Origin of the sequence: Paraburkholderia kirstenboschensis (genome assembly GCF_032806925.1) — a bacterium.
GTDB classification, from domain to species: domain Bacteria; phylum Pseudomonadota; class Gammaproteobacteria; order Burkholderiales; family Burkholderiaceae; genus Paraburkholderia; species Paraburkholderia kirstenboschensis.
On the sequence record NZ_CP136513.1, the window covers coordinates 400,968 to 516,310 of the forward strand.

Here is a 115,343-nt window from a genome sequence, read left to right on the forward strand (position 1 = left end):
AGTAGACGCCGACCTCATCAACGCGGGCAAGCAGACGGTGACCACGCTGGCGGGCTCGTCGATTTTTTCGTCGGCGGATTCGTTCGCGATGATTCGCGGCGGGCACATCAATCTGGCGATTCTGGGCGCCATGCAGATCAGCAAGAAGGGCGATCTGGCCAACTGGATGATCCCCGGCAAGATGATCAAGGGCATGGGCGGCGCGATGGATCTGGTAGCCGGCGTCAAGCGCGTGGTCGTGCTGATGGAGCACGTCGCGAAGGGCGATCAGCACAAGATTCTCGAAGAATGCACGCTGCCGTTGACGGGCGTGGGCGTGGTGGATCAGATCATCACCGACCTCGGCGTGATCGAAGTCACTGACGACGGCCTGAAGGTGACGGAACTGGCGCCTGGCGTGAGCGTCGACGAGATCAAGGCGAAGACGGGCGCGCCGCTCGATGTGAGCGCGGTGAGCTGACCGCGGTTGCCGGGGTTGCCGCCGGGCTGACGCATGTGCAGCCGGCCAAGGCGGCGGGAAAAACGGGTAAAGCGGGCGAGGCGAGAGTCTCGCCCGCTTTTCTTTTTGCGGCGCTGGGTTTTGCTGCGTCCGTCCTATGCCTTCTGGCCGATCCTTGTCACGCGTCAAAGCGGTTTACAATCGTTCGAAGCAATCACTTGAAGTTTTGCCGCCTGTCTCTTTGCGCTGCGTTACGGTGCACACAGGCCACATGCGCAGCGCTTTTGCAAGGACCACAAATGACCGCAACGACAGCTTTCGCCGGCGAGCGGCCCGCGCCGCGCCAACGTTATGTGCAGTGCGCGAGCGCCGCGGGCCTGCATCGTATTGCCTACACCGAGTGGGGCGATCCCGACAATCCGCGGGTGCTGTTGTGCGTGCATGGCTTGACGCGCTCGGGGCGCGACTTCGACCGGTTAGCGGCACAGTTCGCCGGTACCTACCGTGTGGTCTGTCCTGATGTGGCGGGCCGGGGCTTGTCTTCGTGGCTCGGCAACCCAAACTTGTACAGCGTGCCGCAATATGTCGCCGACATGGTGACGCTGATTGCGCGGCTGAATGTGGAAACGGTCGACTGGTTCGGCACGTCAATGGGCGGCCTCATTGGGCTCGGCCTCGCGGGCCTCGCGGACACGCCTATCCGCAAGCTGTTGCTGAACGACGTCGGTCCGCATCTGGAGCCGGAGGCCGTCAAGCGTATCGGCGATTATCTCGGCAAGCCCGTGCGCTTCGACTCGCTGCAGCAAGGCATCGATCACGCGGCGTTCCTCGCGCGCAGCTTCGGTCCGCTTACGGCCGAAGAATGGCGCGAGATCAATACGCCGCTGATTCGTGAAGAGAACGGCACATGGCTGTTCCGCTACGATCCGCGCATTGCGCAGCCGTTTGCCGCGACCACCGAAGAAACCGCGAAGCTGGGTGAGGCCGCGCTATGGCATTCGCTTGCGTCGTTCCAGGGGCCGGTGCTGGTGGTGAGAGGCGAGCTGTCCGATCTGCTGTCGCGTGAAACAGTCGCCAAGATGGTCGAGACGGGGCGTGCGGTGTCGAGCGTCGAGATCAGCGGTGTCGGGCACGCGCCGGCGTTTCTTTCGGCGGATCAGATCGACATTGCGAAGCGGTTCTTTATCGGCAATGGCGGCGACGCGTCATAATATGCAGTTGCGCGTGGCGCTCTAGCGCGTCATGCATAGCGCATCCCGGTCAATCTTCTTTTACCTACTTCAGGATTCTTCATGGCAGTCATTCGTCACCATGTCGGCAAGCGTCTTTCTGAAATTGCCGTGCACAACGGTACGGTTTACCTTGCTGGCCAGATCGCCGAAGACGCGGACCAGGACATCACGGGGCAGACGCGCGAAGTGCTCGGCCATATCGACCGCCTGCTCGCCGAGGTAAACAGCGATAAATCGCATCTGCTGTCCGTGCAGATCTACATCTCTGACATGGAGCATTTCGCCGGCATGAACGCGGTGTGGGACGAGTGGGTTGCGCAAGGCGCGACGCCGCCGCGCGCTACCGTCGAGGCTAAGCTCGCGAACCCGAAGTGCCTCGTTGAAATCGTCGTGGTCGCGGCGCAGCGCAGCTAGGCGAAGCAAGACCAAGCAGTTGTTGTTGAAATTCCGTTGATTTGCCTGGGCCCGGTGGGCCGCCGCACGATGAATACCGAAACCGTTACGAGCACGCCGAATTCTCTTCCGTCTTTCGACGAAGCGATGGCATTCGTGCGCCAGCATGCCGGCGAGGTGCGGCTGTCATCAGGCGAGTCTCTCGCGGATCATGCGGCGGGCACCGCGTCGATCATGCGCACGCTCAATGTCGATCCGCCAGCCGTGCTGGCGGCAGCGTTGTTCGCATTGACGCCGCATTTGCAAGACCCCGAGCGCGTGATCGCCGACAACTTCGGCGAAGAAGTCGCGCAACTCGTCGGCGACGTGCGCAAGTTGCTGCGCCTCGGCACGGTTAGCTTGCGCGCGGCGCAGAACGCCATGCCCGAAGCGGGGCGTGATGCGCAGGCTGCGCGGCGCGCGCAGGTTGAGGCGCTGAGGAAGATGCTGCTCGCGTTCGCGCAGGATATTCGCGTGGTGCTGATACGGCTCGCGTCGCGCCTGCAGTCGCTGCGTTATTACGCGGCGGCGAAGCTCACACCGTCGCCCGACGTGGCGCGCGAAACGCTCGACATTTACGCGCCGCTCGCCAACCGTCTTGGCATCTGGCAACTGAAGTGGGAACTCGAGGACCTTGCGTTCCGCTTCGAAGAGCCGGTGACTTACAAGCGCATCGCGAAGTTGCTGGATGAAAAGCGCGTTGAACGCGAAAGCTATGTCGCGCAGGCCATTGAACGCCTGCAGCAGGAACTCGCCGCTGCGAACATTCGCGCGGAAGTAAGCGGCAGGCCGAAGCATATCTATAGCATCTGGCGCAAGATGCGCGGCAAGGAACTCGACTTCGCCGAACTGTACGACGTGCGCGCGTTTCGCGTAATCGTGCCGGACATCAAGGATTGCTACACGGTGCTCGGCATCGTGCACAACCTGTGGCAACCGGTGCCGAGAGAGTTCGACGATTACATCTCGCGGCCGAAGCCGAATGGCTATAAGTCGCTGCACACGGTCGTGATCGGCGACGACGGCCGTGCGTTCGAAGTGCAGATCCGCACGCACGACATGCATCAGTTCGCCGAGTACGGCGTGGCCGCTCACTGGCGCTACAAGGAAGCCGGCACGCGCGGCTACGGCGGTCAGTTCGCCGCCAATGAGAAGTACGACGAGAAGATCGCGTGGTTGCGTCAATTGCTCGCGTGGAAAGACGACGTGTCCGAGGGCGAGCACGGCGAGAAGCGCGCGGCGCAGCCGTGGGAGCAACTGCGCCAGGCCACGCTCGACGACGACCACATCTACGTGCTCACGCCGCAAGCGCGTGTGATCGCGTTGCCGCATGGTGCGACGCCCGTGGATTTCGCTTATCACCTGCATAGCGAGTTGGGGCATCGGTGCCGCGGTGCGCGCGTCGACGGGGCGATGGTGCCGCTCAACACACAGTTGCAGAACGGCCAGACAGTGGAGATCGTCGCGGTCAAAGAAGGCGGGCCGTCGCGTGACTGGCTCAATCCACAGCTCGGTTATCTGCACAGTCCCCGTGCGCGCCAGAAAGTGCGCGCGTGGTTCAACGCCGTCGAGTTGCAGGAGCACATTGCGAGCGGCCGCGCAATGGTCGAAAAGACGCTGCAGCGCGAGGGCAAGACCTCGGTGAATCTGGATCAGCTCGCTGCCAAACTCGGCTTCAAGACTACCGACGATCTGTTCTCGGTCGTCGGCAAGGAAGAGTTCAGTCTGCGACTCGTCGAGCAGGCGCTGCACGATGCGCCGCCGCCGGAACCGGTGGTCGAAGTACCCGAGCAATTCGAGAAACGCAGTAGTGGCGCGAGCGTGGCGCGCGGCGCGTCGACGGGCGTGCTGGTGGTCGGCGTCGACGCTTTGCTCACGCAGCTTGCTCGCTGCTGCCGTCCGGCGCCGCCTGACGATATCTCCGGGTTTGTGACGCGCGGCAAGGGCATGTCGATTCACCGCAGCGATTGCCCGACGTTTTTGCGTATGGCCGAACGTGCGCCGGAGCGTGTGTTGCAAACAGCCTGGTCAGCGGACGTGATGAGCGGCCGGGGGCAATCGGTTTATCCAGTCGACCTCTCGATCGACGCAACGGACCGCCAGGGTTTGCTGCGCGATATATCCGAAGTGTTCGCGCGAGAAAAAATGAATGTGATCGGTGTGAAGACTCAAACCCGCCGCAATGCCGCGTTCATGCAATTCACCGTCGAGGTGTCGAGTGCCGCGCAAATTCAGCGCGCCTGCACGCTGCTCGGCGAAGTGACGGGTGTCGTGCGGGCGTCGCGCAAAGGCTGACGCAGTGGCGTGATGATGAGTCGACGCACTCACTTGCTCATGCGCAAGCGAGTCAATGATGTGGGTAAGAGCAATTTAAAGCCGGTGCATAAAAGTACTTGCCAAGCAGTGTGGGGCTCCATATAATCTCGTTTCTTCAGGCTCGTAGCTCAGCTGGTTAGAGCACCACCTTGACATGGTGGGGGTCGTTGGTTCGAGTCCAATCGAGCCTACCAACGAAAGAGAAATTCCGGTACTGCCGGGGTTTCGCAAACTGCAGTAAGCGCCTTTGGCGCAAAAGGCGAATACGGTTATGACACCGCGAACGTTGACCGAAACCACTTCGGAGCGACGCTAGTCGAGGACCACTTTCGCCAGTGTAGTTTGCAGGAAATGTGAATGCGGCCCCTCGAAAGCGGGGCCGCATTTTTTTTTGGCTTGTTTGATTGATGTATATGCCGCCGCCGGTCGGCACCACGGAGAACGCAATGGTTTCGATACGTCTGCCTGACGGTTCTGTTCGACAGTACGAGCATCCGGTGACCGTCGCCGAAGTGGCCGCGTCGATCGGCCCCGGCCTCGCCAAGGCCGCGCTCGGCGGCAAGATCGACGGTGAACTGGTCGATACGTCCGCGCTGATCGACCACGACGTGGCGCTTGCCATCGTCACCGAAAAAGACGCAGACGGTCTCGATATCATTCGTCACTCTGCGGCGCACCTGCTTGCGTACGCAGTGAAGGATCTTTACCCGGAAGCGCAAGTCACGATCGGTCCGGTCATCGACAACGGCTTTTACTACGACTTCGCGTATAGCCGTCCCTTCACGCCGGAAGATCTCGAGAAGATCGAAAAGCGCATGCAGGAGCTCGCAAAGAAAGACGAGCCGGTCTCGCGCCGCGTTGTGTCGCGCGACGAAGCGGTGGACTACTTCAAGAGCATCGGCGAGAAGTACAAGGCTGAGATCATCGAATCGATTCCCGCTACGGACGAAATCAAGCTGTACTCGCACGGCGGCTTCACCGACCTGTGCCGCGGTCCGCACGTGCCGTCCACCGGCAAGCTGAAGGTCTTCAAGCTGATGAAGGTGGCGGGCGCCTACTGGCGCGGCGATTCGAAGAACGAGCAGTTGCAGCGTATTTACGGCACGGCCTGGACGAAGAAGGAAGATCAGGACGCGTATCTGCATATGCTCGAAGAGGCGGAGAAGCGCGATCACCGTAAGCTCGGCAAGCAACTCGACCTGTTTCACATGCAGGACGAGTCGCCGGGCATGGTGTTCTGGCATCCGCGCGGCTGGACGCTGTGGCAGCAGGTCGAGCAGTACATGCGCCGCCGTGTGAACGACGCGGGCTACCTCGAGATCAAGACGCCGATGATCATGGACCGGTCGCTGTGGGAAGCGTCGGGTCACTGGCAGAACTATCGTGAAAACATGTTCACGACTGAATCGGAAAAGCGCGATTACGCGATCAAGCCGATGAACTGTCCCGGTCACGTCCAGGTGTTCAACCACGGGCTGCGCTCGTATCGCGATCTGCCGCTGCGTTACGCGGAGTTCGGCTCGTGCCACCGCAATGAATCGTCGGGCGCGCTGCATGGATTGATGCGCGTGCGTGGTTTTGTGCAGGACGACGCGCATATTTTCTGTACTGAAGACCAGTTCATCAGCGAGTCGATCGCCTTCAACACGCTGGCCATGAGCGTGTACAAGGACTTCGGCTTTGACAACGTCGAGATCAAGCTTTCTTTGCGGCCTGACGCCCGTGCCGGTACGGACGAGACCTGGGACCGCGCGGAGCAGGGCTTGCGCGAAGCATTGACGGCTTGCGGCGTGACGTGGGAAGAACTGCCGGGCGAAGGGGCGTTCTACGGTCCCAAAGTGGAATATCACATCAAGGACGCGCTCGGTCGCTCGTGGCAGTGCGGCACGTTGCAGCTCGATATGGTGCTGCCGGAGCGTCTGGGCGCCGAATACGTCGCGGAGGACAACAGCCGTCGCCGTCCTATCATGCTGCACCGGGCGATCGTCGGATCAATGGAGCGTTTTCTCGGCATTCTGATCGAGCACCATGCTGGTGCAATGCCTGCGTGGCTGGCCCCAATGCAGGTAGTGGTGGTGAATATCGCCGAAAGTCAGGCCGAATACGCACAGTCTGTGGCCCAATCGTTGCAAAAACAAGGGGTTAGAGTAGAGGCCGATTTGCGCAACGAGAAGATTAGCTATAAAATACGTGAGCACACGCTTGAGAAGGTGCCGTACCTGCTTGTGGTCGGCGACAAGGAGCGTGAAGCCCAAACGGTAGCCGTGCGTGCCCGTGGTGGTGTCGACCTTGGCGTGATGCCTGTCGATTCTTTCATTGAGCGTCTGCGCCAGAACGTGCAGTCGTTCAACTGAGCCACTTGGCAGCGCGGCTCGTTTTTTAATTTTTAGAGGAAACGTAACATCGCTACTGATAAGTCTGCGCACCGCATCAACGGTGAAATTACGGCACCCGAGGTGCGTCTGGTCGGAGTCGAGAACGAACCGCTCGGCATCGTGAAACTTGCTGATGCGTTCCGCATGTCGGAACAGCAAGACGTGGATCTGGTGGAAATCGCGCCGCAAGCGGTTCCGCCGGTTTGCCGCTTGATGGACTACGGCAAGTTCAAGTACTCGGAAGCGAAGAAGCAGCACGAGGCCAAGCTCAAGCAGAAGATCGTTCAGGTCAAGGAAGTCAAATTCCGCCCGGGCACTGACGACGGTGACTACAACGTCAAACTGCGCAACCTCATTCGCTTTCTCGACGACGGCGACAAGACGAAGATCACGTTGCGTTTTCGTGGCCGCGAAATGGCTCACCAGGAAATCGGTATGCGCATGCTGGAACGCCTGCGCACGGACCTCGACGAAGTTGGTCAGGTCGAGCAAATGCCGAAAATGGAAGGGCGCCAGATGATCATGGTGCTTGCTCCGAAGAAAAAGAAGTAAGCGGTCAGAGCGGCGACGCGCCACGTGGCGCGTGTTCTGGTTGTGAAAAGTTGATCGATGTCGCGCCGGGTGTCCGGTGCGGCATCAGCAGGTTTCGAGACGGCGCTTATGCAAATGCGCGCCGTTTCCGAAAAGCGGCTGCCGGCGGTATTGGCGGTCTGCATACCAAGTGGAATGGGTTTCGAAGGGCGGGTAATGGCTATCTGGCCGACCGCACACCCATATCCATCTAATAATGGAGTTGTCATGCCGAAGATGAAGACCAAGAAGAGTGCTGCAAAGCGCTTCGTGGTGCGTCCGGGCGGTACCGTCAAGCGCGGTCAAGCCTTCAAGCGCCACATTCTTACCAAGAAGACCACCAAGAACAAACGCCATCTGCGCGGTTCGACGGCAGTTCATGATTCCGATCTGAACTCCGTGCGCGCAATGCTGCCGTTCGCTTAACCCTTAACCGAAACTCATAGGAGCGAAACATGCCTCGAGTAAAACGTGGGGTTACCGCACGGGCCCGTCACAAGAAGATCATCAAGCTGGCCAAGGGTTACCGCGGCCGTCGCAATAACGTCTATCGCATCGCCAAGCAGGCGGTCATGCGCGCAGGCCAGTACGCCTACCGCGATCGCCGCAACAAGAAGCGTGTGTTCCGTGCATTGTGGATCACGCGTATCAACGCGGCGGTGCGTCAGCACGACATGACGTACAGCGTGTTCATCAACGGCCTGAAGAAGGCTTCGATCGAACTCGACCGCAAGGTGCTGGCCGACATGGCTGTGTTCGACAAGGCTGCTTTTGCTGCGATCGTTCAGCAGGTGAAAGCCGCCGTTGCAGCCTGATTGCGATTCTGGCAATTAACACTGCGTGGTTCGTTGCAGCGAACATCCGGTAGTCTCGGTGACGCTGCAACAAAAACGGGGCTCCTCACCGAGCCCCGTTTTTGTTGGTAGAACCAGTTTTGCTTCGATTGAACACTGACGTTGAAATGATGGGATCAATGGACCTGGACCAGATTGTCGCGGACGCGCAAAAAGCCTTCGCAGAAGCCTCCGACGTCACCACCCTCGAGAATGAGAAAGCACGCTTTCTCGGCAAGTCGGGTGCGTTGACGGAACTGCTGAAGGGCCTTGGCAAACTCGATCCCGAAACGCGCAAGACAGAAGGCGCACGGATCAACCTCGTCAAGCAACAGGTTGAAGCCGCGCTGACGGCTCGCCGCCAGGCGCTGGCCGACGCGTTGCTGAATCAGCGCCTCGCCGCCGAAGCGATCGACGTCACACTGCCAGGCCGCGGCGCCAATACGGGCAGCCTGCACCCGGTAATGCGCACGTGGGAGCGCGTCGAACAGATTTTCGGCAGCATCGGATTCGACGTGGCCGACGGCCCCGAAATCGAAACCGATTGGTACAACTTCACCTCGTTGAACAGCCCGGAAAACCATCCGGCGCGCTCAATGCAGGACACTTTTTACGTCGACGGCAAAGATGCCGACGGCCGCCAACTGCTGCTGCGCACGCATACGAGCCCGATGCAGGTGCGTTACGCGCGTACCAACACGCCGCCGATCAAGGTGATCGTGCCGGGTCGCACCTACCGTGTGGACAGCGACGCGACTCACTCGCCGATGTTCAATCAGGTCGAAGGCCTGTGGATCGACGAGAACATCAGCTTTGCTGATTTGAAGGGCGTCTATACGGATTTCCTCAAGAAATTCTTCGAACGCGACGATATTCTGGTGCGTTTCCGTCCGTCGTATTTCCCGTTCACCGAACCGTCGGCCGAGATCGACATGCTGTTCGAAACGGGCAAGAACGCGGGCAAGTGGCTCGAGATTTCGGGCTCAGGCCAGGTGCATCCTACCGTGATCCGCAACATGGGCCTCGACCCGGAGCGTTACATTGGCTTTGCTTTCGGCAGCGGCCTCGAGCGGCTCACCATGTTGCGCTACGGCGTGCAAGACCTGCGTCTGTTCTTCGAAAACGACTTGCGTTTCCTGCGTCAATTCGCTTGAACGAACGCATGGCGCGACAAGCATAGAGCGCGGTAATGCACACAGTGCATGCCGCCACAGCGTCCCGGCAGTGACAGGCAGTGACTCGCGGTAACTCATGGCAACTGGCGATTTCGCCGAACGCCGAGTTGCGCGATGCATCTGCCCCACGCGGACCTAACCCGATCAGAACGTACACAGAACCATGCAATTCCCGGAATCCTGGCTGAGAACTTTTGTCGATCCGCAACTGACGACGGACGAGCTATCGCACGCATTGACGATGGCGGGTCTCGAAGTGGAAGACCTGCGACCGGCTGCGCCGCCGACCTCGAAGATCGTGGTCGGTCAGGTGCTGGAAGTCGTCAAGCATCCGGATGCAGACAAGCTCAACGTCTGCCAGGTCAACGCCGGCACAGGCGCCACGCTGAATATCGTATGCGGTGCGCCGAACGTGGCGCCCGGCATCAAGGTGCCCGTCGCGCTGGTCGGCGCGCAACTGCCGCCGGCCGAAGAGGGCGGCGCGCCGTTCGAGATCAAACTCTCGAAGCTGCGCGGCGTGGAAAGTCAGGGCATGCTGTGCTCGGCGCGCGAACTGAAGCTCTCAGAAGATCATAGCGGCCTTCTGATCCTGCCGGAAGATACGCCGATTGGCCAGGACATCCGCGAAACGCTTAATCTCGACGACACCATTTTTGAAATCAAGCTGACGCCGAACAAGGCAGACTGCTTGTCGGTGTTCGGCGTGGCGCGCGAAACGTCCGCGATCACCGGCGCGCCGTTGCGTCCGCTCGAGATCAAGCCGGTCGAAGTCAAGCTCGACGAGACGCTGCCTGTCAGAATCTCGGCACCTGATCTTTGCGGCCGTTTCTCGGGCCGTGTCATCCGCGGCGTGAATGCGCGTGCGAAATCGCCGCAATGGATGGTCGAACGTCTTGAGCGTTCAGGTCAGCGCAGCATCTCCGCGCTCGTGGATATTTCCAATTATGTGATGCTCGAGTTGGGCCGTCCGTCGCACGTGTTCGATCTGGACAAGATCCACGGCGGTTTGGACGTGCGTTGGGCCCGCAAGGGCGAAACGCTCAAGCTGCTGAACGGCAACACCGTCGAGCTCGACGAAACGGTTGGCGTGATCGCCGACGAGCAGCACATTGAAAGCCTCGCGGGCATCATGGGCGGCGACAGCACGGCCGTCACGCTCGACACGACCAGCATTTATCTTGAAGCCGCATTCTGGTGGCCCGATAGCATTCGCGGCCGCTCGCGCAAGTACAACTTCTCGACCGATGCGGGCCATCGCTTCGAGCGCGGCGTCGATTACGCGACCACGGTCGAGCACATCGAACGGATCACGCAACTGATCCTCGACATTTGCGGCGGCGAAGCGGGTCCCGTGGACGACCAGGTCGTCAACGTGCCGCAGCGCGAGCCCGTGAAGATGCGTGTGTCCCGCGCGAACCGCATCATCGGCGTCGCGATCGGCGCAGATGAAATCGCGCAGATCTTCACGCGCCTCGGCCTCGCCTTCGAACGCGACGGCGACACGTTCTCGGTCATACCGCCGTCGTACCGTTTCGATATCGAGATCGAAGAAGACCTGATCGAAGAAGTCGCGCGCATCTACGGCTTCGAAAAGATTCCGGCGCGCCCGCCGGTCGCGAAGAGCGAAATGCGCGCGACCAACGAAACGCGTCGCTCGATCCACGCAATCCGCCACGCGCTTGCCGCTCGCGATTACGCTGAAACGGTCAACTTCAGTTTCGTGGACGCTGAATGGGAGCAGGACTTCGCTGGCAATGACAAGCCGGTGCGTCTGCTGAACCCGATTGCAAGCCAGTTGTCGGTCATGCGGACAACGCTGATCGGTAGCCTGATTCACGTGCTGCGCACGAACCTGAACCGCCGTGCGGCGGACCGCGTACGTGTGTTCGAGGCCGGCCGCGTGTTCCTGCACGATCCGTCGATCAAGGCCGGAGAGTTGACGGTCGAAGGCTTCGCTCAGCCGAAGATGATCGGCGGGCTCGCGTACGGTCCCGCGCTAGAGGAGCAGTGGGGCGCGCCGGCGCGCATCGTCGACTACTTCGACGTGAAGGCCGACGTCGAAGCGCTGCTCGCACCGGCAGTCGCGCGTTTCGTCAAAGCGGAGCATCCCGCGCTGCATCCGGGGCGCAGCGCGCGAATCGAGCTGAATGGCCGCGCGATCGGCTGGATTGGCGAACTGCATCCACGCTGGATGCAAAAATATGATTTACCGCATGCGCCGATTCTGTTTGAAGTCGAAGCGGACGCATTAATGCAACGCGTATTGCCCACACCGTCGGAAGTGTCTAAATTCCCGCCGGTGCGTCGCGATATCGCGGTAGTTGTCGATCAAAAAATCGAGGCGCAGGCGCTGCTGGACGAGCTCCAGAAGGCTCAGTCGGAGCCCGCCTGCAAGACCGTCCAGAAGGTTGTGCTTTTCGACGAATTCCGTCCAAAATCAAACACTTCCGGTGGCTTGGGGGCTCACGAGAAAAGCCTTGCGTTCCGTGTTACCTTGCAAGATACTGGCGGGACCCTTCAGGACGAAACGGTCGATCTGGCCATTCAGACTCTGGTGGAACGTCTGGCTCGAGTATATGGCGCACGGTTGCGCGGATAACCCGCATTTAACAATTGCGCGGCTGTTTCCGCATCCTTTGTTTTCTGCATGGCGCGCCATTTGATAGATATGAATGAAATGAACTCGAGTGATTTCGAAGCCCTTCTTACGGCGCAACGCAGCGCCATGATTCGAGAAATTCCGACATCACCCGCCGTCGTTTCAACTGAAACGCCGACGCTCACCAAAGCGGAACTTGCCGAGTTGCTGTTCGACAATGTCGGGCTCAACAAGCGGGAAGCGAAAGACATGGTGGAGGCGTTTTTCGAGGTGATCCGGGATGCGCTGGAGAGCGGCGACAGTGTGAAGCTGTCGGGCTTCGGCAACTTCCAGTTGCGCGACAAACCGCAGCGTCCCGGCAGAAACCCGAAAACCGGCGAGGCAATCCCCATTGCCGCGCGCCGCGTTGTGACGTTCCATGCAAGTCAAAAGCTGAAGGCTCTGGTCGAGAACGGCGCGGAAGCGAGCTTCACGCGCTGATCGACTGGCGCGTTCCTGCGCAACCCACCACGACGGCTAACTGACGATGACAGCGACGATGGAAAAAGTCGTCTTGCCTCCGATTCCGGCGAAACGCTACTTCACGATTGGTGAGGTCAGCGAACTATGCGGCGTCAAACCGCATGTGTTGCGCTATTGGGAGCAGGAGTTTACGCAGTTGCGGCCTGTCAAGCGACGCGGCAATCGCCGGTACTATCAGCATCACGAGGTGCTGTTAATCCGGCGGATTCGTGAGTTGCTGTACGAGCAGGGCTTCACGATCAACGGTGCACGCAATCGCCTGGATTCACATGGCGGCGGTGCGCACAATGCGCCGGCTGAAATGGGCGAGCAGGTCGAAGGCTTCGTTCCGCCGGAGTCAATAGCACCCGCGGTCGCCGTCGACGTCGAGCAGTTGCGCAAGGAATTGCTGCACGTGATCGATCTGTTGAATCGCTAGTCGCTTTGTTGGCGCGGACGGTTCTCTTCGAATGAAGTGTCTGTTATAATTTTGTGCTGTTCGGGGCGTAGCGCAGCCTGGTAGCGTACCTGCATGGGGTGCAGGTGGTCGGAGGTTCAAATCCTCTCGCCCCGACCAAAGAAATCAATGGGTTACAAGTTTAGGCTTGTAGCCCATTTTTCATTTCCGCCGTTTGACCCCAACATTGACCCCAACGGCGGTCGAAGCTGCCTACTGTCTTGTTGTGCGCGAGCGCATCGACGGCTATATTCGCGGTTGACCTTGGCAAGCCGGTCAACTCTGACCCACGCGAAACAACAATAAGGGGCGTCGGCCTGACCGACAGGCTGACGAGAATGCATGATCGACCAAACATTCTCGGCGCGAAATCTTCTGCGCCTGACAACGAGACTAGACCCAAAGAAGTACAAGTTAGGAAAGAGGCGTGCGGACTATCTCGCATCGCTCGAAAGGATAAGCGAAGCGATTCTCGCTGATGATTTCCAGTTCTCTCCCTTCTCCGTCTCGCAAAGAGCAGGTAAGCCTGTCTACTCCGTCACAAGCCACGTTGATGAGTTTGCGCTTAGGAAGTTAAGCGACAACGTTGCCCGCGTCTATGGAGTGCAGCAGTCGAATAGATCGGAAATAATAGGCCAGGTAATACCGCTTCTCCGCGAAAAGGTTCCCCTTTTTCTGCTCAAGTTAGATGTCAAAAGCTTCTACGAAAGCATCAATCGAGTGGCCTTGCTAGAGTTGATTGCCAAAGACTCTTCACTTTCGTTTCGGAGCAAACTGTTACTCGATCAACTGCTCGGGAATGCAAAACATTTTCCCGGTCCTGGGCTTCCGCGCGGAGTCAACTTAAGCGCCACACTTTCCGAACTCTATATGAAGGAGTTCGATTTCGCCGCGCGAGGCATTGAAGGTGTCTATTTTTACGCTCGGTTCGTCGATGACATTTTAATATTCTCGTATGCTAGCCCGGAACCGGTGAAAATCGCATTGCAAAAAATTCTTCCGACCGGCATGAATTTTAACGACGACAAAGAATGTATTCTCGGATTCGATCGGAACGGGAATTGCGCAATCTTTAATAAGACGCCCGACATATCGTATCTCGGGTATAAATTTGTTTTCAGGCCGCCGAGCGCGTTGCCCCAAGGGAAACAACCTAAAGGCACTGCCGCGCCGCCGTCGCCACCCCGACTCGTTATAAAAATAGCAGCGTCGAAACTCTTGAAAATGCAAAGGCGAATAATGTTGGCGATTTTTTCGTTTTTTAGAAATCGGGACGTGGCGCTTTTAACTGATCGGATTCGATTCTTGACTGGAAATTGTCGAATGAAGCGTGACGGAGATAATGGCATGCTGCTGACAGGGATATACTATAACTACAGTCACATAGACGAATCTGGAATTTCAGAATTAAAAAGTTTGACCCAATTCATGCGAAGGGCGATTTTGTCAAAAAGAGGCGCTTTCGGTAGAAAGTTACAGACCTATTTGACGAATGAACAAAGACGTTTGTTGATTTCATATTGTTTTGAGACTGGATTTAAAGAGAAAATCACGCACAAATCTACGCCGGAACGCCTCAAGCAAATCAAGGAGTGCTGGCGGCATGTCTAAGTCAACGAAAAAAGATAAAATTCAAGCGCAACGATTTTCTTCGCGCATTGTTGACAGATACTTTGCCGTATGAAGTTCCGTTGCTTTTTTCAAACTACGGATACTATCGTCGACTTCATGAGAAGGCTGATTCGGCGCTTCGCGACGTCTGCAAGCTGGATCTGCTACCGAAGAAGGAGTGGGCGATTCCTTATTCGTACAACATTAAAAAAGACTCGCTTGATTTTCGGACGTTGAGCATAGCCCATCCTGCGGTCCAGCGCGATTTTTGCGAGCTTTACGAGAAATACAATCAGTTAATTATTGGACTGTGCTCGCGGAGCGCGTTTAGCTTGCGACACCCCGTCAAGGTTGCAACGCGCTATTACGAAAGACCGAGGGCGATTAGATCGTCATATGCTGAGCGTTCCGTCGAGGTGCAGGAGGATGGCTTTGCCGAACAGGAACGGCATGCGTCGTCCTTCTTCTCCTATCAACGTTATAATCTGATTCATAAATTCTATGAATCGCCAGATTTTCATGATTTAGAAAAGAAATTTAAACATCTGCGCCGGCTCGATATTTCGAAATGCTTTAATCACATATATACGCATTCCATATCTTGGGCGGCGAAAAATAAGGCGTTTGGCAAGGAATTCAAAGGCGAAGATACGAGGGTCGGTTTGATGATCTCATGCAGCGCTCCAACTATAATGAAACGAACGGCATCGTCATTGGTCCTGAAATTTCGAGAATCTTTGCTGAAATAATACTGCAAAGCGTCGATGCCGCCGTGGAAAGAACTTTGACGGCAGAATACTCGGCTGGGCGTGAATATGATATTAGGCGATACGTCGATGATTACTTCGTTTTTGCTAACGATGAAAGGCTTCTCGATGTCATTCAGTCATCGCTAGCAAGGCAGCTTTCACAGTTCAAACTCTACCTGAATTCCGCAAAGACGTTCTCTCAATGCCGTCCGTTCGTGACGGGGCAAACTGGAGCCAAAATCGAGCTCGCATCCCTGGTTGATCGTATCTTCGAACAGCACACGCGCAGCGCTAAGCAAATGCGTGAGGCAATGAAAGAGCATCGCGACAGCGTGGCGGAAGCGGGCAAGGAAAAACGCGCCGAACCGTTTCCAGTAGCCTATGTTGGGAATGCCGCTGCGCTTGGTTCGGGATATATCCGCGACATCAAGCAAATTGTAACGAGAAGCCAGACTGACTTTGATCTGATATCGAACTATTTTTTTAGCGTTATTAGTCGAAAAACTATCGAGTTAGTAAATAGGATCGACCTAAAAGAATCTGATGCCAAGCAGATTGAGCGGCTTACACGATTTTTGCGAACGGTTTTAGACCTAATATTTTTTGTGTACGCTATGTCCCCGCGTGTTCGGGCGACTTATCAGGTCAGCGCGCTTTGTTTTTCGCTTAGTGAATTTTGCAACGCGATGCCAAAAGACTCTCGGGAGTACGTAAAGAGTCTTATGGCGGATCATATGCGGGGGATATTGAGAGAGGCTGTGGACGGTGGAGAGGGGGACAACATCGAAGTAGTAAACTTGCTTATCGTTTTGCGTTCCTTTGGAGACCAATACCTGCTAACCCAGCCGGAACTCTTCCACATATATGGTTTGAGTTTCGGTGAGGGTAAGCAACTTCGAAGCGGTGGCAGTGCATTCGGATATTTCCAGATTGTGACGCTCCTCCACTATGTTGCTGACGACCCTCGTTTTTCGGAAATACGAGACGCGGTCTGTGAACACGTTCAAAAAAGGTACGACGCTGAGTCACTCGTTGGCCTCCAACGGAATGCCGAGCTAACGATGTTGGCCTTCGACTTCCTCCGGTGCCCATACGTTTCTGCGCCACGTAAGGAACATTTCGCTCGGGAGCTTTTGAAGAAGCACAACAGCGACAACTTGAAGGGAAGGGTTCCGTTGCTCCTCAATCTAGTAAACAAAGGTGATTGGTTTTTCGCTTGGCATATGCGAGACGCACTTGGCGAACTACTCTGGAAAAAGGAGTTGAGAACAGCCTACTAAAAGCAGTATTATTCGGCGGGGCTTGGCATAGTCGAAGTTGACAGTTTCAGCACTGGCTTCTTGAGCAGTGATATCCGGCGACTGACGTGCGTGACGAGGCGGAAGCATTCTCGAAGTCACGTGTGGCGAAAGGTAAGTATCCTGGAGCCAGACGTGATGAGGATGATGTGTCCGTGTAGTTATGCGTGACGAAGGGGTTGAATCCTTGCCGTCATTTGCAGCAAAAGGAGAGTACCCCTAATGCTGTAAGCCGATGCGTTGCAACCTGGACGCTGCATCACCGCTGCTCGATGTCGAGCGCACGACAACGTGGCGGCGGTAGCTACGGGACACACGAATGGATGTGCCAAGTCCCCCCGCAAGGGCAAGACCCCGCTCGCGTGTCTTCACCTGCTACCTCACATCGTAGATCATCGTTCCTTCAACACTCGTGCTCAACCGCGTTTGCTCACGAGACGGTACAACCTTAGCGCACAAGTGAAGCGTGCCGTGACGTCCATTGTGGGCCGCTCTTGGCCGTTTCAACACTGCATGCCTGCGGGCATATCCCCGCCGCAAAGTGATTGCGCAAGAGGCGGCGCAGTGCCGCGCCTTTGTGCGTTATTGCAGGTCGGTCGGCAAGTACGGGATCGGGTTCGGCGCGCCGTTCGGCATCCACTGATTCGCTTTCACGCCGCGTGGAATGCTAGGCACGCCCGCCGCTTCAATCTTTTTGATGAGCGCGTCCCGGTCGGCTTTCCAGTCGGGCAGGCTGCGCTCATCGAACCCATCGCCGCGCAACGTGCGGAATCGGTTGCTGTCGAGCGCGCGCCATACCTCATGGTTACTGATCGGCCATCCGCGCACATCATCGGAGTCCGTGCTGAAGTGATTCGCGGCATCTTCGTAAGCCGCCGCCCGTTTTGCCCGTTCGCACACGAAGCGAATCGCCTCATCAATCAAACGGTTTTCGCTTTCCGTCACCGCCTTGAGCAGTCGGCCCACCTCTGCATCAATCTGTCCTGCCTCGGCTACGGCGGCGATGCGAGCCAGTTCGAGGCGCTGTTCGATGAGCGGCAGCGCAGCATCTGCGGCCTCGTCTTCTGTTCGGGCAACGGCGAGCGCCGCTTCCTTCTTCCTGATCTCCGCATCGAGCCGTGTTGTGTTGGCCGGTCGCGCTTCAGCGAACGCCGTGCCGATCTCTTCGCGACGCTGCTCGCTCAATGCCTCAATCTCTTCAGCGATCCCCGCCGACTTGCCAATTGCGGCGCGAACGCGTTCGAGGTCCGAGAGCAGCTTGCGCACTGGCGCGGCCACCTTTGCGCGGCGCTTACCGAGCTTCGCAATCTCCGCATGTGTTTTCTCCGAGAAATCCGCTACTGCCTCATTCGCCTTTGTCAGTTCGCTAATGGTTACTGTCGAGCTACCCATTGTGATTCTCCTTATATTGGCCTCTCAGCCATCGGTTAAAGCGGCATTCACCGCTAAAGTACTTCCATTCAGTTTGGAAGTTATTTCTTGATTCACTTCTAATGCTTGCCCGCTTTCAGGCATTGCCGAGGTGCGGCATTAACCAGCAGCGGCCTTAAAACGCTCTGTACGGGCTTGCCGCATGTCGGCTAGTACGCGGGTCCCATCTGAGGGTATCGGGCTGCGCGGGAGGGCGGAGAGCCCCGGCGTCGGAAAATTTCTGGCGGCTTGCCTGACACCATTGGTCGATTTGCCGTTTTTGCGGACACTGCCCGAAGGGCAATCCGGCATTAACCGGTCTCTCGACCTCAGGCCATGCTCGATGCAACATCGAAAAATCCGGGCCGGGTGCGCTTAATGCACTTATGGAGCGTTTTTCATAACTTTTTCTATGTTTTCTTTCCCGTAGGACTTTTTGAAAAAGGGTAATAAGTGCATTAAGTGCACCTTGCCCATCGAATTAATACAATCTGGGACACCCTGAGACACCGCGTCTATAAATCGTCAAAACCGGAATCAGGATTAATCTTCGGGCCAATGCCGAGATGAACCCATCCTTCCTTACGCTTAGCCTTCACAAATCCCATCGTCGCTAGTCGATCCGTGAAAGCGCCACGAGCGAGCAGGGCGCCAATCGGCCTATCGAAAAACGCGTGAAATGCCTCATGCGCTCGCGTGACTAGAAACGAAAAGCCTCTTCCCGTCGAACACGCCTCATCAACCCATATCGCCAGGTTGTCGTTCTCTTCAAGATAGTCGGCCTTCGCCCGGCGCACGATCTCCGGTGTGCGGAGCGCGTCTTTTTCCTTCGCCTCAATGGAACGCTGAAGCTTCAGCCACCCTTCAACGAACCAGCGCAGAATCGCGGAAACCTCTTCACGCACGAGCCGCGCGTCGAGGCTATATTCCCGCTCGTGCTCTTCAAACTTCCTGTTGAATGGAACTGGCTCCATGCGGCGCTGCCACCCGTCGCTAAGATCGTTGGTCCTCGGTTTGTAGTTGCCACAGATCAGCACCTTGTGAGCGGGCGCGAACTGAAACTGCTCGCCGTACATCGGTCTTCCGTTAATCGGCGCATTCGATGTCAGTTCCTTAACCCGCGCATCGGCCCAAACGTCGTTTGTGCCTACCTCGTTTGCTACCGCCAACCGGACGCCTGGGAGTCGTGCAACACCGCGCTCGATCTCATTGTTGTTATTGCCGCCCTTCGTGAGCAGCGCGGATTGGATCGTGATCGCATAGTCACCCATTAGCATCTGCATCACGTTCGCAAGCATCGTTTTTCCGTTGGCGCCGCGCCCGAAGAAGAAAAAGAGCTTTTCGAGTGCAACGCTCCCCGTCAGGATGTACCCGCCTGCCCGCTGGATGTACTCGATTTCCGCGTTGCCCTCGAAAATCGCGTCGAGCGTCTTCAGGAACAGCGCCGGACTTCCAGCGTCTGCATCGTAAGGAACTGCCACCTGTCGCGAGATGAGCATGGATGCCTTCGCTTCGAGCAAATCGCCCGTCCGCAAATCGACGACGCCATTAGGGGCGCCGAGCAGCAGCCCGTCTCCGTCGAACTCGCCTGGATTTGCCACGCTCATTCCCGCCTCGCTCGACGCCATATCGAGCAGCGCCTTGATCCGTGCCGCGCTGCCGTAGACCGTAGCCGCCTGCTTGAATTTGGCCTTCTGGAGGTGCGGACAAATTCTTGGACTACCTGGAGGTAGTTCATGTTCTCATACGAAGATCGCATTCAAGCGGTTCGACTTTATTTGAAGCTGGGCAAGCGCATCGGAGCCACCATTCGGCAGTTGGGCTATCCGACCAAGAACTCTCTCAAGGCCTGGCATCGCGAATACGAGCAGTGCCATGATCTACGGGCGGGCTATGTCCGTTCGAGGCCGAGGTATTCGGATGAGCAGCAGAAGGCGGCCGTCGATCATTATCTGAGCCATGGCCGCTGTGCTGCCGCAACTTTGAGGGCGTTGGGTTATCCGAGTCGCGAGACGCTTGCAGCCTGGATCGAAGACCTGTGTCCAGATATCAGAAAACGTGTCGTTGGCCGAGCCGTTGGTAGCGTTCCAAAGTCACAAAAGGTGAAGCAGGCCGCGGTGATCGAGCTGTGCACCAGAGAGCAAAGCGCACGCGTGGTTGCCGAGAAAGCCGGTGTGAGTCGGCCAACGCTGTATAACTGGAAGAATCAGCTACTCGGTCGAGAAGTTCCAGCGTCTATGAAACGAAAAAAGAAACCAGCATCCGACCATGAGCGTGCGCAGTTGGAAGAACAGGTCGAATCGCTTCAACGCGACATCCGACGGTTGCAGCTTGAGCACGATATCCTGAGGAAGGCGAACGAACTGATAAAAAAAGGGATGGGCATCAACCCGCAACTCCTGAGCAACCGGGAGAAGGCGAAGTTGGTTGATGCCCTGAAACAGACCTATGCGTTGCCAGAATTGCTAGCCGCTTTGGGTCTCGCCCGTAGCTCTTACTTCTATCACCGTGCACGGCTGTTGGTCGCTGACAGGCATGCTGACGCGCGTCGCATCATCGCGGACATCTTCGAAGTCAACCACCGTTGCTACGGTTATCGTCGAATTCGCGCAGCATTGATCAGGCAGCGGGTCTTCATCTCGGAGAAGGTAGTGCGTCGTTTGATGCGAGAGGAAGGTCTGGCCGCCGCCGCGATCAGGCGACGTCGCTACGGCTCCTATCGTGGAGAAATTAGTCCCGCGCCGGAGAACATTATCAATCGTGACTTCTACGCCGCTGCTCCTAACCAGAAATGGCTCACGGACCTTACCGAATTCCAGATCCCGGCCGGCAAAGTGTATCTGTCACCGGTTATCGACTGCTTCGACGGTCTCGTTGTGAGCTGGTCAATCGGTACGCGGCCGGACGCCGAACTCGTCAACACCATGCTGGATTCGGCAATCGAATCGGTGGCTGGCAGCAAGGAGCGGCCCGTAGTTCACTCGGATCGTGGTGCGCACTATCGCTGGCCAGGATGGCTCTCGCGTATGCAGTCTGCCAGACTGACTCGCTCGATGTCGCGCAAAGGATGTTCGCCGGACAATGCCGCGTGCGAAGGGTTCTTCGGGCGCCTCAAGACGGAGTTATTCTATCCTCGTGACTGGCGAACCACGACCATCGATCAATTCATCGAGACCGTTGACTCGTACATCCGCTGGTATAACGCAAAACGGATCAAGCTCTCGCTCGGTTTCCTCAGCCCCGTCGAATACCGGAAAAGTCTTGGAATCGCGGCATAATTCAGTCCAAGAAAATAGCCGCACCCCCTCTTTTCCGGGTTGCCGTGATCTCTCATCAAGGCTTTGAACGCCGCGATATAGCGCATTTTCGCTAGATGCTTTGCCGCTTTGTGCTCTTCGCCTTTGTCACAAATCGCCCATCGAGCGGCACGCCAGCGATACCACTTCTTTGAGGCGTGACAATAGAGGAACTTGTCGCGGTATTCCTTGGCGAAGGCGATGCCGTTTGAGATGTCGCCCCCCGTATCGGGTCCGTCGCTCTCGTCTTCCTCGGCAGAATCGGAAGCAACTTGCAGATCAGGCAGAGTCCATCCGTGCTCCTTCGCCATATGAACGACCGTGCCGAGCGTTACCGCGCCGTTTGCCTTGAAACCGCGCCACGTGCGCTCCTGATCGTCCCCATCGGATTTACTCGACCCCTCGGACCAGTCGTCCCACAACTCGCGCCCTGTGTCGCTGCCTTCAAAATAGTGATGCAGTGCCGCCCCGACCTTGATCCACGTATCGCGCTCGTCGGCGGGAATGAGAGCCAGCATTCCTTTGACCCGCTCCACCGCTTCAGGCGAGCCTTCCCATCTGCCGCGTATAGCCAGGCCCCAATCTTCCCCGTCAAGCGGCGCGGCGGCGTTGGCGGACACTTCTTCCTTCCGACTGCAACACCACGGGGGCAATCCATCGAGCGCGTATCGGTTCGACACGTCACGGCCCTTCGCCCATTCGTACCGCTTGCCCGTTGTCGGATGAACCGAAGGCGGAAGGATGACGTACTTGTTGCCGCTCTGTAGATCAACCCCTTTGCCGAGTGCCTTCGATAGCTTCACGCCTTCAGGCGCGAGGAAGAACAAATGCCGGCCACCGCCACCAGTTAGCGTCTCGACTTCGGCCACTATCGGTCCATGCAGCCGCTCCAATTCCGCGAAGGTCTCAACGCCTCCGTTGCGCGGATCAACGTCGATTACGGCAAGCCCCGATTTTCCGGCGTGGCATCCGATGTTTGCAGCGGGATACAGCTTCCACCACTCGCGTATCGTCTGCGAGCCGCCTCCAAAGCCTAGTAGACAGCCACGCCGACAGCTTCGCCGATCAACGCAGCTTCAAACCCAGCCCATAAGATGGGCCACGCTTCATTTTCCCCAACAGGTGCGGAAAGCAACACAAGCGTTGCCCAGAGTTTGATAGCCTTTGTCGTACTAAAGGCCAGGGTCGGTCGTTGCGTGAGCCGGTATGACGCGTGATTCGATACCTGCGGAAAGGACTTCATGCGAGGAGGGCTTCGTCATGCTGCGGTGGCTTGTTAACCTGATTGCATATCACGCGCCGACTGCCGAGAAACAGGCTGAAAAAGCGCTGAAAACTTTGCGCATGGAGCTGTTTCAGGCTGAGCAGCGTGTCATGGACGCGCAAATGCATGCGGATTACTATCGCTTCCGAATCACCTTTTGCGAGAAGGTTTTACAAAAGGGTATTGAGCAGGTGTCCGACGAGCGAAGAAGTCATGAAGAGGTTGTCCATGAATTGCGTTCCGGACTCAAACTTACGGCGTTGCAATAGCGCAGGATTCAGCAAAGCGACCCACGCCGCTACTTAGTGATTCGAGAACAAGGACCTGCCCGGTCGCACAAAGCTGCCAGATTGCACATGGCGTTCGGAGATCCATCCGGCGACGGTGCGCAATACGACTGGCTGGATTGCGCCTTGCCCGGATAGACCTGCTGCTTGTACCTCGTCGACAGTCGGCTGGCTGATCTCATCTGGAACGACGCGGGCCGTCTCGCGCTGTACGTGCGCCGCTCGCGCGCTCGCACTGACGCAGCACGGCCCCTTCAAGTGCTGTTCTCAATGCCGAGCGTAATGCTGTTCGATGCCTTGTGCGAGTTGCGTGACGAGCCGCGTCATGGCCACCTGGGTCCGCCATGCAACATGCGGCGTCACGATCAGATCGGTGCGCGCGCTGGACAGCAGCGGATGATCCGGCGCGGGCGGCTCCTGCTCGAGGACGTCGAGCGCGGCATTTGCGATCAGCTTGCGGTCGAGTGCCTCGATCAGCGCCGCCTCGTCGACGATACCGCCGCGCGCGGCGTTCACAAGTGACGCGCTGCGCTTCATTCGCTCGAATTCGGCGACACCGAACAGATGCCGCGTTTCGTCGGTAAGCGGGCAATGCAGGCTGATCGTATCGGCCTCACGCAGCACCTCGTCAAATGCCACATAGCCGTCGCGCACGCAACTCGCGCGCTTGCGCTCCGCGAACAGCACCCGCATGCCGAACGCACCGGCCAGTTCGGCGAGACGCTTTCCACCGTGACCCGCACCGACGATACCGAGCGTCGATCCGTGCAGATCCTGGATCGGATGCAGTTCGGCGTAGAAGGTGGGTGATCCGCTCCAGCCGCCGGCATAAACGTCTTGCCAGTAAGGCATAAGGTTGCGGCGGAGTGCGAGCATCAACGCGAACGCGTGCTCGGGCACGGAAATCGTCGAATAGCCCGGACACGCGACGATACCGATGCCCCGTTTGCGACATGTTTCGGTATCCAGATGATTGACGCCTGCGGCCGGCACGCCGATCAGTTCCAGTTGCGGCAACTGCTCGATCACATCGCCCGACAGTGGAACCTTGTTGGTCACGACGATATGCGCATCGCGGCAACGCTCCAGCACGTGTTCCGGCGTCGTGGACGGATATTCGACCCAGCGATGCGGAAACGGAAAATCCGGTAGATCGGCCGACAGCGTCGCGCGGTCCAGAAAGACGATGGTTTTCAACAAGCTGCTCCACTTCATTAACGTTCGGACGGGCCCGTGGACACGGTGTCGAGCATGCGTTTCTTTCCCGTCTGCACGTGATTCTCGAAAGCCTCCGCAGCAGCGTCGGCTTGGCCCGCGCGCAGCGCCTCGAAAAGTTCGCGGTGTTCTTTCGAGGAGCGCTGCATCTGCGTGAATGAATACACGCCCTTGTGAAGATAGAGCGTCAGCTCGTCTTCGACGGCCTGATTGATTGTGATCAACCGCGGATTCTTGGTCGCCGCCATCAACTGACGGTGGAACTCGGTGTTCAGGGTCTGATACTGACGGCTATCGCGCTCGGCCACCGCCGCGTCCATCTGATCAAGGAGGAGCCCGAGCAGATGCTCCTCGTCGGTCGTCAGGCGCAGCGCCGCGAGACGTCCCGCCGTGCGTGCGAGTCCGGCGCGGATTTCGTAGAGGTCCATTGCTTCTTCGAGCGACAGCCGCCGCACTTCCGCGCCCCGGTTCGGCACAATGCGAACGAGCCCCGCCTGTTCAAGCGAGCGTAGCGCCTCACGCGCCGAATTACGGCCGACGCCGATCTGGTTGGCGAGCGCCTGCTCGTTCACGCGTTCACCGGGGCGCAACTCCCCACGCTGGATCATGGCGCGCACCTGATCGCGGATGTCGTCGAGTTTCGACGCGATCACCTCCGGTGCGCGGGCGTTCACCTTGCTGTTCGGTGCACCATTGAGCGCGCTTTTCATGACGATTGCCTTGTCTGTGCCATTTTTTCGATGCCTATTTTACGTACAGAAAACCTACCGATACCCATGGAACCAGCACTATCACGACGAGGGCCGCCGCCAATGCCCCCAGATACGGCCAAACGCGGCGCATCGCGGCGGACGGGTCGACCTTGCTGACCGCGCACGCCGCATAAAAGCCAAGGCCAAGCGGGGGGGCGAACAGGCCCAGCCCCATCGCGAACACCACGACCATTGCATAGTGCACATCCGAGATGCCCATCGCGCGCGCGATGGGGAACAGCAGCGGCCCGAATAGTACGATCGCCGGGATTCCTTCGAGAAAGCTGCCCAGTATCACGAACGTAATCGCGGAGATCGCGAGGAAGCCGAGCTTGCCCCCCGGCGCAGCCATCATCATAGAGGCGAGTTGCGCTGAGAAGCCTGACTGCGTGAGCGCCCATCCCATCGCGGTTGCACACCCGATGATGATCAGAATCGCGCCAGACAGCGACGCCGCTTCCACCAGAATAGGATAGAGCCGGCTCCAGTCGAAGCGGCGATACAGTAGCAAACCCACAGCACAGGTGTAAGCCACGCCGATTGTCGCCACCTCCGTCGCCGTCGCGACGCCTTCCACCACGGCCGCGCGAATCACGAAGGGCAGCGCGAGCGCAGGCAGCGAGATCAGAAATGCGCGGCCGATCTCGGCCCGGGAGGCCCGTTGCACGCCTTGCAGGCTTTCCCTGCGGCTCTTGAACCAGACCACTGCCGCGAGCGCTACCGCGCCGACCACGGCGGGCATGAAGCCGCCTGTGAACAGCGCGGCGATCGAAACGCCCGTCACCGAACCGATCGTTATCAGCACGAGGCTGGGCGGAATGGTTTCCGACATGGCGGCCGCCGAACTGAGCATTGCGACGAGGTCGCCTTCGTTTGCGCCGCGCTTTTTCATTTCCGGGAACAGGCCCGGCGCGAGCGCGGCCATATCCGCCACCTTCGAGCCGGAGATGCCGGACACGAGGTACATGGCGCCGATTAGCACGTAGGCGAGGCCGCCCCGCTTGTGTCCGATCAGCGAAGCGAGGAAACGGATCATCGCTTCGGCAAGTCCCATCGCCTCCATTAGTGCGCCCAGCAGAATGAACAGCGGGACGGCGAGCAGGATCAGGCTGGACATTCCCTGATTCATCGTGCTCACGACAATGGTCAACGGTGCGCCAGTGACGGTTGCAAGATAAGCAAACGTGCACACACCGAATGCGACCATGATCGGCACACCGAGACAGATGATCGTGATCACGCCGACGGCGAAGAAAAGGATCAGGCTCACCGCGGTCAGTGGCGCGAGCGCTTGCCGTGCAATGTAAAGCGCAATTGCAACACCGGCCACGAGCGCGAAAGCCTTCAGGCAATCGCGAAGCGACGAGCGCTCGAGCAACCGTGTAATGGCGAGCACGAGCATCAGCACAGCCGCCACGGGAATCGCGGCCGCGGGAATCGCATTGGGCAGATCGAGCGCAGGCGTGCTGATGATCCATTCGTTCATCGCCCAGTCGGTTGCCGGCCGAACCAGCAGCAGCACGAAAGTCATCACGATGAAATTTCCGACTGTCTCCGCGAACGCACGATTTTGCGGGGACATTCTGGCGACGAACATCGTCAGTCGCATATGTTCGCCGCGGCGCAACGCCACCACTGCGCCCAGCATTGACAGCCAGATGAACAGGATCGACGCAAGTTCGTCACCCCAGATCAACGGATCCTGCAGCACGTAGCGGCAGAAAACGTTGGTGAGGAGCAGCACCACTTCGGCCAACAGCAGCAAAGCAGCGGGCACTTCGGTGATCCACTTGATGGCCGTTTCGAGTGCGCTGCCGACGCGCACGACCTTCGATACCGCAGGTCGTTCCTTCGGCGCGCCCATGTCGTGGGCGAACACCTGCTCGGGATGAACTCGGGAAGTCATGACTCGTTCTCCAGAAACTCTTCGGTGGTCCGTGCTCATGCGAGCTTCTGCGTGTACTTCTCGAGCAACGCCCAGGCTTCATCGCCGTATTTCTTGCGCCACTGGTCGTAGAAGCCGGCCTTTTGCAGCGAGGCGCGGAACGGCTGGATGTCGGGTTTGTTGAACGCCATGCCGTGCGATCGCAACGTTTCGACGAGCGATGTGCTCAGTGCCGCGACGTCCGCCCGTTCAGCCACTGCGGCCGCATTCAGGTGTTTCGCCACGATGGTCTGTAAGTCCGGTGGCAGGTTGCCCCACGAACGCGCGTTGGCAAGGAACCAGAAGCCGTCCCAGATATGGCCGGTCAACGAGCAGTACTTCTGGACTTCGTAGAAGCGGCCGGTTTCGATCAGCGCGAGCGGGTTTTCTTCCGCGTCGACTACCTTGGTTTGCAGCGCCGAATAGGCCTCGCTGAAGTTGATGCTGGTGGGCGAGGCGTCGAGCGCCTTGAACATCGAAGTCCAAAGAGGGCTGACCGGCACACGGATCTTCAGGCCCTTGAGGTCGGTCGGACTTAGCACCGGCTTGACCGAGCTCGTGAGATGGCGAAAGCCGTTGTCCCACGGTTTTTCCATCGCGATGAGGCCCACCTTCGAAACCGCCTTGCGGATGTGGCTGCCGAGCTCGCCGTCCATCGCCGCCCACACCTGGTTGTAGTCCTTGAACGCGAAGCCGATGCCGTTGATCGCGGAGACCGGCACCAGCGTCGACAGCACCACGCCACCTTGAGTGAGAAAGTCGATGGCCCCCGAACGAACCTGCGACAGCATGTCGGTATCCGTTCCCATCTGACCGTTCGGGAAAATCTGCAACTCCACGCGGCCGCCGGTTTCCTTCTTGATGGCGTCCGCCGCCTCTTTTGCGCGGACATTGAGCGGATGGGACATCGCCAGGTTGTTCGCATACTTCAACTTGAACTGCGCGGTCTGGGCGCGAGCCGACGATGGGAACAAACCGGTCCCGGTTGTCGCCACCGCGGCTGCTCCGAGGGTTTGAAGAAAGGTACGACGGGAATACGAATTCATTTTGTCTCGCTCCATGGAAAGGGAGGGCTGTATGACGCATTCGGCGGCGCCGCGGCGTTCTTTTTAGCGATTCTTCAGCATCGAAAGTGCATGCGACAGATCCTGTTTCGCTGACACACACTCTAAAAGTGTTGACACTTAGCTGTCAAGGTGTTGATATAAGAAAAAGAGTGCATGCACTGAAACACCGGGAAAGCACCTGGAAGACAGGTAGTCCGTAATACTTATAGGAGGAGGCAATGGAACTAGAAGGGCACTATCGCGAGCACGGCTTGCTGATCGCCGGTCGCTGGCAGTCTGCGACGGCTGACAACGGGCAGGTCTCGATCAACCCGGCGACTGAAGAGCGGCTGGGCTATATGCCGCTGGCCACGCCGGCACAGGTCACAGAGGCCATCGATGCCGCGTCCGCGGCTTCAGCCGCAATGCGCAAGCTCACACCGTGGGAGCGCACAGCACTGCTGCGCCGAGCCGCAACGCTCATCCGCGAACGCGCGCCGCAGCTCGCACGAATCGTGGCACTGGAAACGGGCAAGCCGATTGCCCAGGCCAACGGGGAAGCCAATGCGTCAGCCGAGTCGATCGACTGGTTCGCCGACGAAGCACGCCGCGTGTTCGGCATGTCATACGAAAGCCGCGTCAAGGGCGGACGGTATCTGGTGCATTACGAGCCGCTCGGTGTGGTCGCCGCCTTCACGCCGTGGAATTTCCCGCTGCTGCTGCTGGCCCGCAAGATGGGACCTGCTCTGGCCGCGGGCAACGCGATCGTGATCCGGCCGTCAAATGAAGCGGCCGGTGCGACGATGGGACTGGTGCGCTGCTTCGTCGACGCCGGGTTCCCCGAGGGCGCGATCAATCTCGTGATCGGCAAAGCCGACGCAATTACGCCGACGGTCATGGCCGATCCACGCGTGGCGAAGATCAGCTTTACCGGCTCGGTGCCCATCGGCCGTCAGATCGTCGAGATGTCCGCGAAGACGCTCAAAAAGGTCACGATGGAACTCGGCGGCCATGCGCCCGTGATCGTGCATCGGGACGCAGACATCGATGCTTTCGCGCATCTCGCGTCGCTAGGCAAGTTCCGCAATGCGGGCCAGGTTTGCGCGTCGCCGACGCGGTTCTATATCCACGAATCGATTTTCGACAAGACTGTGAAGGCGCTGGTCGAGCGCTCGAAGGCTTTACGCGTCGGCGATCCGCTGCAGCAGAACACCGACCTCGGTCCGCTGACTACGTCGAAGCGCCGCGAGGCGATTGAACGCCTCGTCGACGAAGCCGTGAGTGAAGGCGCCAGCGTGCTATGCGGCGGGCGCCGTCCCTCGCAATCCGGCCGTGGCTGGTTCTACGAGCCGACACTCATCGCTAATCCCGCTCCGCACATTGGCCTGATGAACGACGAGCCGTTCGGCCCGGTCGGCACTCTGAACCGGTTCACGACGATGGACGAAGTCATCACCGAGGCGAACCGGCTGCCATTCGCGCTTGCGGCCTATGTCTTCACGCGCTCGATGCGCAACACGCTGGAAACAACCGAGCGCTTGCAGGCCGGCGTAGTCGGCGTAAATACGTTCGTGGCGTCGACGGCGGAGACGCCATTCGGCGGCAGTAAGGACAGCGGATTTGGACGTGAAGGTGGTCCGAACGCGATCCGCGACTACCTGGACACCAAATTCATCAACCTCGAACTGGCTGACGACGAGCCGCTCGACGCAACCGCCTGAATGGAATCCATCATGCAAACCATCAAGAACCACGCAAAAGCGCAATTGGCCGCAGGTGAATTGGCCCTCGGCATGGGGCTGCGCCAGGCTCGCACTGTCGACATCGCGCAGATCGCGCAAACGGCCGGCTTCGACTGGCTGTTCATCGACATGGAACACAACTCCATGGACATCGACACCGCCGCGCAGATCTGCGCCGCGGCTCTGGTGGGCGGTGTGACGCCGATCATCCGCGTGCCGGGCCACGAGCCGTTCCACGCCACACGACTGCTCGATACCGGCGCGATGGGCATCGTGGTGCCGCACGTCAGTACGCCCGAACAGGCCATGCAGATCGCCAATATGTGCCGCTTCCCGCCAGCGGGCGGTCGGTCGATCCCGGGCATGCTGCCGCAGGTCGGCTTCGAGGCTCTCCCGATCGCCGATGTGGTTCGGGCGATCAACGACGAGGTGCTCGTGGTGGCAATGATAGAAACCCGCGAAGGCCTCGAGAACGCCGACGCGATCGCGGCGGTGCCGGGCATCGACGTGCTGCTGGTCGGCACGACCGACCTTGCGGCGGATCTCGGTATCACTGGACAACTTGGCCATACGCGTGTGGCGGCCGCCATCGACGCCGTGTGCGCCGCATGCCACCGGCACGGCAAGGTACCGGGCGTGGGCGGCGTGTACGACGAAGCGCTGATGACCGCCTACGTGCAAAAAGGCGCGCGTTTCATTCTCAGCGGCTCGGATCTCGCGTTTCTGATGACGGGGGCGAAGTCGCGTTCGCAAATGCTGCGTGCAATTCCGCTCGGGCAGGCAGACGAACTCTTGGCGCAACGCAAGGTGTCCTGATCGGACAAGGAGGAGACACAGTGAATCCCGAATATGCAGGCAATCTCGTCAACCGGCGCGACCTTAAACCGTATCTGAACGCCGATCAATTCGAATTCCGCGATTCAGTGAATCGTGTGCTGACGCGCCATGCGTCGCCGGAATATGTCCGCCAGTGCGACGAAGAAAAGCGCTTCCCGGAGGAACTTGTGAAGGTGGCCGCGGAGCAGGGCTGGTTCGGCATCACGCTGCCCGAAGAGTATGGCGGCGTCGGCGGCTATCTTGACATGGCCGCTTATCTGGAGATCGTCGCCTATCACACGATCGCGCTTGCGCGCTTCTGGAATGCGAACGTGAACATGGTGGGCGGCGCGCTCGCTCGTTTCGCGCCGGACCATATCAAGGGCGAGGTGTTGCCGAAGCTCGCTGAAGGTCGTGCCTTTCTCGCCTTCGCCCTGAGCGAAAACGGCTCCGGCTCAGATGCTGCCTCGCTGACGACGCGCGGCGTGGCTGACGGAAACGACTTCATATTGGACGGCACCAAGATGTGGATTTCCGGCGCGATGCAGGCCGACTATATCTTGACCGCTGTGCGCACCAATCCAGAAGCGAAGAAGCACGACGGGATCAGTCTCTTTCTGGTACCCAAAGAATCCAGAGGCCTGACGATCAATCCGATCGACCTGCTCGGCGGCCACGCCATTCGCACCTGCGAAGTGGTGTACGACGGCGTCCGCGTTCCCGGAGAAATGATTGTGGGCGGCCTGCACGTGGGCTGGAAGAAACTCACCACGGTACTGTCAAAGGAGCGCATCGCTTTGTCGGCGATGTGCGTGGGCGGCGCTCAGGCGGCGATCGATCTTGCACGCTGGTATGCGAACGATCGCAAGCAGTTTGGGCAATCGATCATCGATTTCCAGGCGGTCTCGCACTTGCTCGCCGACATGCAGACTCGCGTCGATGCTGCTCGCATGATGGCGTTTCGCGCGGCCAAGCTGCTCGACCAGGGCGAAACGTGCGACGTCGAGTCGTCACAGGCGAAGTACTTCGCGTCGGATACGTACGTGCAGGTCGCCACTGACGGCATCCAGATCATGGGCGCCAATGGCTACTCCGCCGAATACGCGATGCAGCGCCATTACCGCGAAGCCAAGATGTTCCAGATCTTCGGTGGCACCAATCAAATCCAGCGCAACATCGTGGCGCGCGCGCTTAAATCGTAAGCGGAGACAGACGTGACGGCAGTTCAGACATTGGAGAAACTCGGCTTTGGCGTCGACTACGCGCAAGCCGACGTAGTAGTGGTGGGCGGTGGCGGCGCGGCTTCGCGTGCAGCGGTGTCGGCGGCACAGGCCGGTGCGAAGGTCCTCGTGCTGGCAAAGGCGCCGGTCGGGCAGGGCGGCAGCACCGTGCACGGCGCGAGCGAAATCATGAGCATGGGAGCGGCCGGCTATGGCAGCGCCGACGACAGCGCCACGGTGCATTACGAAGACACGATGCGTCCGGCGGGCGGCTTCATCGACCGCGAATTGGTGCGCGTGCTGGCGGAAGACGCACCGAAGCGCATCGCTGACCTGATCAGACTCGGCGTGCCGTTCGACCGCGCCAACGATGGCTATAAACTCATCCGCAGCGACTTCGGCACGTATGCGCGCGCGCTGGGCGTGAAGGGAAAAACAGGCAAAGCCTTCGTGAGCGCGCTCGCGGACGAAGCGAGGAAGCTCGGCGTCGAGACGCGTCAGCCAGCGGCGCTCATCGACCTGTTGCGTGATTCAAGTGGGCGCGTAAGCGGCGTGGTCGCGATGGATCTGGCATCGCGGCGGCTGCTGGTGGTTGCCGCGAACGCCGTTGTGCTTGGCACCGGCGGTGCGCACGGTCTGTTCTCGCAACAAGTCTCGACCGCGGAAATGACCGGCGACGGCCAGGCCATCTGCTTCCGTCACGGCGCCGAACTTGTGAACATGGAGTTCCACCAGTTCGGGCCGGCGATGGTGCACCCTTACGTGCAACTCTTCAGCAAGTCCTGCTTCATTCTGCATCCGAAAATGCTCAATCGCGACGGACATGAATTCCTCGCGGATTACCTGCCGGCAGGCGTGACGCCCGAAGCCGCGATGGACGAGAAAGTGTTCCCCTTCACGATCTCGAACGAATCGCGCTACATCGATATCGCGATTGCAACGGAAATCGCTCAGCGCAGAGGTACGGAGCGCGGTGCGGTGCACTTCTCGTTCGCCGACATTCCGGACGAGCGGTTGGCGGCCACTATTCCGAACACCCTGCGCTGGATGCGCGCGAAGGGACTCGACCCGAAGCGCGATCTGCTCGACGTCGGGATTGCGTTCCAATGCCTGAACGGTGGCGTGCGGATGACGAACACCGACGCGATGTCGACCATCGAGGGGCTGTTCGTAGTGGGGGAACTCGCGGGCGGTGTGCGCGGCCCGGATCGTCCGGGCGGCAACTCGCTTGCCGAAGGTCAGGTTTTCGGTCACCGCGCAGGCGCCGGCGCGGCCGCGTTTGCGCGCGACAGCGGCGCGCCGGGCAAGCACGACGTAGCGCCGCTCGCAACGCGCCTCGGAACAGCGCTAAAACCGAATGCCTCGTTCGACGCTCAACGTATCGCCGCCGATCTGCGCGCGGCGATGCAAGCGCATTGCCTCGTTGAGAAGACGGAGAGCGGTCTGAACATCGCGTTAGCCGCCGTTCGCGAGGCGCGCGCGCAGTTCGCCACGGGGGGCGGTGCCTCGCCGCCGCAAGCGATCGATGCGTTGACGATCGACAACATGGCGACCACTGCCGAAGTCATCTTGCAGGCGTGTATCGAGCGGCGCGAGTCGCGCAGCAGCCACTACCGCACCGACTTTCCCCAGCGCGACGATGCCCGTTTCGGCCACGCGTTGACCATCACGCGTGGTGAGGCCGACCCGTTCCGTCTCGCCTTCGACGTGCTCGATTACCCGCGGGCGGAATTTATGAACGCATCGCATTTGCAGGCGGCACATCATGGATAAGAAGCAAGTCGGCCCGTTGTCGGGCTACCGCATTCTCGATCTCACCGTCATGACCGCTGGTCCGGTGGGTACCGTGCTGCTCGCTGACCTCGGCGCGGACGTGGTCAAAGTCGAGGAGCCAATGGCGGGTGACCTCTCGCGCAAACTGGGCAATCAATTCGTCCACGGCGAAAGCGTGCAGTTCCTCTCGCAAAACCGCAACAAGCGCAGCATCCGCCTCGACCTGAAGTCGCCGAAAGGGCGGGATGCGTTTTTGCGCATGGCGGAGCAGGCGGATGTTGTCGTCGAGAACTTTCGGCCGGGCACGGTGGATCGGCTGGGCATCGGCTACGAGGCCGTCAAGGCGCGCAATCCGAAGATCGTCTACGCCAGCGTGTCGGCGTTCGGACAAAGCGGTCCCTACGCCGCATGGCCCGCGAACGATCCGATCGTGCAGGCAGTGGCCGGTCTCATGGACATGACGGGCGAAGCGGGCGGCAATCCAGTCCGGCTCGGTGCGCCGTTGCCGGACTTCGGCGCGGCGGCGCTGCTGGCGTTTGGGATTTCGGCCGCGTTGCTACATCGCGAACGGCATGGCGAAGGCCAGCGAATCGATACGTCGCTGCTCTCGGCTGCGCTTTTCAGCACCATCCCGCGCGACGGCGAGACGCTGAGAAGCGGCAAAGCGCCGGAGCGTCTCGGCAGCGGGCATCCGACGATGGTGCCGTACCGCAACTATCAGGGCTCCGACGGCCGATATTTCTTTGCGGCCTGCTTCACGGAGAAATTCTGGCAGAACCTTTGCCGCGCGCTGGGCCGCGAAGAATTGCTGAGCGATGAACGCTTCATCGGCAACACCGCGCGAACTGCGAATCGGCATGCACTCGACGTGATCCTCGAGCAGCAATTTCTGCTGCATACCGCGGAATATTGGGTAGCGCATCTGAGCGCCGCGGACGTGCCATGCGCGATCGTGCAGGACTATCACACCGCGCTGACGCAGGACCCGCAGATCGCGCATAACCATGCGGTCGTCGAGATCGAGCATCCGGTCGCGGGGAGGGTGACGAACATCGCGAGTCCGGTGAATTTTCACAGCAGCCCCGTCGCCTACCGCCGTCCGCCGCCTACGCTCGGACAACATACGGTCGAAGTACTTGCCGAATACGGCTTCGGCGACGAGGAGATCGCAGCACTCGAAGGCCGTGAATTAGCCAGTGCCGGAGCGAAGTCATGAAATCGTACACAGCGGATTATGTGATCGTCGGCGCGGGGACGGCGGGCTGCGTGCTCGCAAACCGTCTGACCGAAGATCCAACCGTCAAAGTGATTCTGGTCGAGGCCGGCGAGCGCGATCGTCACCCGTTCATCCACGTGCCGGCAGGCTTCGTGCGATTGCTCGATCATCCCACTGTGACATGGCGCTATCGCACTGAGGCCGACGCCGGGACGAGTGGCCGTGCCATCCTGTTTCCACGGGGACGCGGGCTCGGCGGCTCCAGTGCCATTAACGGCCTGCTGTATGTGCGCCCGTTTGCGGAGGATATCGATAGCTGGGAGCGGGCGGGTGCGAACGGCTGGAACTTCGACAACTGTCTGCCGTTTTACAGCCGCTCGGAAACGTGGACCGAGGGCAGCAGCCCGCAACGAGGCACGCACGGTCCGATCCAGGTCAGCCGCGTGAAGAACCCGCCGGAGATTTGCAGCGCGGTCGTCCAGGCCGCCCAGAAGGCGGGCCTCGATTTCGTCGATGATCCGAACAGCGACACGCGCGGTCCTTCGATCTGGTTCTACCAGCAAACGCGCGACGGACGTCGCCGGTCGAGCGCAGCGCGCGGTTATCTACGGCCGGCAATGGCGCGCCCGAACCTGACGGTAGTGACCGGCCTTCAGGTGTCCGGGCTCGAGATGAACGGCACGCATGTGAGCGGCATTAACGGGACGACGGCCGCGAACATTCCGGTGCAGATCCGCGCGACCCGCGAGGTGATTCTGAGCGCAGGTGTGATCGGCACGCCGAGGCTGCTCGAAATGAGCGGCATCGGCGACAAGGCCGTGCTCGACAATGCAGGCGTTAAAACACGGATCGCGTTGCCGGGCGTGGGCAACAATTTGCAGGACCACTATGTCGTTCGGCTCGGCTATAGGGTGCGGGGTGCCGGTACCGCGAACGAGCGCGCGCACGGACTTGCGCTCGCGCGCGAGATGATGCGCTACGTCGTGTCAGGGACCGGCGTATTGACCTATAGCGCGGCGCTCGTCGGCGGCTTTGCGCAGACGCGCCTCGCCACCCGTCCGGACGTGCAGTTCGTGATCGCGCCCGGCAGTTTTGCCGAGGGACGGATCGGCGTGCTGGAGTCGGAGCCCGGTGTCTCGTGCGGCGTCTGGCAGATGCGCCCGGAAAGCCGTGGGCATGTGCACATCACCAGCAGCGAGATCACGGCGGCGCCGACCATTGCACCGTCATACCTGAGCAGTGAACTCGACCGCAACACGATGGTGGAAGGACTCAAGATTGGCCGGCGGATCTTCGCGCAACCCGAGGTCGCCCGTTATATCGTCGATGAAACCGTACCGGGCCGTCAGGCCGACACCGATGAAGCGCTACTGCAATACGTGCGTGACAACGGCTCGACTGTGTACCACGCGGTTGGCACGTGTCGGATGGGCGAGGACGAAATGAGCGTTGTCGATTCTGAAATGCGGGTGCGCGGAACGACAGGCCTGCGGATCGTCGACGGCTCGGTGATGCCGTCGATAACCTCGACCAACACCAATGCGACGGTGCTAATGCTCGCTGAGCGCGCGGCGGACATGATCCGTTCGCCAATGGCGGCGCACGCGTCGTCGACGTATTCGAAGGAGACGGTATGAAAATCCTGGTGCCAGTCAAGAGAGTGGTCGATTACAACGTGAAGGTTCGAGTCAAGTCGGACGGCACGGGCGTCGACATTGCGAACGTGAAGATGTCGATGAATCCGTTCGACGAAATCGCGGTTGAAGAAGCTGTGCGTCTGAAGGAAGCAGGCGTGGCGACCGAGGTGATCGCGGTGTCGGCCGGGGTCACGCAATCGCAGGAAACGCTGCGCACGGCGCTTGCCATCGGCGCGGATCGCGCGATCCTGATCGAGTCGGCGGAAGAATTGCAGCCGCTGGCGGTCGCCAAGCTGCTGAAGGCGCTGGTCGACAAGGAGCAGCCGCAACTGGTGATTCTCGGCAAGCAGGCCATCGACGACGATTCGAACCAGACCGGTCAGATGCTTGCCGCACTCGCGGGCCTGCCGCAGGCAACGTTCGCGTCGAAGGTTGTCGTGGCCGACGGCAAGGCGACGGTTTCGCGCGAAGTGGATGGCGGTGCGGAAACGCTGTCGCTCACGCTGCCCGCCGTGGTCACCACCGACCTGCGCCTGAACGAGCCGCGCTACGTGACGCTGCCGAACATCATGAAGGCGAAGAAAAAGCCGCTCGAAACGATCAAGCCTGAGGACCTGGGCGTCGATGTCACGCCGCGTCTGAAAACGCTGAAGGTTGTCGAGCCGCCCAAGCGCTCTGCCGGTGTGAAGGTGCCGGATGTGAAGACGCTGGTCGAGAAGCTGAAGACCGAAGCCAAGGTGCTGTGAGCGGCACACGGAGACGAACGAAATGACGAATCTTGTGAATCTTGTAATAGCAGAACACGACAACGCGTCGATCAAGGCCGCGACGCTGCATACGATTGCGGCCGCGCAGAAAGTCGGCGGCGATATTCATGTGCTGGTCGCAGGTCAGAATGCGCAGGCTGCAGCGGATGCGGCGGCGAAGATCGCCGGTGTTTCCAAAGTGCTGCTGGCCGACGCGCCGCAACTGGCCGAAGGGCTCGCTGAAAACATCGAGGCAACGGTGCTGAGCATTGCGAAGGACTACTCGCACATCTTCGCGCCGGCCACCGCCTACGGCAAGAACATCGCGCCGCGCATTGCCGCGAAGCTCGACGTCGCGCAGATCAGCGATATCACCGCGGTCGATTCCGCTGACACGTTCGAGCGCCCGATCTACGCGGGTAACGCCATTGCCACGGTGCAGTCGGCTGATCCAATCAAGGTCATCACAGTACGCACGACGGGCTTCGATGCAGTTGCCGCCGAAGGCGGCAGCGCGACGATAGAGAAGATCGAAGCAGCCGCGGACGCGGGCATCTCGCAGTTCGTCAGCCGTGAAGTGACGAAGCTGGATCGTCCGGAACTGACGTCGGCGAAGATCATCGTTTCGGGCGGGCGCGGCCTGGGCAACGGCGAGAACTACACGAAGGTTCTCGAGCCGCTGGCTGACAAGCTGAACGCGGCGCTGGGTGCATCGCGTGCGGCGGTGGACGCGGGCTTCGTGCCGAACGACTATCAGGTCGGCCAGACCGGCAAGATCGTCGCGCCGCAACTGTACGTGGCCGTCGGCATCTCGGGCGCGATCCAGCATCTCGCGGGCATGAAGGACAGCAAGGTGATCGTTGCGATCAACAAGGATCCGGAGGCGCCGATTTTCAGCGTCGCCGACTATGGTCTCGTGGGTGATCTGTTCACGGCCGTGCCTGAACTTCGCGATGCGTTAAAGTAGCTAAGCCCTCATCGCTCACACGACGGAGGTTGCAGCTAAGTGCGCCAGTATCCGAGATGCATGAATGGAACCGGTACTTTCAAGGTATTGATATCTACAACGCTGACGCGGGCAAGCAGTCCGATGATCGGTTCACCGGACCCAACACGAGGCGCACGAGGCCCGCGAGCAGCAGCAGGGTAACGCAACGGAAGCGGGAAGCGGTCAACGCCCACAAGGCCGCCACGAAGTTCCGGCGCGTCGGCGCGGACATCCTTGTGCCGCTCGCGGACGTGCCGGGCGGGTGCCTGAACCGGCCTCGCACTAATCGCAGAGGTCACCTGGCGTACAATCGTTCAGCCGTGCGGGGACGCCACGGCCATTCATAAGTGAGTCGTCAGTGGCGGGTGGCGTCGACACGTGCCTGCCAAACCGCCGTGAACAGGCCCGGCTATTCCGGGCCCGGCAGCGCAGCGGAGAGAGAGCACATGCCCGCTCATATAACGCCCAACCAGCTCATCCAGTTCATCATTCCAGGCATCACGCTTGTCTTTTCGCTCAGCTTTGCATGTGCATGGGCGTACGACAAGCGGCTGCGGTATCTGCTCTTTCTCGCCGCCTCGTTCTTTGCATTTGCTTTAGGGTCCACCGTACAGATTGCGCACTTGCCGGATGAATGGCGATCGAACGCACTCATTTCGGCGAGCTTTTACGTGGCCAGCACACAACTGCTCGCAGAGAGCATCTTACGCAGAGCCGCGCTTCATTTTCGCGTGACAACGCATGCGTTAATTTTCACGCTCTTGATGGGAGGCATGTATTACTTCTCCTACGTAGCGTCGAATCTGCTCGTGCGCATTTATATTCTTAATCTCAGCGCCGGACTGTTAATGTTGTTTTGCGCGGTCCGGTTTAGAAAGCGCTGCAACGGCCGCACGATCAATCACATTCTTTTCTGGGTGCTTCTTATCTGCGGCGCCAGCTTTTTCATCAGGACGCCGCTCACAGTCGCTCAGCCGTTGCCTCACAGCAGTGCGCCTTTCGCACAGACCCTCTTCTGGGTTTTGCTTCAGTTGTCGCTCGCATTGATGGGCGCTGTATTAGGCATCGTCCTGCTGGCCGTCGCGATGTCGGATGTAATCGACCGGCTGGTTCTCGAACGGGACTTCGATTCGCTGACAGAAACGCTGAACCGGCGCGCATTCGAACGCCTCGCGTTGCATCGCGTTGCGGATAGAAAAAGCTATCCGCTTGCACTGCTCGCTTTCGATATCGACAACTTCAAATCCATCAACGATCGCTACGGACATGCTGCCGGCGATGCGGTCCTGCGTGAGTTCGGCGCGATCCTGCGCGCGGCGGTGCGCGAGAAAGACGTGGTGGGCCGGATCGGCGGCGAAGAGTTCTTGCTGCTGCTGCCGGGGACCGACGGGGAATTCGCGTACCGCATTGCCGAGCGCTTGCGTACCGTGCTGGAGTCTTCGCGCTTCGACGAGATCGACGCAACGCTGCGCGTCACGACAAGTGCCGGCATTGCACGGTATCGGCCGGGTGAGGACGTCGCGGCAATGCTCGCGCGCGCCGATCATCTGCTCTACGCCGCGAAGCGCGCAGGGCGGAACCGGGTGGTCACCGAGTCATCGGGCCAGACGTTGGACGCCTCGGCGCTCGATATAGCGTGATCGCCCGGAACGCGCAATAGCACGCCGCTCGAATTGCAAGCCCGGCTCACTCGTGGCCCGACTGATTGTTGTTCGCTGCAGCGTCGGCGTTGCTGAGAATGCGCAGCCACTCCGTCACAGCGGATCGGGGCCAGAATGCCCCGCGGAGCCTCGCGACAGGCCACATAACGGTGCACGGCAGGAGCGGTCGTCGAAACGGCACTGACAGCATGGAGACGTCTCGCAGCACAGCAACCTCGTGCCGGTTTCTAGCTCCGGACGCCGCTTTTAAATAGATCGCGACAGTAAGCAGAAATGCGTCCAGAATGAGTAGGAGAGCGGCCTCTTCCCTGGCCGCCGAAACGGGGGAGCAAAATGGCAAAAGGTCAACTGCGTAGTAACCGCGAGGCGAAGAAGCCGAAACAGCCCAAGAAGTCGCCATCACCCGGAACGGATCTGTTCAGGACGCCTGTCTCGAAGGCTTCCGCACCGAGTGCTGTGGCAAAGAAAAAGTAACAGCACGCGCACGTGGCGGGTAGGCGCTTTGCCCTATGTGCGTGCGCGCATTTCGACAAGGTGTACGAGATCCAGGTAGAAGCAGCGTCGCTGCGATTTCACGTGCACCTTGTTTTCTCTTTTAGCGGGTCGCGATCCGCAGTCTGTCATCATGGATTGCTCAGTCCATTCACGCGACGCAACCGGTTTCGCTGCACGATCGGCAGAGACGTTTTCGGATGAGGCGTTCGACCTTCCGCTACAAGCAAGCTCACGCTTGAGTCGGGAACAGCCGCATTTACGGTGTGCAAGCCGACTTCCACCCGACCCACGTCACCGCCGGCAACCGGCATCCCGGGCGCGCAGAGCGTCACGCGCTTTTTCTATGAAAGGATGGTCCGATGAAACTTCGCGTGGGCTATGAGTTGGTCTATGAGTGCGCGCAGCCGACACCAATGATGTTGATGCTGAACACACACTTTTCGCACGCTCAGGACGTGCTGTCCGCCGATCTGCTGGTCGTGAATCCGCCGGTGGCGATCACGCAGTATCGCGATGGCTTCGGCAATTTGTGCAGCCGCCTCGTCGCGCCGCAAGGGTTGATTTCGCTGTCGACGAGCGCGCTGCTCAACGTCCCGGATCAACCGGAGACGCGTGGGCCGTTTGACTATCAGCATGCCGTCGAAGCGCTCCCGGACGAATGTCTCGCATTTCTGCTCGGCAGCCGTTATTGCGAAACGGATCTCCTTTCCGACATTGCGTGGAAACTATTTTCGAACACGCCGCCCGGCGGTGCCCGGGTTCAGGCGATTTGCGACTACGTGCACCGCCATATTACGTTCGGCTACGAATTCGCGCGCCCGACCAAAACCGCGTTCGATGCATGGCAGGAACGCAACGGCGTCTGTCGCGATTTCGCTCATCTGGCTGTGGCGCTGTGCCGTGCAATGAATATTCCGGCACGCTACTGCACGGGCTATATCAGCGATGTCGGTGTGCCGCCGCCCTGGAGTACGATGGATTTTGCGGCCTGGTTCGAAGCCTATGTCGGCGGCTCATGGCAAACTTTCGATCCGCGCAATAACGTGCCGCGTATTGGTCGTGTACTGATGGCGCGTGGCCGCGATGCCGCCGACGTAGCAATCAGCAACACGTTCGGCCCGACGAAGCTCATAAAATTCGACGTTCATTGCGCACCGGAATGACTGCGGGCGGTTCGGGCCGAGTCTAGGAAGAGGCAGTCGACTTCGGTCCGACGCGCCGAGCGGGACATGGCAAATGGAGCCAGTTGCTGAACTACAGCGGTCGAAGCCGCACCGCATTTCGCACCAACATGTCGACACGAAGCACGGTACGGCCGCTGTCAGCGCTACCGGAGGGTAGGTCGGTAGCGCACGTGCAAGCCATCTTTGAACGGTGTCGTTCATGGACCATTCATCGGCTCACCGCCGCGACGCCTTGCGAGGACATGGGTCATCGGGCGGAGCTAGCTGCCTTGATAAATGTCGCAAGACAAGCCAACTATACAAACGCCCCCGTTTCGCGCTCTGCCGCTGGCGGTCGATCCGCTGGGCTGCGATCCGAGAGAGTCGTACCCGCCCGACGCTGCCGCAGGTTGCGACATGGTCGTGCCTGATCCCTGGCTATTCTGGACCGGCTGGTCAGTTTGCGAATACGCGAGACCCGATGCAGCGGACATCACCGTGGCAACCAGCATTGAAGAAAAAGAAACTTTCATTTTTAACCTCAGTTTGAAGCACGATCCGGTATAGATCGATAGGATCACGAATCGAACCGTGTAGGTTGAACAACATACCTTCCTTTGACCCCTTTATGCCGCAATTGCCTATTGCGTGTCGATTGTTACAAGATGCAGCGTCGCTGCTCATGATCCTAATGACTCGCTTGCTGTTGGCCATAAGTCGACTCCCAACCACCGCCGAGTACCTTGCATAGCGTGATGAGATTAGTGGCTGCGTTCGCCTTGCTATGTTCAAGATTACTCTGTGCGTCGAGCAACTGCTTCTGCACGTTGAGCACGTCGAGGAAATCGACGGCTCCTGCTTTGTACCGTTGCTCAACGGGACGGCATAATGCCTGCGCGGACTGTGTTCGATTGAACACATCAGGTGCAGGGGCCTCTGCACGCTGGAAGTTGGGCCCGACCAGACACCCGTTGCGCGCAAAGCACACCAACACAGCCAATGCCGGTGTACGCATGGAAAACTCGCACGCGTTCATTTGAGGTCTGCTCCCTTGGTCGACACGTCGGCGGGCTTGTCGACAGCGACCTCAGTTTCGCCGGAAAGCCCCACGCTCAATGCAGATGCCGCTTGCTGACCCGGTCGATGCTGATCTTGACCGGCACACGCTGCACCACTTTCGTGATGTTGCCGGTCGCGTTGTCGGGCGCGATGTGCGCAAAGCTGACGCCGGTAGCGGGCGCAAACTGCCGATATGACCTCGTACAACGACGCCCGTAAAACTGTCGACCTTGATGCGCACTGTAGCTCGCGGGCGCATTCTTGCAAGCTCGTTTTCCTGAAAGTTCGCGACGACATACGCATGCGAAAGCGGTCCACCTCTTCCCGCTGACGCTTTCGACGAGATCAATCGGATCGAAACCAGGCAGAGGTTCAACGCCATGGCCACCAGGAACAGGACATGCCGAACATCACCCAACCGTTGATGTATCGGTCCACTGCCGGCCACTCTGGCGTGCGTACCGGCTGCCGCACGGTCAGGAAGGAGAAGGGCCGGAGCACGCCTCCGCGCGGCCGTTGTATCCGTTCCCCGCGAAGGAGATCAGCGCGCAGTTGCGGCGCTATCCGAATCTGAAGAGCGTGGTGTGTTGTCAGGAAGAGTCGAAGAACCAGGGTGCGTGGAGCTTTGTAATGGAACAACTGCTGGAGATAGTGCAAGCGCCCGCCGCGCTACGTTACATTGGACCGGAGGCAACGGCATCGACTGCACCCGGTTACCGGTCGATGCACGTTACTCGCCAGGAAAAGTATCTGCACGCAGCTATTGATGGGTGAACGGGGCGGCGAGCGTGAATCAGAGACACGGTTCTGACTTCACTCACGCCCCAATCGCACGAATCGATCCAGGTGATGATCCTCATCTCCAAGCTGATGATCGATCATCACAAGCCGCTTTGCATAATGAGCGAGCGGCAACTCCCACGTCATGCCTATGCCGCCGTGCAGCTGAATGCACTCTTGCGCGACCAGTGCGCCGATCCTGCCGATGCTGTACTTCGCCGCCGACACCGCGCGCTCCCGCACCGTGCGTTGCCCACTGAGCGCCGCTGCGGCATTGACTACTGCCGAACGAGCCTGCTCGATTTCCAGTAGCATGTCGGCCATTCTGTGTTGCAGCGCCTGGAAGCTGCCTATCGCCACGCCGAACTGCTTGCGCGTGCGCAGGTAGTCGAGCGTGTAGTCTTTCGCGACGTCCATCGCGCCGACGGCCTCTGCACACAACGCGAGCACACCACATGCAATCGCATATTCGAGCGTCGTAAAGGCCGCGCCTTCCGCGCCAAGCAGCGATTCTTCGCCGAGCGTGACATTGTCGAACGTGACTTCGGCCGCACGTCCGCCGTCGATCTTCGGATAGCCTCGCACGCTGACGCCCGCTGCGTCCCGAGGCACGAGAAAGAGCGTTATGCCATCCTCTGAATCGTCGTCGCCGTCGGTCCGCGCGGACACGAGGAAGAGGGCAGCGTGCTCACCGTTCTGCACCACCGCTTTGGCGCCGTTCAATTGCCACGCGTTGCCCTTGCGTTGCGCGCGCGTGGTTACACGCGAGAGTTCGTAATGACCGCCGGGTTCACCGTGCGCGAGTGCGGCGATGCGCGAGCCGTCGATCAATTCGCCCAGCAGGCCCCGTTGCGTGTCGTTGCCGTTTCGTGCGACGGCTTGGCCCACAATAAGCGTATCGAGGAACGGTTCGACCACGAGGCCGCGGCCCAGGCTCTCGAACACCACCGCGATATCGAATCCGCCTCCACCAAAGCCGCCGTTCGCTTCATCGAAGAGGGCGCCGATAATGCCCAGCTCTGCGAAGCGAGTCCACAATTCAGCGCTATAGCCTTGAGGAGAACGGGCGATCCTGTCGCGGGTCTCGAAGCCGTATTGCTCGCTGACGAAGCGGTTCAGCGTATCGGCAAGCATGCGTCGATCTTCGGTATGCTGGAAATTCATGACGTGCGCCTCCTACAGTCCGAGGATCATTTTGGAAATGATGTTCTTCTGGATTTCATTTGAGCCGCCGAAAATCGACAGCTTGCGGTTGTTGAAATACAGCGAAGCCGCGCTCGCCGCTTCTTCGGGACCGACCGGTGCGCCTTGATAGCCGTCGTGCAATGCTTCTTCGATGAACGGCTGCGCATACGGCCCCATCGCGCGGCGCGTCAGCGACGAGATTTCCTGGCGAATCTCCGTGCCGCGAATCTTCAGCATCGAACTTTCGGCACCCGGCACGCCGCCACCGGCTACTGCCGCAATCACACGCAGGTTGGTCGTTTTCATGTTCTCCAGATCGATTTCGACGCGTGCCATGCGCGCCGCGAACAACGGGTCTTCGCAAAGCGGCCGGCCATTGCGCTGCTCTTTCGCCGCAATCTTGCGCAGCCGGTTGAACGCCGCGACGGAGAAACCGACGCCCGCGATATTCGTACGCTCGTACGTGAGCAGATATTTGGCGTAAGTCCAGCCCTTGTTTTCTTCACCGACCAGGTTCGCAGCCGGCACTCGCACGTCAGTAAAGAACACTTCGTTCACTTCATGCTCGCCATCGAGCGTAATGATCGGCCTGACTTCGACGCCCGGCGTATTCATATCGATCAGCAGGAAGCTGATGCCTTCCTGCTTGCGCACGTCGGTTGCCGTGCGCACGAGACAGAAAATCACGTTCGCGTAATGGCCGAGCGTGGTCCAGGTCTTCTGTCCGTTCACGATGTAGTGCTCGCCGTCCGCGTCGATGCCGCGCACGGCAGTGGTCTTGACCGAAGCGAGATCGGACCCTGCGCCGGGTTCGGAGTAGCCTTGGCACCACCAATCGGAACCATCGAGAATACGCGGCAGCCAGTGCCGCTTCTGCGCGTCATTGCCGTATCTGATCAACACTGGCCCGAGCATGTTGACGCCGAACGGCACGATGCGCGGCGCTCCGGCCAGCGCACATTCGTTTTCGAAGATGAACTTCTGCACCGCGTTCCAACCGGGTCCGCCGTACTCTGCCGGCCAGTGATTCGCGAGCCAGCCGCGCTCGTTCAGAATCGCATGCCATCCGGCCATGTCGTCGCGCGTGAGGCGCCGGCCGCCATGCACCTTGTCAGCGAGGTGCTGCGGAAGTTTGTCGCGCAAGAACGCAAGCACCTCGGCACGAAAGGCTTCTTCTTCGGGTGTGAAGTTCAGATCCATGGCGGTTCCTTCGTGATGGTCAACGGCTGCGCTAAAGATCGAGCCGCGTCATGCCGTCTGGTTGAGGCTCGCAAAATCCGCGCCGCGCTCGACCAGTTCAATCAGCAAGGGCGACGCTCGCCAGAACAACGGGTCTTCTTTCGCAAATTCGCGGATGTCCGCGAGAATGCGCGGCAGGCCAACCATGTCCGCGTATTTCATCGGGCCACCGCGATAACGCGGGAAACCGTAGCCGTATAAAAAGGTCACGTCGACGTCGAGCGGTCGGAGAGCAATCCGTTCATGCACGACATTCGCTCCTTCATTGATCATCGCGGCCATGTAGCGGCGAATGATCTCGTCGTCGGAGAATTCGCGCGGGGTGATGCCGGCTCGGACACGCTCGGCGTCGATGATCGCCTCGACTTCCGGATCGGGCTGGCCGCTGCGCGATCCTTCGGGGTACAGATAAAAGCCGCGTCCCGTTTTCTGGCCAAGCCAGCCGCGCTCGCACAGACGGTCGGCAATCTGCACATAGCGCGCCGCCGGATTGCGCGTCGCTGCGCGCCGTTTGCGCGCTGCCCACCCGATGTCACCGCCGGCGAGGTCCACCACTTGAAACGGTCCCATCGGGAAGCCGAACGCGCGTACTGCGGCGTCGATCTGATACGGTGACGCGCCGTCTTCAATCATTGCGTCGGCGGCACTGCGATACACGGCGAGAATGCGATTGCCGATAAAGCCGTCGCACACGCCCGCGCGTACCGGCGTCTTGCGCAGCTTCTTTGCAAGCTCGAATGCAGTGGCGACTACGTCGGCGCTGACGGCTTTCGGCACGACTACTTCGAGCAGCTTCATGATGTTGGCCGGCGAGAAGAAGTGCAGACCGATCACATCGGCGGGGCGTGAGATGCTGGCCGCGATCGCGTCGATGTCCAGATACGACGTGTTGGTTGCGAGCACGGCGCCCGGCTTGCAGACGCGGTCGAGTTCGGCAAACACGGCCTGCTTGACCGACAGGTCTTCGAACACGGCCTCGATCACGAGATCTGCGTTGGCGAGGGCATCGTATGAAGTACTGCCGGTCCAGCGCGCCATGAGTTGGGCCTTTTTGTCCGCGCTCATGCGGCCCTTCGCAATCAGGCCGTCATAGACCTTTTCGATGTGCGCGCGGCCCCGAGCGAGCGATGCTTCGTCGCGCTCGATCATCGTCACGGGCAAGCCCGCGTCGAGCACTGCGACGGCAATGCCCGCACCCATCGTGCCGCCGCCGACGACGCCGACTGCGTTCAGCGCACGCGGCTTCGTGTCGCGCGTCTCGGGCGCTTTCAGCACTTCGCGCTCCGCAAAGAACGCGTGAACGAGGCCCGCGCGCTGCGGACTGTCGAGGCATTCGAGAAAGAGTTGGCGTTCGCGGCGTAAGCCGTCTTCGAAAGGCTGCGTGATCGCCGCCTCGACCGCATCGACGATCTTTAGCGGTGAAAACAGACCGCGAGATTTTTTCGCGGTCTCGGCGCGCGCCGTAGCGACTTCAGCCTGGCTCGCGGCGCTGTCACTCAACGCAGCGGCGTCACGCGTGCGGCGCACTGGTGCATGGCCGGCAAGCAATTCGTGAACATACGCGAGCCCTTCCGCGAGGATGTCCTCGCTGCCGCCAAGCCGGTCGACGAGACCTAACGCCAGTGCTTCCTGCACGTTCGCATGGCGACCGCTCAGCATCAGGTCAAGCGCCGCCTGCGCGCCGATCAGGCGCGGCGTGCGTTGCGTGCCGCCCGCGCCGGGCAGCAACCCGAGTTGCACTTCGGGCAAGCCGAGCTTCGCGCCGTCGACGGCGATCCGGTAATGCGCGGCGAGCGCCACTTCGAGACCGCCGCCGAGCGCCGCACCGTGAATCGCCGCGACGACTGGTTTCGTACACGCTTCAATCCGGTTGCACACGTCCGGCAGCGACGGCGGCACCGGCGGCTTGCCGAACTCGCGAATATCCGCGCCGGCAATGAAGTTGCGGCCCGCGCCGACAATCAGCACGGCTTGCACCGAACGGTCGCTATCGGCGGCTTCGATCGCGGCCAGTAGCCCGCGCCGCACGTCGGCGGACAGCGCGTTGACGGGCGCGTGATCGATCGTGACGAGCAGCACCTTGCCACGCAATTCGCGGGTCACGACGTCGGTTGAAGTGGTGAGGGTCATGACGTGTCGTCTCCTGGCTGATTGTCTGGGCGCGCCGGCGGCATACCGCGCCTGCGAATTGTTCTGATTGTGGAGTGGTCAAGGTTCATTGACAATCACATGAACGGTTGACAGACTGTCAAAATAACTTTGACAAAGGCACAGTTGTGGACGTCCATTCGCTGACTTTGCTGGTGGAGATACTCGACGCAGGTAACTTGAGCGAGGCGGCGAGGCGCCTGAAAATGAGCCGCGCGAACGTGAGCTATCACCTGAACCAGCTCGAACGCTCGGTGGGTTTGCAACTCGTTCGACGGACCACGCGCCGCGTCGAACCCACGGAGATCGGTCTTCAGCTATATGAGCACGGCCGCGCGATTCAGAACGCGCTGCTGGCCGCGCGCGAATCGGTGACGACCCTTGGGCAAAGCCTGCAGGGGCGAGTGCGCCTGAGCGTGCCGAGCGGTTATGGTCAACTCGTCATGTCCGAGTGGCTGATTGAATTCAAGCGTCGCTATCCGGGCATCGTGCTCGATGTGTTGTTTGAGAACCGCGTGGAAGATCTGATGCGCGACGAAGTGGACATTGCCGTGCGGGTCATGTCCGAGCCGCCGCAAAATCTCGTGGCGCGCGACATGGGGCCGGTTAGGTACGTTGCATGTGCCTCACGCGCGTTCGCCGAAAACCATGGCATGCCTATGCAACTCGACGATCTGCGCACCACGCCGTTGATTACGGCGGCGGTCGTGGGCCGTCAATTGCGCGTTGCCGCGTATCTCGGCGACGAACGCCATGAGGTGCTGCTTGAACCGACCATCATCTCCGAGAACTTTCTGTTTCTGCGGCAAGCGGTGCTCGCGGGACTAGGCGTCGGCATCTTGCCGGATTATGTGGTTCACGATGACCTGAAACGCGGCGATGCCGTGACCACGCTCGACGAATGGCGCCTGAGCATCTTCGGTACGAACATGTACATGCTCTACATGCCGAACCGGCATCACACTCGCGCGGCGGCAACTTTCATCGAATTCATTCTGGCGCAGGCACGAGCAAGCGGAAGAGGCGGCGCTTCGTAGCCCGCGCGTTTGCGGCCGACCACAATTGCCCCTTCACGTAGCTGTCGCGAGTATGCTGTGAAAAAAGAGCGTGCACGCGCCGTGCGACAGTACGCCAAGAACGTAAAGAACGTCAGCGGAGACCGGAATGAAGTGGACAATCGCATTTCTCGTCGTGCTCGCAAGCATCATCGTCGCAATGCTGATCGCGCGCTTGCCCACGGAGCAGGCTATTCGCCTTGCAGGTTATGCAGCGACAGCGGCGCTTGCTGCGCTCGTGAGTTACGTGATTCGCCGGCGCGGCAATCGTGCGCGTAAAACGAGGCGCGTGGGATAACCGGCGCCGAGCCGAGAGCTTGCAGCGGGCCGCCCGCTACATGCTACGATGCTCCGCTCATTGCGCAGCATGTCGGAGATCAGATGCGTCCAGAGAGTGCCGCCCGTTTCGATGAAGAGTTCGCGCCTCGCATTGCCGAGGCCATCACTGCGTGCTTCGCTACCACCGTGCACACGGAAGTGTTCCCATATGAAGGCCCTGGCCGTCCCACGCGTTTGCGCATTCATGCCGCGCCGCTCGAGCATATCGCCCAATTCGCGCATCCGTTGAATCTATATCTCACGTGGGACAGCGACGAGATCGAGCGGCTCATGAAAGAAGAAGGGCAGGCGCGCTTCTCTCGCTATCTGGCTGCGCTGCCGCGAAAGCTGGCGGCGTGGCGTCATGCGCGCGAACTCGATTTTCTTTCGCATACGCAGGCCGAGCCGGTGGCACTGATCGGCGGGCTCGACTTCGAGTCGTGAGCCCGCGCCACCGGCTTTTTCGTATCGCCTAGTCGAGCTTGAACTGCGTAACGGCGCTCGCGAGGCTCACCGCCTGCGATTGCAATGCGGCGGCAGCTGCCGTCGACTGTTCGACGAGCGCGGCATTCTGCTGAACCATTTCATCCAGCTGGCTCACCGCGCGATTCACTTCCTGAATGCCGCGTGTCTGCTCATTGGCGGCTTGCGTGATTTCGGAAATGATCGTTGTCACGTTGGCGACGTTGCTCACGATCTCCGTCATCGTTTCGCCTGCCTGACGCACCTGGCCCGAGCCTGAACTCACACTCGCGACGGTGGCTTCGATCAGCGCCTTGATTTCCTTCGCGGCCTGCGCGCTGCGTTGCGCGAGACTGCGCACTTCGCCCGCCACGACCGCGAAGCCGCGACCCTGTTCGCCGGCGCGGGCAGCCTCAACTGCGGCGTTCAGCGCAAGAATGTTGGTCTGGAAAGCAATGCCGTCGATCACGCCGATGATGTCGGATATCTTCACCGACGCGTGTTCGATCTCGCCCATCGTCGTGATCACTTCGGAGATCACGACGCCGCCGCGCGAAGCGACCTGCGATGCGGACACCGCAGTGGTGTCGGCCTGCTTCGCGGCGCTCGCCGATTGAGTGACCGTGGACGTGATTTCTTCCATCGACGCGGCGGTTTCCTGCAAGCTTGCCGCAGCCGATTCAGTGCGTCCGGACAGATCGACGTTGCCCGCTGCAATCTCATTGGCGGCCACGCGCACCGACTCGCTCGCGTCGCGAATCTGGCGCATCACGTGACTCAGTTTGTCGATAAACGTGTTGAACGAACGCGCGATCTGCGCGACTTCGTCGTTGCCGACGGCGGGCAGGCGCTGCGTCAGATCGCCTTCGCCCGAACCGATGTCGTCCATTGCATCGCGTACTTTCGACAGACGCTGGAACGAAACCGCGGTGACCGCCGCGACGATAGCCGCAGCAATGCCCGCAATCACGATCAGCGCGATGACGGACGCGGTCAGCAGCGAACGCATGCCGGCGGTTGCCTCCGCTTTGTCGAGCGCGGCGACCACGTACCAGTCCGTGCCCGGAACGGATTGCGCGCGCAACAGCTTGGCGCTGCCGCTCAAATCCAGCTCCACCGGACGTTGCGCGCTAAAGAGCGCGGCGAGCTTCTCGCCCGCGAGTCCCGGCGCCAGATCGGACACTGGCTTCAACGTGAGCTTTGCATCCGGATGCGCGACGATATTGCCGCTCGCGTCGATCAGCATGCCGAAGCTCGCGGGCGTCGGGTGGATCGACTTTACGTTGGCGATCACGCTATCCATTGCGACGTTGCCGGACACCACGCCCTTGAAGGTGCCGTCGCGTACCACGGGCACGGCGAACGCGACCACCAGCTTACCCGTGCCGATGTCGACATAAGGCGGCGTTGCCACCGGTTTGCCGGCTGCCGCGGCCTGCTTGTACCAGGGGCGCCCGGTCGGATCGTAGTCGGCGGGAATGCCCGTCGGGTCGGAAAACTTTGCTGTCTTGTCCGCGTAGCCAACATAAACGTTGGTGAACTTGCCAGCGGTGGCGATCTGCTTGAGCGCCGGCGACGGGTCGGGTTCCAGCACCGCGTTCTGCAGCGAGGCGATCATCTGGCTGTTGGCGGCAACCCAGTCGCTGATACCGGCTGCATGACTGCTCTCGACTGCCGTCAAACTGCTGTCGATGGCGTCGGCGTTATACGAATTCGCGATCACATAATTAAGGACCGCATTGGCAGCAAGTGCCGCCACGACGATGGCGACGCACAGCGCAACGATCCGCGCGCGAATGGAAGAGAACATGTTGGAGGTCTTTCGGATGAGCAGTGAGCCGTAGTGGATGAGGCGGGTGCCTCATACGCGGTATACGGCTCAGGAACAGAAAGACTTGAGCGCGCATGCACAGTGTTTGCGCGCAGTGCCTCGCGCGAATGCGTTATTGAATTCGTCTGAAGATAACGTTAAAAAACGGCCGCTGCGTTTTATAGCAGCGGCCGTTGTCATGCTTCGGTGTTATCGAACGATCAGGCGCCCAGCGCAGGATCGCTCATGCTGCTCTTGCCGGTCTCCACGTGACCCGCGAAACGGCGGGCGAACAGCGGGTCCGTGTCGACGGTGATCGCCAGGTCATACCAGCCGTGCGCATTGCGAAGGTCGAGGTAAAGCTCGTCCGTATCGCCGCCGCGCACCACGCGTTTGATCGCGTGCTTCGGGTCGTATGCATTGACGATCGTGAACTTGCAATGCGCGCTGCCCACGTTTTCAAGGCGCAGTTGCAGATTGCCGTTCACGACGTCGTAGCCTTCGAGCACTTCTGGACGCGCGATATCCGAGCCGTCCCACCAGCTGCGCGCAATCGGCCGGCCGGTGAAGCGGCGCAAGAATCCGTTCGGACCGTGCACGGTGAAATCGTAAGTGCCGTCGGCATTCAACGGGAACTGATCCTGCAAGCGCTTGCCGGCCTCGACCGTGTACGTGCGCGGAGCTTCGAGGCCATTCGCGCGATAGACGAGAAACACTGCGCCCGCGCCGCCCGTATTGACGAAGCGCATGGTCAACGTCTTATCGGCGCCTTCGCCATGTACTCGCACGAACATTTCATACGGCAGCGCGCGAGCGGGGCGCACGCCGGGTTCCTGGTGCGGGACTGCCTGGATTGCCGGCGGCAGCGGCACGTAATCCGGATGACGATTCTGGTCGGCCGGCACATAGCCGCTTGTGCTCGGCAACGTCGGGAAGGCGTCGTTCGGATTGCTGAAATTGAAGGCCGACGTCAGGTCGCCGCACACGGCGCGTCGCCACGGCGAGATGTTCGGCTCGCCGAGATTGTGCTGTTGGCCGAAGCGCTGTTCGATGAGGCGGATTACCGACGTATGATCGAACACCTCCGAGCACACATAGCCGCCTTTTGACCACGGCGAGACGACGAGCATCGGCACGCGTGGACCGAGACCGTACGGCGCGCCAACGTTCTTTGCATCGCCAGGATAGATTTCGTTGACGGTGTCGACAGTGGAGAGACCGTTCGCGCTCGAACTCGGCGCGCACGGCGGCACCATATGATCGAAGAAACCGTCGTTCTCGTCATAATTGATCAGGAGTACCGTCTTGCTCCACACCTCGGGATTCGACGTGAGAATCTGCAAGACCTGGTCGATGTACCACGCGCCGTAGTTCGCAGGCCAGTTCGGGTGCTCGGAATAGGCTTCCGGTGCGACGATCCACGAGACTTGCGGCAGCGCGTTGTTCTGCACATCGCGCTTGAGAATGTCGAAGTAGCTGTCGCCCTTCAATGCGTTGGTGCCGGTGCGCGCGTTCTCGTATAGCGGGTTGCCTGGTTGCGCGTTGCGGTACTGGTTGAAGTAGAGCAGCGAGTTGTCGCCGTAGTTGCCGATGTAAGCGTTCTGGGTCCAGCCCCAAGCGCCCTTGGCGTCGAGGCCGGTGCCGATGTCCTGATAGATCTTCCACGAAATGCCTGCGTTTTGCAGCACTTCCGGATAGGTCGACCAGCCGTAGCCGAGCTCGGAATTGTCGATCACGGGACCGCCGCCAGTGCCGTCGTTGCCTACGCCGCCCGCCCACATGTAGTAGCGGTTCGGGTCCGTCGGGCCCATCAGCGAGCAGTGGTACGCGTCGCAGATCGTGAATGCGTCGGCGAGCTGATAGTGAAATGGAATGTCCTCGCGCGTGAGGTAGGCCATGGTCGTCGTGCCTTTGGCGGGCACCCATTGATCGTAGCGGCCGCCGTTCCACGCTGCGTGCGTGCTGTTCCAGTCGTGCGCGAGATCTTGCAGGAATTGCAGTCCGAGGTTCGGTGCGCTCGGGCGAAACGGCAGGACATAGCCCAGATCCCCGGCAAGCGGTTGATACCACACCGGCTTGCCATTGGGCAGGTTGACCGCGCGCGTGTCGCCGAAACCGCGTACACCCTTGAGCGTGCCGAAGTAGTGGTCGAACGAGCGGTTTTCCTGCATCAGCACCACGATGTGTTCGACGTCGCGGATCGTGCCGGTCTTGTTGTTCGCCGGAATGGCGAGCGCGTTGCGAATGCCGAGCGGCAGCATGCTCAGCGCGGTGACGGAACCGGCCGCGTGCGCGGCAGAGCGTAGAAAATCACGACGATTTTTTGAGGTCATGGTATGTGCTTTCGTGTCTTCAGTGGGAAAACGATCCACGCAGCGCGGCAAGCATGAGCGGCGGGTGAAGCGCGGGACTCAGTCAACGGTATGGATTACAGGTGTGGCGAGGGGCGTCGAAGCGGCGGCGGACAATGCCGGGTCGGCGCTTGATGCGGGTAGTGCTGGACTTTGAAGCGTAACGGCGGCAGGCGAGGGCGATGCAGAAGATGGATTCGCCGACAGGACGGCGGTGTTGCCCTGATCGGCGGCATTCGGAGCAGAGCTAGCGTTGCCCGTATCCGGCGACTTGGCGTCGTCGTTGCCGCACGCGGCGATCAGCGCGAAAAGCGGCAGCGCCGCGAGGGCAATGGCCAAACGTTTGCGATGCAAGGCACTGAACGGCTTCGACACAAAGGACATAGCGATGTCTCCGGCACGGGGGAACGCGCGGGCATCGGGGTGCCCAGGTCAGCGGTGCGAAAAGAATAGCCGCTCACCTGTGTAAGTTTTGTGAAGTTTTGGAAATTTGGGGATTTGGTGACAAATGGGAGAGAGGCTTTCGCTCCGTCCGCTGCGTGCTGGCGAGCGGCAACCTGCCGCTACCGGTATCGCGACACGAACGCCGCGATTGCTTCGTTCAACCGGTCCGGCGCATCGCGGTGTGGCGAATGTCCGCAAGCGTCGAGCTTGACGAGCTGCGCATGCGGCACATATTCGGGAATGGTGTCGATCTGAGCCATCGTGCCGTAGTTGTCGTCGTGGCCTTGTATCGCGAGCAGCGGCTTGCGGATCGTCGCAAGCTGCTGCGCAATCGACCAGTCGCGGAACGCGGGATTCAGCCAGATATCGTTCCAGCCATAGAAAGCGGAATCGACGTCCGCGTGATAGCGGGCGAGCTTGTCGCGCAGGTCGGTGGTTTCGTAAAGCAGCTTCGTCTGCGCAATGCTTTGCACCGATATCTCTTCGACGAATACGTGTGGCGCGATGGCCACCGCGCCCGCCAGCGCGTCGGGATGCAACGCCGCGTAAAGCAATGCGATTGAGCCGCCGTCGCTGTGACCAATGACCCACATGCGTCGCCGTTCGTGCAGGCCGATGTCGAGTTCGTCTAGCAGCGCGGGCAAAATATCGCGCGCCTGGTCGCTCATGAAGTCGACCGGCCATTTGACGTGGTGGGGGCGCGGTGTCGACAAACCATAACCGGGACGCGAGTACACGAGTCCACGCATGCCGAGCCGCTCGCACAGCGATTGTGGCCAGTCGCGCCACATGGCGATCGAGCCGAGTCCTTCGTGAAGAAAGACGGCTATTGGCGCATGGCTCGTTGCGTTGCCAGTGGTGTCGGCGGCTTCATCGTTCAACCAGCGATATTCAATGCGCAGCGGCCCGTGCGATGCCGTGGCGGGCAAGTCGGCGAAATGGCTAGTGGGTGTCTCGACAGCGGCATTCTGCATGTATCACCTTATGACTGTTCGCGCAGTTTGAAGCGTTGAATTTTTCCGGTGGCGGTCTTCGGCAAGTCGTCGACGAACACGATATCGCGTGGATACTTGTGCGGCGCGAGCCGGTCTTTCACGAACGCTTTCAATTCGTCCACCAGTATCTCAGACGGTGAAAACTCGCGCTTCAATACGACGAACGCGCGCGTTTTCACAAGGCCGCCGTGATCGACACCGACCACGGCCGCTTCGAGCACTGCCTCATGCTGCACCAGCACCATTTCCACTTCGACTGGCGACACATACTGGCCGCTGACTTTCAGCATGTCGTCGCTGCGGCCCGCATACACATAGCAGCCATTCGGCAGACGGCTGTACTTGTCGCCGCTGCGAATCCACTCGCCGAGAAAAGTGGCTCGCGTTTTTTCGCGGTTACACCAGTACATCAGTGCGGCACTCGGGCCTTTGATAAAGAGATCGCCCACTTCGCCGTCGCCGACCGCGCGACCGCTGTCGTCGCGCAACTCCACTTCGTAACCGGGTACAGGGCGACCCGTGGTGCCATATTCGACTTCGCCCGCGCGATTGGACAGGAAGATATGCAGCATCTCCGTCGAGCCGATGCCGTCGAGAATTTCACAGCCGAAGTGCCGCGTAAATCGTTCGCCGATCTCGCGCGGCAATGCCTCGCCAGCGGAGGTGCAAACGCGCATCGCGACATCGTCGCGCGCGGGCAGATTCGGCGACACGAGCATGCTCGCGTAAAGCGTCGGCACGCCATAAAAAACAGTCGGACGGTAGCGCGTGAGGCGGGCGAAAACCGCGTCGGCGGTGGGGCGCTCCGCCATCAGCACAGCAGTGGCGCCGACCGAAAGCGGAAAGGTCAGCGCGTTGCCCAGCCCATATGCAAAGAACAGCTTAGCCGCGGAAAACACCACATCGCTTTCGACAATGCCGAGCACCGGCTTCGCATACAACTCGGCGGTCCAGTAAAGATTCGCATGCGTGTGGACCGTGCCTTTCGGTTTTCCGGTCGAACCCGATGAATACAGCCAGAAGGCGATGTCGTCGCAGCCTGTTGTGGCGGCTTTCAAGGCGGGCGTCGCGGCGTCGATGAGATCCTCCAGCACTGGCACCGCGAGCGGCTCGCCTTCAGGTACTGGCGACGCGCGGTTTGAGACGATGAGCTGGCAGCCGTCGTGCTCGGCTGTCTCCATGGCCTGCGTGACATTTGCGCCCAGCGCGCTCGACGCAATGACCGCGCGCGCATGACTATGCGTGAGCATGTAGACGTAATCGGCCGGCGTGAGCAGCGTGTTTGCGACTACCGGAACGACGCCCGCGTAGAGCGCGCCAAGAAAAGCGATGGGCAATGACACGGTGTCCAGCATCACCAGCAGCACGCGCTCTTCCGGATGCACGCCCAAACTGCGTAACGCGCTAGAAAAGCGCCGTGCGCGTTCTTCGAGTTCGCCGTAGCTCGTATGCCCGCTGTCGTCGATATACGCGGTTCTGGTCGCACGCGGCGCGTTCAATGCAAACAGGTGAGCCGCGAAATTAAAGCGAGCGGGCGGCGGCTCGACCGTGACGGCGGGCGGGCTTGCAGCCGGTTCGAACAGGGCTTCCATATGTCTCCTCCATCGAGTGGGGGCGGTCCGGCTGTTATGTGCTCGTGATCCGCTGAATGCCTGCGTGCGCTACTGCGTGCGCTTCTCGGTCAGGCGGTGTTCATCTTTTGTTGCATGGCTCAGGTCGTCATGCCGTGGGCGAATGGGTTAGCTGCGTAAGCGCATCGATTGCCGCTGCCGATGCCTGGATGGCCGAACGCCGGTGATAGAAACCGAGCGCGCGCAGACCGCCGAGTTCTTCGCCGCCGCCCGCGCGTCCCGGTCCACCGTGAAGCGACATCGGCATCACGTTGCCGTGGCCGGTCTGACTCTGCTCGACGGAAGGCGAAACCGCGTGCACGCGGCCGTGCGAATCGGCGAGCTCAAGAGCAAGCTTGCCGAGGTGTGCGTCGTCGTTTGAATAGATCGATGCGACGAGCGATCCCTGTCCGCGCCGCGCGAGGTCGACCGCGTGCGCTTCGCGCAGTTCGCCGACGCCGTTTGCGACGCGATATGGCGCGACGCTCGCCACGGGTCCGAAAACTTCGACATCGTGCAGCAGCGTCGCGTTATCCGGATCGTTGACCACGAACAGATGCGGCGCGATGCATGCAGCAACAGCCGCATCGGCGTCGATGAGCGGCGTGGCCGATCCGTCATACGCGAGCACCGCTTCGTCACGCAACGCTGCAATGCCCGCCAGCACGTTCTCGTATTGTGCGCGGCCCACGAGCGATCCCATGCGCACTGCGTCGTTGCGCGGATTGCCCACGGTGATTTTCGCGAGCTTCGTTTTCAGCGCATCGACCACGGCATCGAGCGCCGTGTCGGGAACGAACGCGCGCCGGATCGCCGTGCATTTCTGCCCGGATTTCACGGTCATCTCGCGCACGACTTCCTTGATGAAAAGCTCGAATGCGGGCGTGCCGGGCGTGGCATCGGCACACAGAATCGCGCTGTTCAGACTGTCCGCTTCGACGTTGAGCCGCGCGCCGCGTGCGACGAAAGCCGGGTGCGCGCGCAGCGTTGCGGCCGTTTCGGCGGAGCCCGTGAAGGACACGACATCGCATGCCTGAATCTGGTCGAGCAGCCCAGCCGAGCCGCCGCAAACCACAGAGAGCGCGCCGCGCGGCAGGATGCCCGCGTCGACGACATCGGCGATCATGCGTTGCGTGAGCCACGCCGTCGCGGTCGCGGGCTTGACGATGACGGGCACGCCGGAAAGCAACGCGGGGGCCGCTTTTTCCCACAAGCCCCACGACGGGAAGTTGAATGCGTTGATAAAAAGCGCGACGCCGCGCGTTGGCGTCAGCACGTGTTGCACGTTGAACGATTGATCCTTGCTCAATGCGCTCGCGTTGCCGTCGCGCAGCGCATGCACATTGCCGAGCGATGCGCCTAGCCTCGCGTAGTACGACAGCGTGAAAATGCCGCCGTCGATATCCACCGCCGAGTCGTTGCGCGTCGTGCCGGAGTTCGCGAGAGCGATCGCATAGTAGTCGTCGCGCTTTGCCTGAAGAAGCTTGACGACATCGGCGAGACGCGCGGCGCGCTCGGCATAGGTCAGCGCGCGCAGTGCCGCGCCGGCTTCATCGCGGGCAAAGCTGAACGCGTGTGAGAGATCGAGTCCTTCGCTGGACACTCGCACGAGCGCTTTTCCCGTTACCGGATCGGTCAGCGTCTGTCCTTCTCCGGTTCCCGCGACCCATTCGCCCGCTACGTGGTTCTTCAATAGTTCGATCATGACGGCACTCACGCAGCGGTAAATTCAATTGCGCCTTGCGGCAGGAGATAAAGCACGAGCGCTTCGCCGTTCGCCACCGTGGGTCGATGCGCGGAGCCTGCCTGATAGACGCACCAGCCCGCAGGATGGCCGTCGAAGGTCGCGCCTTCAATCAGCGGCATGATGAGATCGATCTCGCCGTGCGGATGCACATGATGGGGGCCGGCAATGTTCTTCATGTCGACCACGTCGACGGAAAAGCCGTGGGTGTCGGGCAGCGCCTTGAAGATGCGGCCGTAGCGGATGCCGCCGCCCTCCCGGTTGCACAGCCAGCCCGCCGCGACTCCCGCGCGGCATGCGGCGGCGAGATCGCGAAAGGTCTGGCTGTCCGCGGGATAGGTGCTGTTGAGCCAATCTGCGAGTTCGGCGTTCAGCGGCCGGCCCGCGAGTTGCGCTGTCACGCGGGCTATGAGGCGCTGGAAATCGGATGGGGACATGCGGGTCTCCAGACTGTGCGCACGCACGTTAGTGCATGTGTCGCGGTGCGCGGTCGCCATAATGCCGCTCGAAGAATCGCGGCGAGCTTGGTATGAGATCAATCTTCGGCGAAAATTAACCGTTCACTAAGTGTGTGTCAAGCACTATAGTACATGTATGGTTGGATCTAGGTAGAAAACATGAACCGGAATAACGTTGCTTCATCGTCCGACTCGTCGTCCGATTCGCCGTCGCTTGAAACTGTCGGCGAAGAGAGCGGGCGCGGCGAGCGCACCGGCGAGCGCGGGGAGCGCGACCCGTTTCTGACCGCGATGGGCGAGCGTGTGCGTCTGCTGCGCGCGCGGCGCGGCATGACCCGCAAGACACTCGCTGCTGAAACCGGCTTGTCGGAGCGGCATCTCGCGAATCTGGAATCGGGCGTCGGCAATGCGTCGGTGCTGGTGTTGCGGCAGATCGCGGGCACGTTGAACTGCCCGCTGGCCGAGGTGATCGGCGACGAAACCACTGCGTCCGCGGAATGGTTGCTGATTCGCGAACTGCTGCACGGGCGCGATCAGGCCGCATTGCAGCGCGCGCGAGTGGCGCTTGCCGAGATGTTCGCGCAGGCGCCGCGCGATCCGCATCGCAAGGACCGGATCGCGCTGATCGGACTGCGCGGCGCCGGAAAGTCGACACTCGGCCGGATGCTCGCGCAGGAGCGCAAGGTGCCGTTCGTCGAACTAACGCGCGTGATCGAGCAACTGGCGGGCTGCCCGCCGGCGGAAATCCATTCGCTATACGGCGCGAGCGCTTACAGACGGTACGAACACCGTGCGCTCGAAGCGGTGATCCAGGAGCACGAACGTGCGGTGATCGCATCGCCGGGCGGACTGGTGTCCGAGTCCGGCACGTTCAACGCGCTGCTATCGCACTGCTTCACCGTATGGCTGCAGGCCGCGCCGGAAGAGCATATGCGCCGGGTCGTCGCGCAGGGCGATCTGCGGCCCATGTCCGGCAACAAGGAGGCGATGGACGACCTGAAGCGCATTCTTGCGGGCCGCAGCGAGTTGTATGGCCGCGCGGACATGACCTTCGACACGAGCGAGAAAACCTTGGCGGACGCCTATCTGCAACTGCGCGACCGCCTTGCCGCGCGGCTCGCAGCCGAGTCGCCCGACGAGGCGCGGGCCGTCTGACATGCATTGAGACATCGGGGTTAACACTGTCACATGCATTAAAGTGCTTTACATGGGTTTGGCTGTGCACTATTGTCCGATCAACAATTTGCATCGTCCAGTCAGGAGACGCCCATGTCCACAGCAGAAACCGCCATCGCGCCGGTCGACTACCGCACCGATCCCTCGCAGTACAAGCATTGGAAGCTGAGTTTCAACGGCCCGGTGGCGACGCTCGGTATCGACATCGCGGAAGACGGCGGCATTCGCGACGGCTATAAGCTCAAGCTGAATTCGTACGACCTCGGCGTCGATATCGAACTGCACGACGCCATTCAGCGAATCCGTTTCGAGCACCCGGAAGTTAAAACCGTCGTGTTGACGAGCCTGAAGGACCGCGTGTTCTGCTCGGGCGCCAACATTTTCATGCTCGGTCTTTCGTCGCATGCGTGGAAGGTCAACTTCTGCAAGTTCACGAACGAAACGCGCAACGGACTGGAAGACTCGTCGCGTCATTCAGGCCTCAAATTTCTTGCGGCGGTGAACGGCGCCTGCGCGGGCGGCGGTTATGAACTCGCGCTTGCCTGCGATGAAATCTACCTGGTGGACGACCGCTCTTCGTCGGTGTCGCTGCCGGAAGTGCCGTTGCTCGGCGTGCTGCCCGGCACCGGCGGACTCACGCGAGTCACGGACAAACGCAAGGTGCGCCATGATCGCGCCGACATCTTCTGCACGGTGGTCGAAGGTATTCGCGGCGAGCGGGCAAAAGCCTGGCGTCTCGTGGATGAGGTCGTGAAGCCGAACCAGTTCGACCAGGCCATTCAGGCCCGCGCGCTCGAACTCGCCGCACGGAGCGATCGTCCTTCCGACGCGCAAGGTGTGATGCTCACGCGCATCGAGCGTACAGAGCGCGACGACGGACTCACATATAAAACGCTGGACGTCACGATCGATCGCGCTAAACGCATCGCGACATTTACCGCAAAAGCGCCGCAAACGGAACAGCCGGCGAATATCGACGCCATCGTCGCCGCGGGCGCGCACTGGTGGCCGCTGCAATTCGCTCGCGAACTCGACGACGCCATTCTGTCGATGCGTACCAACGAGCTTGAAGTCGGCACATGGATATTCCGAACCGAAGGCGAAGCGCGCAACGTGCTCGCCGCCGATGCGGTTTTGATGCAGCACAAGAACCACTGGTTCGTGCGCGAAACGATCGGCTTGTTGCGCCGCACGCTCGCGCGTATCGACGTTTCGTCGCGTTCGTTGTTTGCGTTGATCGAACCGGGCTCGTGCTTCGCCGGCACGTTCGCCGAACTCGCTTTTGCCGCGGATCGCTCGTATATGGCGGCATTGCCGAGCAATGAGGAAGAGGAGCCGGCCATCACGCTGTCGGAAGTGAACTTCGGTCTCTACCCGATGGTGACGCATCAGTCGCGGCTTGCGCGCCGTTTCTATGAAGAAGCGGAACCGCTCGACGCCGTGCGCTCGCTGAGCGGCCAGGCGGTCAAGCCGGTCGAAGCGGAGCGTTTGGGGCTTGTCACTGCAGCGCCGGATGACATCGATTGGGCCGACGAAATTCGGATCGCACTCGAGGAGCGCGCGGCAATGTCTCCGGATGCGCTGACCGGACTCGAAGCGAATCTGCGCTTTAACGGCCCGGAAACAATGGAGACGCGCATTTTTGGCCGTCTCACCGCGTGGCAGAACTGGATCTTCAACCGGCCGAACGCAGTGGGCGAGAAGGGCGCGCTCAAGGTGTACGGCAAGGGCAGCAAGGCGCAATTCGACGTATCGCGAGTTTGACGCACGAGCGCGACGCGACGCCCGCTACCCGATACGCCTCTCACCTTCCGCATTGCAAGGAACGACCATGTCAACGATCAACTACAGCGAAAAGATTCCGAACAACGTCAACCTCGCCGACGACCGCGCGCTGCAACGCGCGCTCGAGCAGTGGCAACCGAACTTCCTGTCGTGGTGGGGCGATATGGGCCCGGAAGGCTCGCACGGCTACGACGTGTATCTGCGCACGGCGGTGAGCGTGGATGCGGGAGGCTGGGCGCACTTCGATCACGTGAAGATGCCGGACTATCGCTGGGGCATCTTTCTGACCCCGGGTGACCAGGACCGCAAGATTCACTTCGGCGAACATAAGGGCGAAGCCGCATGGCAGGACGTGCCCGGCGAGCACCGCGCGAATCTGCGCCGTATCATCGTGACGCAAGGCGATACGGAGCCCGCTTCCGTCGAGCAGCAACGACACCTCGGCTTGACCGCACCTTCCATGTACGACTTGCGTAACCTGTTTCAGGTCAACGTGGAAGAAGGCCGCCATTTGTGGGCGATGGTGTACCTGCTGCATCGCTACTTCGGACGCGACGGTCGTGAGGAAGCCGAAGCATTGCTCGGGCGCCGTTCCGGCGACGACGACAATCCCCGCATTCTCGGTGCGTTCAACGAGAAAACGCCGGATTGGCTAGCGTTCTATATGTTCACGTACTTCACCGACCGCGACGGCAAGTTCCAGTTGTCCGCACTCGCTGAATCGGGCTTCGACCCGCTCGCGCGCACCACGAAGTTCATGTTGACGGAAGAGGCGCACCATATGTTCGTCGGCGAATCGGGCGTTTCGCGTGTGATTCAGCGGACTGCTCAGGTGATGAACGAACTCGGCACCGACGACGTCGCCAGGATTCGCGCGGCCGGCGTGATCGACTTGCCGACCATTCAGCGCTATCTGAACTTCCATTACTCGGTGACGATCGACCTGTTCGGTGCGGACCATTCGTCGAATGCGGCCACGTTCTATAGCTCGGGCCTGAAGGGCCGCTATGAAGAGGGCAAGCGCGACGACGATCATCAACTGAACGGCCAGAGCTACAAACTGCTGGATGTGCAGGACGGCAAGCTCGTGGAGCGCGAAGTGCCCATGCTCAACGCGATGAACGAGGTGCTGCGCGACGACTATATCAGGGACTCCGTCGCGGGCGTCGGGCGCTGGAACAAGGTGCTCGAAAAGGCCGGTATCGACTTCCGCATGACGGTGCCGCACAAAGCGTTCAACCGGCAGATCGGCACATTTTCAGGCACGCGCGTGTCGCCCGACGGCCGCGTGATCGGCGAAGCCGAGTGGGCCGCAAACGAAGCGAAGTGGCTCGCCACACCGGAAGACCGCGCATTCGTTGCGTCGCTGATGGGCCGCGTCACGGAACCCGGCAAGTTCGCGAACTGGATTGCGCCGCCCGCGATGGGCGTGAACCGTCAGCCGGTCGATTTCGAATACGTGCGCTTCAACTGAATGCAGGTTTCGCGCAGTGCAAGAATTGTTGCAATTGCACGAAGCGCGCGTGGCAAGCTTGCGCAGCACTACATGGTGGAGGAAGTCATGAACGGCCCAGTGTCGATCGAGGTTCTCAGACAGCATCTGATCGATCCGGAAATCTGCATTCGCTGCAATACCTGCGAAGAGACCTGTCCGATCGACGCGATCACGCACGACGAAAACAACTACGTCGTGAAGGCGGATGTCTGCAACGGCTGCATGGCGTGCGTGCCGCCGTGTCCGACAGGCGCGATCGACAACTGGCGCACCGTGTTGAAGGCTGACGCGTATCCGGTCGAAGAGCAATTCACATGGGACGTCTTGCCGGAGCAGAACACAATGGCCGCGCCCGCAGTGGAAGAATCGCCCGCTGCGGACACTACCGGCGATGCTCCGGCGAATGCGAGCGGCATTGAAGTAGACACCGTGCGCGGGTCAGTCGTGCCGCCGTGGTCCGCCGCGAAGCCTTACGTCAATCTCTACACACACAAGACGCCGACTACGGCGACCGTGGTCGGCAACTACCGGCTCACCGACGCATCGACGGAAAGCGACATACATCACATCGTGCTCGATTTCGGATCGATGCCCTTTCCGGTGCTCGAAGGCCAATCGATCGGCATTCTGCCGCCCGGCGCCACCGCCGACGGCCGCTTGCACCACGCGCGCCAATATTCGATCGCCAGCCCGCGCGACGGCGAGCGCCCTGGCTACAACAACGTTTCGCTGACGGTGAAGCGCGTCGCGCAACGGCATGGCGATTCGATCGACGGCGTCTGCTCGAACTATCTGTGCGATCTGAAAAAGGGTGACGTGGTCACGGTGATCGGCCCGTTCGGCGGCACGTTTCTGATGCCAAACCATCCGAACTCGCATCTTCTGATGATCTGCACGGGCACCGGGTCCGCGCCGATGCGCGCAATGACGGAATATCGCCGGCGCCGCCGCCTGAAGGGCGCAACCGGCAAGCTGATGCTGTTCTTCGGTGCGCGTACCAAAGAGGAGTTGCCATACTTCGGGCCGCTAACTAATCTGCCGAAGGATTTCATCGACACCAATCTCGCATTCTCGCGCACGCCGGGTCAGCCGAAGCGCTACGTGCAGGACGCGATGCGTGAACGCGCGGTCGACGTCGCGCAGATGCTAAAGGACGACAATACGCATATCTACGTATGCGGGCTAAAGGGTATGGAAGACGGCGTGCTGCAAGCGCTGAAAGAGATCGGCGAGCAGCATCAGGTAGATTGGGAGGCGCTGTGGGCAAAGCTGAAGAAAGAAGGGCGCCTGCACCTGGAAACGTATTGATCCGGCCGCCTCAGATGACCGACCGCTATCGCGAAGGGTCAGCGCCTTGTGCTCGTTGTGCCGGCGAGACTGCCCCGCACGCGCGAATCACGAGTTGCACGACTTCTTCGGTCGTCGCCTCGAACGACTTCTGCGTCAACGCGCGCTTGCCTTTGAGCGCGCGAATCTGTGCGTCGAAGTCGGCGTAGTGCTGGGTCGTCGCCCAGATCATATACATCAGCGTTCGCGCGTTGACAGGCGCGAGCAGGCCCCGCGAGATCCAGTCGTCGATTACTTTTACACGGCTGTCCAGCCATGGCTTGACGCGCTCCGTGAGAATGTCTTCCATATGCTCGGCGCCGTGAATGATCTCGCTCGCCCATACTTTTGAGCCGAGCGGACGCCGCCGCGACAATTCCATTTTCGCGCGCACATATCCGCCGATCGCCTCCACGGGATCGTCGCTGCATTCGAACGTATCTGCTGCGCGGTACCAGTCTTCGAACAGGTCTTCGAGCACACGCCGGTAAAGCGCAAGCTTGGTCGGGAAGTAGTAATGCACGTTGGCTTTCGGTAAGCCCGCGCGTTCGGCGATCATCGCGGTGCTCGCGCCGTCGAGTCCGCGTTCCGCGAAGACGGCTTCCGCACAGGCCAGAAGATGTGCTTCGTTCGACTCGCGAATGTGCGCCTTGCGCCGCCGCAAAGGTGCGCGCGTTTCGTCGTTTTCCGTGATACCTCCAGCCACGTCGTCGTCTCTCATGTTCGCCTTCGGCGGCATGGGTGCCGCGTCGCGCTTCATTCTAGTCGCTTGACGCGCTGCGGACACACGTATTTCAGAAGCCGCTTCCAGCCCTGCTGCAATGCAATGGCACGCTTCTCGCTCTATGTTTGTCCGTGCGAAAGGCATTGATTTGGCGGTGTTAATCGTCTACAACCTGTCCAACTGGACAGGATTGAGAAAGCGGGACATGCATCAGGGTTTGCCCTCGCTACGAGAAGCAGCCGGAAGCATGGAACCTGCACCGCAGCCGTGCGGACACGCCCCAAAGCCGCCGCTCATGCACCAGTTTCATGTCGGTTCACCGGAAGGAGCGAGACGAATGAACGCGGTATCCGAAGCGCTAAGGCGGGCAAAGCCCGCTACGTCGATCAGGATCGACGGCAAGCGGCTGTGGGACAGCCTGATGACGATGGCAACGATCGGCGCAACGCCTAAGGGCGGCGTATGCCGCCTCGCGCTGACCGATCTCGACAAGGAAGGGCGGGACCTGATAGTTAGCTGGGCGAAGGAAGCCGGCTGCACGGTTAGTGTCGATCAGATGGGTAACGTGTTCATGCGCCGCGCAGGACGCAATCCCGATGCGTTGCCTGTGATGACCGGCTCGCATGCGGACTCGCAGCCAACGGGCGGCCGCTTCGACGGCATCTACGGCGTGCTGGGCGGTCTGGAAGTGATTCGCAGTTTGAACGATCACGGTATCGAAACCGAGCATCCTGTCGAAGTCGTGATCTGGACCAACGAGGAAGGCTCGCGTTTTGCGCCGGCCATGGTTGCGTCGGGCGTGTTCGCGGGCGTGTTCTCGCTCGAATACGGTTTGTCGCGCAAGGACGTGGATGGCAAGACGATCGGCGAGGAACTGCAGCGCATCGGCTATGCGGGCGATGTGCCATGCGGCGGTCGTCGATTGCACGCGGCGTTCGAACTCCATATCGAGCAGGGGCCGATTCTCGAAGCCGAGCAGAAAACCATTGGCGTGGTCACGGATGCGCAAGGTCAGCGCTGGTACGAAATCACGCTCACGGGACAGGAGGCGCACGCAGGTCCGACGCCGATGCCGCGGCGGCGCGATGCATTGCTCGGCGCTGCGCGGGTAGTTGATCTCGTCAATCGCATCGGGCTGGAAAACGCGCCGCTCGCATGCGCGACGGTCGGCATGATGCAGGTCTATCCGAACTCGCGCAACGTGATTCCTGGGCGGGTGTTCTTTACCGTCGACTTCCGGCATCCGGACAACGCCGTGCTGGCGAAGATGGATGCCGCGTTGCGCGAGGGCGTGGCGCGCATCGCGAGCGGCATCGGCCTCGAGACCGAACTCGAACAGATCTTTTACTACGAGCCCGTTGCGTTCGACGAAGCTTGCGTGAAGTCGGTGCGCGCAGCGGCCGAGCGCTTTGGTTACTCGCATCGCAACATGGTCTCCGGCGCGGGGCACGACGCCTGTTATCTCGCGCAAGTCGCGCCCACTTCAATGGTGTTCGTGCCGTGCGTCGACGGGATCAGCCACAACGAAATCGAGGACGCCTCCTTCGAATGGATCGAAGCCGGCGCGAACGTGTTGCTGCACGCGATGCTGGAGCGTGCGTGCGAGCCGGTTTCATAGTGCGCCGATCAACGTCGCTTGCGAGCGCCGTCTGGACTTCTGATTTTAAGCCGGACTACGAGCCGGATTACCAGCCGGAGTACCAGCTTTGACAGCTTCACGCTAGCGCCAGAAAAACATGCCGTCCGGGCTTCGCTCACGCGAGAGCCGGCAGGTGCGGCTGCGTCCTCACATCGACAGAAGGAACGTGTATGGCCATCAAGCAAACCGGCGACATCGCCGCGCAGCGCCTGTCGCCCGAACAGCTTTCCTGCGAGTTCTCCGACATTGCACCTTTGCTCGACGCAAGCGCCGCCGCCGCGGCGGCGAGCCGCTGCCACTACTGCTACGACGCGCCGTGCGTCAACGCTTGTCCGACCCGGATCGACATTCCTAGCTTCATTCGCAAGATTGGCAACGGCAACTTGAAGGGCGCGGCGGTAGACATTCTGTCGGCCAACCCGCTCGGCGGCATGTGCGCGCGCGTGTGCCCGACCGAAATTCTGTGTGAAGGCGCCTGCGTGCGCGACCATCAGGACGCGAAGCCGGTGGCGATCGGCGCGCTGCAACGTCATGCAACCGACTGGGCGATGGCTCGCGGCGAAGCGCTATTCAAGCGAGCGCCCGCAACCGGCCGGCGTGTCGCAGTGATAGGCGCGGGGCCTGCGGGGCTCGCGTGCGCGCATCGCCTTGCACTGGCGGGCCACGACGTTACCATCTACGACGCTCGCGACAAAGCCGGCGGACTCAACGAATACGGCATTGCCGCTTATAAAACAGTCAACGATTTCGCGCAGCGCGAAGTGGAATGGCTGTGCTCCGTGGGCGGCATCGAGATAAGAAACGGCGTTGCGCTAGGGCGCGACATCGAACTCGATACGCTGCGCAAGCAATACGACGCCGTGTTTCTCGCGATTGGCCTCACGGGCGTGCGCGCACTCGCAATGGCCGGCGAGGAACTGAGCGGCGTGATGAACGCAGTGGACTTCATCGAACAGGTTCGCAGCGCGCGCGACTTCGGCACGGTGCCGGTGGGCCGCCGCGTCGTCGTGATCGGCGGAGGCAATACCGCTGTGGATGCGGCTGTGCAAAGCCGCAAGCTCGGCGCGACGTCGGTAGCGATGGTGTATCGGCGCGGCGTCGAATCCATGAGCGCGACGTGGGCCGAACGCGATTTCGCACAAACCAGCGGCGTCACGCTTATCACGCATGCAACGCCGGTACGTTTGATCGGCGAGGGCGGCGTGGTGACGGGTGTCGAGTTCGAACGCACAGTGAGCGCAGGCGATCAGGAGCGCTTCGTCATCGAAGCGGACATGGTGCTCAAGGCGATCGGCCAGACGCTCGTGCCGGTAGGGATCGAACGCGAACTGCTGACGCTCGACGGCAGCCGCATCGCTGTGGATGCAAACGGGCAGACGTCGCTTGCCGGGGTCTGGGCGGGTGGCGATTGTGCGGCCACGGGCGGTATCGACCTGACCGTGCAAGCCGTGCAGGACGGCAAGCTCGCGGCCGCCGCCATCGATGCGCAGTTCGCTCGCACCGCAGTGAAAGCCGCGTAGCGTCGATCGCTGCACAGCACTGAAAGACACAAGAAAACAGCCGTCCCCAAGGAGCCGAATATGGCCGATCTGCGCTGTACGATTGCCGGCATCACATCGCCGAATCCCTTCTGGCTCGCGTCCGCGCCGCCGACCGACAAAGCCTATAACGTGAGCCGCGCGTTCGAAGCCGGCTGGGGCGGCGTGGTGTGGAAGACACTCGGCCTCGACCCGCACGTGGTCAACGTGAGTTCGCGCTACGGCGCGGTGCAATGGAACGGTCAACGCATCGCGGGGCTGAACAACATCGAGTTGATTACGGACCGCCCGCTCGACGTCAATCTGCGCGAGATCGCACAGGTCAAACGCGACTGGCCCGAACGCTCAATGATCGTCTCGCTGATGGTGCCGTGCAATGAGCGCGACTGGAAGTGGATCTTGCCGCTCGTGGAAGACACCGGTGCCGACGCAGTCGAACTGAATTTCGGATGTCCGCACGGCATGAGCGAACGGGGGATGGGCGCGGCGGTCGGCCAGGTGCCCGAGTACATAGAGATGGTCACGCGCTGGGTCAAGGAAGGCACGAAGCTGCCGTGCCTCGTCAAGCTCACGCCGAACATCACCGACATTCGGCTCGGCTCGCGCGCGGCATACAAGGGGGGCGCGGACGGCGTGTCGTTGATCAACACGATCAACTCGATCGTCGCCGTGGATCTCGACGCAATGTCGCCGTTGCCGATGGTCGACGGCAAGGGCACGCATGGCGGCTACTGCGGCCCGGCAGTAAAGCCGATTGCACTGAACATGGTCGCCGAAATCGCGCGCGACGTGGAGACGCCCAACCTGCCTATTTCGGGTATCGGCGGCATTTCGACCTGGCGCGATGCGGCCGAATTCATGGTGCTGGGCGCGGGCAGCGTGCAGGTGTGCACGGCGGCCATGCACTACGGTTTTCGCATCGTCACGGATCTCGCCGACGGTCTTGCAAACTGGATGGACGAAAAGGGATACGCGACGCTCGACGACATTCGCGGCCGCGCCGTGCCCAACGTCACCGACTGGAAGTACCTGAACCTCAAGTACGACATCAAGGCGCGCATCGACCAGGACAAGTGCATTCAATGCGGCCTGTGCCATATCGCGTGTGAGGACACCGCGCATCAGGCGATCATGAAAGAAAAAGATGGCGTCCGGCATTTTGAAGTGATCGACTCCGAATGTGTGGGCTGCAATCTGTGCATGCATGTGTGCCCGGTCGAGCAATGCATCACCATGGAGCGCGTGGATAACGGCGAGTACGCGAACTGGACCACGCATCCGAACAATCCGGCGCGAGTGAATGCTCCGGCCAGCGATGTCGAGGCAGAGTCAGCGAACGCCGAAGCCGCCCACGCAGCAAAAGCCGCCTGAAATAAAGGGCGAATCGTTGTAAGCGCAGCGCTTGTACGAACCGGTGTTTTCTTTAACGCCCGACGCGCCGACAGAAGCCGCGCGGGCTTCAACGATCTAGTGGAGATCTTTCGATGAAGCAGACCGCGCAACCCGTCGATCCGCAATTCGCGGCCGGCGCGCAAGGCAGCAGTCTTTACAACGACGACCTTGCACCCACCGGCCCCGCGCAGCGCACCTGGCGCTGGTATCACTTCGCAGCGCTGTGGGTGGGCATGGTGATGAACATTGCGTCGTACATGCTCGCGGCCGGATTGACCGAAGAGGGCATGTCGCCGTGGCAAGCGGTGTTGACCGTGCTGCTAGGCAACCTGATCGTGCTCGTGCCGATGCTGCTGATCGGCCACGCGGGCGCGAAGCACGGCATTCCGTATGCGGTGCTGGTGCGCTCGTCGTTCGGCACGCAGGGCGCGAAATTGCCGGCGATGCTGCGCGCCATCGTGGCCTGCGGCTGGTACGGCATTCAAACGTGGCTTGGCGGCAGCGCGATCTATACGCTGTTGAACATTCTTACCGGCAACGCGCTGCACGGCGCAGCCTTGCCGTTCATCGACATTTCCATTGCACAGTTCGCGTGTTTTCTTGTGTTCTGGGCTTTGCAGATTTACTTCATCGTGCATGGGACGGACTCGATCCGCTGGCTCGAAAGCTGGTCGGCGCCGATCAAGATCGTGATGTGCATTGCGCTTGTCTGGTGGGCGACGTCGAAAGCGGGCGGGCTCGGCTCGATGCTCGCGGCGCCTTCGCAATTCGTGCCGGGCGGCAAGAAGGAGGGCATGTTCTGGGCTACGTTCTGGCCCGGCCTTACCGCCATGGTCGGCTTCTGGGCCACGCTCGCGTTGAACATTCCCGACTTCACGCGCTTTGCAAAAACGCAGCGCGATCAGATTGTCGGGCAGTCGATCGGTTTGCCGGTGCCGATGGCCTTGCTCTCGGTAATCTCGGTGGTGGTGACGTCCGCCACCGTGGTGATCTACGGCAAGGCGATCTGGGACCCGATCGACCTGACGAGCCGCATGACGGGCATCGGCGTAGGCCTCGCTCTCATCATCCTCACGCTCGACACGATGTGCTGCAATCTTGCCGCGAATCTCGTCGGGCCCGCTTTTGATTTTTCGAGCCTGTGGCCGAAGGGCATTTCGTATCGCGTCGGCGGCATGATTACCGCGACCATCGCAATCGTCATGATGCCGTGGAAGATTCTCGCGACCACGCAGGGCTATATCTTCACGTGGCTCGTCGGTTACTCAGCTCTTCTCGGTCCGGTGGCGGGCATTCTGATGGTCGACTATTTCCTGATTCGCGGCACACGGCTCGATACCCGCGAACTATTCGACGAGCGCGGCGAATATAGCTATACCGGCGGCTGGAATATCGGCGCGGTGGTCGCGCTGGTGATCGGTGTGCTGCCGAATCTGCCGGGTTTTTTGCACACTGCGTTTCCTGCTTCGTTCGCGAACGTGCCGTCGATTTTCAATACGCTCTATACGTATGCATGGTTCGTCGGGCTCGCGTTGGCGTCGATCGTGTATAGCGCGTGGATGAAACTCAGCAAAGGACCCAGCGCGCGCGTCGCGAGTGCGTGAGATAACCGCATACGTAGTAGCGACATATGCAAATTCATAAGGAGGCGGCAACATGACGACCCTGATTCGCGGCGGCACCATTATCGACGCGGAGAACACGTATCGAGCGGACGTGTTGTGTGCCGACCCGCAAGACGGCGGCACCATCCTGCAGATCGGAGCGGACCTCGAAGCGCCGGCGGGCGCGGCGATCGTCGATGCGGGCGGGCAGTATGTGATGCCCGGCGGCATCGATCCGCACACGCATATGGAACTGCCCTTCATGGGCACCACCGCGAGCGACGACTTCTATACCGGCACCGCAGCGGGATTGTCGGGCGGCACGACGAGCATCATCGACTTCGTGATTCCAAGCCCGAAGCAAAGCCTGATGGAAGCGTTCAAACAGTGGCGCGGCTGGGCGGAGAAGGCGTCATCGGATTATGGGTTTCATGTCGCCGTGACATGGTGGGACGACTCGGTATATCGCGACATGGGCACGCTCGTGCACGAGCACGGCGTGTCGAGCTTCAAGCACTTCATGGCCTACAAGAACGCGATCATGGCCGACGACGAAGTACTGGTGAACAGCTTCTCGCGATCGCTCGAACTCGGCGCGCTGCCTACCGTGCATGCGGAAAACGGCGAGCTGGTGTTTCAGTTGCAGCGCCAACTGCTCGCAAAAGGCTTCACGGGCCCCGAGGCGCATCCGCTGTCACGGCCGCCCGAAGTCGAAGGCGAGGCGGCCAATCGCGCGATTCGTATCGCGCAGGTGCTGGGGGTGCCGGTGTATATCGTGCACGTGTCCGCGAAAGACGCTGTCGATGCGATCTCGCGGGCGCGCAGCGAAGGGCTGCGCGTATTCGGCGAAGTGTTGCCGGGGCATCTCGTGATCGACGAGGCCGTGTATCGCGATCCCGACTGGACGCGCGCCGCAGCGCATGTGATGAGCCCGCCGTTTCGCTCGGCCGAACATCGCGAGGCGTTGTGGCGAGGTTTGCAGGCCGGTCAACTGCACACCACCGCGACCGATCACTGCGTGTTCTGCGCGTCGCAAAAGGCCATGGGCCGCGAAGACTTCACGAAGATCCCGAATGGCTGCGGCGGCGTTGAAGATCGCATGGCGGTGCTGTGGCATCACGGCGTGAACTCCGGGCGTCTCACGCCGAACGAGTTCGTGCGCATTACGTCGACGAACGCCGCACAGATCTTCAACCTGTACCCGCGCAAAGGTGCGGTGCGTGTCGGCGCCGATGCGGACATCGTCGTATGGGACCCCAACGCAAGCAAGACGATTTCCGTGAAAACGCATCATCAGAAAGTCGACTTCAATGTGTTCGAAGGCATGACGGTGCAAGGCGTGGCAATGCATACGCTCACGCGCGGCGCGCTTGCCTGGACCGACGGCGACCTGCGTGCCGTGCGAGGCGCCGGGCAGTATCAGAAGCGCCCGCCTAATGCGGCTTACTTCGACGCGATCCGCGTGTCGAACAAGCTGAAAGAGCCGCATCCAGTCGAGCGGTAGCGCTCGAGCTTCCACTGGCGCGGGCCTGCAAGCTCGCGCCGGGTTCCTTTCGGCGCCGCGCATTCGCCGCGGCACCACTGTCTCGCGTTTTCCCCGATGGCGTCCCGCCCATGTTCCATGTTGCGATGCATGCCGCGTCTTCACATCTGCCGTAGAGTTGCAATTCATGTGATAGTGGAGGCGATGGCTGCGGCTTAGCACGGATGCGCATATGGATTGGAAACCTGATCCTTTGTAAAAACGCAGGCCGTTTGCTACAGTCCGCCCACTCCGCCGGGCACGAGCGCCGGTGGGACAGCCAACACGCGTCCAGGCATGCGGCCTGACCAACTTAGGGAGCCACTCATGAAGTCGATTCGTTCCATTCTGCTGATCGCGCTGTTTCATGCGGTAACGGTGAGCCCCGTGTTCGCCGCCGATGAACTCGCGCAGATCAAGTCCTCGGGCGTGTTCAGGATCGGTACGGAAGGCACCTATGCGCCGTTCACCTATCACGACGAGTCCGGCAAGCTGACCGGCTTCGACGTGGAAGTGGGCACGCAGATCGCGCAGCGTCTCGGCGTCAAGCCGCAATTCGTCGAAGGCAAATGGGACGGGCTGATCGCCGGTCTCGACGTGAACCGCTACGACGCGGTGATCAACGAAGTCGCGGTGACCGACGCGCGCAAGGTCAAATATGATTTCTCGGACCCGTACATCACATCGCATGCGGCACTGATCGTGCGCTCGGACAACAACGCGATCAAGACTTTCGACGATCTTAAGGGCAAGAAGTCCGCCAACACGCTGACCAGCAACTTCGGCAAGATCGCCGCCGCGCACGGCGCGGAAGTGATTCCCGTGCAGGGCTTCAATGAATCGATCGATCTGCTGACGGCGGGCCGTGTGGATGCAACCGTCAACGATTCGCTGTCGTTCCTCGACTTCAAGAAGCACAAGCCGGATGCGAAGGTGAAGATCGCCACGCTGGACACGTCGCCGGAAAGCAGCGACAAGTCCGCGGTGCTGATCCGCAAGGGCAACCCGGAACTCGTCGCGGCGATCAACAAGGCGCTCGCGGATATGAAGAAAGACGGCACCTACGCGAAGATCTCGCAGAAGTACTTCGGCAAAGACGTCTCCAAATAAACGCCTTTCGCGAGTCTGAATCATGCCGGCATGGTTGCATCTGATGGCGCAGTCGCTGTGGCCTCTGCTATATGCGGGGCTCGTGTTTACGGTGCCGCTCACGTTGGCTTCGTTTGCAATCGGACTCGCTCTCGCGTTTATTGTCGCGCTGGTGCGGCTCTTTGGGCCGAAGTGGGCAGTGGCGCTGGTGCGTTTTTATGTGTGGCTGTTTCGCGGCTCGCCGTTGCTCGTGCAACTATTCGTGATCTTCTACGGCTTGCCGAACGTGGGCATCGTGCTCGACCCGTTGACGGCGGCGATTATCGGCTTCTCGCTGAATGTGGGCGCCTACAATTCGGAAGTGATTCGCGGCGTGATCGAGTCGATCCCGAAAGGGCAGTGGGAAGCCGCTTATTCAATGGGAATGACGCGCGAACAGGCGCTGCGTCGCGCGATTCTGCCGCAGGCCGCACGCGTCGCATTGCCGCCGTTGTCCAACTCGTTTATCGCGCTCGTTAAGGACACGTCGTTGGCCGCTGTGCTGACTGTGCCCGAAGTGTTTCAGGCAGCGCAGCGAATTGCTTCGGTCACCTACGAACCGTTGATTCTTTATACCGAGGCCGCACTGGTATATCTGCTGTTCAGTTCGGTGCTGTCATCGGCGCAAGTGAGGCTCGAACGCAAGTTCGGCCGTCATGCACTCTTTCAGGCGGGCAACTAATGATCCGACTGGAAAAAATCGACAAGTATTTTTCCGGGCTGCGTGTGCTCAATTCGGTCGACTTGCACCTCGCGCAGGGCAACGTGACCGCGTTGATCGGACCGTCGGGCAGCGGCAAAAGTACGCTGTTGCGTTGCGTGAATCTGCTGGAAATTCCCGAGGCCGGCTCGCTCGAAATCGGCGATCAGCAACTCAGGTTCAGCCCCGACGAGCGGCCTTCGCGCGAAACCGTGCTGGCGATCCGCCGTCGTACCGGCATGGTGTTTCAGAACTTCCAGTTGTTTCCGCATCTCACGGTGCGTCAGAACGTGATGGAAGGCCTGATCACCGTGCTGAAATGGGACAAGGAAAAGGCGCGAGCCCGCGCTGACGAATTGCTGGAGAAGGTCGGCATCGCGCACAAGGGCGATGCGTGGCCCGTCACGCTGTCGGGCGGGCAGCAGCAGCGCGTTGCGATCGCGCGGGCATTGGCGCCGTCGCCGGAAGTATTGTTATGCGACGAGCCCACGTCCGCGCTCGATCCCGGTCTCGCCGCGGAAGTGGTCGAAGTACTCAAGCAACTTGCGAATGAAGGCATGACCATGCTGATGGCCACGCACGATTTGCGGCTCGCCGCCACCATTGCACGCGACGTGGTGTTCCTGAACAACGGCGTAGTGGTGGAGTCGGGTCCGTCGCGCGATGTGTTCATGCGGCCGCAGCAGGAGGAAACCGCGCGCTTCGTCTCGACGTTGACGCACAGCTTGCCCGATGCATGGACCGAGTAAAGCGAGCCTGAGAGAGTACCTTCGATAAGAAAAGCCGCTGATGTATGCAACAAAGAGAAAGGGGCGCCAGTTCATTCAGAACTGCGCCCCTTTTTGCATATCAGGCTTCGGCGCGCTCTGCTTCGTTGTTCAGCGCCGTTTCGAAGAACCGTGCCTTGGCCTCTTCATTGGCGCGAGCATACGCGCGGTTCAGGCCGCTGATCACCGCGCGAATCGACGCAGTCACCAGATTGGCGTCGATACCCACGCCGAACGCACTGCCGGCCACGTCCGCCCCGGCCATTTCGGCGACGGCGACCGCGCGCGCATCGGCGCCTTGCGTCAACGCGCGCTCCTCATAGTGCTGGATGCGCACGGGCACACCCATCGCGTGCATCAAGGCGTCGAGCGGACCATTGCCTTCGCCGTTCAACACGCGCCGGGTGCCATTGATATCGACAGTAAGCTTGATGCGCTCGCGTCCGTTGTACTCGGACAGGCTGTGGCCGATGTAATGAACCGGCGCGGTGTTCTGCACGTACTCCTGCTGGAACAGTTCCCAGATCTGCGACGGCGTGACTTCTTGTCCGCTGTCGTCGGTAAAGCGCTGCACGGCCGAGCTGAAATCCACCTGCAAGCGGCGCGGCAATACCACGCCGTAGCTCTGCTCGAGCAGGTACGCGATGCCGCCCTTGCCCGACTGGCTGTTCACGCGGATCACGGAGTCGTAGGTGCGGCCCAGGTCGTTCGGATCGATCGGCATGTACGGCACTTCCCAGATCGCGTCCGGTTTCTGCGCAGCGAAGCCTTTTTTGATCGCATCCTGATGCGAGCCGGAGAACGCGGTGAACACCAGATCGCCGACATACGGATGACGCGGATGTACCGGCAACTGCGTGCATTCCTCGGCCGTGCGCGCGATTTCGTTGATGTTCGAGAAGTCGAGTCCCGGATCGACGCCTTGCGTGTACAAATTCAGTGCGAGCGTGACGAGGTCCACGTTGCCGGTGCGCTCGCCGTTGCCGAACAGGCACCCTTCGATACGATCCGCGCCCGCCATCACCGCGAGTTCGGCCGCGGCCACGGCGGTGCCGCGATCGTTATGCGGGTGCACCGACACGATCAACGAATCGCGGCGCGCGAGGTTGCGGTGCATCCATTCGATCTGGTCGGCGTAGACGTTCGGCGTGGCCATTTCGACCGTAGCCGGCAGATTGACGATGGCCTTGTGCTCGGGCGTGGGTTGCCAGATGTCGAACACCGCGTCGCAGACTTCCTTCGCGAATTCGAGTTCGGTGCCGCTAAACACCTCAGGGCTGTATTGCAGCGTGAAATGCGTTTCGGGCGCGGCATCGGCGAGACGCTTCATGGTGCGCGCGGCTTTTTGCGCGAGTTCCTTGACGCCGTTCTGGTCGAGCCCGAACACGATCTTGCGGAATTCCGGCGCCGTTGCGTTGTACAGATGGACGATCGCGCGCGGCGCGCCACGCAACGATTCGAACGTACGCTCGATCAGGTCGTCGCGGGCCTGCGTCAACACTTCGATCGTCACGTCGTCCGGAATGTGGCCGCCCTCGATCAACTCGCGCACGAAGTTGAAATCGGTCTGCGATGCCGACGGAAACGCGACTTCGATCTCCTTGAAGCCGATCTGCACCAGCGTCTTGAACATGCGCATCTTGCGCTCTGCGTTCATCGGCTCGAACAGAGCCTGGTTGCCGTCGCGCAGGTCGGTGCTCATCCAGATCGGCGCGCGCGTGATGGTGCGCGACGGCCACTGGCGGTCCGTCAAATTGATGGGCTTGAAGGAGCGGTACTTGGTAGCAGGGTTCTTCAACATTTTCATCGTCCGTGGGTTCGACAGGCTGGTAGTCGACCGGACGACTAAAACGCAAAGCAGCGCCGCCGGTCGGAAACCGGGGCTGGGTCAGTTACTGGGGAATTATGCGGTGCCTCGGGTATTTCAGATGGAAGCGCGCAGCAGCAGACCTAGCCCGGTAGAGCGGGCTAGTAGTAGCGATAGGGTGGTCTGGGCGCGGTACATAGTGCGCAATAGGAACATATTATTGGGACTGCGTCAAGCGAGGCGCTCGCGCGCGGCGCCAGGCTACAATTCCGGACGGCTTGAAAAACGGAACGTCAATGAAGATTCGGATTGTCACTATCGCGTGCGCCGCGACCGCTGCAGCACTCCTCGCGGCCTGCACGGCTGTCTACAAGAACTCGGACGCGTGCGAGCAGTTGATGCGAAGCAAGCTGGCAGAGAAATCGTCCGATACGCTGAAGATCGGCCATACGGGCGCCGGTATCGACGGTTCACGCGTCGTGGTGGAAGGTTCCATTGAACATGTGATGACGGCGTCGGAAGTGGCGGCGGCGTCAGCGCGGGCAGCGTCGGGCGTTCGGGCGGGACGCGGGGTGGCGGCATCGGGTGTGCGGGCGGCTTCGGCCTCCTCGGCCTCTGCCGCGTGGGCTGCGTCTGGCGCTAGTGGTTCCTCGGCTTCCGGCGCGTCAAGCGTGTCAAGCGTGTCACAGGCAGCTTCGTCGGTCACTGCGTCGGAAGCTGATGCGCTTGCGCGGAAGCCGACCAAACCGAAGAAGCTGATTCTGGCCGCAGCCGCCGAATGCACGTTCCGTGGCCCCACGCTGGACACGTTTAGCTGGTTAGCGCCAGCAAAGCTGGCGGCGCCGTCCGACCCGGATGCGAGCGAAGCAGAGGAGTAAGGTCTGTCGCCCGACTGACTCATAGCGCGCTTGGGGTTGAGCATGTGTATGTATGGCTGTGCGCTTGCAGCCATGCGCATGCTTGCACGAACCACGTGCGTATGAACAGAAGAGCAGTCGCATTGACGTTGACTCATCTCGTGATATCGCCGGGCGGCCGTTTCGTTATTCAGGTGACTGTCGATCCACCGCTCCAACATCGCCCTGTCTACCTGCTTTCCAGCATCAACGTTAGCGCGCTTTCCGCAAAAGCCTGGGGTCGGCCTTCAAAGCAGCGCTCGACCGCGCGCGTGTCGATCAGATGCTGCCGCAATGCCGTGCGTTCGTCGTGCCCGTCAATCATCCGCACGGCTGCCGCGATATAACCCTCGACGTTGTCCGCCGTTGCCCACGGCGGCATGCCCACGCGCTCGAACAGCGCCCCGTCTATCCTTTCGAATACCTCGGGCCCGCGCTTGCAGACGCCCGGCAAACCGAGCGTGAGCGCGTCGACGATCCCGTTCGTATTGCCGAACGGGAACGGACTCAGAAAGAGATCGGAGCGATTGACGCGCTCCAGGTAGCTCGCATACTGATGAAACCCATGCACGACCGCGCCCGGTACCGCGCGTCCGATGACCTCGCGCATCTGGTCGAGCGCGAGGCCGGCCGGCACGCCGCTCATGAAGTGGAACTCGACGCGCGTAGCGGCGCGCGCACCGATCTCGCGGCACGCACCGAGAAAGCCGGGGTTGAGCTTCATCGCGCTAGCGGTAATGACCACTTCCAGCGTTTCGCGCGCAGGCGGAATGCACGCGGCGATCTCCGGCAACGCAACCGAAGGCCGGTACGGCTGGCCGTCTTTCGGCAGCTTCATCAGGCGTTCGCTGAAGCATGCTGGATCGCCGACGTAGTCTTCCTCGACGCTGACGTAGTCGATCTTGTCGGAGTGCGTGGTGGCCGGGTGCCCGAGGCCCGCGATCTGCAACGGCGCGACGCGCAGATTCGACATGAATACCGTCATCACGAACATGCCGACGCTCGGCATGTACAGCACGTCGGGCTTTTCGCGCTCCGCAAAGTCGCGAATGGTCCGCAGGCATTCGCCGATATATTCCGGGTCTTCCAGTTCGATGAAACGGTCGAAGACCGCTCGCCCGATATCGTCGATTGCATAGCTGAAGCCGAAGCCCGCCACCTCGAAATGCTCGCGCGCCGCCTCGATAGTGCGCGAGTGCGTGCGGTAGATCGAATGCGCACCGCCGAACCACTCGAGCACCACCATCATCAACGGCTTCTTTCGGCGCGTGGCGTTCCTGGCTGTCCTGGCTGTCCTGGGATTGGCGGCGTTGGCCCTGCGCGGTACCGCCAGCAAGTCGGTCAAGCCGAGTTGCGCGAGCTTGCGGCGCACGAGCACATTGATGTCGCGCTTGATCTCGTGACGGCGCGGTGTTTCTGCGTAGCTGCAAAACATGTAGGCGTTATGCAGCAAGGCGGTGGGCAGATCGTCGAGGTCGCCGATCTGCTGCAGTTTGCCGGGAAGCCATTCGATCAGTGCCTCGCGCTTGAGGTGCGCGCTCGGCGAGCCCTTGAAAACTGGCGCCAGCAGGACGAGTGCGAGGCAGGCCGCAAGCACTTTGTCGTACGCCCACAGCGCGACGAAGTCCAGCTCCATTTCAGAGCCGGTTGAATACAGCACGCAGAGCTTTTCGACGAAATGGTCACCGGCGAGAAACTGCCTGTCATGCGCGCCGCGCGGATTCAGGTGGCAAGCGACGTGGTCCGCATTGCCGAACGGCGTGACCGAGAACAGCAAACCCACCCATTCATGCAGCGTCAGAAAGAGCCTGAAACATTCAACCGGCAGCTTGAATTCCGGGTCGGCAAAGAGCGTGGAGGCGGCGCTTGCGAGCCGCGTACAGAAGCGCGTGCGTTGCTCGGCGGGCGCAAGTCCGCCCATGCCCGACGCAAGAAAGCTCTCGTCCAGCACGCCGCGTTTGTGCTGGAGTAGCGCGAAGGCGGACAGGAGCTGGATCGACGCCCGGATATGCTGCCGTGTGTAGACGAGCTGCTCGAAATCGTCGAGCGAAAAAGTGGCTTCTTGCATCGGGTGGTTGTTGGCAGTTATGCATGACTAACTATCTCCCAGATGCGTTAGCCGCGAACGACGATTATCGCAGCCAGCCGATATCGAATTTGCCCCATCCACGAATTTGCGAATTTTCAGCACAGCAAATGCGGCCTTCGATTCAGAAGGCGTAGTAAGGACCGGGCCCCGCCGACGTCGCGCGCGATGCGATCGCGGTGTATACGCGGCGTCCGAAAAAGAACGGCAGACCCCAGCCGAAGCCGCTGCTTGCCAGGCCCGCCATGTTGTTGAAGGCATTATTAGCCGATGCGAACAGAACCCGCGAGTTGCCGATCGAAAACGTGACCGCGTTCGCGGCGCCGTCCGTGCCGGTGATCGTCGCCGTCGCCGACTGGGTCGAACTCGGGCAGTACCAGTAGCCGCATTGGGGCAGCTGCGTGTCGCGATAGAAGAGGCCGTTCGAGCCCGTGTCGAGATAACTTTGCGTGTACGTTTGAGCGCCGTGCGTGGTCGTCACGTAACCGGTCTGCGGGTTGCCCTTTAACACGCGCGCGGTGCCGAGCGTGTTGTTTGCCTGAGTGCCGATGCCGAAGATCATCGAACCGGAAACGGTGGGCGCGCCGCTGTCGGGAACCGCGGGAAGGTCGATCACCACGCCGTTGTTGTCGAGCGCGAAGCGGCTCACCGGATTGACCACCTGCTGCGCGAGAGGTTGCGCGGCCGGCAGGCAGGCGCCGCCCGCGTCGCAGCCGTAGTACCAGCGTGGCAGCGCGGCGTTCGCGCAGGCGCTGCCGCAGTCGGCCGCGAATACGCCGACGCCGAGAATGCCGTTGGCACGCAGCGTGTCGAGCGTGAGCATCGACGGACCCGAGCCGGAGCAGTCGGTTGGGACCGTCGGCACCGCAGGGTCGGCAATCAGTTGAATCGCGATCGACGCGGCCAGTTGGCCGGCCATGCGCACGTCCGCGCTGCGAACCGCGCCCCATGCGTAGCCGCCGCCGAATACCGCGCATTCGCCCGATATCCCGGCGCCCGACGATATCGCCGCGAGCTGCAACCCAGCCGGCACGGCCGAAGCAAGAATGCGCAGACCGTGCGAGCCGGTGTCCACCTGAATGTTGTCGATGGTCGCGCAGTTGTCCGTGCCCGGCTGGCAGATGGTGACGCTCGTGGTCAGCATATTGCGCGTGAGGCGCGGCGCGACCGTCACGACGATCGGCTGCACGTTAGGCGTGTTCGACTGTACGACGGCGGTGCCGCTCTGGCTCGAGGCGGCAGACGGAGCGAGAGGCGCGCTCGCGGCGCCTGGGCTGCTCGCCGCGGCGGTGGCGGCCGGGCCGCTGCCGCCACCGCTACCGCCGCCACAAGCCGTAAGGGCGGCGCAGACGAGGAGCAGAACAGGGAGTGAGAGGTCGGGCTTCATGGCGTCAGCGTTGGTCGGCAAATGTTTGGGTTGTTCTGGGCGCTCGGGGCGCTCTGGGGCGCTTTTGGGCGCGTCCTGTCAGAAACGGGTTGAAGTCCAGCACAAGCGCGGAAATTGGGTTTGCGCGGCTGACAACGCGCCTGGCCGGCGTTGCTTGTCAGGCCGTGTTCGTCTGCTGGTGCCGGGCGGCTTGCGCGCTGGTCTACCGAGCCGGAATGGCGCCGGAAAAAGCGCTCGGTCCACCCGGAAACGCCCGGACAAGCGTCAGCGGAGGTCGTCGGCCGTGACGCCCGGCGGCAACGCGCCGGGCAGCCAGACGCGGCCCGCATAGCCGCGCATCGGGCCGCCCGATTCCACGATCACATCCGGCCGCGCGACGCGCGACGCGTGCAGATTGCCGTCCACCGTGGCCGCAGCGCCTGCCCGGTAAGAGCCGGCGTAGTTGCCGAGCAGGGCGACGAGATCGGGCATCGTCGGGCCCTGCCACGTATAGGCGACGATTTCGCCCGCACTGGTCGCATATTCGTTGATGGCGGTGTTGCCCGCATCGGTCGATGTGCGCAGGCGCAGCGCGCCGTTCAGCAGGCTTTGCGGCGCCGCGGCGTTGCCCGCCGGCTTCAGCGGCATCACACCGCCGAGTTGAGCGCAAGCATTGGCGCTGGCGCACAGTGTCGCGACGGCGATCGCAGACGCGGTAATGACGTGGAAGAAATGGGCTTGGGACATGGCAGTCTCTATGGCGTGGCGCGTTTGGTCTTCTCGCGAAGTCGATTTGAAGATAGCACCCGCGCTTCCTGATGAAGCCTGGCGCCCGTTTCCCGGCCCCGTGTTATCGCAAAAGTGACGTGCGCCGAGCTGGGAAAGAGTCTTTGAAAAACAATGGTCTGACAGACGCGTCGCAGGAAGCCGACAGGCCATTCGGAATGGTTGCCGAATGTTAAATAAGGCGTATGCGGGTGAGTCCTCCGGGCGGGCAAACCCCGGTTTTTGCACAGGGCTCGCCGGGATCGGTAAAATGTTGGGTTGATCCACGGAAACTTGCCGTGGCGTAGCGGAAGGATTCCCCGAACATGACTGATCTTCGTCTTACCAAGCGGTTTGCAGTAATGCTGATGGCGGGCGGGCTGGTCGCCGGCTGCGGCACGTCGTCGCCGACCAAAGTCGACTACAAGAGCGACTCCAAATCGAAACAGGTGTCACTCGCCGTCCCGCCGAACCTGATCGACGAGACGCCCGATCAGCGTTCGCTGCCCCCGCAAGGCGGCGAGACCTCGCTGTCCACGCTGCGCCAGGTGCAGGCCCAGGCGCCGGCGGCCAACACGCTCGCCGTCGTGCCGCCCGTGAGCAACATGCATATCCAGCGCGACGGCACGGAAAGCTGGCTCGTGATCGACGGCAAGGCGCCGGCAGACGCGTGGCCGCAAATTCGCCGGTTCTGGCAGGAGCAGGGCTTCCTGCTGGTGGTCGATCAGCGCGACAAGGGCGTGATGGAGACCGACTGGAACGAAACGCACGCGCAGATCAACGACGGTCTGATCCGCAGCACGCTGTCGAAGGCGCTGGGCAACAGCTACGTGACTTCCGAGCGCAACAAGTACCGCACGCGCCTCGAAGCGGCGCCGAACGGCGGCACTTATGTGTTCATCAGCCAGAAGGGCATGCGCGAGGCGCTGACCGGCACGAACAACGACTCGAGCACGTGGGAGCCGAAGGCGAACGACCCCGGCCTCGAACAGGAATACCTGAAGCGCTTGATGGCGGCGCTCGCGCTTGCCGATTCACGCGCGAAGTCGGGCGGCGGGCAGACGGCGGACCTGTCGCCGGCCGGCTCGCAGACTGCGCCTAACGCGGCTACGTCGGGCGCCAGGTCGGCGGCTGCGGCCACTGCGGCGCAGAATGTCGCCCTCTCGGCACAGCAGCCGGCGCGCGATCCGGACGCGGCGAATGCGTCGGCGCAGTTGTCGTCGAACGAACTGACGCTTGGCGAGCCGTACGACCGTGCGTGGCTGCGCGTGGGCCTTGCGCTCGACCGCAGCAACTTCACCGTCGACGATCGCGATCTGAGCCGCGGCCTGTACTTCGTGCGTTACGTCGATCCAAAGGACATGACGTCGGCCGAGCAGGGGTTCTGGAGCCAGCTGTTCCACGGCAAGAAGGAAAAAGTGGCCAAGCAGTATCGCGTGAACGTGCGCGCGCTGACGCCTGACCAGACCCGCGTGGCCGTGGTCGACGACAAAGGTGGCGTCGACGAAAGCCCGCAGGCCACGCAGATCATGAGTCTGATGGCCGACCAGTTGCACTGAAGCGCACCGCTAAAGCCGGCGGCAGGCTGTCTGAAACCCGTCCGGGGCATTGTCCCGGGCGGGTTTTTTATTTTGCGACGGATGCGTTCACGTTGCCGCTCCGCCAGGCGATGCGTGCCCACGTCCTGCTCACGATGAGTGGCGGTGCGAACCCGCGCTCAACGGGAGACAGCCATGTTCGACGTGATTCCTTACTGGATATGGGCGGCGAGCTTGCTCGTTCTCGCGCTGTGTGCGGTGCGGCCTTGAGTCCGCAGGAGCCGCGGCGGCCGCGAGCGCTGCGGACTCGTCACGCGGGCGCGCTGCGCTTGAGGTGGCCGATGCGCTGAATTCCAACAGCGGGTGGTTTCAGTGCTGCGGAAGGCGCCCGCGTCGCGTCACGGGCATTTCGTGCCGTGGGCCGAGTGTAACGACGCTACCGCGCCGACCCCATTCGAACCCTTCGCGGCGGCACGCCGAAAGCGTCGCCGTTCGCGTTGATTCCGGCTGATCGACGCGTTTGCGCAACCCTCACGTATCCGCGCGGCGCGTCCCGACCCACGGCAAGCGCTTGATCACGCCGGTTGCCAGCGCCGTACCCACGAGAATCACGCCGCAGCCTTCGAGCATGCCAGGCGACACGCCTTCGCCGAGAAACAGCGCGCCCCACAGAATGCCGAAGATCGGGATCACGAAGGTCACTGTGATCGCCCGCGCCGGTCCGGCCACCGCGATCAGATGGAAGAACAGCATATAGGCGATGCCGGTGCACGCCACGCCGAGCGCCAGCACCGCGCCCCACGCGTGCAGCGAGACCGGCGCGCTCGGCCAGTAGATCACCGCGAGCGGCAACAGCACGATGGTTGCGCCGCTCATCGTGCCGGCGGCGACGGTCAGCGCGTCGACGCCGGTCAGATAACGTTTGGTGTAATTGGCGGCGATGCCGTACAGCAGTGTTGCGCCGAGCGCCGCGCCGGCTGCGAGTGCGGTTGTCAGCGGCGTCGCCGCCGAGCCGTTCGGGGTGGCCATCTGATCCCAGACCAGCATCAGCACGCCGAGGAAACCGATCACGAGGCCGAGTGTGCGCAGCGCGCTCAACCGGTCGCGCAGCCAGAGGAAAGCCACGAGGCCGCCCCACAGCGGTGTGGTTGCGTTGATCACCGACGTCACGCCCGCCGACAGCGTCAACTCCGCATAAGCGAACAGGCAGAAGGGTGCCGCCGAATTCAGAACGCCCACCACGAGCAGCGGAAAAGCGCGCGTGCGCAGGATGGTCGCCGATTGCTGCAAAGGGCGCCGCGCGAGCAGCACGACGATCAGGAAGGCCGCGCCGATGCCGACGCGCAGCGCCATCAGCGGCGCAACGCCAAAGTCGGTCACGCCGACGCGGATAAACAGAAACGACGCGCCCCACAGGGCCGCGAGGATCAGCAACTGGACGATATTTCTGGCATTCATTGTGGTGGCGTCGCGCGCGGTTGAGTCGAGACACCTGCGCATCGTATCAGCGCGATAGGACGAAACGTTTCAGCTTCGAATGAAATGGCAAGTTTCGGGAGAGGGCGTCTGACACACGTGATCGTAAGCGCGGGCGGAAGACGCGCAAAGCGAGCAATTCTCACGCTGATGTGAGAAAAATTGCGATCCCGTTACGCAAGAGAGAGCCGCGGGCGAGGCGGCAGGGCGAGAGCGCCGCAGTCAATGTCCATCGTAGTATTGCGCGGCAGTGCGTCAACCGGCAGGCTGCGTGCCGCACCGGCTCACGCAACACCTTGTCCGCCGTCCGCATGCGGGAGAACACGCGAGCGCGCAGAGCCAGCGCGCCCGCCGCGCCAACCGCTCGTTCAGTGCGGAATCATTCCCTGAAGGAAATTCTGCTGGAGCCAAACCAGAATGCCGAGCAGCACGGTCAACAGGATCGAATGCTTGAACGTCTTGGCGAACACCACGCCTTCCTTGCCTTTGAGGTCCGTCGTCGCCACACCGGTCGAGATATTTTGCGGCGAGATCATCTTGCCCATCACGCCGCCTGAGGAGTTCGTCGCCGCCATCAGGACGGGGTTCAGATTCAACTGATTCGCCGCAACCACTTGCAGGTTGCCGAACAGCGCATTGCCCGACGTATCGCTGCCGGACAGGAACACCGCGACCCAGCCGAGAAACGCGGACACCAGCGGAAAGAACGGTCCGACCGACGCGACCCCGAGCCCAAGCGTATAAGTGAGCCCCGAGTAGTTCATTAGATACGCAAGCCCGACGATGGTCGCGACCGTCAGAATCGCGATGCGCGTCTGCACCCACGTGTCGGCGATCGCCGCACCGAATTCGCGCGCGCCGAGTCCGACCACCAGACTCGTGATAATCGCGGCGACCAGAATCGCCGTGCCGGTTGCGAGCGGCTGGAAGTCCCATATCGCCCCGTATGGCGTGTTGTACAAGGTGATGAACACGGCTTTGTCGAGACCCGGCCACGGCACCTTGATGTCGCCGATCAGGAAAATTTTCGCCACGGTCCAGACGATCACGACGACGGACACGATGATCCACGGATACCAGCCCTGGCTGCCGCCGATCTTGCCGCGCACTTCGCCGACGCGGTCGACATTGATCGCGAACGCGGGATCGGCGGCGGGCTTCCACACGCGCAGAAACGCGATCGTGACGACGAGCGACACCATCGACGACAAAACGTCGGTCAGGCTGTAATTGACGTAGTTCGACGCGACGAACTGCGTGAGCGCGAAGCTCGCGCCCGATATCAGCAGCACCGGCCAGACACGCACCATATTGCGAAAGCCGGCATAGACGGCGATCACATAGAACGGCAACAGCAAGGCGAAGAACGGCAACTGGCGGCCGACCATTTTTGCGAGCGAATCGGCCGGCAAATGTGTGACCGCGCCGAGCACCGTGATGGGCACGCCGAGCGCGCCGAACGCCACCGGCGCCGTGTTGAAAATGAGCGTGAAGGTAAGCGCCTCGAGCGTCGGAAAACCGAGCAGGATCAGCAGCGAACTCGTGATCGCGACCGGCGTGCCGAAGCCGGAAATTCCCTCCAGCAACGCGCCGAACGAAAAGCCCACCACCACCAGCACGACGCGCCGGTCGTTCGGCAGGTTGTCGATCATCCACATGCGAAAGGCCGCGAAGCGGCCGGAGCGTTGCGCGATGTTGTAGAGCAGGATCGCGGTGAACACGATCCACATGACCGGCCAGCACGCGAACACGACGCCCGCGGCGACTGAGTCGAGCGCGAGCGCCACTGGGAACCGCCACACGGCAATCGCGACGACGAGGCCGACGATCAGCCCCGCGAGCGACGCCTGCCACGCAGGCCGGCGCGCCCAGCCGAGCAGCAACAGCACGACGATGATCGGCAACGCCGCGACGAGGAACGATGGAAGTAGGGAATTGCCGACTGGAGTGAGTAGTTGATGAAACATCACGTCTCCTTCGTTGTTGTTCGAAATCGACGCGTGACTGCGAATGACGGGACGCGTCGCTCGTGCAGGACGGATGAGCGACGCCCGCGCAGGAAAGCACCGGTCGGCTCGCTTTTAAACGGTTACTGTGTGCGGCTTAACCAAGCATAGAGCCCGAGGCTCTTACGTCAAGAAGGGAAACTACGGGAGCAAGCAGGAGCGCGTGCCGGCGACGTGCGCCGGCATCGGTGACTTCGTTCAACATGAGTTCGTTCAATGATGGTGGCCATGGCCATGTCCGCCCGACGACCAGCCGAAGCCGATCGATACGGCCGGACCGTACCAGCCAGGATAGCCGTAACCATACCAGGGCGGGTAGACCGGGGGCGGGTAATAGGCGGGATAAGCCGGCGCGACGTACACCGGCGGCTGCGCGACGACATAGGTGGCAGGGGGATACGAAGAGGCCGGCTGCTGCTCGACTTGTTGCCCTTGTGCCGCTTGCTGCCCGGCCTGCGGGTCAGCGGCCACGCCGCCTGCCGTGCCGACCGGCACTTCTCGTTGTGCCGCGCTGGCGGGCACCGTCGCGTAATACGCCGGGTAGTAGCCCGGATAGTAGCCGTAAGGGTAGTAGCAGCCCGACAGCAGCAGCGCGCCCGCGGCGCCGCACAGGGCGAGCCGGCCGCGGCCGAGGTATCCCCCGTGGGGAATGCGCTGGCCCATGCGATCAGCCGGACGCCGCGAGGGCAGCGGCGATCGCATGTGAACGGGATGAAAAGAGTCGATCAGGGGGGACTTCATGACGCGCTCCGGTGTGCAAGCAACTTGCGAGCGACGCAGCCGACGCCTTCGTCGGTACGTCATTGCACGAGCTTACGCTCACGCGGCGCAAAGAGGATTGCAAAACCGTAACGGCGTATTTCGCCTCGTTGCGGCAGCGCGCCGCGACACTTCGCGGCGCTCTCTACGGCTTTTCCCGGGGCACGTCTCGTCAGCGGAAAGCGAGCGGGGCATTGCACCCAGGCTCGCGTTTCACTGCCATGCGGTGGTGAAGGTTACTTGCCGACCTGATTACCGATAACGCCCCCAACGGCCGCGCCGCCCAGCGTGGAGAGCGCACTGCCGCCAATGACCGCACCCGCCGCGCCACCCACGCCCGCGCCGATCGCGGTATCCCGTTGCCGCGTGCTCATCCCCTCGCACGCCGAAAGACTCGCGACAACCGTGACGATCACCGCAAGCGAACCCAATTTACGAATCGATTTCATGATGCTCACTCCCTTTGTTGTGATTGGAAGCCGCCTGTCGTTTTACGTTGTTGGATTTGATCTTATCGCTGCGGACGGTTTCCAGATGTATGAGGTTGTCAGCAGAATGACGGTTTCGTAATCAAATGTTTCCTTCGACGTAGCATGAGTCGTGCCTGAACGCGGGGCGAAAAAAAGCCCGCTGGTGGCGGGCTTTGGGTTGCAAGACGTAGCGCACGCATCGAAATGCGCACGGCTGCCAAAGGCGCGAGATCCGCGCGTGGCCTTACTGCCGCTGATAAATCTCAGCGCCCTTCTTCATGAACTCGATCGACTTCACTTCCATGCCTTTTTTCAGCGCTTCGTCGTCGGTGACGCCTTGTTGCGCCGCGAACTCGCGCACGTCCTGCGTGATCTTCATCGAGCAGAAATGCGGGCCGCACATCGAGCAGAAATGCGCGACCTTTGCCGAATCCTTGGGCAGCGTTTCGTCGTGGAATTCGCGCGCCTTGTCCGGATCGAGACCGAGGTTGAACTGATCTTCCCAACGGAATTCGAAGCGCGCCTTGCTCAATGCATTGTCACGCACCTGCGCGCCCGGATGGCCCTTCGCCAGATCGGCGGCGTGCGCGGCGAGCTTGTACGTGATGATGCCGGTCTTCACGTCGTCCTTGTTCGGCAAGCCGAGGTGTTCCTTCGGCGTCACGTAGCAGAGCATGGCGGTGCCGAACCAGCCGATCATTGCCGCGCCGATGCCCGACGTGATGTGATCGTAACCGGGAGCGATGTCGGTGGTGAGCGGTCCGAGCGTGTAGAACGGCGCTTCGTCACACCATTCCAGTTGCAGGTCCATGTTCTCCTTGATCAACTGCATCGGCACATGGCCGGGGCCTTCGATCATCGTCTGCACGTCGTGCTTCCACGCGATCTGCGTGAGCTCGCCGAGCGTCTTCAATTCGCCGAGTTGCGCTTCGTCGTTCGCGTCGTAAATCGAGCCGGGACGCAGGCCGTCGCCGAGCGAGAAGGCCACGTCATACGCCTTCATGATTTCGCAGATGTCTTCGAAATGCTCGTACAGGAAGCTTTCCTTGTGATGCGCGAGGCACCACTTCGCCATGATCGAGCCGCCGCGCGACACGATGCCGGTCATGCGCTTGGCCGTCAGCGGCACATACTGCAAACGCACGCCCGCATGAATCGTGAAGTAGTCGACGCCTTGCTCGGCCTGTTCGATCAGCGTATCGCGAAAGATCTCCCACGTCAGGTCTTCAGCCTTGCCGTTGACCTTTTCGAGCGCCTGATAGATCGGCACCGTGCCGATCGGCACCGGCGAATTGCGGATGATCCACTCGCGCGTTTCGTGAATGTGTTTGCCGGTCGACAGATCCATCACCGTGTCGCCGCCCCAGCGGATCGCCCACGTCATCTTGTCGACTTCCTCGCCGATCGAAGATGTCACCGCCGAGTTGCCGATGTTCGCATTCACCTTCACGAGGAAGTTGCGGCCAATGATCATCGGCTCGCTTTCCGGGTGATTGATGTTGTTCGGGATGATCGCGCGGCCGCGCGCAACTTCGTCGCGCACGAATTCCGGCGTGATTTCGGTGAGGCCGTTCGGACCAAAAGCGCTTGCACCGAACGCCTGGCCCGGATGCTGACGGCCCATCATCGCGGCGAGTTTTTCGCCGTTCGGGCCGCTCGTCTTCAGCGTCTCGAGGTACTCGGCGCGGCGCTGGTTTTCGCGAATCGCGATGTACTCCATTTCCGGCGTAATGATGCCTTTACGCGCGTAGTGCATCTGCGAGACGTTCTTGCCGGGCATCGCACGGCGCGGCGTGCGGTGCAGGCCTTGAAAGCGCAACTCGGCGGTAGCGGGATCGGCGGCGCGCTCGCGGCCGTAGTCGCTCGTGAGGCCGGAGAGCGGTTCGGTGTCGCCGCGTTCTTCGATCCAGCGCTGACGCAGCGCGGGCAAGCCGGCGCGGATGTCGATCTTCGCTTCGGGATCGGAGTAGGGGCCCGACGTATCGTAGACGTAGACGGGTGGATTCTTTTCGCCGCCGAAGCTGTCAGGCGTATCGGCCTGGGTGATTTCGCGCATCGGCACGCGAATGTCGGGGCGCGAGCCGGTCACGTAGACCTTGCGGGAATTCGGCAGCGGCGCGACGGCGGCTTCGTCGACGTGGGCGTCGGCGGAAAGAAACTTCGGGTTGGCGTTCATGCGTGTTCTCCGTCAAAGCAATGTGGGCCGCTAAGCACGAGACGAGACGGAAGTAGTCGGAATTCGCGAGAGATGAGGCACAAGGCTGGAGTGCGAAATCCGTACGCTTCCCTGCGCTGGCATTATCCAGATCAGGTTCAAAGGGTATTTCTCACCCACGTGGCACGGACCTCCGACTCCCGTGCAACGCAGGACCCCCGCGTTAGCAGCGCACACGATACACCGGGCGGGCGCCGCTTGGCAACCCGTCTGCAATGCTGTGTGCGATCGGTATAAACGTTATGCGTGAGCCGCCGCGCCGCTCTGAGCCACGGGAACGCCATGCATCCGCAGGCGAGAAAGCGCAGGTCTTCACAGGCCGCCGATCCGCTATTTGCGCACTATGCTTGTATTGACGGGCGCGCCGCGTATGACGCACTGCAGCACTTGCGCCACGCGGCCTGTTCGCTTACCGCGTGAAATCGTCCGAGGCTTCGGGCTGGTACAGGATCTTTTCGAGCTTCAGCACCTTCTCGGCGCCGCTTGGCGGCATGAAGCGAATCTGCTCGCCGCGTTTCGCGCCGAGAAGCGCCAGGCCGACTGGCGAGAACACATTCAGGCGGCCATGCGCGAAGTCGGCGTCGGGCGGATATACGACGGTCCAGGTCATGTGCTCACCGCTGCTTTCGTCGACGAGCGTCGCCTGCGAGTTCATCGTGACCACGTTGGCCGGAATCTCGCGCGAATCGACGATAACCGCGCGCTCCAGCACGTCGTCGAGCATGTCGTGCAAACGTGCATCCGCGCCGGGTGCAGCGGCGTGCTTCTCAAGACGGGCGACGTCGAGTTCGGTGAGGTAACACTGCTTGGTCCTTCTGGTCGTTTTCACGGCGGCTACTCCAATTCGATCTGCAATCTGGCTGCAATCTGTGTGAGGAAACATCATGCGGATTTGATCGGCCCGGCGCCCCGAAAGTCCCCTTGGGGACGACGCGGCTTCAGGCGGGGAAGCGAGCTGCGTCAGGTGGGGCGCCGGGCGGCGAGAAGCGGAGGCGTTCTTGGCGGAAGCGTTCGCGACGGCTCGCCGGCTGACTGCGGCGCGGACTGCACGCGCGCGCAACCGGTCGCGCGGCGAGGGCGCAAGCGGGTGAGGGCACGGGAAGTCGGAGAGCGCATTGAAGGGCCGGCAGTTGTCGAATGAAGATGGGCGACGCGCCGCGAAAATCTGGCGAAGACAGCGAGCGGCGCGGTGATTAAGGGCATGTTAGCACGGCGTCTTTCAGCGACCTTCGCGAACATTTCACTGCTGTAAGTCGGGCCGCGGCAAACGGTGATGCGATGAGCGGTGATGCGATGAACCCGCATGCAAACGTCAGTCAAAAAAATTTGCAGCGGGCTGTCATAACCTGCTGCGCGCATCGACAAACGTGCAGATCCCGACAGGAGCACGTCATGCAATCAATCGTCATGCGCCGCGCACATCGACCATTCGTGCGAGCCATCGTAGTTTTCAGCGCGATAGCGATGTTGTCCGCGAGCGGTCTGGCAAATGCAGCCGGCGCGATGTGTAGCGCGCGCAGTCCCGCGCATCGCGTTGCGCTCGTCGAGCTTTACAGCAGCGAAGGGTGCAATAGCTGTCCGCCCGCCGACGAGTGGCTCAGCCAATGGAAGCACAGCGGTTCGACGCAAAGCATCGTGCCGTTGGCGTTGCACGTCGACTACTGGAACAGCCTCGGCTGGACGGATCGCTTCTCGCAGCACCGCTTCACCGAACGTCAGCAGACGCTCACCGATCTTGCGGGCGGTCACACCATCTACACGCCTGAAGTTTTCGTGGCGGGACGGGAGTTGCGAAGCTGGTCGCAACGCGACAGTTTCCAAAGCCGCGTCGGCAAGCTCGTGGCTGAGCCGGCACGAGCGAACGTCGCGCTCGAAATGAAGCCGCAGACGGGCGGCGCATTCAACGTCGCGGCACGCTTTGCCAGCAAGGCTGCCGATACCGCCGGGCCGCTCGATGCATACGTCGCAGTGTACGAAAACTCGCTGAGCTCGCAGGTCGGCGCGGGCGAAAACCGCGGGGCGACCTTGCATCACGAACGAGTGGTGCGGCAATGGATCGGGCCGGTGCCGCTCGTCGGCGGCAATGCGCAAATTAGCCGCGACATTCATTTCGCCGATGCCGGTGCCGACGCCGATGCCCACAAAAGCGCAAATGCGTCCGCCGATAGATTCGGCGTAGTCGCTTTCGTCGAAAACGCAGCAACCGGCGACGTGCTGCAGGTGGCCGAACTGGCCGCCTGCCAGTGAGCGCGGGTCAACCAACGGAGACTCTCATGGCAACGCCTCATGTTGTTCGCGACAGCGCACCGCCTGCCGCGCCCTCCAGCGGCGTGATACATCCAGTATGGGTGCGCATCACGCATTGGCTCAACGCACTCGCGGCGATCGTCATGATGCTGTCGGGCTGGCGCATTTACGACGCGTCGCCGGTCTTTCCCGCGTTCCGTTTTCCGACGGAAATCACGCTCGGCGGCTGGCTCGGCGGCGCATTGCAATGGCATTTCGCTGCTATGTGGCTGCTGGTTTTCAACGGCCTCGCGTACCTCGCGATGAATCTCGCGACGGGACGTTTCGTCCGCAAGTTTTTGCCGGTCTCGCCGCGCGCGGTGTTGCACGATTTCATCGCCGCGTTGACCGGCAAGCTGTCGCACGCGGACTTGCGGGTCTACAACGCGGTGCAGAAATTCGCCTACCTGTTCGTCGTTCTCGATCTGCTCGTGCTCGTGCTGTCGGGGCTCGCGATCTGGAAGTCGGTGCAGTTCCCGCTGCTGCGCGAGCTGATGGGCGGCTACGACAACGCCCGCATCGTTCACTTCTGCGCGATGGCGCTGATGGCTGCGTTCATCGTCGTTCATCTGGCGATGGTCGCGCTCGTGCCTCGCTCGCTGCTTGCCATGTTGCGCGGACGATAAATCGTTCGCGCGAATGTTATGGATACCGAATCATGAACAAGCTCATCAAAAACTCTGCGGCGAACGCCGCCGGCAAGCTGGACCGTGAGTCGATCCTGATCGACGTCAAGCGCGAGCTTTCGATGCCGTCGCGGCGTCTGTTCGGCAAGCAGCTACTGTCGCTTGGCGGTTTGTCGATGCTGACCGGCTGCTCGCTGACCGACGACGAATCGGTCAACAAGTTTCTCACCGCCGTCTCGCGCCTGAACGACCGCGCGCAAGCCGCGTTGTTCGATCCGAAGCAACTGGCGCCGACTTACACGGAAGCGCAAATCACGCGGCCGTTTCCGTTCAATGCTTACTACGGTATCGACGAAGTGCCGCAGGTCGACGCTTCCGGCTACAAGCTGAGAATCAGCGGCCTCGTGACCGGCCAGCGTGTCTGGAGCTTGCCCGAGTTGTACGCGCTGCCGCACGCGGAGCAGATCACCCGGCATATCTGCGTGGAAGGGTGGAGCGCGATAGGTCGCTGGGGCGGCACGCCGTTCGGCGATTTTCTGCGCCGCATCGGCGCGGACACGAGTGCTAAGTACGTCGGCTTCAAATGCGCGGACGACTACTACGAAAGCATCGACATGCCCACCGCGCTGCATCCGCAGACGCTGCTCACGTTTTCCTACGACGGCGAGCGCCTGCCCGCGAAATACGGCTTCCCGATGAAGCTGCGCATGCCGACCAAGCTCGGCTACAAGAACCCGAAGCACATTGTCGAGATGTTCGTCACCAACACGTATCCTGGCGGCTATTGGGTCGACCAGGGCTACAACTGGTTCGGAGGCTCCTGACGCGCGCGGGTCGCCGCATGCGCCGCGCGCATGCGCGACCCCGGGCGGCAGAAGCTTCGGAAAAACGCCGGCTCGAGCCGGTTAGATTGATCCACAACAAACGGAGTTATCCCATGAAGAAATTTGCAATCGCAGCAGTGGCCGTCACCTTTCTGATGAGCGGCGGCGCCGCGTTCGCGCAGGCAAGCGGCGCGATGTCCAACGATTCGATGTCGCATGATTCGATGTCGAAAGACTCCATGTCCAAGGACAGCATGTCGAAGGACCACATGAAGAAGGACACCATGAAGCACGACAAGATGAAAAAAGGCGACGCAACGGGCATGAAGCACGAGGCGTCGGGCGCGATGAGCAACTAGACGGCCCAGCCGTAGCCGCACATCAGCGTGCCTGGTGCGGTTTGCGCCGCCCAGCCGGTTTCGATGCACGCTGCATTGAGCGGCGCTTTGGTGCGCAAATAGAGACGCAAAGAGAGACGCAAAGCCGGGGTGCGGTTAAGCCCCGGTTTTTTGTTGCATGCGCACCAAAAGTTACGATTCTTTCGCATGGCGCGGTGGGCGCTTACTGCATAATGCGATGCGCGCCATGAATTCGGCGCGTGTCAGCCGCGAATTCACCCGAGCCACCGCTCGGCCGGCGCGGCATTGCATTACCCGTCTGGCTTTCTCTGTCAGCCAACCATAGTCCTTCGCTCCACCACCATGTCTGCCAGCCTCGCCCGTCTGACCGCATCGCCGATGCGGTGTCCGCCGTCCCCTCAGCGGGCGCCTCGAACGGCATGGACGGGTTGAAACGCATGTCGCTGGAATTTTCAAGCCGTTTTTCGCGTGGTTTCCCCATCCGTTTGCCGCAGTCGCGCAACGGTCAGATCGCGCTCGCGCTCGGCGTCGTCTATGTGGTGTGGGGCTCGACTTATCTCGCGGTGCACGTCGCGCTAGGCTCGTTTCCGCCGTTGCTGATGTCCGGCTTGCGCAACCTTTTCGCCGGCGTCGGGCTGTTCGTTTTCGCGGCGCGCCGCAATCCGGTTTGGCCGAGCGCGGCGGAGATCCGCAACGCCGGGCTCGTCGGCACGATGCTGGTCGGGCTGTCGAGCGGCATGCTGGCGTACGGCATGCGCACGGTCGGCACGGGCACTGCCGCGGTAATGGTCGCCACCGTGCCGCTCTTTGCAACGGTGATCGCGGCGGTGGCGGGACGCAAGATCGGCAAAGGCGAGTGGTTCGCGGTTGGGCTCGGGCTCGTCGGTATTGCTATCTTGAGCCATGGCGACAGTACGCCGGGTTCGGCGGGCGGCAGTCTCGCGATTCTATGCGGCGCGCTCTTCTGGGCGGGCGGCGCGCATCTCGCGGGGCGTCTCAAGCTGCCGTCGGACCTGTTTTTGTCCACGTCGCTGCAGATCGGCCTTGGCGGCGCAATGTCGACCATGGTCGCCTGGGTCTCGGGCGAGCGCATGCTCGAAGTGCATTTCCTGCCGGTGCTCGCGTTCGTCTATCTGATGCTGATCGGCACCATGGCCGCCTACGTCGCCTACGGTTTTCTGATACGGCATACGAGCCCGATCATTGCGAGCAGCTGCATGTACGTGAATCCGGTGGTTGCGGTGGCGCTCGGCGCGTTGCTGCTCGGCGAGCCCGTTACGCATTCGACGGTGATCGCGACTGTCGTCATCCTGGTCAGTGTGGGGTTGTCTTTCTGGCTTGACTATCGGAAGAAGGCGCTCGCCTGAAGGGCGACGCCTGCGGTTGATGCGGGCAGGGCGCTCCCATGGCCCCACCCAAGTCTTGCGTCAAATCCGCGCGGCCAGTTCCGCGCCTTCGCGGATTGCGCGCTTCGCATCCAGTTCGGTGGCGAGCGCCGCGCCGCCAATCACGTGATAGCGCGGGCCACTTGCATCCGCCGGCTCCCGCGGATGCAGATCGCGCAGCGATTCCTGCCCTGCACACACGACGATGTTGTCGACCTCCAGCCATTCTTCGACGCCGTCATGCGAAATCTTCAAACCGCGCTCGCTGATTTCCAGGTACGACACGCCGGCGAGCATCTTCACGCCGTTTCGTGCAAGCGTCGCCCGATGCACCCAGCCCGAGGTCTTGCCGAGCCCTGCGCCGAGCTTGCCCGCTTTGCGCTGCAACAGCCAGATTTGCCGAAACGGCCGGGCCGGAGCGGGCGGCTTCAAGCCGCCGCGTTCGCGCACGGAAAGATCGACGCCCCATTCGTCTAGCCACGCGTCGCGCGGCATCGGCAAGGGCTCGCCCGCGGGATGCAGCAGGAACTCGCTGACGTCGAAGCCGATGCCTCCGGCACCCATCACGGCGACGCGGCGTCCCACAGGCGCACCGCGCAGCACATCCACATAGGACAGAACATTTGGCGAATCGATGCCTGCAATCGCGGGCCGACGCGGCACGATGCCGGTCGCGATCACGATATCGTCGTAATCGCCGGCGGCGAGGAGCGCTGGGTCGACGCGGGTGCCGAGCCGCACCTCGACGCCATGCCGCTCCAGCTGGCTTTGGAAATAGCGGATCGTCTCGCTGAACTCTTCCTTGCCCGGCACGCGCATGGCCAGATTGAACTGGCCGCCGATGGTTGCGCCTGCATCGAACAAGGTCACGCGATGTCCGCGCGATGCCGCCACCGTCGCCGCGGACAATCCCGCCGGTCCTGCACCGACCACCGCGACAGCGCGCACGAGTTGGGGACCCGCGAGCGGTCGATACACCAGCTCGGTTTCGCGCCCCGCGCGCGGATTGACGAGGCAGCTCGCGCGCTGATTCCTGAACGTGTGATCGAGACAGGCCTGATTGCACGCGATACAGGTGTTGATTTCGTGCGTGCGTCCTTTGGCGGTTTTCAGCACGAATTCCGGATCGGCGAGCAGCGGTCTTGCCATCGAGACCAGATCGCCGGCGCCGTCGGCGAGCAAAGCCTCCGCGACCTCGGGCGTGTTGATGCGGTTCGAGACGATCACCGGCACCTTCACCGCGGCCTTCAGTCGCGCGCTCAGCGCTGCGAACGCGGCGCGCGGCACCGAGGTGACGATGGTCGGCACGCGCGCCTCGTGCCAGCCGATGCCGGTGTTGAACATCGTCACGCCCGCCGCTTCGAGCGCCTGTGCGACCTGCACGGTTTCATCCCACGTATTGCCGCCTTCAACCAGATCGATCAGCGAGAGCCGGTACACGACGATGAAGCGCTCCCCGCACACCTCGCGAACCCGCTCGACGATCTCGCGCGCGATCCGCATGCGGTTCTCGATGCTGCCGCCGTAGCGGTCCGTGCGCCGGTTGGTGCGCGGGCAAAGGAACTGGTTGAGCAGATAGCCCTCGCTGCCCATGATTTCGATGCCGTCATAGCCTGCGCGTTGAGCGAGCTTCGCGCAGCGCGCGTAGTCGCGCACTGTCTGCGCAATGCCGGCAATGCTGAGCGCGCGCGGCTTGAACTTCGAGATCGGCGACTTGAACGCGGATGCCGACACAACCAGCGGCTGATACCCGTAACGCCCCGCGTGGAGGATCTGCAGCGCGATCTTGCCGCCTTCTTCGTGAACCGCTTGCGTGAGCAGCCGATGATTGCGCAGATCGAATACCGAGTTGAGCGTGCCGCCGAACGGCAGCAGCCATCCTTCGCGATTCGGGGAGATGCCGCCGGTGACGATCAGTCCCACGCCGCCCTTCGCTCGCTCGCGAAAGTACGCGGCCAGCTTTGGATAATTCCAGAAGCGGTCTTCCATGCCCGTATGCATGGACCCCATCACGACGCGATTGCGCAGGCGGGTGAAACCGAGGTCGAGCTCTGCGAGTAAGTGTTGGTAAGACATACAGGCTGCCGTTGTAAGTATGGGGTGCGCACGAACGATACACCGCGCGATCGTGCCCACCATCTGAGGAAATCTTCTAATGCTCGCAAGGTGTTGCCGGGTAAGACATTCTCGCGCCTCGATAAGCCAATTCGATGGTTGCGGCACAGCCATTGCTCATTGCGTGCGTCCGTCGACATGGACCGCGCTGCGCCTCAAAAAAGGCGTGAGGCGCGCAGGGATAGGAGGGAGTGCTTCGCTAAGGACAGCCGGACCGGGACCGTTCAAGCAGGCATCGAACACGGTTTCAGATGGCACTGTCGTCAAGCGTGCGCCCGCATACGAATGGGCGGAGAGCCCGACATCGATATAGGTGAACACAATGAAACTGATCCGAACCATGGCGGCCGTGATTGCCGCTGCATCCGTACTGAGCGCGTGCGGCGGGGGCTCCGACGACGTAGGCAAGGAGCTCGGCCTGACCAACCCGGAAATCCATTTCGTGCATGCGATCCCGAGCGGACCGGCCGTGGATTTTCTCGTGAACGGCACCGCACCGTCGGGACAGACGAATGTCTCGTATAAGGGCGTGACGAACTTCACGAACATCAACACGGGCTCGACGAATGTCGGTTATGCGGCGACCGGCAAGACGACCGCGCTCGCGAGCGGCAACTTCCCGAACGTTGCAAAGGGCCACGAATATACGGTGCTCGCGTTGCCGGGCTCGGCGGCACCGGACATCGGTCTGATCGACGATCCGTTCGACAAGGGTCTTCTTTCGAATAGCGCGCGCGTGCGGGGCTTTAACGCATCGGGCAACGCGCCGAACCTCGACCTGTATCTGGTCCAGTCTACCAACACGAGCATCAGCAGCGTAGCTCCGACGATGGCCGGCGTGTCGTTCAAGAACGCGGTGCCGGCAAGCGGTCAGGATTCCATCTACGTGTCGGGCGGCCAATATGTGCTGATCGCGACGGCGGCGGGCAGCAAGACGCCGATCTATCAGTCGCAGTCGTTCACCTTGTCGAACAACGCTGACTGGCTCATCACGTCGGTGCCGATTGGCGGCGTGCTCAGCCAGCTGGCGGTGGGGCAGATCCATCTGCTCGTCGTGCAGAACGGCAACACGAGCACACCGAGCATCGAATTGTCGAACACGCTGACGGGCGTATAAGCTCGCTAGACAGCGTGCGCGCATTGCAGCGCAAGCGATAGCGGCAAGTCCTGGGGAGGACGGGGCGGCGATCCACGCAATTGGGTCGCCGCTTTGTTTTGTGCAGATGGATTCGATGCAGGCACTCGATACCTGCACTCGACATGACCGCGTTCAATAAAAAACCCGCTGCGGTTTCCCGCAGCGGGTTTCGTTCAAACCCAGCGGCCATGCGCCGCGACGGCGCGTGGCCTCTCGACGAAGACGACTTACTTCGCCTTTTCAGCCGAATTGGTGAGGGCGTCGCCGCCCTTCGAGATGTCCTGGCCGGCACCTGCCATGGTGTTGCAGCCGGCGAGCGCGGCCGTGCCTGCGATGAGAAGCAAAGCGATCAGTCGATTCATGGAAGTTCTCCTTGTCGAGAAGGTATCGGTAGACGTGTCCCGCTAGCGGCTGTGCTAGCTGCCGACCGTGGCTTGCGCCAGTCGATCCGGTCTGATTGCATGGTAAAAAAAGGGTGCAGGCGGCGCTGTCGGCTCCGCTGCGATTTTGTTGTAGGTGCGCTCTGGTGTTGGCGTCGGCGCACTCCTACAACGACGAACAACAGCTGATTCCATAGCGGCGCAACACGACTAGACCTGAGTTCGCGCGGGGAACGGCAACGGGTTGATGCCCGGCTGCGCCGCCGTGCTGACGCTCGGCATCACGACATGAATGTCGGTGCCTCTCGGCACACCGCGTCTTATGTCGAACTGCCCGCCATGCGCGGCGACCCGCTGACGCATGCCGAGCAGTCCATGGGTGTGCGTGCGCGTCAGATCGGCCGGCATGATGCCCACGCCGTTGTCGGCGATATCGAGCGTGACCCGGCCCTCGCCGACCTGCAAGCCGATCGACACCTGCGACGCGCGCGCGTACTTCGCGGCATTCGTCAACGATTCCTGCGCCACGCGAAAGAGCGCGATTTCCGTTTGCTCGTCGAGCTGGATGTCGTCCGCGGGAAGCTGCAGGTTCAGCGTCCAGTTATTGCGCTGCGCGGCCTCGTCGGCGAGCGTGCGCAGTGCGGTCACGAGGCCGAAATTTGCCAGCACGGTAGGCCGCATGTCTTCGATGATGCGGCGCTTGAGCGCAATGCCCTGGTCCAGATTGGCGAGCGCGCGCTTTAACTTCTCGGAGATGTCGGGGTCGCTCTCCTTCAGTTTGCGGTTTGCCCACGCCACGTCCATTTTGCTCGCGGTCAGAATCGCGCCCAGTTCGTCGTGCAGCTCGCGCGCGAGTTGCGTCTTCTCGTTTTCGCTGACGGCCTGCAAGTGCCAGCCGAGCGCCTCCAGTTGACGCGTGCGTTCGTTCACGAGTTGATCGAGCTCGCCTTGTTGTGTGATCAATTGACGCTGCACGCGCGCCTGTCGGTCGATCTGAATGCCCAGATTGCGGAACAGCAGAATGAACAACACGATATTGAGCGCCGACAGACCAGCCGCGCATAGCGTGGAAATGCGCTGATCGGCACGGCTCGCGGCGAGCGCGTGCTGCGCGCGCCGCTCTTCGTTGTCGCGCAGCAGGCTCAGTGTGCTGTCGACGAGCGCCGCATCCACCGCGTCGGCGCGGCTCGCGTTGCCGCATGCGCTCAGATCGAGCGGACGGGGCGCCGCGCGCTGCAAAGCGGCCGCGCCGACGCCGATTCGCGCGTCGATCAGCGCGCGGATTTGCGTGAAGCTCGCGAGCTCCGCTCCGTCGGCTTTTGGACTGCGGTAGAAGCGCTCCAGCGGCTGCTCGCTGTCGCGGATGCTGACGGCGGTCGCGCAAAAATCATGGGCTGCGGCGTCGCGCTTCGTCAGAAGAAAATCGCTTTGCTGCGCGCTCAGACGGGATAGCTGACTCGCGAGCGCGCTGAGTTGCACGGTGACATTGCGGGCTTCGAGCGCCGTCTCGTACTCGGCGGCGATGCGCTCGCGCGCGGTTTCAAGAATCACCAGGCCGCCGACGGTAATCACGATCGCCACGGTCATCGCGATTGCCCAGCTGCGGTTGCGCATCCAGTTGCTCAGGCGGGCCGCGGCTCCGGGCTGCGGGGCCTGGTGTTGCGATTCTGTTTGGGCTTCGTGTTGCGCTTCGGTTAGCACTTCGTTCTGCACTTTGTTGTGCACCTTATTGCGCACGTCAGCCGCGTTCTGCACGTTTGACACGTTCTACTCCTTGGACACGCATCAGTGTAGCGTCCGCCGCCGTCGCTGAAGTGCGCACCCGCGCGCTGGCGCGGCCATTCTGCGTGGCGAATTCGCGTCCGGGGCCGCCTCGCGTAAAGCGGCCGTAATCCAATGTAAGCGGATTCTCACACGAAAACCGGAGTGCGTCGGAATGCGCCCGCCGCCCCGGCTGGATAGGATGGACCCTGATCCCATTCACTGTTCTGGAGGAAGCCATCATGCTGAAGTGGGCGTTGTTCTTCGCCGTCATCGCGGTGATCGCCGGCCTTCTTGGGTTCACCGGCGTGGCTGCGGGTGCGGCGGCAATTGCGAAGTTCCTGTTTGTCGTGTTCCTGATTCTGTGCGTGGTGTTCCTCGTGCTCGGCTTCGTGGTGACGAAAAAAATCGTCGATTAGCGCCGCTTTGCCTCGTCGAGGCGCCTGAAACAGGCGCTTAAGCAAAGCGGCACGCGCAACCCGAGCGCACGAGAATCCCCGCGGATACCAACAAGAAGGAGAGTCGCCATGCTTCACTATGCCATCGTCTTTTTCGTCATCGCCATTATTGCTGCGGTGTTCGGTTTCACCGGAATCGCGGCGGGCGCGGCGGAAATCGCGAAGATACTGTTCTATATTTTCCTCGTCGTGTTCGTGGTCACGCTGCTGCTCGGCGTATTCCGAACATAGACCTGAACATGATTCTATCGGCGCATCGCGCGGGCATCTTGCGTGATGCACCCATCCCCCAATACGGATAAAGGAGAAATTCAATGGCGAACACACCTGGCGCCCAAGGCGCGGCATCGCAGTCGAGCGACCCGTTCGTGATGGACATACAGAAGATCCGCGACGACGCCCGCAAGCACATGTCGGATGGTCCGGTCACGCAAACTTACGGCGCGGATCGCGACACGGTGCTCAAGCTCCTCAACGACGCGCTGGCTACCGAAATCGTCTGCACGCTGCGTTACAAGCGGCATCACTTCATGGCGAAGGGAATCAACTCAGAAGCGGTGGCCGCCGAATTCGCGGAGCACGCGGCGGAAGAGCAGGAACATGCCGACCGTATCGCCGAGCGCATCGTGCAGCTTGGCGGCGAGCCGGACTTCGCGCCGGACGGTCTGAAGACGCGCTCGCATTCCGAGTACAAGGAAGGCGAGAACCTGACGGACATGATCCGCGAGAACCTGGTTGCCGAGCGCATCGCAATCGACACCTATCGCGAGATCATCCGCTATCTTGGCGAGAAAGACGTCACGACGCGGCGTATGTTCGAAGAAATTCTCGCAGTCGAGGAAGAGCATGCGGACGATATGGCCGACCTGCTCGAAGGACGCGAGTGATTGCGCGCGGCATGGCGAGCTTGCGGCCGGCGGTTCGGGCCGCGATAACGCCGACGCGCGGCGCGACGTCATTACAATGTCTGCTTTGGAGCGATTCCATCGTACGGACACCAAGCCGATGATTCGAGTGTTGATAGCTGACGACCACGCGATCGTCCGAGGGGGGTTCAGACAGTTCGTCGCCGACGAGCCGGATATGTGCGTCGCGGCGGAAGCCGCGACCGGCGACGAAACCATCAGCCTCGTGCGCGAACAGGCATTCGACGTCGTGCTGCTCGACATTGCGATGCCGGACAAGAACGGCATCGACACCTTGCGCGTCATCAAGCAGGTGCGCCCGGAGCAGGGCGTGCTGATCCTCTCCGGCTATCCGGAGAGCCAGTACGCGATCAACCTGCTGCGCGCGGGCGCGAACGGTTATCTGAACAAGGACTGCGAGCCCGACGAAATCGTGCGCGCGATTCGTGCGGTAGCGCGCGGGCATCGTTATTTATCCGAGGCAGTGGCCGACACGCTTGCCGACAATCTCGACAAACCGTCGGCGGCGCGGCCGCACGAAGCGCTGTCCGAGCGCGAGTTCCAGATTTTCTGCAAGCTCGCGGCGGGTCAGATTCCCACGCAGATTGCCGAGGAGCTGCATTTGTCCGTGAAAACGGTGAGCACCTATAGGGCTCGCGTGCTCGAGAAAATGCGCTTGGCGAACAATGCCGATCTGACTTATTACGCGATCAAGAACGGCTTGATCGAATAATGAACGATCGAGAAATCCCGATGAACAGCGAATCGAACACCGTTGCCGAGTCAGCCAGCCGCGCACCGTTGCGCGTGCTGCTTATCGAGGATTCGCCGCTGATCCGCCGCAGTCTGGTGGAGGCCATCGACGCGTCCGGTTCGCTGCGCGTGGCCGCTTATGCCGATTCGGCCGACGAAGCCATCGCGCTCCTGAGCGACGAGGCATTCGACGCGGTGATTGTCGATCTGCAATTGAAACAGGGTTCCGGCGTACCCGTATTGGCCTATTTGCAGCGGGAAGGTTTGATCGAGTCGGTGTTCGCCGCGGTCCTGACCAATCACGCGTTGCCGGCCTATCGCGAGCGCTGCGAACAGTATGGCGTGCGCCACTTCTACGACAAGTCTTTCGAATTCGATCGCGTGATCGACGCGCTGCACGAGTACGCGTTCGCGCGAAGCAACGGCTAGGCGCTCGCCGCAATCAATCGTTGGCAGTACGGGCCTGCAGCGCCAGATGATTCCATGCGGCGAGGCCGGCGAACAGCAGTCCTGCGACGCTCACGCCCACCCATCCGAAAACCGGCCACACGGCTGCGCCGACGCCAGAGCCGATCGCTCCGCCGATGAAATACGCGACCATGTACACAGTATTCACGCGGCTGCGCGCGTCGGGCTTCAGCGCGTAAATGCGCGACTGATTCGAAATCTGCGCGGCCTGCACGCCGACGTCGAGCACGATCACGCCGATCACGAGCCCCACGATGCTCTTCGCGGATGCGCCGAACACGACGAAAGAGATCGCCACCAGCACGATGGACAGCGTGATGATCGCGCGTGGTCCGCGCCGGTCCGCGAACTTGCCGGCAAGAGGCGCCGCGAGCGCGCCCGCAGCGCCCACGATGCCGAATAGTCCCGCGGCCTGCGGTCCGAGATGGAACGGCGCGCCCGCCAGCAACAGCGCGAGCACCGACCAGAAGATACTGAACGCGGCGAAGAGCGCGGCGCCCGTCAGCGAAGCCTCCCGCAACGCGCGATGCTCGACGACCAGATGCCACATCGACATGAGCAGCTTGCCGTAGGTCAGCGTCGAGGTGGGCTTGCTCTTCGGCAGACGCAGGATGATGACGACCGCGAGCACCAGCAATGCGACCACCGAAGCGGCGAATACCGCACGCCAGCCGAGGTATTGCGCAACGAAGCCCGCAGCGGTCCGCGCCAGCAGAATGCCGAGCAGCAGACCGCTCATCACCGTGCCGACGGCATGGCCGCGCTCGGACGGCGGCGCGAGTTCGGCGGCGAACGGCACCGCCTGTTGGGCGATGGTGGCGAGCACACCGATCGCGAGACTCGCGACGATCAGCACCGACAGCGTGGGCGCCGCGGCCGCCACGACAAGCGCGACGCACATGCCCGCGGTCTGCAGGAGGATCAACGCGCGCCGGTCGAAGCGATCGCCGAGCGGCGCGAGCAACAACATGCCGGCCGCGTAGCCGAGCTGCGTGACGGCCGGCACCGCGCCGACCCATGACGCGCTCGCGGGGAACGACTGCCGCAAGTTGTCGAGCAGCGGCTGGTTGTAATAGATGTTAGCGACCGCGACGCCGGCTATGGTCGCGAGCAGAAGCAGCAGGCCGCGCAGCGACCGGTCGGCGGAAGCGGGGGTGGACGCGTTCGAAGTGGACATGAGAGAGGCTGTGGGCGGACCGGCCCATGCACGGTCCTCAAGCATGCCGATCATACCGGAGCGAAACGGATTGTGCTGACTCGCTGCCATGCGTGCGCAATGGGCGCTTGTGACAAAAATGCGAAGTTTGCCGGGCTCTGATTCGTAGAATCGGCGCGCTACCTCGGCCAACTCCGCACGATCTCATGACAGAGCCCACGACACGCTCGACTCAACGCCAATCCCCGCGCATTGGCGGATGCCTGCTCATCGCGCTGATCTGTCTCGTGGCGTGGGCGCTCGCTACCGCAATCGCAATGCGCGACCCGCTGGAAATGATGCTCGAATGGGAATTGCTTGCGGTATTCGCGCGCGCCGGAACACATGGCTGGTATCGCACTGTGATTGTCATGGTCGGCGCGAATGTGATGATCGGCGCGTTTATCGTAGCAGGCACGGGGTGGTTGACGCTGCTCGCCGCGCGCAGATCCGCGCGCTTTAACGTACACGTGCAAGCATGGCTTGGCGCGATTCTGGCCATGCGCACGGGCGCCTATCTGGCGAGCGATTACATGACGCATGCAATCGGTATCGATATTGCGATTCCGTTCGACGGCCTGATGCAGGCAATCGTCGCGGCCGCGCTCGGAATACCGTACTTCAGAGTATCGCGGCGCGTGCGTCGAACGTTCGTCAATCGCTGACCGTACGAAACGAATGCGTGCTCAGTCGATGAGCGCGCCTTCCGGCTCGTAGAACGGATAGGGACCGTCGGCGGCATCGACATACGCGTGATGCGTGACGAGGCCCGTTGCCGGATCGTAGCGATGCAGCGCATACGCGGGCGGTTCCATCACGAACGCCGACGGCGCGTCGTCGCGGAGATCGAGCGCGACCTGATGCGCGGGCGCGGGCACCGCGGATGCAATAGTGCCGCCAAAGCGCACGAATATCGGACGATGCACATGCCCGCAGATCACGCGCTCCACGTTCGGATAGCGCGCGATCAGCGCAGCCAGTTTGGCCGCCGCAGCGGGATCGAGCCGCAGCTCGTCCATATGTCCGATGCCGGAAACAAACGGCGGATGATGCAGCGCGACCACGGTCGGCTTGCCGCTCGCCGCGTCGAGTTGCGCCGCGAGCCACGCGAGCCGCGCGTCGCACAGCGTACCGCCGCTTTGCCCTGGCACCAGCGAATCGAGAGCGATCACGCGCAATGCGCCGGCATCGACTGCGTACTGGACGAATTCGCCGCCGCTATGCAACTCCGCGCGGTCGGGAAACGCGGCGCGCAACGCGGCCCGGTCGTCGTGATTGCCGACCAGCAGGAAGTACGGCAGTTCAAGCGGCGCGAGCAGCGTCTTCAGGTGTTCGTACTGTTGCGGGTCGCCCTGGTCGACGAGGTCGCCGGTCATGATCACGGCGTCAGGACGAGGAACGAGCGCGTTCAGTGCAGCGACGCAACGCACGAGATACGCGGCGGTATCTACGCGGCGATAGGCGAGTGCACCGGGCCGCTTGATATGCAGGTCGCTAATTTGAGCCAGCAGCATGGGATAGTCCTTGGTTGAGCGCGCTCATAAAACAGCGCCGCCTTGTTACGATAGCGCAATCAGCGCGTCCTGCACGATCGAGATGCCGACCGGCGTGCCGCGCGCCAGTTCGACGCGGCCCGCGACGTCGACGAGCAGCGCATCCGGTGCCGCGCCGCTGATCGTCAAGCGTGTGCGCTCGCCGAGAAACGCGCTTGTTTCGACTTGGCCGCGCAGTTGCGCACGATCGGGATCGGCGAGAAACGCGTCTTCGGGGCGGAAGAAGATCTCGTGCGCCGAGCGGGCCTGCGTCGCGAAATGCGTGTGCGTGTGCGTGTGCGTTTGGGTCGGAGGCAGCGGCACGGCGCCGCCCGTGGTCGTCAACATGCCGTCACGGCGCTCGCCGGCGACACGGTTGATCGTGCCGACGAACTGCGCGACGGTGCGATTCGCAGGCCGATAGTAGATGTCGCGCGGAGAGCCGATCTGCTCGATACGCCCGGCGCTCATCACGACGATGCGGTCGCCCAGTTCCATCGCTTCGGCCTGGTCGTGCGTCACGTACACGGTCGTAATGCCCAGTTCGCGCAGCAGCGTGTTCATCTCGCTGCGCAGTGCGTCGCGCAAACGGGCGTCGAGCGCCGTGAGCGGTTCATCGAGCAGCAGCACGCGCGGCTGCACGGCAAGCGCGCGTGCCAGCGCCACGCGTTGACGCTGGCCGCCGGAGAGCTGGTCGATCGGCTTATCGGCATGCGCGGTCAGACGCATCATGTCGAGCAACTCGTCGATGTGTTGCCGCGCTGTCTCTGCCGGCACACGTTTGATCTTCAATCCATAACCGATGTTGCCGCGCACGGTCAGGTTAGGGAAGAGCGCGTAGCTCTGAAACACCATGCCCACCTGACGTTTTTCGATGGGCAGCGCGGTGACGTCGTCGTCGCCGAATGCGATGCGGCCGCCGGCGTCGGGCGTTTCGAGTCCTGCGATCATGCGCAGCGTTGTGGTCTTGCCGCAGCCGGACGGGCCGAGCAGCACGAGCGTCTCACCGGCTTCGATATGAAGATCGACCGGTTCCAGCACGCGTGTGCCGCGAAACGTTTTAGCGCATTGCGTCAGCGTGATTGGGACCGAAGCGGCAACAGAAGCTGGCACAGAAGTGGACACAGCGGTAGAGGCGAGTTTCATGGTGTCGTGGCGGAATCCAAAGCAGAACCGGCGATGCGTTTTTTCGCGGCGTTGCGCTGGCCCGTTGCATCGACGCCGAGCCATTGCATTGCGACGAGCAGCGGCATCGTCATGATGAAAAAGAGAATCGTGTATGCGCTGCCTATTTCGATGCGCAACGACGCGTACGTGTCGGCGAGACCGACAGGCAGCGTCTTCGTATCGGGCGTGTGCAGCATCCACGTCAGATTGAATTCGCCGATGGAAAGCGTCAGCACCGCGAGCGCGCCGGCCACGATGCCCGGTCTCGCGTTCGGCAGAACGATGGTCACGAAGCGCTGCATGAAGCTCGCGCCGAGACTCGCCGCGCCTTCTTCGAGCGTGCGCAGGTCGCTGCTCGCGCAAACCGCCGCAACCGCGCGCACCATGAACGGCAGCGTGAACACCACATGCCCGACGACGATAAACGCCACGCTCATGCGGAACATCGTGAAGCCGCCGTACACCACGAGCAGCGCGAGTGCCGATGCAAGACCCGGCAGCGCAATCGGCAGCACGAGAAATTCCTCGACGATGCGCGAGAGCCGCGTCTTGCTGCGCGCGAGCACGTAGCCTGCGGGAACGCCGGTCAGCAGCGTGATAAGCAACGTGACCGCCGCGACTTCGAGAGACAGGAAAACCGAGCCGTGATATTGCGTCCACACTTCGGCGAGCCAGCGCAGCGTGAATCCGCTCGAGATTCCCTTGAAGTAGTTGACGGTCACGCCCGCGAGGATCGACATGACAACCGGCACGATCAGGAACGCGCATAGCAGCAGCGTGACGAGCCACTGGCCCGCTGCGAGCCACGCTCTTGCATCCGGCGGGCGCAGCCGCGTGCGGGGCTTTGCCTCGGAGGGCAAAGAAGAAGTAATGGAATTCATCGAGAGGTCCTGCGTCCGGTTGAGTCCGTGCTGTTTCGAATGACGCCGCTCATGCGCTCGCCGCCACTGCAGAGCCGCTCACGCTGCGCGCCAATGCAAGCACCGCCCACGTGACGATGCCGAGCACGATCGAAAGTCCTGCCGCCGTGATCATGTTCGCATTGAGCGTGAACTCGGTGTAGATGGTCATTGGCAATACGTCGATGTCGGTCGCGAGCGTGAATGCCGTGCCGAATGCACCCATCGCGGTCGCGAAGCACACCGCGCCCGCCGCGATCAAGCCGGGCGACAGCGCCGGTAACACGATGTCGCGCGTAATGCGCCACGGCGACGCGCCGAGCGAGCGCGCGGCTTCTTCGAGCGATGCATCGAGCTTGGTTGCCGACGCCATCACCGTGACGATCACGCGCGGAATCGAGAAGTACAGGTAGCCGAGAAAGAGGCCGCTCATCGAGTAGGCGAACACCCAGCGGTCGCCGGTGAGCTTGAGCGACAGCGCACCGATCAACCCCTGGCGTCCCGCGAGCATGATGACCATGAAGCCGACCACCACGCCGGGAAACGCGAGCGGAAACGTCAGCAACGCGAGCAGCGTGCGCTTGAACGCGAACTCGCGGCGCGCGAGCAGCAAACCGGCGATCACCGAAAGCACTAACGTCGCCGCCGTGACGGCCGCCGACAACACGATCGTCGCGCCGAGGCTCGACATGTAACGCGGGTTTGTCAGCATCGCGCGATAGGTGGCGAACGCGTGGCCGTTGCCGCTCAGTTGCGCGAGGGCGCCCATCGGCAACAGCCAGAACGCGATGAAGACCGCCAGCGCCGGCGCGATGAGCGCAATGCGCCAGCGCAGTGGGAACGTAATGTCGTTCAATGCATCACCTGCAGATAACGCTCGCCGAAGCTCGACTGCTTCTCGGCCATCTTGCCGAAGTCGACGGGCTTTGCGCGAGCATAGTCGCTTGCCGGCAGGAATTTTGCGGCGGTCTGCGGGCTCATCGCATTTGCGCGAACCGGGCGCAGATACGCATCGGCCCAGAGTTTCTGACCTTCGTCGGAGAGCACGAAGTCGAGCACCTTCTTGCCGTTCGCTTCATGCGGCGCGCCCTTCACGAGGCTCATCACGTACGGCACGGAGATCGTGCCTTCCTTCGGGATCACGAATTCGACGTTCGCGTGATCCTTGTATTTCGCGCGATAGGCGTCGAAATCGTAGTCGAGCAGAATTGGAATTTCACCGGACATGACGCGCGCGTAGGCGGTTTGCTTCGGCACGATCGGCGCGTTGGCCTTGAGCTTGCAGAACCAGTCGAGGCCCGGTTCGAAGTTATCGAGCGTGCCGCCGAGCGCCTGATTCACCGCGACTGCGCCTGCATAGCCGACGAATGCGCTCGACGGATCGAGATAGCCGATCATGCCTTTGTACTCGGGCTTGAGCAGGTCCGCCCACGAGCGCGGCACGGGCTTGCCTTCGAGCGCGTCCTTGTTGACGAAGAAGCCGAGCGTGCCCGAATGGATCGTGAACCAGTAGCCTTGCGGGTCTTTCAGGTTCGCGGGGATGTCGTCCCAATGCGCGGGCTTGTACGGCTCGACGACGCCCTTGTCTTTCGCCTGGAAAGCCGACGAGACGCCCAGATACACCACGTCCGCCACCGGGCTTTTCTGCTCGGCCATCAACTGCGCGATCGACTGGCCGGAGTTCTTGTTGTCGAACGGCACGCGAATGCCGGTCTTCTGCTGGATCGCCTTGATCTGACTTGCCCAGTCGGCCCATTCGGGCGGGCAGTTGTAGCAGATCGCCGTTTCATCGGCATGGGCCGTTTGGGACGTGACGGTGGCAAGCGCGGCGCTCACGAGCGTACCGGCGCACAGCGCGACGACGGTGGATTGGGTGAGGCGGCGCATCAGCGGTGAAACTGCCGATGCAAGGCGTACGGAAGAGCGGGTCACTGCGGTTCTCCTGGAATGGAAGAGAGCGGGTGGTTCAGGGGATGTTCAAGGTTGGAGATGAAGACGCTGGCTGACACGCGTCGTGCCCGCGTCGCTGCGGTTTGAGATCGCGGCGATAGTGGCGCCTTCGCGCAAGCTGTGTGGCAGCGTTAGCGCAAGCGGCGTTTCGCCGAGACCTTCGTAATTTGCGGTGACGCGTGTCAGCAAACGGCGCCAGGCTGCGCAGCCGATCTCGCGGTTCGGCGCGCAGACGCTTGCGAGCGGCGGCGACAGCAGTTCGCCCATCGCGAGACCGTCGAAGCCGAGAATTGACATGTCGCGCGGAATCTGCAGACGCGCGCGGCGCAGGCCGCGCATGACGACCATTGCGAGCAGATCGTTGCTGCAGAAGAGGGCGCTCGGACGGTTCGGGCCGCTTGTCAGATGCGCGAGCACCGAGGGCGCCAGTTCGTCCGCGTTGAAGTCGACTTCAAGCGCGGGTGCGGGCGCGAGGCCGGCTTGCTGCATTGCTTGCGTGTAGCCGAGATGCCGCTGCCGCGCGCGGTCGGATGCAGCGAGCGTGCCGGCGAGCATCAGGATGCGGCGATGGCCGTGCGCGATCAGCATGCGCACGCCTTCGTAGGCGGCGAGACGGTTGTCGACGGATACCGACGGACGCCGCACCGTGTCGTTGTGCATCAGCACATAGAGCAGGCCGTCGCGGTCGAGTTCGTCGAGAAGCGGGTGCGTGTCGGCGTCGGCGACCGTCAGGATCAGGCCTTCCACGCGATGCTCGCGCAGCGTTTCGATTGCGCGGCGTTCGCGCTCGGCGTCGTACTGGGTCGTCATCAGCATGAGCCGGTAGCCTTGCGCCGCCGCGAGTTCGTCGATGCCTTGCAGGCACTCCGCGAACACAGGGTTGGCAAGCGTGGGCACGATCACGCCAATCAGGCGCGTGCGCTCGCCGCGCAGTTGACGGCCGAGCGGGCTGGGCCGGAAGTTGAGCGCGTCGATGGACTGGCGCACCTTGTCGAGCGTGATGGGGTTGACGGTGTGCGGCGCGTTGATCGCGCGCGAGACCGTCGCGATGGAAAAGCCCGCGTGCGCTGCGACATCCTTGATCGTCGGGGTCATGATTTCCGCTCGGTTGTAAACGTTTTCAGGAGCGGATTATCGGAAAGGTTTGTGACTTGCCGATGACGTTGGTTCTAGTAGCGGATTGTCGGTTTTGAAGGCGAGGGCGTGCAGTGAAGTGCGCCGTGACGACAAATCGTTATTCCCAACTAATCACGGACCGGCTGGTCGATGCCGTCGCCCGGATTGGACAGAAGAGATAGGGCTTGGAAATCTGTTTTTGGGTGGAAAAATTCATCCCCTGCATGCGCGCGAAAGCGGCTGAAGTGGACTGGAAGATTTTGGGCAGCGTGGTGCCGGGGACCGGACTCGAACCGGCAAGCCGTGAAGCGGCGGATTTTAAGTCCGCTATGTTTACCAATTTCATCACCCCGGCGAGGGCGGGTAAAACGCGTGGACGCGCATTCTACCATTGGCCGCTGGGCCGGCCAAACGCCCGTAACGCCGCCGATCGGACCGGCAACGCCAACACGCCCGCACCGTACTTGTGGCCAAGGACCCCGCCGACGTAAACGGATCAACACCGGCGTTGATGATTTCCAACGCAGCGCCGTGGCGCACGTCGTGAAACTTTTTTGTCTGTGGGTAGCCGGCCGCCTCTCGGAGCCCTATCCATTCCGTTTCAAATTCTTCACCTTGATCGTGAAGCGCACGCAGCTCAAGTCCCAAGGAGTGAACTACGTTGAACCAGTCACCGTGAACATTCAGATCCGAGGTCTACATGGGTTCCGAAGCTTCAGATGCCGGCGCGACACTGGTCTACCAACAATCGAAATTTCGACTGTATATTCATGCCTCCAACCTAGGAGACGACATGAATAACAACGAATTTGCCAAATTGTTTCGTCTCACATCGCCGTACTTCCCCAGATTGCGGGAAGTCTTCGTCGCAGTGTCGGCAGGGGAAGATCGGGATAGAGGATTTCTCATGTATTTCGCGGAGTTTTTCATTTTTTCGACGAACGGCATATCGGCCTCCATCGGTCAACGAACCTACGTGCAGCAGCATGGCTCGGGCGGCGGCGCAAGCTTACTGTTCAAATTGGCGAAAACGCGTGCGATTGCAGAATTGGCGGAAAAAACAGTGGAGCTTCTGGGATCAAAGAGCGCCCCAGATGGATTGCATCGGTGCCCGCAGTGGTAATGACCGCCGCGCGCGTAGGCGTCGATGCTGAAAATCAACCAAGCTGTTGGTAACCACCGAAGCAACGAAGATAGCTCGGTCATGGCTTGCTCCGATGAGACGATCAGCTCGACGCGCAGGAGAACGTCAGTTCCGCTTCCTGCGGCGTCCACCCCCGAACGCCATGCGTTTGCAGCTCTACCTGGTGCATCTGTTTACCCTGCTGCCGGCAGTAGTCATCAGCGCGTTTCAGGCTCGACGCTTTCACTTCGCCCCATGCGGTCATGCCCCCGCGGACCTGTGTGGTGACGGTGTAGCGGCCGTCACCCGCCGGCGTGACATCGGATACGGTTGGGCATGCGGCGAGCATGGTCAGTGCTGCCAAGGCTGTTTTCATTTTCATTGTAGTCGTCCTCGTTGGCTGGAATTGTGCAACCAACGGCGCGCCGTGGCAACGTTCGCGGAGGGTACCGGCGCGGCGGACTCGGGCACAATCGGACTTAGGCCATTCTCGCGAAATGATTAAGGGTGACCTTACCCACCAAGTCGATAGGTCACAGGGCCCGCCCGGTAATGAAGTCGGTGACTTTCCCGGCACCACTGCTTCTTCTCCGCGGTTCGCAGCTCACCGCACATCCCGCAAGTCCCCGGCACGACAAGCTCATCATCAGCACTCTTGCGCACCTTTTTTGCTCAGTGATACGCAGCTTCAACCGCGGCCACTCGGAGCGTCGACTCGCCTCGAACGCAATAGCGGCGCGGTCCGAAACTCCCATACGAGATACGTGCAGCCGCGCCTGGATCGCCGCAGTGACGGGCATTTTTGCGATATTGAACGGCGCATAATGTACCTCCGGATCTGGTCGGAACAGAACTGACTGCCGAACATCGGAAGTTCCCGACCACGCGCATATCAAGACTGTGTCATCGAGAAAAACAAGGAGCGGGAATGAAGCCGAGGGAACTCGCGGCGCACAAAGCCGCGCGAAAGGTTTTGGGTGGAGCGCCTGCTTTCGGTCCGCTGAAAAAGGGAAAGTTACCGAAGCCGTTCAACCAAATGGGAGGCGCCAGATTCCAGAGTACGGGGTTGCTCAAGCTGTCGGACGATCATTCGGCTCTGTTTATCTCGCGGGATGGCGAGACCCTCGCTGACGCGTCTTTCTTTGGGTATTTAACGTGTGGCCTTTCGCGCGGTGCGCTCGGGATCATTCTCGAGTTTCATTGGCACCCCAGCCACAAGGGAATACATCTGTAAGATGCCTTGCAGAACGGATCTGGATTACACAAATCGGTTCCTCGTCAGGGCGCCAGAGCTCGCGCTTTCGGGCTCTGCCTCTCTGGACCCACGTCTGGACCTCGACCGGCAAAAACTGATCGCGCTGTTTTGCAAGGCATGTGGAGTGACACTTGATACAGACGTCGATAAGCCGCAACTGAACCGATGGAACTCCTTGTAGACGACATCAAACGCTCTATTTGCTCACTCTTCGAGGTCTATGCCGACGAGAAGGGTGTGCAGCGTATTGTCACGCCCATAGAATATCCAGGAACGTCCGACCGGATCGTTGTACGCGTCCGTCCACAACCGGATGGCAGTTACCGCGTCGACGAAAACGGCGACGCCGCCATGTTTGCAAATATGGCGGACGGCGATACCGAGTCTGAGGTAGTCAAGCGATGGTTAGAAGATCTACCTGAGAATGGACCGGTCGTCATGGACGATGACGAGACATTGGTCGTGAAAGGCCGCGACACGCGCCTGATTGCACCATCCATTTTTCGCGTCGCCGAAGCTGCTCAGCATCTTTATGCGCTTGCTACCGCACGCGCCGACCGGCATCCCAGTGA

Annotated in this window: 100 protein-coding genes, 3 tRNA genes, 2 pseudogenes and 1 riboswitch (2 of these 106 cut by a window edge); of the genes and pseudogenes, 63 read left to right on the forward strand and 42 right to left on the reverse strand. The window is 61.4% G+C overall.

Annotation, left to right across the window (positions count from 1 at the left end):
• The 17 genes from RW095_RS24475 to drt3b all read left to right on the forward strand — a co-directional run.
• Positions 1-460, forward strand: partial view of a CoA transferase subunit B gene (locus tag RW095_RS24475; protein ID WP_317021509.1) — the 3' portion only. It extends 182 nt beyond the left edge of the window; only the last 460 of its 642 coding nucleotides appear in the window; its start codon lies off the left edge, out of view; it ends in the stop codon at positions 458-460.
• Between the two features lie 278 nt (positions 461-738).
• Entirely contained in the window at positions 739-1,650 is a 912-nt protein-coding gene (locus tag RW095_RS24480; protein ID WP_317021510.1) for an alpha/beta fold hydrolase, read from the forward strand.
• Positions 1,651-1,731: 81 nt separating this feature from the next.
• Positions 1,732-2,085 (forward strand): RidA family protein, encoded by a 354-nt coding sequence (locus RW095_RS24485; protein ID WP_128592645.1) that lies wholly within the window; start codon positions 1,732-1,734, stop codon positions 2,083-2,085.
• Positions 2,086-2,154: 69 nt separating this feature from the next.
• Entirely contained in the window at positions 2,155-4,398 is a 2,244-nt protein-coding gene (locus RW095_RS24490) for a RelA/SpoT family protein (protein WP_317021511.1), read from the forward strand.
• Positions 4,399-4,536: 138 nt separating this feature from the next.
• Positions 4,537-4,613, forward strand: a tRNA-Val gene (locus RW095_RS24495).
• A gap of 252 nt (positions 4,614-4,865) precedes the next feature.
• Positions 4,866-6,773 carry a threonine--tRNA ligase gene (gene thrS, locus RW095_RS24500; RefSeq protein ID WP_317021512.1) on the forward strand — a complete coding sequence of 636 codons (1,908 nt, stop codon included), beginning with the start codon at positions 4,866-4,868 and terminating at the stop codon, positions 6,771-6,773.
• A 48-nt stretch (positions 6,774-6,821) separates the two neighbouring features.
• Complete coding sequence (gene infC / locus RW095_RS24505) at positions 6,822-7,346, forward strand: translation initiation factor IF-3 (RefSeq protein WP_074263967.1); 525 nt, start codon at positions 6,822-6,824, stop codon at positions 7,344-7,346.
• A 246-nt stretch (positions 7,347-7,592) separates the two neighbouring features.
• The gene (rpmI, locus tag RW095_RS24510) at positions 7,593-7,790 is read left to right on the forward strand and encodes a 50S ribosomal protein L35 (RefSeq protein WP_006052501.1); all 198 of its coding nucleotides are present in this window, start codon (positions 7,593-7,595) and stop codon (positions 7,788-7,790) included.
• A 29-nt stretch (positions 7,791-7,819) separates the two neighbouring features.
• Positions 7,820-8,179 carry a 50S ribosomal protein L20 gene (gene rplT / locus RW095_RS24515; RefSeq protein ID WP_006052502.1) on the forward strand — a complete coding sequence of 120 codons (360 nt, stop codon included), beginning with the start codon at positions 7,820-7,822 and terminating at the stop codon, positions 8,177-8,179.
• 158 nt (positions 8,180-8,337) lie between these two features.
• A complete protein-coding gene (pheS, locus tag RW095_RS24520) occupies positions 8,338-9,351 on the forward strand; it encodes a phenylalanine--tRNA ligase subunit alpha (protein WP_164853555.1) in 1,014 nt (337 codons plus the stop codon).
• A 184-nt stretch (positions 9,352-9,535) separates the two neighbouring features.
• The gene (gene pheT / locus RW095_RS24525) at positions 9,536-11,971 is read left to right on the forward strand and encodes a phenylalanine--tRNA ligase subunit beta (RefSeq protein WP_317021513.1); all 2,436 of its coding nucleotides are present in this window, start codon (positions 9,536-9,538) and stop codon (positions 11,969-11,971) included.
• Positions 11,972-12,040: 69 nt separating this feature from the next.
• Positions 12,041-12,451, forward strand: a complete 411-nt coding sequence (locus tag RW095_RS24530; RefSeq protein ID WP_012433735.1) for an integration host factor subunit alpha — start codon at positions 12,041-12,043, stop codon at positions 12,449-12,451.
• 46 nt (positions 12,452-12,497) lie between these two features.
• Entirely contained in the window at positions 12,498-12,911 is a 414-nt protein-coding gene (locus RW095_RS24535; protein ID WP_317021514.1) for a MerR family transcriptional regulator, read from the forward strand.
• A gap of 61 nt (positions 12,912-12,972) precedes the next feature.
• A tRNA-Pro gene (locus tag RW095_RS24540) sits at positions 12,973-13,049 on the forward strand.
• 222 nt (positions 13,050-13,271) lie between these two features.
• On the forward strand, positions 13,272-14,540 hold the full coding sequence (gene drt3a / locus RW095_RS24545) for an antiviral reverse transcriptase Drt3a (protein WP_317021515.1): 1,269 nt from the start codon (positions 13,272-13,274) through the stop codon (positions 14,538-14,540).
• Entirely contained in the window at positions 14,522-15,289 is a 768-nt protein-coding gene (locus RW095_RS24550) for an RNA-dependent RNA polymerase family protein (protein WP_317021516.1), read from the forward strand. Before drt3a ends, RW095_RS24550 begins: the two co-directional genes overlap by 19 nt.
• Complete coding sequence (drt3b, locus tag RW095_RS24555; protein WP_317021517.1) at positions 15,214-16,569, forward strand: antiviral reverse transcriptase Drt3b; 1,356 nt, start codon at positions 15,214-15,216, stop codon at positions 16,567-16,569. Before RW095_RS24550 ends, drt3b begins: the two co-directional genes overlap by 76 nt.
• 600 nt (positions 16,570-17,169) lie before the next feature.
• On the opposite strand, the gene RW095_RS24560 is transcribed toward drt3b, so the two are convergent.
• Together RW095_RS24560 and RW095_RS24565 are read right to left on the reverse strand one after the other, a co-directional pair.
• Positions 17,170-17,979: a hypothetical protein gene (locus RW095_RS24560; protein ID WP_317021518.1), complete on the reverse strand. Its 810-nt coding sequence runs from the start codon at positions 17,977-17,979 to the stop codon at positions 17,170-17,172.
• 533 nt (positions 17,980-18,512) lie between these two features.
• Entirely contained in the window at positions 18,513-19,709 is a 1,197-nt protein-coding gene (locus RW095_RS24565) for a DNA primase family protein (protein WP_317022663.1), read from the reverse strand.
• A 24-nt stretch (positions 19,710-19,733) separates the two neighbouring features.
• On the opposite strand from RW095_RS24565, the gene RW095_RS24570 reads away from it, so the two are divergent.
• Positions 19,734-21,275, forward strand: a complete 1,542-nt coding sequence (locus RW095_RS24570) for an IS3 family transposase (protein ID WP_317016251.1) — start codon at positions 19,734-19,736, stop codon at positions 21,273-21,275.
• Here the strand turns inward: RW095_RS24570 and RW095_RS24575 are convergent.
• Positions 21,158-22,303 (reverse strand): bifunctional DNA primase/polymerase, encoded by a 1,146-nt coding sequence (locus tag RW095_RS24575; RefSeq protein WP_317022665.1) that lies wholly within the window; start codon positions 22,301-22,303, stop codon positions 21,158-21,160. The genes RW095_RS24570 and RW095_RS24575 overlap by 118 nt on opposite strands.
• A gap of 250 nt (positions 22,304-22,553) precedes the next feature.
• On the opposite strand from RW095_RS24575, the gene RW095_RS24580 reads away from it, so the two are divergent.
• The gene (locus RW095_RS24580; RefSeq protein WP_317021519.1) at positions 22,554-22,826 is read left to right on the forward strand and encodes a hypothetical protein; all 273 of its coding nucleotides are present in this window, start codon (positions 22,554-22,556) and stop codon (positions 22,824-22,826) included.
• A gap of 285 nt (positions 22,827-23,111) precedes the next feature.
• Here the strand turns inward: RW095_RS24580 and RW095_RS24585 are convergent, their stop codons facing one another.
• The 4 genes from RW095_RS24585 to RW095_RS24600 form a co-directional block, all read right to left on the reverse strand.
• On the reverse strand, positions 23,112-24,041 hold the full coding sequence (locus tag RW095_RS24585) for a D-2-hydroxyacid dehydrogenase (protein ID WP_317021520.1): 930 nt from the start codon (positions 24,039-24,041) through the stop codon (positions 23,112-23,114).
• A 17-nt stretch (positions 24,042-24,058) separates the two neighbouring features.
• Positions 24,059-24,769 (reverse strand): GntR family transcriptional regulator, encoded by a 711-nt coding sequence (locus RW095_RS24590; protein ID WP_128595515.1) that lies wholly within the window; start codon positions 24,767-24,769, stop codon positions 24,059-24,061.
• 34 nt (positions 24,770-24,803) lie between these two features.
• Positions 24,804-26,675 carry a TRAP transporter large permease gene (locus tag RW095_RS24595; protein ID WP_317022666.1) on the reverse strand — a complete coding sequence of 624 codons (1,872 nt, stop codon included), beginning with the start codon at positions 26,673-26,675 and terminating at the stop codon, positions 24,804-24,806.
• Between the two features lie 77 nt (positions 26,676-26,752).
• A complete protein-coding gene (locus tag RW095_RS24600; protein WP_317021521.1) occupies positions 26,753-27,781 on the reverse strand; it encodes a TRAP transporter substrate-binding protein in 1,029 nt (342 codons plus the stop codon).
• A 239-nt stretch (positions 27,782-28,020) separates the two neighbouring features.
• On the opposite strand from RW095_RS24600, the gene RW095_RS24605 reads away from it, so the two are divergent.
• From RW095_RS24605 to RW095_RS24655, 11 genes are all read left to right on the forward strand, one after another.
• Entirely contained in the window at positions 28,021-29,502 is a 1,482-nt protein-coding gene (locus tag RW095_RS24605; RefSeq protein WP_317021522.1) for an NAD-dependent succinate-semialdehyde dehydrogenase, read from the forward strand.
• Between the two features lie 12 nt (positions 29,503-29,514).
• Positions 29,515-30,339: an HpcH/HpaI aldolase family protein gene (locus RW095_RS24610; protein ID WP_317021523.1), complete on the forward strand. Its 825-nt coding sequence runs from the start codon at positions 29,515-29,517 to the stop codon at positions 30,337-30,339.
• A gap of 20 nt (positions 30,340-30,359) precedes the next feature.
• Positions 30,360-31,541, forward strand: a complete 1,182-nt coding sequence (locus RW095_RS24615) for an acyl-CoA dehydrogenase family protein (protein ID WP_317021524.1) — start codon at positions 30,360-30,362, stop codon at positions 31,539-31,541.
• A gap of 12 nt (positions 31,542-31,553) precedes the next feature.
• On the forward strand, positions 31,554-33,332 hold the full coding sequence (locus RW095_RS24620; protein ID WP_317021525.1) for an FAD-dependent oxidoreductase: 1,779 nt from the start codon (positions 31,554-31,556) through the stop codon (positions 33,330-33,332).
• Positions 33,325-34,548 (forward strand): CaiB/BaiF CoA transferase family protein, encoded by a 1,224-nt coding sequence (locus RW095_RS24625; protein WP_317021526.1) that lies wholly within the window; start codon positions 33,325-33,327, stop codon positions 34,546-34,548. The genes RW095_RS24620 and RW095_RS24625 overlap by 8 nt, the downstream gene beginning before the upstream one ends.
• On the forward strand, positions 34,545-36,185 hold the full coding sequence (locus tag RW095_RS24630) for a GMC family oxidoreductase (RefSeq protein WP_317021527.1): 1,641 nt from the start codon (positions 34,545-34,547) through the stop codon (positions 36,183-36,185). Before RW095_RS24625 ends, RW095_RS24630 begins: the two co-directional genes overlap by 4 nt.
• Positions 36,182-36,931, forward strand: coding sequence for an electron transfer flavoprotein subunit beta/FixA family protein (locus tag RW095_RS24635; protein WP_317021367.1), 750 nt, complete (start codon positions 36,182-36,184; stop codon positions 36,929-36,931). The genes RW095_RS24630 and RW095_RS24635 overlap by 4 nt, the downstream gene beginning before the upstream one ends.
• 22 nt (positions 36,932-36,953) lie before the next feature.
• Positions 36,954-37,898 carry an electron transfer flavoprotein subunit alpha/FixB family protein gene (locus RW095_RS24640; protein ID WP_317021528.1) on the forward strand — a complete coding sequence of 315 codons (945 nt, stop codon included), beginning with the start codon at positions 36,954-36,956 and terminating at the stop codon, positions 37,896-37,898.
• Between the two features lie 467 nt (positions 37,899-38,365).
• Complete coding sequence (locus RW095_RS24645) at positions 38,366-39,559, forward strand: GGDEF domain-containing protein (protein WP_317021529.1); 1,194 nt, start codon at positions 38,366-38,368, stop codon at positions 39,557-39,559.
• A gap of 875 nt (positions 39,560-40,434) precedes the next feature.
• Positions 40,435-41,238 (forward strand): transglutaminase-like domain-containing protein, encoded by an 804-nt coding sequence (locus RW095_RS24650; RefSeq protein WP_317021530.1) that lies wholly within the window; start codon positions 40,435-40,437, stop codon positions 41,236-41,238.
• Between the two features lie 297 nt (positions 41,239-41,535).
• A complete protein-coding gene (locus RW095_RS24655) occupies positions 41,536-41,805 on the forward strand; it encodes a hypothetical protein (RefSeq protein ID WP_317021531.1) in 270 nt (89 codons plus the stop codon).
• A 121-nt stretch (positions 41,806-41,926) separates the two neighbouring features.
• On the opposite strand, the pseudogene RW095_RS24660 reads toward RW095_RS24655, so the two are convergent.
• Both RW095_RS24660 and RW095_RS24665 read right to left on the reverse strand, forming a co-directional pair.
• Positions 41,927-42,112, reverse strand: a pseudogene (locus tag RW095_RS24660) (TolC family protein); the annotation flags it as partial.
• 158 nt (positions 42,113-42,270) lie between these two features.
• Positions 42,271-42,610, reverse strand: a pseudogene (locus tag RW095_RS24665) (HlyD family secretion protein); the annotation flags it as partial.
• Between the two features lie 203 nt (positions 42,611-42,813).
• Between RW095_RS24665 and RW095_RS24670 the strand changes: the two are divergent.
• Positions 42,814-43,071: a hypothetical protein gene (locus RW095_RS24670; protein ID WP_317021532.1), complete on the forward strand. Its 258-nt coding sequence runs from the start codon at positions 42,814-42,816 to the stop codon at positions 43,069-43,071.
• A 39-nt stretch (positions 43,072-43,110) separates the two neighbouring features.
• On the opposite strand, the gene RW095_RS24675 is transcribed toward RW095_RS24670, so the two are convergent.
• Genes RW095_RS24675 through RW095_RS24685 form a run of 3 tightly spaced genes read right to left on the reverse strand, consistent with a single transcriptional unit; the run spans position 43,111 to position 47,631 of the window.
• Complete coding sequence (locus RW095_RS24675) at positions 43,111-44,241, reverse strand: acyl-CoA dehydrogenase family protein (RefSeq protein WP_317021533.1); 1,131 nt, start codon at positions 44,239-44,241, stop codon at positions 43,111-43,113.
• 12 nt (positions 44,242-44,253) lie between these two features.
• The gene (locus RW095_RS24680) at positions 44,254-45,462 is read right to left on the reverse strand and encodes an acyl-CoA dehydrogenase family protein (protein ID WP_317021534.1); all 1,209 of its coding nucleotides are present in this window, start codon (positions 45,460-45,462) and stop codon (positions 44,254-44,256) included.
• A 48-nt stretch (positions 45,463-45,510) separates the two neighbouring features.
• Complete coding sequence (locus tag RW095_RS24685; RefSeq protein WP_317021535.1) at positions 45,511-47,631, reverse strand: 3-hydroxyacyl-CoA dehydrogenase NAD-binding domain-containing protein; 2,121 nt, start codon at positions 47,629-47,631, stop codon at positions 45,511-45,513.
• Positions 47,632-47,777: 146 nt separating this feature from the next.
• On the opposite strand from RW095_RS24685, the gene RW095_RS24690 reads away from it, so the two are divergent.
• The 3 genes from RW095_RS24690 to RW095_RS24700 all read left to right on the forward strand — a co-directional run bounded on the left by RW095_RS24690 (position 47,778) and on the right by RW095_RS24700 (position 49,466).
• Complete coding sequence (locus tag RW095_RS24690) at positions 47,778-48,686, forward strand: LysR family transcriptional regulator (RefSeq protein WP_128595475.1); 909 nt, start codon at positions 47,778-47,780, stop codon at positions 48,684-48,686.
• A gap of 127 nt (positions 48,687-48,813) precedes the next feature.
• Entirely contained in the window at positions 48,814-49,002 is a 189-nt protein-coding gene (locus tag RW095_RS24695; RefSeq protein ID WP_088174822.1) for a hypothetical protein, read from the forward strand.
• A gap of 83 nt (positions 49,003-49,085) precedes the next feature.
• The gene (locus tag RW095_RS24700) at positions 49,086-49,466 is read left to right on the forward strand and encodes a DUF5594 family protein (RefSeq protein ID WP_317021536.1); all 381 of its coding nucleotides are present in this window, start codon (positions 49,086-49,088) and stop codon (positions 49,464-49,466) included.
• Between the two features lie 28 nt (positions 49,467-49,494).
• Here the strand turns inward: RW095_RS24700 and RW095_RS24705 are convergent, their stop codons facing one another.
• The 7 genes from RW095_RS24705 to RW095_RS24735 all read right to left on the reverse strand — a co-directional run bounded on the left by RW095_RS24705 (position 49,495) and on the right by RW095_RS24735 (position 58,875).
• The gene (locus RW095_RS24705; protein ID WP_317021537.1) at positions 49,495-51,294 is read right to left on the reverse strand and encodes a methyl-accepting chemotaxis protein; all 1,800 of its coding nucleotides are present in this window, start codon (positions 51,292-51,294) and stop codon (positions 49,495-49,497) included.
• A 221-nt stretch (positions 51,295-51,515) separates the two neighbouring features.
• Positions 51,516-53,627, reverse strand: coding sequence for a phosphocholine-specific phospholipase C (locus RW095_RS24710; protein ID WP_317021538.1), 2,112 nt, complete (start codon positions 53,625-53,627; stop codon positions 51,516-51,518).
• Between the two features lie 78 nt (positions 53,628-53,705).
• On the reverse strand, positions 53,706-54,029 hold the full coding sequence (locus RW095_RS24715; RefSeq protein ID WP_317021539.1) for a hypothetical protein: 324 nt from the start codon (positions 54,027-54,029) through the stop codon (positions 53,706-53,708).
• A gap of 179 nt (positions 54,030-54,208) precedes the next feature.
• Positions 54,209-55,063 (reverse strand): alpha/beta fold hydrolase, encoded by an 855-nt coding sequence (locus RW095_RS24720; protein WP_317021540.1) that lies wholly within the window; start codon positions 55,061-55,063, stop codon positions 54,209-54,211.
• Between the two features lie 8 nt (positions 55,064-55,071).
• Positions 55,072-56,676, reverse strand: a complete 1,605-nt coding sequence (locus tag RW095_RS24725) for a benzoate-CoA ligase family protein (protein WP_317021541.1) — start codon at positions 56,674-56,676, stop codon at positions 55,072-55,074.
• 127 nt (positions 56,677-56,803) lie between these two features.
• Positions 56,804-58,399, reverse strand: coding sequence for a 3,4-dehydroadipyl-CoA semialdehyde dehydrogenase (locus RW095_RS24730; RefSeq protein ID WP_317021542.1), 1,596 nt, complete (start codon positions 58,397-58,399; stop codon positions 56,804-56,806).
• An 8-nt stretch (positions 58,400-58,407) separates the two neighbouring features.
• Positions 58,408-58,875, reverse strand: coding sequence for a 4-hydroxylaminobenzoate lyase (locus RW095_RS24735; RefSeq protein ID WP_317021543.1), 468 nt, complete (start codon positions 58,873-58,875; stop codon positions 58,408-58,410).
• A gap of 180 nt (positions 58,876-59,055) precedes the next feature.
• Here RW095_RS24735 and RW095_RS24740 point away from each other — a divergent pair, with 180 nt between their 5' ends.
• From RW095_RS24740 to boxA, 4 genes are all read left to right on the forward strand, one after another.
• Complete coding sequence (locus RW095_RS24740; RefSeq protein ID WP_317021544.1) at positions 59,056-60,051, forward strand: helix-turn-helix transcriptional regulator; 996 nt, start codon at positions 59,056-59,058, stop codon at positions 60,049-60,051.
• A 114-nt stretch (positions 60,052-60,165) separates the two neighbouring features.
• Positions 60,166-61,836: a 2,3-epoxybenzoyl-CoA dihydrolase gene (boxC, locus tag RW095_RS24745; protein WP_317021545.1), complete on the forward strand. Its 1,671-nt coding sequence runs from the start codon at positions 60,166-60,168 to the stop codon at positions 61,834-61,836.
• A gap of 67 nt (positions 61,837-61,903) precedes the next feature.
• A complete protein-coding gene (boxB, locus tag RW095_RS24750; protein ID WP_317021546.1) occupies positions 61,904-63,331 on the forward strand; it encodes a benzoyl-CoA 2,3-epoxidase subunit BoxB in 1,428 nt (475 codons plus the stop codon).
• Between the two features lie 87 nt (positions 63,332-63,418).
• Positions 63,419-64,660, forward strand: coding sequence for a benzoyl-CoA 2,3-epoxidase subunit BoxA (gene boxA / locus RW095_RS24755; RefSeq protein WP_317021547.1), 1,242 nt, complete (start codon positions 63,419-63,421; stop codon positions 64,658-64,660).
• 25 nt (positions 64,661-64,685) lie between these two features.
• Here boxA and RW095_RS24760 read toward each other — a convergent pair whose 3' ends face one another.
• Entirely contained in the window at positions 64,686-65,438 is a 753-nt protein-coding gene (locus tag RW095_RS24760) for a TetR/AcrR family transcriptional regulator (RefSeq protein ID WP_317021548.1), read from the reverse strand.
• Positions 65,439-65,739: 301 nt separating this feature from the next.
• Here RW095_RS24760 and RW095_RS24765 point away from each other — a divergent pair, with 301 nt between their 5' ends.
• From RW095_RS24765 to RW095_RS24800, 8 genes are all read left to right on the forward strand, one after another.
• Positions 65,740-67,020, forward strand: coding sequence for a Zn-dependent hydrolase (locus tag RW095_RS24765; protein WP_317021549.1), 1,281 nt, complete (start codon positions 65,740-65,742; stop codon positions 67,018-67,020).
• 191 nt (positions 67,021-67,211) lie between these two features.
• On the forward strand, positions 67,212-68,561 hold the full coding sequence (locus RW095_RS24770; protein WP_317021550.1) for an NAD(P)-dependent oxidoreductase: 1,350 nt from the start codon (positions 67,212-67,214) through the stop codon (positions 68,559-68,561).
• Between the two features lie 60 nt (positions 68,562-68,621).
• Positions 68,622-69,950: an NAD-dependent dihydropyrimidine dehydrogenase subunit PreA gene (gene preA, locus RW095_RS24775; RefSeq protein WP_317021551.1), complete on the forward strand. Its 1,329-nt coding sequence runs from the start codon at positions 68,622-68,624 to the stop codon at positions 69,948-69,950.
• A gap of 113 nt (positions 69,951-70,063) precedes the next feature.
• Entirely contained in the window at positions 70,064-71,575 is a 1,512-nt protein-coding gene (locus RW095_RS24780) for an NCS1 family nucleobase:cation symporter-1 (RefSeq protein ID WP_317021552.1), read from the forward strand.
• Between the two features lie 52 nt (positions 71,576-71,627).
• A complete protein-coding gene (gene hydA, locus RW095_RS24785; protein WP_317021553.1) occupies positions 71,628-73,079 on the forward strand; it encodes a dihydropyrimidinase in 1,452 nt (483 codons plus the stop codon).
• Between the two features lie 345 nt (positions 73,080-73,424).
• Positions 73,425-74,207: an amino acid ABC transporter substrate-binding protein gene (locus RW095_RS24790; protein ID WP_317021554.1), complete on the forward strand. Its 783-nt coding sequence runs from the start codon at positions 73,425-73,427 to the stop codon at positions 74,205-74,207.
• A gap of 22 nt (positions 74,208-74,229) precedes the next feature.
• Complete coding sequence (locus RW095_RS24795) at positions 74,230-74,907, forward strand: amino acid ABC transporter permease (RefSeq protein WP_128585674.1); 678 nt, start codon at positions 74,230-74,232, stop codon at positions 74,905-74,907.
• Entirely contained in the window at positions 74,907-75,674 is a 768-nt protein-coding gene (locus RW095_RS24800; RefSeq protein ID WP_317021555.1) for an amino acid ABC transporter ATP-binding protein, read from the forward strand. The genes RW095_RS24795 and RW095_RS24800 overlap by 1 nt, the downstream gene beginning before the upstream one ends.
• A 100-nt stretch (positions 75,675-75,774) precedes the next feature.
• On the opposite strand, the gene leuA is transcribed toward RW095_RS24800, so the two are convergent.
• Entirely contained in the window at positions 75,775-77,493 is a 1,719-nt protein-coding gene (gene leuA / locus RW095_RS24805) for a 2-isopropylmalate synthase (protein ID WP_317021556.1), read from the reverse strand.
• Positions 77,494-77,795: 302 nt separating this feature from the next.
• On the opposite strand from leuA, the gene RW095_RS24810 reads away from it, so the two are divergent.
• Positions 77,796-78,377 (forward strand): hypothetical protein, encoded by a 582-nt coding sequence (locus RW095_RS24810; protein ID WP_317021557.1) that lies wholly within the window; start codon positions 77,796-77,798, stop codon positions 78,375-78,377.
• A 208-nt stretch (positions 78,378-78,585) separates the two neighbouring features.
• Here RW095_RS24810 and RW095_RS24815 read toward each other — a convergent pair whose 3' ends face one another.
• The 3 genes from RW095_RS24815 to RW095_RS24825 all read right to left on the reverse strand — a co-directional run bounded on the left by RW095_RS24815 (position 78,586) and on the right by RW095_RS24825 (position 82,594).
• Positions 78,586-80,463 (reverse strand): glycosyl transferase family 1, encoded by a 1,878-nt coding sequence (locus RW095_RS24815; RefSeq protein ID WP_317021558.1) that lies wholly within the window; start codon positions 80,461-80,463, stop codon positions 78,586-78,588.
• A 142-nt stretch (positions 80,464-80,605) separates the two neighbouring features.
• On the reverse strand, positions 80,606-81,868 hold the full coding sequence (locus RW095_RS24820; protein WP_317021559.1) for a DUF3443 domain-containing protein: 1,263 nt from the start codon (positions 81,866-81,868) through the stop codon (positions 80,606-80,608).
• A 264-nt stretch (positions 81,869-82,132) separates the two neighbouring features.
• The gene (locus RW095_RS24825; RefSeq protein WP_317021560.1) at positions 82,133-82,594 is read right to left on the reverse strand and encodes a DUF2844 domain-containing protein; all 462 of its coding nucleotides are present in this window, start codon (positions 82,592-82,594) and stop codon (positions 82,133-82,135) included.
• A gap of 344 nt (positions 82,595-82,938) precedes the next feature.
• Between RW095_RS24825 and bamC the strand changes: the two genes are divergently transcribed.
• Positions 82,939-84,171, forward strand: a complete 1,233-nt coding sequence (gene bamC, locus RW095_RS24830; RefSeq protein ID WP_317021561.1) for an outer membrane protein assembly factor BamC — start codon at positions 82,939-82,941, stop codon at positions 84,169-84,171.
• Between the two features lie 510 nt (positions 84,172-84,681).
• Here bamC and RW095_RS24835 read toward each other — a convergent pair.
• The 6 genes from RW095_RS24835 to RW095_RS24860 form a co-directional block, all read right to left on the reverse strand.
• Positions 84,682-85,608, reverse strand: a complete 927-nt coding sequence (locus tag RW095_RS24835; protein WP_317021562.1) for a DMT family transporter — start codon at positions 85,606-85,608, stop codon at positions 84,682-84,684.
• A gap of 386 nt (positions 85,609-85,994) precedes the next feature.
• Complete coding sequence (locus RW095_RS24840) at positions 85,995-87,593, reverse strand: L-lactate permease (RefSeq protein WP_317021563.1); 1,599 nt, start codon at positions 87,591-87,593, stop codon at positions 85,995-85,997.
• A 252-nt stretch (positions 87,594-87,845) separates the two neighbouring features.
• Positions 87,846-88,373 (reverse strand): hypothetical protein, encoded by a 528-nt coding sequence (locus RW095_RS24845; protein ID WP_317021564.1) that lies wholly within the window; start codon positions 88,371-88,373, stop codon positions 87,846-87,848.
• Between the two features lie 254 nt (positions 88,374-88,627).
• A complete protein-coding gene (locus tag RW095_RS24850; RefSeq protein WP_128590851.1) occupies positions 88,628-88,840 on the reverse strand; it encodes a glycine zipper 2TM domain-containing protein in 213 nt (70 codons plus the stop codon).
• Between the two features lie 265 nt (positions 88,841-89,105).
• Positions 89,106-91,037: a phosphomethylpyrimidine synthase ThiC gene (gene thiC / locus RW095_RS24855; protein WP_201701391.1), complete on the reverse strand. Its 1,932-nt coding sequence runs from the start codon at positions 91,035-91,037 to the stop codon at positions 89,106-89,108.
• 90 nt (positions 91,038-91,127) lie between these two features.
• A riboswitch (TPP riboswitch) is annotated at positions 91,128-91,246 on the reverse strand.
• A gap of 239 nt (positions 91,247-91,485) precedes the next feature.
• Complete coding sequence (locus RW095_RS24860) at positions 91,486-91,905, reverse strand: GreA/GreB family elongation factor (protein WP_128590149.1); 420 nt, start codon at positions 91,903-91,905, stop codon at positions 91,486-91,488.
• 563 nt (positions 91,906-92,468) lie between these two features.
• Between RW095_RS24860 and RW095_RS24865 the strand changes: the two genes are divergently transcribed.
• From RW095_RS24865 to RW095_RS24885, 5 genes are all read left to right on the forward strand, one after another.
• Positions 92,469-93,323, forward strand: a complete 855-nt coding sequence (locus RW095_RS24865) for a DUF1223 domain-containing protein (RefSeq protein ID WP_317021565.1) — start codon at positions 92,469-92,471, stop codon at positions 93,321-93,323.
• A gap of 26 nt (positions 93,324-93,349) precedes the next feature.
• Entirely contained in the window at positions 93,350-93,988 is a 639-nt protein-coding gene (locus RW095_RS24870; RefSeq protein WP_317021566.1) for a cytochrome b/b6 domain-containing protein, read from the forward strand.
• Positions 93,989-94,020: 32 nt separating this feature from the next.
• Positions 94,021-94,812: a molybdopterin-dependent oxidoreductase gene (locus tag RW095_RS24875; RefSeq protein WP_317021567.1), complete on the forward strand. Its 792-nt coding sequence runs from the start codon at positions 94,021-94,023 to the stop codon at positions 94,810-94,812.
• A gap of 113 nt (positions 94,813-94,925) precedes the next feature.
• Positions 94,926-95,171, forward strand: coding sequence for a pentapeptide MXKDX repeat protein (locus RW095_RS24880; RefSeq protein WP_128590158.1), 246 nt, complete (start codon positions 94,926-94,928; stop codon positions 95,169-95,171).
• A gap of 437 nt (positions 95,172-95,608) precedes the next feature.
• Positions 95,609-96,538, forward strand: a complete 930-nt coding sequence (locus tag RW095_RS24885; RefSeq protein WP_317022668.1) for an EamA family transporter — start codon at positions 95,609-95,611, stop codon at positions 96,536-96,538.
• A 60-nt stretch (positions 96,539-96,598) separates the two neighbouring features.
• Here RW095_RS24885 and RW095_RS24890 read toward each other — a convergent pair whose 3' ends face one another.
• Positions 96,599-98,632, reverse strand: a complete 2,034-nt coding sequence (locus RW095_RS24890) for an NADPH-dependent 2,4-dienoyl-CoA reductase (protein WP_317021568.1) — start codon at positions 98,630-98,632, stop codon at positions 96,599-96,601.
• A 361-nt stretch (positions 98,633-98,993) separates the two neighbouring features.
• Here RW095_RS24890 and RW095_RS24895 point away from each other — a divergent pair, with 361 nt between their 5' ends.
• A complete protein-coding gene (locus RW095_RS24895; RefSeq protein ID WP_317021569.1) occupies positions 98,994-99,788 on the forward strand; it encodes a DUF4397 domain-containing protein in 795 nt (264 codons plus the stop codon).
• A gap of 248 nt (positions 99,789-100,036) precedes the next feature.
• Here the strand turns inward: RW095_RS24895 and RW095_RS24900 are convergent, their stop codons facing one another.
• A complete protein-coding gene (locus tag RW095_RS24900) occupies positions 100,037-100,171 on the reverse strand; it encodes an entericidin A/B family lipoprotein (protein WP_020065433.1) in 135 nt (44 codons plus the stop codon).
• A 228-nt stretch (positions 100,172-100,399) separates the two neighbouring features.
• A complete protein-coding gene (locus RW095_RS24905; protein WP_317021570.1) occupies positions 100,400-101,953 on the reverse strand; it encodes a sensor histidine kinase in 1,554 nt (517 codons plus the stop codon).
• A gap of 239 nt (positions 101,954-102,192) precedes the next feature.
• On the opposite strand from RW095_RS24905, the gene RW095_RS24910 reads away from it, so the two are divergent.
• From RW095_RS24910 to RW095_RS24930, 5 genes are all read left to right on the forward strand, one after another.
• Positions 102,193-102,369, forward strand: coding sequence for a DUF1328 domain-containing protein (locus tag RW095_RS24910; RefSeq protein ID WP_020065435.1), 177 nt, complete (start codon positions 102,193-102,195; stop codon positions 102,367-102,369).
• Positions 102,370-102,477: 108 nt separating this feature from the next.
• A complete protein-coding gene (locus RW095_RS24915; RefSeq protein WP_006052455.1) occupies positions 102,478-102,639 on the forward strand; it encodes a DUF1328 domain-containing protein in 162 nt (53 codons plus the stop codon).
• Positions 102,640-102,722: 83 nt separating this feature from the next.
• Positions 102,723-103,295: a ferritin-like domain-containing protein gene (locus RW095_RS24920; protein ID WP_317021571.1), complete on the forward strand. Its 573-nt coding sequence runs from the start codon at positions 102,723-102,725 to the stop codon at positions 103,293-103,295.
• A 118-nt stretch (positions 103,296-103,413) separates the two neighbouring features.
• The gene (locus RW095_RS24925) at positions 103,414-104,046 is read left to right on the forward strand and encodes a response regulator (RefSeq protein ID WP_128585374.1); all 633 of its coding nucleotides are present in this window, start codon (positions 103,414-103,416) and stop codon (positions 104,044-104,046) included.
• A 20-nt stretch (positions 104,047-104,066) separates the two neighbouring features.
• Positions 104,067-104,495, forward strand: a complete 429-nt coding sequence (locus RW095_RS24930; protein ID WP_317021572.1) for a response regulator — start codon at positions 104,067-104,069, stop codon at positions 104,493-104,495.
• A gap of 13 nt (positions 104,496-104,508) precedes the next feature.
• Here the strand turns inward: RW095_RS24930 and RW095_RS24935 are convergent, their stop codons facing one another.
• Complete coding sequence (locus tag RW095_RS24935) at positions 104,509-105,711, reverse strand: MFS transporter (RefSeq protein WP_317021573.1); 1,203 nt, start codon at positions 105,709-105,711, stop codon at positions 104,509-104,511.
• Between the two features lie 185 nt (positions 105,712-105,896).
• On the opposite strand from RW095_RS24935, the gene RW095_RS24940 reads away from it, so the two are divergent.
• Positions 105,897-106,394, forward strand: coding sequence for a DUF2569 domain-containing protein (locus tag RW095_RS24940; RefSeq protein WP_317021574.1), 498 nt, complete (start codon positions 105,897-105,899; stop codon positions 106,392-106,394).
• A 21-nt stretch (positions 106,395-106,415) separates the two neighbouring features.
• On the opposite strand, the gene RW095_RS24945 is transcribed toward RW095_RS24940, so the two are convergent.
• The 7 genes from RW095_RS24945 to RW095_RS24975 form a co-directional block, all read right to left on the reverse strand.
• The gene (locus tag RW095_RS24945) at positions 106,416-107,243 is read right to left on the reverse strand and encodes a phosphodiesterase (protein ID WP_317021575.1); all 828 of its coding nucleotides are present in this window, start codon (positions 107,241-107,243) and stop codon (positions 106,416-106,418) included.
• A 45-nt stretch (positions 107,244-107,288) separates the two neighbouring features.
• The gene (locus RW095_RS24950; protein ID WP_317021576.1) at positions 107,289-108,407 is read right to left on the reverse strand and encodes an ABC transporter ATP-binding protein; all 1,119 of its coding nucleotides are present in this window, start codon (positions 108,405-108,407) and stop codon (positions 107,289-107,291) included.
• Positions 108,404-109,309, reverse strand: coding sequence for an ABC transporter permease (locus RW095_RS24955; RefSeq protein WP_317021577.1), 906 nt, complete (start codon positions 109,307-109,309; stop codon positions 108,404-108,406). The genes RW095_RS24950 and RW095_RS24955 overlap by 4 nt, the downstream gene beginning before the upstream one ends.
• Positions 109,310-109,358: 49 nt before the next feature.
• Entirely contained in the window at positions 109,359-110,183 is an 825-nt protein-coding gene (locus RW095_RS24960) for an ABC transporter permease (RefSeq protein ID WP_317021578.1), read from the reverse strand.
• Positions 110,180-111,259, reverse strand: coding sequence for an ABC transporter substrate-binding protein (locus RW095_RS24965; RefSeq protein ID WP_317021579.1), 1,080 nt, complete (start codon positions 111,257-111,259; stop codon positions 110,180-110,182). The genes RW095_RS24960 and RW095_RS24965 overlap by 4 nt, the downstream gene beginning before the upstream one ends.
• Before the next feature lie 45 nt (positions 111,260-111,304).
• Positions 111,305-112,372, reverse strand: coding sequence for a LacI family DNA-binding transcriptional regulator (locus RW095_RS24970; RefSeq protein WP_317021580.1), 1,068 nt, complete (start codon positions 112,370-112,372; stop codon positions 111,305-111,307).
• 291 nt (positions 112,373-112,663) lie between these two features.
• A tRNA-Leu gene (locus RW095_RS24975) sits at positions 112,664-112,748 on the reverse strand.
• A gap of 345 nt (positions 112,749-113,093) precedes the next feature.
• Between RW095_RS24975 and RW095_RS24980 the strand changes: the two genes are divergently transcribed.
• Positions 113,094-113,516, forward strand: coding sequence for a hypothetical protein (locus RW095_RS24980; RefSeq protein ID WP_317021581.1), 423 nt, complete (start codon positions 113,094-113,096; stop codon positions 113,514-113,516).
• A gap of 103 nt (positions 113,517-113,619) precedes the next feature.
• On the opposite strand, the gene RW095_RS24985 is transcribed toward RW095_RS24980, so the two are convergent.
• The gene (locus RW095_RS24985; RefSeq protein WP_317021582.1) at positions 113,620-113,898 is read right to left on the reverse strand and encodes a hypothetical protein; all 279 of its coding nucleotides are present in this window, start codon (positions 113,896-113,898) and stop codon (positions 113,620-113,622) included.
• A gap of 546 nt (positions 113,899-114,444) precedes the next feature.
• On the opposite strand from RW095_RS24985, the gene RW095_RS24990 reads away from it, so the two are divergent.
• Both RW095_RS24990 and RW095_RS24995 read left to right on the forward strand, forming a co-directional pair.
• Entirely contained in the window at positions 114,445-114,750 is a 306-nt protein-coding gene (locus RW095_RS24990; RefSeq protein WP_317021583.1) for a hypothetical protein, read from the forward strand.
• Positions 114,751-114,936: 186 nt separating this feature from the next.
• Positions 114,937-115,343 carry the 5' portion of a hypothetical protein gene (locus RW095_RS24995; RefSeq protein ID WP_317021584.1) on the forward strand. It continues 352 nt past the right edge of the window, so 407 of the gene's 759 nt are visible here — the first part of the coding sequence; the start codon lies at positions 114,937-114,939; its stop codon lies beyond the right edge, outside the window.

What these genes read in the sequence shown, in the direction of transcription:
- RW095_RS24480 (WP_317021510.1), top strand. Translation starts at nt 739, where the DNA reads ATGACCGCAACGACAGCTTTCGCCGGCGAGCGGCCCGCGCCGCGCCAA.
- RW095_RS24485 (WP_128592645.1), top strand. Translation starts at nt 1,732, where the DNA reads ATGGCAGTCATTCGTCACCATGTCGGCAAGCGTCTTTCTGAAATTGCC.
- RW095_RS24490 (WP_317021511.1), top strand. Translation starts at nt 2,155, where the DNA reads ATGAATACCGAAACCGTTACGAGCACGCCGAATTCTCTTCCGTCTTTC.
- thrS (WP_317021512.1), top strand. Translation starts at nt 4,866, where the DNA reads ATGGTTTCGATACGTCTGCCTGACGGTTCTGTTCGACAGTACGAGCAT.
- rpmI (WP_006052501.1), top strand. Translation starts at nt 7,593, where the DNA reads ATGCCGAAGATGAAGACCAAGAAGAGTGCTGCAAAGCGCTTCGTGGTG.
- rplT (WP_006052502.1), top strand. Translation starts at nt 7,820, where the DNA reads ATGCCTCGAGTAAAACGTGGGGTTACCGCACGGGCCCGTCACAAGAAG.
- pheS (WP_164853555.1), top strand. Translation starts at nt 8,338, where the DNA reads ATGGACCTGGACCAGATTGTCGCGGACGCGCAAAAAGCCTTCGCAGAA.
- pheT (WP_317021513.1), top strand. Translation starts at nt 9,536, where the DNA reads ATGCAATTCCCGGAATCCTGGCTGAGAACTTTTGTCGATCCGCAACTG.
- RW095_RS24530 (WP_012433735.1), top strand. Translation starts at nt 12,041, where the DNA reads ATGAATGAAATGAACTCGAGTGATTTCGAAGCCCTTCTTACGGCGCAA.
- RW095_RS24535 (WP_317021514.1), top strand. Translation starts at nt 12,498, where the DNA reads ATGACAGCGACGATGGAAAAAGTCGTCTTGCCTCCGATTCCGGCGAAA.
- drt3a (WP_317021515.1), top strand. Translation starts at nt 13,272, where the DNA reads ATGATCGACCAAACATTCTCGGCGCGAAATCTTCTGCGCCTGACAACG.
- drt3b (WP_317021517.1), top strand. Translation starts at nt 15,214, where the DNA reads ATGCAGCGCTCCAACTATAATGAAACGAACGGCATCGTCATTGGTCCT.
- RW095_RS24560 (WP_317021518.1), bottom strand. Translation starts at nt 17,979, where the DNA reads ATGGGTAGCTCGACAGTAACCATTAGCGAACTGACAAAGGCGAATGAG.
- RW095_RS24570 (WP_317016251.1), top strand. Translation starts at nt 19,734, where the DNA reads ATGTTCTCATACGAAGATCGCATTCAAGCGGTTCGACTTTATTTGAAG.
- RW095_RS24580 (WP_317021519.1), top strand. Translation starts at nt 22,554, where the DNA reads ATGCTGCGGTGGCTTGTTAACCTGATTGCATATCACGCGCCGACTGCC.
- RW095_RS24590 (WP_128595515.1), bottom strand. Translation starts at nt 24,769, where the DNA reads ATGAAAAGCGCGCTCAATGGTGCACCGAACAGCAAGGTGAACGCCCGC.
- RW095_RS24595 (WP_317022666.1), bottom strand. Translation starts at nt 26,675, where the DNA reads ATGGGCGCGCCGAAGGAACGACCTGCGGTATCGAAGGTCGTGCGCGTC.
- RW095_RS24600 (WP_317021521.1), bottom strand. Translation starts at nt 27,781, where the DNA reads ATGAATTCGTATTCCCGTCGTACCTTTCTTCAAACCCTCGGAGCAGCC.
- RW095_RS24605 (WP_317021522.1), top strand. Translation starts at nt 28,021, where the DNA reads ATGGAACTAGAAGGGCACTATCGCGAGCACGGCTTGCTGATCGCCGGT.
- RW095_RS24610 (WP_317021523.1), top strand. Translation starts at nt 29,515, where the DNA reads ATGCAAACCATCAAGAACCACGCAAAAGCGCAATTGGCCGCAGGTGAA.
- RW095_RS24625 (WP_317021526.1), top strand. Translation starts at nt 33,325, where the DNA reads ATGGATAAGAAGCAAGTCGGCCCGTTGTCGGGCTACCGCATTCTCGAT.
- RW095_RS24630 (WP_317021527.1), top strand. Translation starts at nt 34,545, where the DNA reads ATGAAATCGTACACAGCGGATTATGTGATCGTCGGCGCGGGGACGGCG.
- RW095_RS24635 (WP_317021367.1), top strand. Translation starts at nt 36,182, where the DNA reads ATGAAAATCCTGGTGCCAGTCAAGAGAGTGGTCGATTACAACGTGAAG.
- RW095_RS24640 (WP_317021528.1), top strand. Translation starts at nt 36,954, where the DNA reads ATGACGAATCTTGTGAATCTTGTAATAGCAGAACACGACAACGCGTCG.
- RW095_RS24645 (WP_317021529.1), top strand. Translation starts at nt 38,366, where the DNA reads ATGCCCGCTCATATAACGCCCAACCAGCTCATCCAGTTCATCATTCCA.
- RW095_RS24650 (WP_317021530.1), top strand. Translation starts at nt 40,435, where the DNA reads ATGAAACTTCGCGTGGGCTATGAGTTGGTCTATGAGTGCGCGCAGCCG.
- RW095_RS24655 (WP_317021531.1), top strand. Translation starts at nt 41,536, where the DNA reads ATGTCGCAAGACAAGCCAACTATACAAACGCCCCCGTTTCGCGCTCTG.
- RW095_RS24675 (WP_317021533.1), bottom strand. Translation starts at nt 44,241, where the DNA reads ATGAATTTCCAGCATACCGAAGATCGACGCATGCTTGCCGATACGCTG.
- RW095_RS24680 (WP_317021534.1), bottom strand. Translation starts at nt 45,462, where the DNA reads ATGGATCTGAACTTCACACCCGAAGAAGAAGCCTTTCGTGCCGAGGTG.
- RW095_RS24685 (WP_317021535.1), bottom strand. Translation starts at nt 47,631, where the DNA reads ATGACCCTCACCACTTCAACCGACGTCGTGACCCGCGAATTGCGTGGC.
- RW095_RS24695 (WP_088174822.1), top strand. Translation starts at nt 48,814, where the DNA reads ATGAAGTGGACAATCGCATTTCTCGTCGTGCTCGCAAGCATCATCGTC.
- RW095_RS24700 (WP_317021536.1), top strand. Translation starts at nt 49,086, where the DNA reads ATGCGTCCAGAGAGTGCCGCCCGTTTCGATGAAGAGTTCGCGCCTCGC.
- RW095_RS24705 (WP_317021537.1), bottom strand. Translation starts at nt 51,294, where the DNA reads ATGTTCTCTTCCATTCGCGCGCGGATCGTTGCGCTGTGCGTCGCCATC.
- RW095_RS24710 (WP_317021538.1), bottom strand. Translation starts at nt 53,627, where the DNA reads ATGACCTCAAAAAATCGTCGTGATTTTCTACGCTCTGCCGCGCACGCG.
- RW095_RS24715 (WP_317021539.1), bottom strand. Translation starts at nt 54,029, where the DNA reads ATGTCCTTTGTGTCGAAGCCGTTCAGTGCCTTGCATCGCAAACGTTTG.
- RW095_RS24720 (WP_317021540.1), bottom strand. Translation starts at nt 55,063, where the DNA reads ATGCAGAATGCCGCTGTCGAGACACCCACTAGCCATTTCGCCGACTTG.
- RW095_RS24725 (WP_317021541.1), bottom strand. Translation starts at nt 56,676, where the DNA reads ATGGAAGCCCTGTTCGAACCGGCTGCAAGCCCGCCCGCCGTCACGGTC.
- RW095_RS24730 (WP_317021542.1), bottom strand. Translation starts at nt 58,399, where the DNA reads ATGATCGAACTATTGAAGAACCACGTAGCGGGCGAATGGGTCGCGGGA.
- RW095_RS24735 (WP_317021543.1), bottom strand. Translation starts at nt 58,875, where the DNA reads ATGTCCCCATCCGATTTCCAGCGCCTCATAGCCCGCGTGACAGCGCAA.
- RW095_RS24740 (WP_317021544.1), top strand. Translation starts at nt 59,056, where the DNA reads ATGAACCGGAATAACGTTGCTTCATCGTCCGACTCGTCGTCCGATTCG.
- boxC (WP_317021545.1), top strand. Translation starts at nt 60,166, where the DNA reads ATGTCCACAGCAGAAACCGCCATCGCGCCGGTCGACTACCGCACCGAT.
- boxB (WP_317021546.1), top strand. Translation starts at nt 61,904, where the DNA reads ATGTCAACGATCAACTACAGCGAAAAGATTCCGAACAACGTCAACCTC.
- boxA (WP_317021547.1), top strand. Translation starts at nt 63,419, where the DNA reads ATGAACGGCCCAGTGTCGATCGAGGTTCTCAGACAGCATCTGATCGAT.
- RW095_RS24760 (WP_317021548.1), bottom strand. Translation starts at nt 65,438, where the DNA reads ATGAAGCGCGACGCGGCACCCATGCCGCCGAAGGCGAACATGAGAGAC.
- RW095_RS24765 (WP_317021549.1), top strand. Translation starts at nt 65,740, where the DNA reads ATGAACGCGGTATCCGAAGCGCTAAGGCGGGCAAAGCCCGCTACGTCG.
- RW095_RS24770 (WP_317021550.1), top strand. Translation starts at nt 67,212, where the DNA reads ATGGCCATCAAGCAAACCGGCGACATCGCCGCGCAGCGCCTGTCGCCC.
- preA (WP_317021551.1), top strand. Translation starts at nt 68,622, where the DNA reads ATGGCCGATCTGCGCTGTACGATTGCCGGCATCACATCGCCGAATCCC.
- RW095_RS24780 (WP_317021552.1), top strand. Translation starts at nt 70,064, where the DNA reads ATGAAGCAGACCGCGCAACCCGTCGATCCGCAATTCGCGGCCGGCGCG.
- hydA (WP_317021553.1), top strand. Translation starts at nt 71,628, where the DNA reads ATGACGACCCTGATTCGCGGCGGCACCATTATCGACGCGGAGAACACG.
- RW095_RS24790 (WP_317021554.1), top strand. Translation starts at nt 73,425, where the DNA reads ATGAAGTCGATTCGTTCCATTCTGCTGATCGCGCTGTTTCATGCGGTA.
- RW095_RS24795 (WP_128585674.1), top strand. Translation starts at nt 74,230, where the DNA reads ATGCCGGCATGGTTGCATCTGATGGCGCAGTCGCTGTGGCCTCTGCTA.
- RW095_RS24800 (WP_317021555.1), top strand. Translation starts at nt 74,907, where the DNA reads ATGATCCGACTGGAAAAAATCGACAAGTATTTTTCCGGGCTGCGTGTG.
- leuA (WP_317021556.1), bottom strand. Translation starts at nt 77,493, where the DNA reads ATGTTGAAGAACCCTGCTACCAAGTACCGCTCCTTCAAGCCCATCAAT.
- RW095_RS24810 (WP_317021557.1), top strand. Translation starts at nt 77,796, where the DNA reads ATGAAGATTCGGATTGTCACTATCGCGTGCGCCGCGACCGCTGCAGCA.
- RW095_RS24815 (WP_317021558.1), bottom strand. Translation starts at nt 80,463, where the DNA reads ATGCAAGAAGCCACTTTTTCGCTCGACGATTTCGAGCAGCTCGTCTAC.
- RW095_RS24820 (WP_317021559.1), bottom strand. Translation starts at nt 81,868, where the DNA reads ATGAAGCCCGACCTCTCACTCCCTGTTCTGCTCCTCGTCTGCGCCGCC.
- RW095_RS24825 (WP_317021560.1), bottom strand. Translation starts at nt 82,594, where the DNA reads ATGTCCCAAGCCCATTTCTTCCACGTCATTACCGCGTCTGCGATCGCC.
- bamC (WP_317021561.1), top strand. Translation starts at nt 82,939, where the DNA reads ATGACTGATCTTCGTCTTACCAAGCGGTTTGCAGTAATGCTGATGGCG.
- RW095_RS24835 (WP_317021562.1), bottom strand. Translation starts at nt 85,608, where the DNA reads ATGAATGCCAGAAATATCGTCCAGTTGCTGATCCTCGCGGCCCTGTGG.
- RW095_RS24840 (WP_317021563.1), bottom strand. Translation starts at nt 87,593, where the DNA reads ATGTTTCATCAACTACTCACTCCAGTCGGCAATTCCCTACTTCCATCG.
- RW095_RS24845 (WP_317021564.1), bottom strand. Translation starts at nt 88,373, where the DNA reads ATGAAGTCCCCCCTGATCGACTCTTTTCATCCCGTTCACATGCGATCG.
- RW095_RS24850 (WP_128590851.1), bottom strand. Translation starts at nt 88,840, where the DNA reads ATGAAATCGATTCGTAAATTGGGTTCGCTTGCGGTGATCGTCACGGTT.
- thiC (WP_201701391.1), bottom strand. Translation starts at nt 91,037, where the DNA reads ATGAACGCCAACCCGAAGTTTCTTTCCGCCGACGCCCACGTCGACGAA.
- RW095_RS24865 (WP_317021565.1), top strand. Translation starts at nt 92,469, where the DNA reads ATGCAATCAATCGTCATGCGCCGCGCACATCGACCATTCGTGCGAGCC.
- RW095_RS24870 (WP_317021566.1), top strand. Translation starts at nt 93,350, where the DNA reads ATGGCAACGCCTCATGTTGTTCGCGACAGCGCACCGCCTGCCGCGCCC.
- RW095_RS24875 (WP_317021567.1), top strand. Translation starts at nt 94,021, where the DNA reads ATGAACAAGCTCATCAAAAACTCTGCGGCGAACGCCGCCGGCAAGCTG.
- RW095_RS24880 (WP_128590158.1), top strand. Translation starts at nt 94,926, where the DNA reads ATGAAGAAATTTGCAATCGCAGCAGTGGCCGTCACCTTTCTGATGAGC.
- RW095_RS24885 (WP_317022668.1), top strand. Translation starts at nt 95,609, where the DNA reads ATGTCGCTGGAATTTTCAAGCCGTTTTTCGCGTGGTTTCCCCATCCGT.
- RW095_RS24890 (WP_317021568.1), bottom strand. Translation starts at nt 98,632, where the DNA reads ATGTCTTACCAACACTTACTCGCAGAGCTCGACCTCGGTTTCACCCGC.
- RW095_RS24895 (WP_317021569.1), top strand. Translation starts at nt 98,994, where the DNA reads ATGAAACTGATCCGAACCATGGCGGCCGTGATTGCCGCTGCATCCGTA.
- RW095_RS24900 (WP_020065433.1), bottom strand. Translation starts at nt 100,171, where the DNA reads ATGAATCGACTGATCGCTTTGCTTCTCATCGCAGGCACGGCCGCGCTC.
- RW095_RS24910 (WP_020065435.1), top strand. Translation starts at nt 102,193, where the DNA reads ATGCTGAAGTGGGCGTTGTTCTTCGCCGTCATCGCGGTGATCGCCGGC.
- RW095_RS24915 (WP_006052455.1), top strand. Translation starts at nt 102,478, where the DNA reads ATGCTTCACTATGCCATCGTCTTTTTCGTCATCGCCATTATTGCTGCG.
- RW095_RS24920 (WP_317021571.1), top strand. Translation starts at nt 102,723, where the DNA reads ATGGCGAACACACCTGGCGCCCAAGGCGCGGCATCGCAGTCGAGCGAC.
- RW095_RS24925 (WP_128585374.1), top strand. Translation starts at nt 103,414, where the DNA reads ATGATTCGAGTGTTGATAGCTGACGACCACGCGATCGTCCGAGGGGGG.
- RW095_RS24930 (WP_317021572.1), top strand. Translation starts at nt 104,067, where the DNA reads ATGAACAGCGAATCGAACACCGTTGCCGAGTCAGCCAGCCGCGCACCG.
- RW095_RS24935 (WP_317021573.1), bottom strand. Translation starts at nt 105,711, where the DNA reads ATGTCCACTTCGAACGCGTCCACCCCCGCTTCCGCCGACCGGTCGCTG.
- RW095_RS24940 (WP_317021574.1), top strand. Translation starts at nt 105,897, where the DNA reads ATGACAGAGCCCACGACACGCTCGACTCAACGCCAATCCCCGCGCATT.
- RW095_RS24945 (WP_317021575.1), bottom strand. Translation starts at nt 107,243, where the DNA reads ATGCTGCTGGCTCAAATTAGCGACCTGCATATCAAGCGGCCCGGTGCA.
- RW095_RS24950 (WP_317021576.1), bottom strand. Translation starts at nt 108,407, where the DNA reads ATGAAACTCGCCTCTACCGCTGTGTCCACTTCTGTGCCAGCTTCTGTT.
- RW095_RS24955 (WP_317021577.1), bottom strand. Translation starts at nt 109,309, where the DNA reads ATGAATTCCATTACTTCTTCTTTGCCCTCCGAGGCAAAGCCCCGCACG.
- RW095_RS24970 (WP_317021580.1), bottom strand. Translation starts at nt 112,372, where the DNA reads ATGACCCCGACGATCAAGGATGTCGCAGCGCACGCGGGCTTTTCCATC.
- RW095_RS24980 (WP_317021581.1), top strand. Translation starts at nt 113,094, where the DNA reads ATGGGTTCCGAAGCTTCAGATGCCGGCGCGACACTGGTCTACCAACAA.
- RW095_RS24985 (WP_317021582.1), bottom strand. Translation starts at nt 113,898, where the DNA reads ATGAAAATGAAAACAGCCTTGGCAGCACTGACCATGCTCGCCGCATGC.
- RW095_RS24990 (WP_317021583.1), top strand. Translation starts at nt 114,445, where the DNA reads ATGAAGCCGAGGGAACTCGCGGCGCACAAAGCCGCGCGAAAGGTTTTG.